Origin of the sequence: Paenibacillus septentrionalis (genome assembly GCF_042659865.1) — a bacterium.
In the GTDB taxonomy this organism is placed as follows: Bacteria; Bacillota; Bacilli; order Paenibacillales; family Paenibacillaceae; genus Pristimantibacillus; species Pristimantibacillus septentrionalis.
In genome coordinates this window covers 461,374-576,716 of the sequence record NZ_JBHSTE010000001.1, presented here as the reverse complement: position 1 = coordinate 576,716, position 115,343 = coordinate 461,374, and the positions used below count along the sequence as shown (strand labels likewise).

Sequence of the window (115,343 nt, the reverse complement as noted above, 5' to 3'; positions counted from 1 at the left end):
ACCACCATGGGGCATTATGAATTTGTTTGATTATCGTAATGTATCGAAGCTGCATATTGTGCTTTGGTCTTCTCTTTTTGGTGATTGGTCTGCAAAGCTGACCGCTGAGAAGCTTACAAAGCGTATGCTGAAAAAGGTGGCGCCGGGCGAAGTGCTGCTGCTGCATGACTGCGGTAGAACATTAGGTGCGGACGTCGATGCGCCTCGAAACATGCTGATTGCACTTGAAGCTTATCTTAAGGCGGCAACCGATAAAGGCCTTAAAATGGTTACTATTCCTGAATTGATCGCGCTAAGTGAAGGAAAGCAACAGCAACAGCAACAGCAACAGCAACGTTCCATAGGCAAACGTGTACTGATCAAGCTATGGCTTGGCTGGGAAACGATATTTCACAAAATGATGAAGCTTAAGCCAGTCCATATTCATGTTGAGGACGATCCTATGCTGCATTATCGTTTAATCAAGTATAAGGGAAATGAGCTCGAGCTCCATAAGGACGAGAAGCTGAATGAGGGAGATTTGATTGCAGAGTTGCATTTTGACAATAAAAGACTCTCAGAAATCGCATTTACTTCCAAAAATCCGCTTGTTGTCGCAGTGAAAACGATTCGTGAGGTAGAAAAGGCGCTGCCTAAGCTAGCTGTTATGCTCGCAGCAGAAAAACAAGCCAAAGATATTAAGGCGATACACGGTATTACGATGATTAATCGAGGCGCTGATAAGCTTGGCTTCTCCATTCATGAGCTGCCAGACGGATTTTTTAAGAGAAGCACTGAAATTTACTTGCATATTCTCATGAAGGTGCTGACGCCTCCGCAGAAAAAAGAGCTAATCAGCAAACATAAGGCTGCACAGAAGCAAACGGCAGAAGAGCCGAGAATCTTGTTAATGTCCACTAATTATTTATACAAGCATTTCCAACAGCACTTATAATCAATTTTTTATAGAGGAGCAAGCAGGGAAGGGAATAAACCTTCAACTGCTTGCTCTTTATTTGTGTAGATAAAACAACAGCGTTGATATGCTGTACATTTCTGCACATGCATATCAACGCTGCTGACGAACACTTTATAGACGTGAACTACATTTTCATAACGGCGCCTGTGTTTGCACTTGTTACAAGATGTGCATAGCGAGCCAAGTAGCCGCGTTTAATTTTTAATTCAAATCCTGGCCATGCAGCTTTGCGAGCTTCAAGCTCCTCATCGCTAACAAGCAGGTTCATCGTACGGTTATTCATATCGATTTCAACGATATCACCGTCTTGAATGAATGCAATTGGACCGCCATCTGCAGCTTCAGGAGATATGTGACCGATTGAGATCCCGCGAGAAGCGCCAGAGAAACGACCGTCCGTAAGAAGAGCAACTTTAGCACCAAGCCCCATACCAGCAATTTGAGATGTAGGAGCAAGCATTTCTGGCATACCCGGGCCACCGCGAGGGCCTTCATATCGAATAACAACTACGTCGCCTTCTTTGATTTTGCCGTTTGCTAGACCAGCAAGACATTCATCCTGTGAGTCGAAGCATACAGCAGGTCCTTTATGATAGCCGCCAACAGATTTATCAACGGCACCAGTTTTAATAACAGCGCCGTTTGGAGCGATGTTTCCGAATAGAATCGCTAGTCCACCACGCTCAGTGTGCGGATTATCGATGGTACGGATTACGTCTGTATCTTGAATTTCACAGCCTTCAACGTTTTCACGAAGCGTTTTGCCCGTTACCGTAATACATTCGCTGTGAAGTGCGCCTTCTTTTTTCAGGAGCTCATTGATAACGGCACTTACACCACCTGCATTATGAACATCCTCAATATGATAATCAGAAGCAGGAGCGATTTTCGCTAGATGCGGTACACGTTCTGCTACTTCATTAATATTTTCGATAGAATAGTCAATGCCTGCTTCATGTGCAATAGCAAGCGTATGAAGTACTGTGTTCGTAGATCCACCCATTGCCATATCAAGAGCGAAAGCATTATCGATTGCTTCCTTCGTAATAATATCGCGAGGTTTAAGGTTTAATTTGATCAATTCCATCAATTGTTTAGCGGAGCGTTTAACAAATTCCTTACGCTCTGGAGATACAGCAAGAATGGTGCCGTTGCCAGGCAATGCAAGTCCCATTCCTTCGGCAAGACAGTTCATGGAGTTAGCTGTAAACATACCGGAGCATGAACCACATGTAGGGCATCCGAATTGCTCAAGCTCAAGCAATTGATCGTCGTTGATTTTACCTGACTGGTGAGCGCCTACGCCTTCAAATACGCTCGATAGGGAGATCGCGCGACCATCAGATGTGCGACCAGCCTTCATTGGACCACCGCTGACGAATACGGTAGGGATGTTGACTCGAAGCGCGCCAAGCATCATGCCTGGAGTGATTTTGTCACAGTTTGGAATACAAACCATGCCGTCAAACCAGTGAGCATTAACAACTGTTTCTACTGAATCGGCAATAATTTCACGGCTTGCTAGAGAATAACGCATGCCGATATGCCCCATTGCGATACCGTCATCAACGCCGATTGTATTGAATTCAAATGGAACGCCGCCAGCTTCGCGAATAGCTTCCTTAACGATTTTGCCAAACTCCTGCAAATGTACATGTCCAGGAACAATATCGATATAGGAATTGCATACCGCTATAAACGGTTTATCGAAATCTTCTTCCTGTACACCTGCTGCTCGCAGCAAACTGCGGTGAGGTGCACGGTCAAACCCTTTTTTGATCATATCAGAACGCATTCTTTGTCTAGCCATTAGAAGTTCCTCCTTGTACCATACACTACAACTTTCATAGTTTACATTCTCAAAGCTTATAAGAGTAATATTATCATACTGAATTCGTTATGGCTACAAAGTTATGATGGATAATACAAGGAAATAAAGCATGTTGTCGAACTTTTTGCTATACTAGTAGGAGATAGTTTTTCATAGAGCGTACGAACGTTTCATTATAAAGATCAGCAGCATTCACTTGTTTTATGATCAAAAAGGAGAAATTGGGATATGAAGCATAACCACGAGCAAGATATCGAGCTGATGTATCAGCTCGATGAGGCATTTCGTGAATTAAGGGTCACCATAAACACATATTGGAGCAGATCAAGCGTTCATGGAATTGGGATTACGCATGGACGACTGCTTACGATAATTGCCAACGAAGGTGCACTGAAGGCCTCGCACTTGGCAGATCGGCTTCATATTACGTGTGGTGCGGTCACCGGCTTGGCGGACAAGCTTATTGAGCAAGGGCTTATTGAACGAAAGAAGGACGAGTCTGACCGTAGAGTTGTACTGCTAAGCTTGACAGACCAGGGACGAAAGCGTGCTGAAGAAATTAAAGAAATTAGAAAAAATTTGATGCTGTACATGTTTGCGAATATGAGCAGAGATGAAATGGAATTAGGTTTGGAGCTCTTCACGAAGCTTCAACATAATTTATTTACTTTTCTTGATCCAGAAAAGGAATGAAAATCGTAGATTTGTATCAAATTATGGGTATTGCATCTGTAAGTGTCAAAATTTCAATGTTAACACATTGTAAACGTTTGTAATTGTGGCTAGTTTGTGAAGATTATTAAATTCTGCTTAATAAAGCTTCGTTAATTGTGTAAGATTAAAAAGGATTTTGTCGAATTTCAAAACAAGGAGAGAAAAACTGTGAAAAAGAGATTTGCTTTATTGTTATCTCTGGTTCTTGTGATGGGCTTACTAGCAGCATGTGGCGGCAACAACACAAACCAAGGATCTAATGCTACAAAAGAAGGCAGCAACAATGCTGCAGGTACTGAGGGCGAAAATAAAGATATAAAAATCGCACTTGTTCTGCCTGAAGAAATTGGCGTAAACCCATTTTACGAGCTTATGGATGAAGGCTTGAAGCAAGCTGGTGAAGAATTCGGCGTTACAGTTAAAACGATCCAATCATCTGATGTTAGTGCATTTGAACAAAATTTCCGTACAACTGTAGCTGATGGCTATGACCTAATCATTACTGCCACTTTTAATGCGGAAGATGTACTTAGAAAAATTGCAGCAGAAAACCCTGAATTGCCTCTAGCAATTATTGACCAGGTTATTCCTGATGTTCCTAATGTACGCAGTGTTGCATTTATTGAAAATGAAGCATCATTCCTATTAGGCGCAGCTGCAGGTTTGATTACAGAATCAAATGTTGTCGGCAATGTCGTAGCAATTGAAGGCGCATTGATGGACAAGTTCACAATTGGCTTCAAAAAGGGTCTTGCGCATACTAACCCTGATGCAAAGGTTCTTGTAAGCTATGTAGGAAGCTTTACTGATACTGCAAAAGCAAAAGAGCTAGCTAAAGTACAGCATTCACAAGGCGCTGATTTTATTGCAGGTATGTCTGCAGTAGGTGACTTTGGTGTGTTTGAAGCGGCAAAAGAGGATGGCTTCTATACGTCTGGACAAGACGTAGACCGTACAGTTCTTGACCCTGAGCATGTTATTCTTTCTCAGATCAAAAACGTAGATACTGTTACGTACAACACAGTTAAAGACTTTGTAAATGGTGAATTTGAATTCGGTGAATTTTATTACGGTTTGGCTGATGATGGTGTTGGTCTTACATTCGTAACTAGAGAATCCGAATCTCCTCTTAGCGATGCAATCGGTGAAGAAAACCTTGCTAAGCTTAAAGAAATTGCAGAAGGCATTAAAAACGGAACAATCGACGCTTCTATTACTGGAGAGTAAGACTGATTTAGTTTAGTTAACTTGCCGGCTGCAGCTTATGCAGCCGGTTTAATTGTTTGAAAGGAGCGTTTGTATGCTGCTTGAGATGGACAGTATTACAAAGAAATACGGTACGGTTACTGCAAATCAAGACGTAAACTTTAACTTACGCAAAGGTGAGGTTCATGCGCTAATAGGAGAAAATGGCGCAGGCAAAACAACGCTTATGCGTATTTTGTATGGTATGGAAAGTTCGACAAGCGGTCAAATCAAGGTGGATGGAAAGCCCGTATCATTCCAAGATCCGACAGACGCGATTAAACATAAGATCGGCATGGTGCATCAGCATTTTATGCTATTCCCAGCATTTTCGATTGCAGAAAATATCGTGATCGGCGGCGAGCCGAAAAAAGGCGTTATCTTTGATCGCAAGCAAGCGATTGAAAAAACAAATGAGCTGTCTCAGCAGTACGGCATGCCGGTTGATCCTAAAAAGAAAGTGGCAGATTGCTCGCTAGGCATGCAGCAGCGAGTAGAAATATTAAAGGTGCTGTACCAAGGTGCAGAAATCATCATACTCGATGAACCGACTGGCGTATTAACACCGCTTGAGGTAAAAGAGCTGCTGGCTTCGATTAAAGCACTAGCTGCACAAGGGAAAAGCTTTATTATTATTAGTCATAAGCTTAGTGAAATTATGGAGGTCTCGGATCGCATCACAGTACTAAGAGATGGGGTTGTCACGGGAACCGTCAATGCTGCTGAAACAAATGAAGAGCAGTTGTCCCGCATGATGGTAGGGCGTGAGCTGGTTAAGCTTGAACGAGGCAACAAGCAGATCGGAAAGCAGGTTCTAGAGGTGAGCCAGGTTTCGATCAAAGGAAATAAAACAAAGCCTTTATTGGATGATATTCAATTTAATGTCAATGAAGGAGAGATTGTTGGCGTAGCCGGTATATCAGGAAATGGGCAATCGGAGCTGCTGCAGGCAGTTGCAGGCTTAATGACCGTTGATACAGGCACGATAACAATATTGGGGAAGAATGTAACTGGTGCTTCAGTTAAAGAAATACGTAATAGTGGATTGGCACATATACCTGAGGATCGTTATTTGTGGGGCGTGTCGAAAGAAGCAACCGTTTCAGATAATGGGATCATGGGGCACTTGTCAGCTACGAGCAAGGGCGGCGTTCTTAATGGCAAAGCAATTCGTACACTCGTTTCGGGCTGGGTTAATCAATTCGGTATTAAAACAGGCTCGTTGCATACAAAAGCTCAATACTTGTCAGGCGGTAACTTGCAGAAACTGATCGTAGCGCGTGAAATTGCGCAGCAAACGCCATTTCTAATTGCTGCTGAGCCGACGCGTGGAGTCGATGTCGGGGCAATGGAAATTATTCATGGAGAGCTGTTAAAGCGCCGAGACGAAGGGGCTGCAATCCTGTTAGTGTCCAGCGAGCTAACCGAAATTATGAAGCTGTCTGATCGCATACTCGTTATGTATGAAGGCAAAATTGTCGGTGAGCTGGAGGCGGCTACTGCTACAGAAGAACAGATCAGTTTACTTATGGCTGGAGGGAAAGCGGTTGGATAAGGTAAAGGAGTCATTACAATCACTCATACAGCCGCTGCTTGCCGTTGTAGTAGGCCTGCTTGTAGGGGCCATTGCGATTTTAATTGTTGGCGGCGATATTTTCGATACGTATCGTGAAATGTGGAAGGGCGCATTTGGCAACCTTTACTTCTTCACAAACACGCTTGCTCGAGCTACTCCAATTATACTGGTAGGCTTAGGTGTTGCGCTGGCGTTTCGAGCTGGATTTTTCAATATGGGTTCAGAAGGACAGATGGTTCTGGGAGCATTAAGCGCTGCATTAACGGCTCTATATATTCCAGGTCCGGGCTGGGTCAAAATGATTGCCGCTATCGTTGCTGGAATGGTTGCAGCTGGACTATGGTCGGCATTTGCCGGTTGGCTTGATTCGCGCTTTGGCATGAATCTGCTTATTACAACACTGCTGTTAAATTATATTGCTACATTGTTTGCGGGCTATATGGTTGCTTATCCATTCAAGGATCGGACAGGCTCCTCTGCATTGTCGCAAACACAAATGATTGACATGACCGCGATATTTCCAAAGCTGATTAAAGGAATGACGCTTCATGCAGGCTTTATAATAGCGATCTTAGCAACAATTGCACTTTACCTGTTCATACGATATACGACGAAAGGCTATGAAATCCGCATGATGGGCGGAAACCCACTGTTTGCAAGCTATGGAGGCGTCAATCGCGGAAAATTAATGGTCATTAGTATGTTTGTCAGTGGTGCTTTTGCCGGCTTGGCTGGCGCATCTGAGGTGCTGGGCACACAGTATCGCTTCCTTGACGGTTCTCTTACAGCTGCAAACTATGCATGGTCAGGCATCATGGCGACCTTGCTTGCTAATTCCAATCCGATCGGAACGGCGTTTGCTTCTATTCTTCTTGCTGCACTGCAAACAGGTGGAATGGGGATGGAGAGAAATACGGATGTTCCGCTTGAAATTTCGAGTATCATCCAAGCTGTTCTAATCTTGTTCATTTCAGCGAAATTTACCATATCATTTATTAAACGTAAGAAAGCGGGGGCAAAAGATGGATCAGCTGTTTGATGTGTCATTGTTCGCTGCAGCTTTACGTATGGTTGCTCCGATTTTGCTTGCAGCGCTAGGTGGAGCAATATGTGCTCGTGTAGGGCTTTTTAATGTAGGTTTGGAGGGCTTGATTCTAGTTGGAGCATTCTCGGCGATATTAGGCAACTACCTCACTGGAAGTATTACGGTTTCAATCTTATTTTCAATTGGCATCTCGATACTTTTCTCACTGTTGTTTGGTTATATGAGCATCAACTTAAAGGCAAATGTCATCGTGGTCGGGATCGCTCTTAATTTCCTCGCTGCAGGCGTCACAACCTTTGCGCTTCGCGCGATCTTTAATGTAAAAGGTGCATACTATGATCGAAACATGATTGGCTTGCCAAAGCTTGAGCTTCCGCTTATTAAGGACATTCCGTGGCTTGGCAGCATATTATCTGGTCAATCTATACTGGTGTATGCAGCAATTATTATCGTGTTCTTGCTGCAGTTTTACTTGTACAGAACGGTTTCGGGCTTTCGCTTGCTTGCTGCGGGTGAAAATCCGGTTGCTGCAAGAAGCCTTGGCTTGCATGTCAAAAAAATTCAGTATGTTGCCGTTATTCTTTGCGGTACGCTATGCGGCTTGGCAGGGGCTCAGCTGTCGCTAGGAAACGTAACGATGTTTACGGAAGGTATGACGAATGGCCGTGGATTTATTGCGCTTGTTGCAACGATGCTTGGACAATCAAATCCAATCGGCGTAGCAGGAGCAAGCTTGCTGTTTGGTTTTATGGAGGCAATAAGCTACCGTCTTCAAAACTTCTCGATTCCATCCAATATTACATCAATGCTTCCGTTTATCGTTACGATCATTGCCATGATATTCTTTAGAAACTCCGGTTACAAGGATGAAGCGAAGAAATCAAGCGGCAGTTCTCGCTAACATTGACTCTTTTGCACGTTAACTTGAACAGCATACAAGCACAAATTGAGGAGGATGTATGATGCATAAGAAGGCTGAGCGATTGAAAAAAACAAAAGCTCCATTGGCAGTAAATGTTCCACCCGAGCTGGCGCATCGTGTGCCGCCAGGTCAAACAGTTACTGATCGTTTTCCAATTCTGCACGAGGGAGAAGTACCCGAGTATGATATGGCAACGTGGAGTATTAAAATTTTCGGAGAAGTGGAAAAGGAACTTACCTTTAGCTTTGACGAATTGATGAGCTTGCCTCAAACAGATATGACGTGTGATATCCATTGTGTAACACGCTGGTCTAAACTCGATACACATTGGACAGGCATCAAATTTACTGATTTATTCCCTAAACTTGGTGTAAAGGCTGACGCGAAGTACGTCATGGTACATGGCGATAATGACTATACAGCAAATGTACCGCTGGAGGATCTTCTGCGCGATAATATATTGCTCGCGCATACATATGAGGGAGAGCCGCTGACACCAAAGCACGGTGGACCTATGCGCTTAATCGTCCCTCATTTGTATTTCTGGAAAAGCTGCAAGTGGATCACTGGATTTGAATTTATGAAAGAGGATGCGCCAGGCTTCTGGGAGCAGAATGGCTTCCATAACTATGCTGAGCCTTTTGCCGAGCAGCGCTTCTCTGGAGAAGGCTTTGATTTGCCAGAGGACGAATGGCATGGGAAGGAGTACGATTAAATGTATTTATCCATTCTAGAAGTAAACGCGGAGCAGCTGCCAAAGCTGGCAATCGTATGCGGCGATCCAAGACGTGCAAAAAAAATTGCCGATAAGCTGGAGAATGTGAAGGAGCTGGCGTACGCGCGCGAATATCGTACGTTTGTTGGATCATATAAAGGAGTAGAGCTAGCAGTAGTTAGTCATGGAGTTGGTTGTCCTGGTGCTGCGGTATGCTTTGAGGAGCTGATTAAGGGTGGCGTACATACGCTGATTCGTGTCGGCACTGCTGGCTCTTACTCGGCGGAGCACCCAGCTGGCAGTTTGATTGTCAGCACAGGCGCAATCCGCACGGATGGCCTAACCAAACAGCTTGTGCCTGATGGTTTCCCCGCAATTGGGGATAGTGAAGTGGTTCAAGCCCTTTACCAAGCAGCGCAGGCTCAAGGTGGTATTGTAAAGAAGGGCTTAACGGTCACGCTTGATGTGTTCTTTAACGGAGTAGTGGAATTTCCACATCAGCAATATAAAGCAGCAGGTGCGCTAGCCGTTGAGATGGAAATAGCGGCGCTGTATGTTATAGCTGCGCTTCGTGGTGTGCGTGCAGGCGCTATCGTTGCGTTGGACGGCTATGCTGATGCTGATCTGGCAGCAGATTACGATCCGCACACAACGGCAGTAAGCGATGCCGTTGAACGTGAAATTCAAGCAGCATTAGAGGCTATTGCAGCATTAGCATTATAAAGCAGGTGAGGTAGGATGGGCAATTTATTTCATGCGCATCAGCTAGAGCATGCCAGACAGCCGTTGTTCAGCGCTTATTATTATAAACAGTGGAACAATTATGAGATGAGCTTTCACCAGCACGCTTCTGTTGAAATTATGTATGTCATTAATGGGGTCTGCCATATTGAACTGCTGGCAGCCGATGCATCTGAACCGACTCTGCTTCAAATGAAAAAGGGCGAGTTCATTTTGCTGGATGGCAAGGTACCGCATCGTTTGCTGGTAACGGAAGAAGGCGGCTGCAGAATGCTGAATGTAGAGTTTACTTTTCAAGAAGGCAGCAAGCAAGTGCTGCCAACGATAAGCGAGCTCGCCGAGCAAAGCGAGGAGCTTGCCTACCTTTTGCGTCATATTGGTGCATATGTTGTCCTGCGCGATGTTGATGAAGTGTATGCGACGCTGAAAAGTCTGGTGCTGGAGCTCGATCAGCAGCTTGATCAGGGAAGTCTGAAGCAGGAGCTGCTGTTCACGCAGCTTATGCTGCTCATTGCAGGACTGTATCGAGCATCAGCTGACTCGGCCCCACGTGTCTCTGCAGCTCAGCATTATGTGAGACAGGTGCAAAGCTATATTCAGCAGCATTACGACGGTACACTTACTGTTCAGCAGCTTGCCCAATCTGTCAACGTCCATCCTAATTACTTGCAGCGTGTTTTTCGAGCGGAGACAGGCACGACAATCATTCACTATCTCAACCAGTTTCGACTGGACAAGGCAATGATGCTTCTGCGAGAAACAGATATTGCAATAACAGATATATGCGAATTTGTCGGCATTAACAGCCGCCAATACTTTCATGAGCTATTCAAAAAGCATACTGGACTAACACCTGTACAGTACCGCGAGCAAAGCAACCGCCAATACTACGGCGGACGCAAATGGTAAGCTAGTTGCTACAACGCACAACATCGTCATCAAAGTCCCAATTTTTAACCTACCTCTAAAAAGGTTAGAATAGTTGACAGGTATGTATAGATAATAGTCACAAACCCGATAACGCTTCCTTGGTCAATGTTGCTACAATAAAGGCGACAAATGACAAGGAGGCGTTTTAATGTCCACATTTAAAATTACGTTTATCGGAGCAGGTTCAATCGGATTTACGCGCGGCTTGTTGCGCGATTTGCTTGCGGTGAAGGAATTTCACAATATTGAAATTGCGTTTACTGATATTAATGAGAAAAATCTTGAAATGGTACGTGCACTTTGTCAACGTGATATTGATGAAAACGGCTTGAGCATTAACATTTCGGCAACAACCGACCGTAGAGCAGCGCTACGTGACGCCAAGTATGTAATTTGTACGATTCGTGTAGGTGGACTTGAGGCGTTCACGACTGATATTGATATTCCACTCAAATACGGCATTGATCAATGCGTCGGCGATACGCTTTGTGCGGGTGGCATCATGTACGGCCAGCGAGGGATTGCTGAGATGCTCAATATTTGCCGCGATATCCGCGAGGTAGCCGCCAAAGATGTGTTGCTGCTCAATTATGCTAATCCGATGGCTATGCTTACTTGGGCATGCAATCAATATGGAGGAGTCAATACAATCGGTTTGTGTCATGGCGTACAGGGCGGACATCGTCAAATTGCGGAAGTTTATGGCCTTGAGAAAAAGGAAGTCGATATCATTTGTGCTGGTATTAATCATCAAACCTGGTACATTTCAATCAAGCATAAAGGCAAGGATTTAACAGCTGGCTTGCTTGAGGCATTCGAAAATCATGCTGATTTCAGCCGTACAGAAAAAGTAAGAATCGATATGCTGCGCCGCTTTGGTTATTACAGTACAGAATCGAACGGGCATTTGAGCGAATATGTACCGTGGTATCGCAAACGCAGTGATGAAATCAATGATTGGATTGATCTAAGCTCATGGATTAACGGTGAAACTGGAGGCTATTTGCGTGTATGTACGGAAGGGCGCAATTGGTTTGAAACAGATTTCCCGAATTGGATGAAGGATGAGCCAATGCGATTTATAGAGGAAAATCGAGGAGAGGAGCATGGCTCCTATATTATTGAGGCATTGGAAACAGGTCGCGTGTACCGAGGACATTTTAATGTTGTCAATCGAGGTATTATTACAAATCTGCCGGCGGATGCCATTATCGAAGCGCCTGGCTATGTTGATCGCAATGGTATTTCGATGCCTGTCGTTGGTGACTTGCCGCTAGGTCCAGCCGCAGTGTGCAATGCAAGTATTTCCGTGCAACGTCTCGCTGTTGAGGCAGCAGTGCATGGAGATGACCAACTGCTGCGTCAAGCATTTATGATGGATCCGCTTGTTGGAGCGGTTTGCAATCCAAAAGAAATTTGGCAGCTTGTGGATGAAATGCTCGCAGCGCAAGAGCAGTGGCTGCCACAATATGAGCAGGCGATTGCTGCTGCCAAGCAGCGTCTAGCAGCAGGGCCGCTTATCCCGACAAAGCCGTACCAAGGAGCAGCAAGGCTGAAGGTGAAAACGGTAGCGGAAATGGAGCAGGATCGTGAATTGGCGAATAGGAATGCCGGAGAATCGGATAAAGGCAAGCAACGCGTTTAGAGGTAGTTCAAAACTCCGACTTTGATGACGATGCTTAGCGTTGGGGATTACTCGACGTCGAATCTATTTGGATTGTTCTCATTGCTGGATGGGTCATTGAATGTATCAACGATAATTAATATCGGTCTTTTTGTCTTTATCTGCTCACGAGGCTGGATTGTATGGTAAACTGATCAATAACTGGAGATCAACTTACATACAAGGGAGAGAAGCTGTATGTCACAGTGGAGCCTCACTGCAAAAATTCGCCGCTATTTTTCCAACAATTCTGTACCGCCCGATCAGAGATTGGGCAGAGAAGCAATTATTTCTCTAATTATCCATGCAAGCTTTCAATTTGGGGCATCAATGTCAGGTCTGTTTTTGAACTTGTATCTATGGCGTTTAACACAAGATTTTACGATTAACGCAGTGTACAATATCGTTAACTTTGCGATGACGCCAATCGCCTTCGCAGTAGGTGGATACATTGCAAAGAAACTTGATCGGATGGTCGTGTATCGCTGGGGGATATTGTTAAGTGCCGCTTTTTACTTGCTCGTTATTTTGGCGGGCGAGACGGTACCAAATTATTACATTTGGTTTGCGCTGTTAAATGGTATATCGGCTGGTTTTTATTGGACAGGATATTTAATTTTACAGTATGATGTATCAACTGATCGAAATCGCGTGAGATATTTAGCGATTAATATGGTAACGTTTAACTCTGCTGGGTTAGTTGGACCTGCATTGGCTGGCTCCATTATTGCGAGGATGGAAGGCCTGCAAGGCTATCTTTTTATCTTCCTTATCGCGTTTATTATGTTCGTTATTTCAGCGCTTATAAGTACGAAAATTAAGGCGATTATTAGCCATCACAAAACGTATTATCTAAAGTATGTTGGGCTGGTTATCAAGAAAAACAAATTGTGGTTTTACAGCCTGTGCAGCTTTTTTATTTTTGGGTTATTCCAAGGCATTATGCTGTTTTTGCCAAATATTTTGCTTTTTCAAGCACTTGGTCGCGAGGATTTGGTCGGATATTTTGGAGTATTATTTTCTGGAATTACGGTTGCGACAGGTTATGTGATTTCTCGTAAGGCTCAGAAGGAGCAGGCAAGAAAATATATTATGTATGCAACAATGTGCATCATAGCTGCATCATGTCTGCTTGTGATTGATATCAAGCTGTGGTCAGTCATTATCTTCATGGTTGTCTTCTCAGTATGTAATCCGCTAACCGTCAATTCGATGACCTCTTATTTTTATCGACTTATAAGTGCGCTTCCTCTAAAAGGGCAGCTGAAAGTAGAATCGGTCGTCATGCGAGAGGCATTTTTGAATAGCGGACGGGTATTGGCAATATTCATTCTCGTTTTACTGGCTAGCGATTTGCAATCTAGATGGCTCGCGATAGTGATCTTACTAATGGCAGCTGCACAGTCACTTATTCTGTTGTTCATCAGACCGGAGAAGTTTGAACTTGATGAGAAGGATGCTGTTGAAGCAAAGGCCAATTCTAAATGAGGAATAGCATTTGATTAGATTAATATAGAGGCTCTGTCATCATTTCTTGCAGATGATGACAGAGCCTTTTATTCTCGTTTTCTATCTTTACAGAGACCTTCTTCTCCAAAAAAGTACTATGAAGCACCCTGCTATCAAAAGCGCTATGCTAATTAGCGTCATGCGAAAATGTTTGATTTGTTGCTCTGATGATATGGATGATAGTGAAGAAAACGCACCATTCATATTTTCAAATGCCATCCTTCCACCGAAGCCTTCACCTTGATCACGATTGCCCCTAACAGGCATCTGCACACCGTCAGGTAATTGCGCGCCATCAGGCATCTGCATACCGTCAGGCAATTGTGCGGGATCAGGCATCTGCATACCGTCAGGCATCTGCACACCGTCAGGCAATTGCGCACCATCAGGCATCTGCATACCGTCAGGCAATTGTGCGGGATCAGGCATCTGCATACCGTCAGGCATCTGCGCGCCGCCAGGCAATTGCATACCGTCAGGCATCTGCATACCGCCAGGCAGTTGCGCGCCGTTCGGTCTTTCACGATTTGCACCACCAAATGCCATACCACCACCCATGCCACCGCTGCCAGAACCATCCCCATAGGAGGGGCTTTCACCCGTAAGCTGCTTGCTGATCGATTCTGTTTGAGTGTCGACAAAGCTTATTAATGATGCAACACCTTCTTCGAATTGTTCAAAGGTAACGAAGGCAGTAGGGTCTTGTTTTACCGCTTCACTGATCAGGGCTTGAAGCTCTAGTACGCGATTCTGAAAGGTATCGCCACTAAAATATAGATCCAGCATGCTTTGAATAATAGCATGATACTCTTCACGATAAGCCTCTTCGGCAATAAGTTTAGCTATTAACGGTCTGCTGCTGAGCGATACACCTGTCGGCTCGTCCATTAATATTCCCGACCCTCCAAAGCCGCCAAATGCCATATTAAGATCCCAGGGAATTATTGTGAAAACACCATCTAGTTCATATAGGTAGTAATTGTGCTTGAAGTTGCCTGCATAGCTGTCCATGTTGGCAGTTACTGTGTTGAATGCTATGAATTTAAGTGCTGCCTCGACATCGAGTACATCTTCATAGTGCGAAGTGGACCCATTATTCAACACATCAGTCATAGTTAGCAATGCTTCCTTATTTGCAGAGCCATGCTTGACATCGAGTCCAGTGTACTCATCAAATTCGGCTAGAGCTGCAAGATCAGCTCCATTCCCGCCGTTAGATTTATACAAGGTTCCTGCCGTTGATTGAAATTCACGTTCAATGAAGCTTGTGCTTATTTGCTCGACTGCGGTATAGAGCCCCCATAGCTCACCATTGATATAGACATTGACAAAGGAGTACTTAGGTGTTGGGATGCCCATTTTGTCCGCGATTTCATACGCTAGAAATTCGCGCATATAGCTAGCATCAGAGTATTCGTTGTTGAGATTTATTTTTGTGATTCCTCCAATACTTTGTGTTACATATTCGTCAAATGATAGCTTAAAACTGTAACGATCAGAATTACTCATCCCTGCAACAGCTCTGAGGCTGGAATTTCCCTTGGTGCGCAGACCAACGTTTTCTAGTAAAAAACCATTATAGTCGACAGTTGCTTGAACATACTTCTCGTCAGTAGGATTATCTAATAGTTGTTGAAAGTCGGCTTCATCTAGCTTTATGTTTACATGAATGATTTGGTCTTTTGGAAATATATGTTCATCAAGCGCTTCCTCATCTATCATAGCAATTGATTTTGTAGTTGGAGTAGAACTGGATACACAACCACTTAATAAGCCAGCAAGTAGCAGAAGCGTCACTGTAAGAAAGCGAGTAATAGGCTTCTTCATAACGTTCCCTCCTCATTAAGCGATATAGTCACCGTTGTAGCTAATCAACACTGCGCTTTGAACACCAGGAATAGTAGAAATTCCATTGACAAATGCTCCAGCTTGCTCCTTCATGCGCACCTCGTACGTAATTTCGATGTTCCCAGTCGTTACGGTTTTTTGCTTGATGTTGAATTTTTTAACAGCTCTCACGATTTGCTGTTCGATGGAACGTTCAGCCTGATCGTGCTCACAATTGATTACTAGTAGATAAGGTGATTCAGGGCTGCTGCTTTTGATAAAGAAAAATAAAATAAGTCCAACAATAACAGAACCAATAACGGCAAGCGTGTAAAAACCAGCACCTGTTACAATTCCAGCAACTGCGGCCCAGAATAGGAAAATTAGATCTGTAGGATCCTTGATTGGCGTTCTGAAGCGAACGATAGAGAGGGCGCCTACCATACCGAGTGACAATACGAGATTTGAATTAATTGCAATAATGACGGTAGCTGTAATCATCGTCATGCCAATTAGTGCGACATTGAAGCTTTTGGAGTACAGAACGCCACTAAAAATTCGACGATACAAGAAGTAGATAAATAAACCGATCATGAATGAAATAGCTAGAGATATTAGAATTTCGCTCAATGCAATATCTGTTCCGAAGCTTTCCAGTACGGAATTTTTGATCATATCACTGAAAGTTGTTGCTGATTCTGATGCAGCTAAAGTTGTTGATTCCATTAGTAATCCTCCCAATTGTTGCATTTATTATATTTTCTGCAAATGACATATTTCGATGCTGAAATTCGATGCAGCCCTTCCAGTTGTAAGGCCGCTTGAATGACAGAGGGCAAATATTCGTCATACTTAATTTCTAAAATAATCTTGTCATCATCCAGAGCGGCAATCGTTTTAAGGTCTGGATCAAAAATATTGGTTTGAGTTAATCCAGTCCGTAAATACTTATCGAACGTAATGCGCACATTGCCGTAACGATGAACGTAGGGTTCTCGCACATAGTCGACAATAACGACAGGACGCAGCAGCTTGTGCTTCATCTGATTATAAATTTCAAGTAATAGCGGTTTATTGCCTTGCTTTAATACTTCGATATTGCCTTTAACAATTTGATCAAACATTTCTCTTGTAATCGGTTCTTTGACCTTTGCAATATAATCGCGAAATTTAATTTTTTTTTCGAAATGAATGACATCATCCAGCTTGTTGTAAATACGAATTCGGTATTTAACCCGATCCCGCACGCCGGCTAGCTTTTCATGAAGAGCTGTATTGGCTGCATCATCAAAGTACAGACTGCGAATGTGGTATTCGCCGACTTCTGAGGCATGTTGGTCCAGCTGTAGAATACCTTTTAATTTTTGAGTCATTAGAACGTACTGGTGGGGGCTAATGTAATATTTGAATTCATTACGGTATTTTAAGGATTCGTTCATTGTACACCTCATTTCTTTTTGTATATTCACTGGATAGTTACATTCTAGGAGACGATGCTTATAGGAATCTGAAGCAAAACTGAAAGATAGCTGAATGCTTGTCAAGTCATCTTTGTGTTAAACTTTTGTAAATAAAAATGCAAGGGGCACAGATATGAAAAAGGAAAATTGGTGGATGGGTTGGTTTGTAGTCATTCTGATATTAGTAGTAGTTGCACTGCAATGGTTAAGAGTAGATCAGCAAACAGCTTATGACGTTTATGGTTTTTCGCTCTCGTTCGAGAATAATTCTGAACGTACGATCTCGTGGCTGTCGTCACAGGCAATCGAAGGAGTTGCTTTGCAGTTAAAACATCGAGCTGAAAGGTGGGAAGATGCAAGGGTTTTTGAAGCTGATCAGCATTCATATAAGGATCATGAAGGGAAGATGGTATATTCGTACCACGTACAAATTAAGCAATTGGAGGGACCTAACGATTATACTTATCGAATCACTGCGAGCGATGACATTTTATCTGAAGACTACACGTTTGCGGTAGCGGGAGAAGAAGAATCGTTTCAATTTATTCATATTGCGGATAGTCAGGGTAAGACAGAAGAAGATTTCAAGCAGTGGGGGATAACGCTGCAAGCGGCTGTAGATGCGGCGCCACAAGCTGCTTTTATTGTACATAGTGGAGATATGACAGACGATCCAACGATTGAACAGCAATGGAAATGGTTTTATCGCTATGCTCAGCCGTTAGCTGAAATTCCGTTGCTTCCAACAACCGGTAACCATGAGCAAATTGATGGAGATGCGAGCTCATTTTCTTTTCGGTTTTACATGCCTAGCAATGGTGCAGAGGACTCGCTAGAGGACACGACTTATTATACCGTTTATCAAAATGCTCTGTATATAAGCTTGAATACTGAAGGCAATATTGACGGGCAGACAAAATGGCTGAAACAAGTACTGTCTGAGCATGCTGCTCAATGGATAATAGTATCAACACATCGCGGCATATATGGAGCTAGTCGGTTTAAGGACGGAGATGATTGGGCACAGCTGTTTGAACAGTATGGCGTTGATATCGTATTACAAGGGCACAATCATCAGTACTCGCGTACCTATCCTTTAATCGGAGGAAGGGCTGTAAATGAACAGGAGAAAGGCCCAATATATGTGACGATGAATGCTTCAGGAACTAAATTTAATGTGGAAAAGAAAGCAAAGGACTACCAGGCAATCGCATTTCAGAATGGCCAGCCAATGTACGGAGTAATTGAGGTTTCGCCGAATGTACTAACCTATTCCGCGTATGATATCAATGGAAAGATGCTGGATCAGTTCAGTATAACGAAATAATAAAATGGGGCTTAAAATTGGGCAGGTATGCTGATCGTGGTGCACCTGCCCGATTATTCAATAGGTGTTATGAATGAGAATATTACTCGGACCTAGGTAGTGGAAACAAGATCGTGAAAGTTGTACCTGCTCCAAGCTCGCTTTCTATTTCAATCTGACCATGGTGCGCATCAATGATAGATTTCGTAATGGAAAGTCCTAGTCCTGCCCCACCTTGCGACCGTGTTCTTGCTTTATCTATACGGTAAAACCGCTCAAATATATGTTGATGGTGCTCCTTAGCAATACCTTCGCCGTTGTCTGTAATTGACAGGATGACATGATGCTCATCTTTTTGTAAACGTAAGGAGATGCATCCTGCCTCCACATGTGTATGTTGAATGGCATTATGCACTAGATTAAGAATCGTTTGCTTAATTCCATGCTTGCTTCCCATAATACAGTAGGAGATCGCTTTTTCATAATAAATCTGAAGACTACGTTCTCCCGACATTATTTGAAGCTGAAGAAGCATGCTTTCTAAAATCGACGACAATTCAATCTCAGTAAAATTCTCATGCTGAGGACTAACATGATCCTGTTTAACTAGTTCGAGCAGCCCTTCAACTAAGGATTTCATACGTTTTGACTCTTGCTCCATTGCTTTAAGTGATCGTTCCAGCTGCATTGGTTGGTTCATTGCGCCGCGCTGCAGCACTTCTATAAAGCCATGGATTGATGTAATCGGTGTGCGCAGCTCATGCGAGGCGTCTGCAATGAACTGTCGCATGCGTTCATTCGTTAGTCGTTCGGATTCAAAGGAGGACTCTAAACGCGACAACATATTATTATAAGCTTCTGCAAGCTGTTTCAGCTCCTGCTGCTGCATGGCTGGCAGCTGCTCGGTCAAGTTTTCAGCATTGGTACGTTCTACTGCTTGGATCATGCTATGAAGTGGTCTCAACGTTTTACGCAAGCTAAACAGCATCAAAATTGAGCCTGCAATGAGAGCCACTAATGCGACAGTAACATATATAAATTGCTGTGTCATTAGCTGATTTTGCAGAGATTGCAGCTCTATGCTTACTTGAAGCATCCCCCTTGAAGCTGTACGGCCTGCTTGCTCCCGAAATACAACCATATACTCATTTCCATCTTGGTCAGAAAATATATAATAAGGCACGCCTATATGGTTACGGGCATTTTCAAAAATTTGCTTGTACTGCTCCTCTGAAATAATAGGAGTAAGCTCAGTATCCGTATCAGACAGCAGCGTCTGCTTTCCGGAATTATCAATATAGCTGACGATCATGCCGGGCTGAAACATAATGGCAGGCTCAGGGCGATTGCTGCCAGGAGGTCGAAGATTTTGAGTTTCTTCATGATGCAAGAAGAAAGGCTCAGGCGGCCAGGAGCGAATTTGCGCTTGAAGTGCTTCAGCTTTATTGTTGTACAAAAAATCCTTCATGAACGCATATTGCAAAATTCCAACAAGTATAAACAAAAAGGCTATAACAAGCAAAGTAATGGCTGTAATTCTACCGTGTAACGTATTCATTGTACGTCCATCCTATAGCCGGCACCGCGAAGTGTTCGAATAATGCGATGCTCTGTATCGCCAAGCTTTTCCCGCAACGAGCGAATGTAGACCTCTACAATATTTTGTTCTCCACCAAAATCATAGCCCCATACTTTGTCGAGAATTACAGTTTTACTTAGAACAGTGCCGTTGTTGATGAGCAGCAGCTTAAGCAGCTTGTACTCAGTAGGCGATAGATCAAGTACTGAGTAGTCATATATAATCTCCTTGCGACGATCATCCAATGTGAAAAGGCCATAGCGAACGGTGCTAAGCAGCTCTGGAAATTGATTTCGAATACGAGCATGTATACGTGCTAACAGCTCGGTAAAGCTGAATGGCTTAACTACATAATCATCAGCACCGAGCATAAGGCCCTGCACGCGATCATGTACATCATCCTTTGCAGTTAGCATAATAATCGCAAGTTCATTTCCACTACCAGTTGCTTTTAACTGTTTGCAAGTTTCAAAGCCGTCCAGCTCTGGCATCATGACGTCAAGAATAACAATATGCGGCCTAAATGTTGATGCAATGCCCAAGGCATCCTTTCCGTTAGCAATGGTTTGGACAATGGCCCCTTCATTGCTTAAGCCAAGCTCCAAAAACTGCAAAATACTTTCTTCATCATCAACGAGTAAAATCTTAATACCTTCTAAATGCTTCATGTTGGTCTCCTTATTTACGTTAACTGGGAATACTAACATTGTTAGTGGGGATGCTTCAATCAAAAAAGGATAGTATAATAGCATATATTACTAAATTACAGGAGCAACAACATGAAAATTAGCTTAAAACAAAGTGTTAATGCATCAATTATTATTGCATTCATTGGTGTGCTTGTTAGTTTTCCTTATCAGGGTAGCTTTATTGGTGGCTTATTATTCGCTGCCTGTAGTGCAGCGGTGATTGGTGGACTTGCCGATTCCTTTGCAGTAAGTGCATTGTTCGGACAGCCGCTAAAAATAAAATGGCCGCAATGGATGGGGACCAATATTATTGCCCGCAACCGACAGCGATTAATTAATGAGCTTGTGGATATGGTTCAGGTCGAGTTGCTTTCACCCGAAATGATTACGAAACAGCTGCGAAATTATAATGTTGCGCAGGCTGTTTCGAGCTATGCGCAAAGCGCTCACGGCAAGCAAGCGATCAAGGAGCTGACTGTTAAGCTAGTTGCTGATTTGCTTAAAGTAAGCAACCCTTCTGTTGTAAGCGTATCGTTAAAGCGGCTGCTTAAACAAGGAATGAATAGTACACACCCAACAGTACTTGCAGGCATAATTATCAAATGGCTAATACGAGAGCAATATGATTCTAAAATTATAGCGGTACTGGCTAGGCAGCTTCAGCAATTCATTGCACAGGAGCAAGTGACAAAATTCGTTCAAGAGTTTATCGCGACAGCACTGCGTTCGTATGAAAACAATAAAAAAGGGCGTCAATTCGTTAATGGGATAGCTGGATTAAATGCAGATGAGCTTACAGCGAAAGTAATGCAGACGGCCTCCAGCACGCTTTCGGCTATCGAGAAGGGAGAGCATGCGTGGATTGAGAAGATGAGAGCTTCATTGCTGGAGCTTGTTGCAGATTGGGAGAACCAGACTGAGGAGGCTACGCTGTGGGATGAGCGCCTGCGAAAGCTGGGAATGGCTCTTGTGAACGGAGTAATGGATGAGCAGCGCGTTAAGGTAATGATTCAGTCGCTTATTGAGCAGCTGGACCAATCAGCGTTAGAAGGACAGCAGCCGAGCTTGACTGGCTGGCTTCATCAGCAGCTGGATCAATTGATCGACCGCTTAGGAGAGCAGCATGATCTTTTCGAGCAGCTCAATCAGTATGTCATCACATCTCTGACCTCCTTTATAGAACGCAATCATGGTTATATCGGGAGACTGGTAAGAGAGAAGCTGGAGCAATTTGATGAGCAACAGCTAATTGCGCTTGTACAAGAAAAGGCAGGCAAGGATCTTCAATATATCCGTCTAAATGGTACACTAGTCGGGGCTTTGATCGGCTTACTGCTGTTTTTGATTCAATTCGCGTTGGGAGGGGTGCTCGCATGACAATGAGACAACGAGCCAATATTAGTTTAGCGGCCCTTGCTTTGCTGTTCGCCATTGCACTCATGCTGCAATGGCAGCTCGATCACCCGTGGTGGACCAAAGCGCTCATATTTATAGCAGAAGCCGGGATGGTAGGGGCGCTCGCAGATTGGTTTGCCGTGTCTGCATTATTTCGCCATCCGTTAGGCTTGCGCTGGATTCCTCACACAGCAATTGTTCCAAAAAATCGAGATAAGCTGGTAGAAGGCATCGTCTATATGGTGGAAGAACAGCTTCTTAATAAGGAAATGATCGAAGAACAGTTAGCCAAGGTGAATTTTACTGAGCTGCTCATCACTTGGGGCGAAAAAAAGTGGAGCTTAAAGCTTGCTGAAGAGCTAATTGCAAAGCTGCTGCCTGTTGTCTTGAGAAATGTAAGAACTGAAACGGCTTCTCTCGAGATCGAGCAGCGACTAATGATGGCCGCAGGTCAAGCGAAGCTCGCTCCTCTGGCAAGTAAAGGCTTGCGCGCGATGATGGCTAAGGGCTATGACCAGCAGCTGATTGATTTGCTCATTGATGCAGCGCAAAAACGAGTGCTGCAAAGCGATGTTAAGCCAGCAATTAAGCGATTACTGGAATCTGAGAAGGATAAAATGCTGGGCGAAGGAGGCGGAAGCTGGCTGACTAAGGCACTGTTTTCCTTCGCACAAGCGGCAGATGCGGTTAACTTTGATGATGCGGCTGACGTCATCTATCGCGACTTGCTATTGCTTCTTGCTCAGCTGAAGGATCATGATCACGAGCTGCGATTGCTGCTGCGCGATCAGCTTGGAGAACTTGCTGCCCTGTTAGAGCAGGAACATATAGAAGCAGCATTAGAGCGCTGGAAGAGTCAGCTGCTGGAGGAGCTGACAATTGCACCTTTTCTACAGCAGGTGATGCAGTCGTTATTAGAGCAGCTAAAGCCTAGTGATCAGGCAGCAGGTGATGTTTCTCAGCTGCAAAAATGGCTTGCTCGATTATTGCATCAATACTGGCTGTGGTTTAAGTCTGATGAGCTGTCCAAAGCGCTTGTAGAGGAAAAGCTGAAACGTTTTATGCATCATCTTATCGAAAAGGAGCATGTTGTAATTGGACAAATTGTACGCAGCACGCTCGATACGTTTTCGGAGGAGCGCCTAGTCGAATTTATCGAGAGTAAGGTCGATGTAGATCTGCAGCGAATCCGCGTTAACGGTGCGTTAATTGGTGCTGTCATTGGTGCGCTGCTGTATGGTTTGCTGCATGGCGTGTATCAGCCGCTGCTTGATATGTTGCGGTAAGTTAATGAGGAAAGCTTGCAAGCAATTGGAATGTTCATCCAAGTTTATTCATATGATTGTCCATAAAGGAGGGATCAAATGAATAAGCTAATTAGTCGTTATTATCAATTGAAGCAAAAAAATAAAGCGATTGAACAGGAGCTTGCAGAGCTGAAGGAGCAAATTGTTCAACATATGAATAGTGAAAGTGTAACCGAGCAAACTGTTGGATCGTATCGTGTAAGGCTCATTCAATCCGAACGGAAGGAATACCATGAGACGCTGCTGTTTAATGCGCTCCCTGATCCGGAGCTGTGGCGGATGCTGTCCAAGCCCGATCAAGGGAAAATAACGGGCTTAATTCGAGTTGGGGCATTGAAGGAAGAGCAGCTAAAGGATACCTACACAGTGAAGCAGCAGGTTGCCCTTATTATAGACAAAAAATAATGAAAAAGTCTGGCTAATCCAATGATTGCGCATTGGTTAGCCAGACTTTTTAGGTTTAATGCAGACATGCGAAAAAGTACGTTACTTGCCGGCGAATCATTTATAGAATGGTATTACATCGCTTGTGTTGCCCAATCTGGTTATTAGGTCAAACCCGATATTTTAAAGGGATAATGGCTAATTTAAGCGCCAGTCGATTTCCTGCTGTCCGAGCTGAATCAGATGCTCGTTTATTGTTGAATATGGCTTGCTTCCCAAAAATCCACGGTAGGCAGAAAGTGGAGAAGGATGAGCGGATTCAATAATGATGTGATGCGATGCAATTTTTTTCTTTTTAGCTTGCGCCGGCTTTCCCCATAGTACGAAAATGAGCGGCTGCGTTCGTTCACTCAGCAGCTCTATTATTCTATCCGTAAAGGTTTCCCATCCTTTTCCGCGATGGGAATTTGCTTCGCCCGCCCGCACTGTTAAAACAGTGTTAAGCAGCAGGACACCTTGCTTTGCCCAGCTCGCAAGATTGCCATGCTGTGGTGCCAGGATGTTGAGATCTTGCTCCAGCTCCTTGAACATATTTTTAAGTGAAGGCGGTGGCAATACAGGTGGCTCAACTGAGAAGGCAAGGCCATGAGCTTGTTCTTCGCCGTGGTATGGATCTTGACCAAGAATAACAACACGAGTTTGATCATAATCCGTAAGCTCTAATGCTCGGAAAATTTGATGCTGCTTAGGATATATGATGGATGAGCTATACTCTGCTATAATATATTGTTGTAGTTGCTTATAGTATGGTTTAGTTAGCTCTGGCTCTAGTAGTTTTCCCCAATCATTATTAGGAAGCTGCATAGGTAGTAATCCCTCCTGACAAATCTACTTTGAACATACTATAGCAGGCAATAAGAATCAACCCTATTAGGAAGTAAAGGAGCGATTGCCTTGAGCTTTATTGATAAATTAAAAAGTGGTGTCTCAGAAGCGGGCATGAAAGCAAAGGTGCTTGTCGAGATCAACAGGCTGAAATTAATTAATGTTGGCAAGCAGAATGAAATTAATGGCTTGTACAAGGAAATAGGCGAAAAAGTAACATTGGCAGCAGAACTGGGTCAGGAGCTGCAGCTTTCTTATTTTAGCGATCAACTGGAGAAGATCTCTATGCTTAAAACGGAAATTGAGCAGAATCTGCTGAAAATTACAAATTTATCAGATGAGAAGCAGTGTCCGGCATGTCAACGCAGCAATCCGATTGATGCCCTGCAATGTCCGCACTGTGGAAACAGCTTTATCGTACAAGAGCGGAGCACGATAGAGCCAACCTATATCGAGCTGCCGAAGCAGCCAAAGCCTTCTTCGCGTGATGATGAATAAGAGCGACAACGAGCAAATGACGCGCTTTATTTACCGATATATTGCCCACGAGCAGGAGCTGTCGCTTTGCAGTCTTGAAATTAGACAGCTGTTTGGCAAGGAAGCTAGTTGGCATCAATCCACTGCGGTGGTTGAAAGCAGGCTGGACATATCAGCGCAGCGAAGTCCATATATGAAGTATCGGCTTCACGTCTGGCTTAGCGCAGGCAGCTATGATGCGTTGCTTCAGCAAGCCAAAGTACTGAAGCCAAAGAAGACTTACAAAATGGTCGCTGTTGAAACGATTTTAAATGGTCAGGCGACTAGGTTCCCTTATGAACAGCGCAGGAGGATGGAGCGGGAGCTTGGCACTATAGTCGGTGGGAATGTCAATCTGCAGGAGCCTGAGCTGCTGCTAGGGATCATTCAGTTGGAGGGGGAATGGCTGGTTGGCAGCTATGAGCCTCACCATGGAACCTGGCAGCAGTATGATCGCAAGCCTCGTCATTATTCAACTGCTCTTAGTACGAGGGTAGCGCGTGCGATTGTAAATATTGCCGTTCCACAGCTTGATTCTTCGATTCGTTTCATTGATCCTTGCTGTGGAATCGGCACCGTGCTGCTACAGGCTATTGATCAAGGGCTGCACGTTGAAGGTTACGACATTAATCCGCTTGCCGTGGTTGGCGCAAGAGAGAATATGGCGGCCTTTGACATGAAATGTATAATCAAGATTGCCGATATGCGGCTGCTGCAAGAGACGTATGATGTTGCCGTGCTGGATTTGCCATATAATCATTGCTCGGTATTGCCTGAGTCAGAGCGTAGAGAGATGCTGCTTGCGCTATCACGCATAGCAAAACGAGCCGTTATCGTATCGGTAGAGCCGATCGAACAGGAGCTGAATGCAATCGGAGCTACGATCTTGGATGTTGGACATGTACAAAAAACACATTTCAAGCGAGATGTATGGCTCGTTCAATTTGATCGTGAACAAGCATAAAAATGCCTCAACTATTCAAGTGCAGTACTTGAGTAGTTGAGGCATTTTATATATAACGTCTGCAAGGCTGCTGCAAAAAGCAGGAGGACTGTTTCTCATAGCGCGGTAAAAAGCATCGTAACAAAGGTGCAAGCCAGCGCAAAGATAACAAATGCTGCATCGTGCCAAGAAAATCCTGTGATATAATAATAGGTTCGCTGCTGGTTGAATTGCTTGGCAACCATCGCGATGCCTATACGGTGTGCACGACGAATGGCTTGTGCAATAAGCGGGATGCTGTACAGCTTAATTGTTGTATATACCGCTGTAATGCCTGTAGGACGTTGAACTCTACGGATGCGCAATGCACGCCTGCGCAGCTGGACCTCTTCTATCATAAAGGGTACAAGTCTCAGTCCGGCAAGAAAGGCATACGCATACTTGGCAGGGAATCTAAGCTGCTGCATAAAGGAATAAAGCAGCTTGACTGGCGGTGAGGTCAACAGCAGCAGTAAGCCAATAATCCCGATCAACAATGATTTTGTACCGATTAGTATGCCAGAATGAATGCTTTCACTTGATATTTTTATGATCCACCATTGCCACAGTACATCATTTCCTCGTCCAAATAACGTTAAGCTAATACCAGAGGATAAGCTTGAGAACAGAATAGGGATATGGAGCAATGCAATTTTTCGTATAGGGAAGCCGCAGCTGCTCCAAAGCAATATACTAAGGCATACGATATATCCGATATAAAGCTCAAGCGCTCGGCTAAAAAAGACAAACAGCATAATGGCGAATAAGATTAAAAATTTCAAAGAAGGATTGCAGCGATGCAGCCAGGTTTGATAGCTAGGTGTAAACCAGTTCAGAACGTTGTTCATCATCTGCCCCCTTATCTTTTTCGGGATGTTACGGTCAGCATTTGCTGATCGATCTCCCATACTTGCGTTGAAAAACGTCTTACAATTTGCTCATCATGCGTGACCATGATGATGGTTATGCCAGCTGCTTGCAAGCGAGCCAGCCACTCCAGCATCACAAACGTGCTTCGGGCATCCTGACCGAACGTAGGTTCATCCAATAGAATAATAGAGCGTTTCTCAACAAGTGCCGTCAGCACACTTAACCTTCGTTTTTGCCCGATGCTCAGCTCATATGGATGGCGTTCATATGGAACATTCAGGTGAAGCTGCTCTAGCGCTTGGGAGGCTTCAGCAATTAGCTGTTCCTTTGGCGCAGTTTTGTTTTTACGTTTTGGTTTCAGCAGCCGATGGAGCCAATGGTTTGCTCGCGATTCTGGTGCTTGATCAGTAGTAGCTTCGCCCTCAATGCTGGCATGCTTCACTTGTAAGGAATGCGTTACTTCATCAATAATCCGATCTGCTATAAATTGCAGCTCAGGATTCTGGAATACATAACTAATCGAATCTGGAATGTCATCCGTGGCTTCCGCACCTAAAATGCGATAGCTTCCATTGCTGTTTAACAAACGAGCCAGCGCGTAGAGCAATGTGCTCTTGCCAGCTCCATTTCTCCCAATGATCGTGATCCAGTCGCTTTGTTTGGCAGCGGCATAATCTACATGCAGACGGAAGCCGCCACGTTCAATCGAAAAATTTTCGAGTTCAAGCAATGTAGGCCGATGATCCACACCATCCAATAATGGAGCTATAGCCGAATTAGGGAGGGCTTGAAAATGCTCCTCCCATATATTCGGATACCAAATGCCCTCTTGCATGAGAAAAGGTTTATGCTGTTCAAATACAACTTTGGGCTGGTCATCTGCTATAATGTCACCTTGACGATTAAATACGACAACACGATCAAACCATTCAAGAATGCCATTGATATGATGCTCTACAACAATTACAGTGTGGTTGGAAAGCGTTCGACGGATGGCTTGCCATATTTGCAGCTTGCCTTCAGGGTCAAGCAAGGCTGAAGGCTCGTCGAGGAACACAACATCTGGTTTCAGCAAGAGTACCGCAGCAAGTGCAAGGCGCTGCTTCATTCCTTGTGAAAGCTCTGCTATTGGAGTATGCAGCGCAGGCAGCTTAAGCTGCACCTGATTGAGCACCTCATTCATAAGTAACTCCATCTGCTCTCGAGGTATGCGCAGATTTTCCAGCACAAATGCCAATTCTTCATCGACATAACTCATGCAAAATTGAGTGTCAGGATCCTGAAAGACGAAGCCCCAGTTACTGGGCTTCGTTATATGCTCCGAATGAAGCGGCATTTGAACAGCATCGGGAACAATGCCGCTCATAATTTGTAAAAGGGTTGATTTTCCGCAACCGCTTGGTCCAAGCAGCAGCAATTTTTGACCTTGAGGGATCGCTAGGGTAAGATCATTAAACACAAGCTGCTTCTCACCGCTGTATTTGGCACGAAGCTTCGTAACACTTAATGCTGTTGTGGTTGACATGCGGTTGGCTCCTTCATCCTTCTATTGCTTAAGCTGTTCGATTTCAGAATCATCAATTGGGCGAATTAATGATGTCACTTTCGTCTTCTCTAGTGCTTGCACAATATAATAAGCAAAGATTCCAGTAAAGATAAATGCGCTAATGACACGCAAGCCGTACTTGACAATCAAGGCCCATGCTTCAAGGTCTGCATACCCGTAGCTCAGATCAAGCAGGAAGCCGCCAGCACAGGACATGATTCCAGCTAAACCGGCAACAGCAATCGAGTACTTGCGATAACGGAATGCGAGGAAGACAAGCTCTGCCCCCAAACCTTGAATAAAACCATACATTAACACTTCAAAGCCGTTGCCAACAATGGCAGATAGACTTGCACCAGCAAGACTTGCTAACAGCGCAGCACCAGGCTTGCGAATAAGTAGAGCAGCGAAAGGTCCAACCATAAACCACATGCCATAAATGAGCTGGCGCAGAGTTGGAAGCATGGGCTTAACTACGCTGTATAGATCATCCCAAAATTTCATTATGACGCCAAATACAATACCAATAACAATAATAACTACGATATCAACTAGCTGTAACTTTTTCATGCATAGATCTCCTTTAATATGGATTTATGTTTAGAAGCAAAAAAAAACCGTCTGGAAACACGCAGACGGTCAGAAAATCCCTCTTCTAAACACCATTCTCTACGCTGGTATTATCCAGTTCAGATCAACGGTCAGTAGCGGTTACTAGCTACTATCTCAGCCTGATTCCACAAGCACCCGGACGGTTCAATATGCAACTTTGATTAATTTACAATATATTAATAAATAATACAATACTATTTTCACAAATTTATAACGTCGGTGATTGAGACTGATACTCTTTTACCCCTGGGTGGACAAACTTATCAAATAAGTCCAGCAGCTCGGCTGGCTCCGAAGCGACTAGTTTCATATCAAAGTATTTTTCAGCAAGAAATTTCTCTTGGTGCATATGCTCAAAAAATGAAATTAAATGATTATAGTAGCCGTTGATATTGAGCAGGCCGCATGGTTTTTGATGCAAGCCGATTTGACTCCATGTAAACACCTCGAAAAACTCTTCCATTGTGCCGGGTCCGCCTGGCAAAGCAACAAAGCCGTCTGCCAGTTCGATCATCAACTGTTTGCGCTCATGCATCGTTTCAACGTTATAAAGCTTCGTTAGCCCTTGATGTGAAATTTCTCGCTGCTCAAGCAAGGATGGAATGACACCAATTACTTCTCCGCCGCCTTCCAGCACAGTATCAGCCACGACACCCATAATGCCAACCTTTGCTCCGCCGTATATGAGTGTAAGCCCACGCTTCACAAGCTCCTTGCCTAGTTGAACGGCCATCTCTCGATAAATCGGGCTGGCGCCAACGCTCGAACCACAATAAACCGCAATTGCTTTCATTAATTTCCCTCTATTCCTTTTTTGTGTACAAACAAAATATAGTATATCATACAACTAAAAGGCCTATATATAGTGTTTTTAGCTTAATTTTAGAACGTGTATTAAAATTATGAGATAAAATGAACTTTTTGCACGGCTTAATACTCTTATATAAAAGAGAGGTGAAGGCATGAACGTAGTACGGCTGGTGAAGCAGGCCAAAAAAGGAAACAAAGAGTCCTTGCTAGAGCTAATTATGACAGAGAAGGATGCTTATTACCGTCTGGCTTACACCTATATGGGAAATCCGCATGACGCAATGGATGCACTGGAGGAAATGATTGTTATTCTATATGAAAAAATAGATCAATTAAAATCAGAAAAAGCATTTTACAGCTGGAGCAAGACGGTACTGGTCAATACGTGCAAAGGTATGCTGAAGCAGCGAAATAGGCTGGTTTTTCAGGATGATCTCCTGTTGGAAGGACAAGATGTCAAGCTCGCTGCAGCATCCTACGATCCTTATAAGAAAAGTGACCAGCAAATGGACATGGATCAGATGCTGCTTTCACTGAATGAGCATCAAAAAGAGGCGATTCAATTGAAGTATTGGCATGATCTAGACTATGAAACGATAGCGAGTATAACTAATACGTCAGTCGGTACAGTGAAATCAAGAGTTTTTCAAGGATTAAAAAAATTAAAAGAGCGATATGGAGGTGGTCAATTTGGATAAAATCGATCAGCGATTACATGAGCAGCGTGAGCAGCTGCAAGCGCTAAAGACTCCTGAGGATATGGACATGCGATTAAGAAATGCACTCGACAAGCTTCCCTCCAGAACAGCGAAAAAGCGGCCGGCACTCTGGAAATTTGCAGCCGCGGCGATCGTACTTAGTCTAGTCGTTTTGAGCAGCAACTATAATGCGTTAGCCTACTATAGCAAAAAGCTGCTTGGATTTGATGGGTTATTCAACAGCACGCTACAGGAATTAAATGAGCAAGGAATGGGACAGGTGATCAATATCTCGACTCAACTGTTGGACGGGACGGAGTTAACGATTGATGGCATAATGGCAGATTCTAATCAATTGATTCTGTATTACACCTTATCTAATGAAGATGGCCTGGGCGAAACGAGTGGCAGTCAGTTTAGACCGCACAACATTAAAGGGTTTTTTACCAATTCGCGGATGATAAGTGGAACTGCTATGCTGAACGAGGATGCAACGGAGCTAAAAGGAATGTACACGTTCCAGAATGTAAACCCTTTTGCCAAAACGTTGACGCTCAATTATTGGGAAAACGCCCCTAACGGTCAGTTGGTGGATAGACAGCTTAAATTTTCATACAATCCAAATAAGGCGATGCAGTCTGTGCTGAAACAGTCGATCAAAGAAACCGTTGCGGTTGACCAAGGTTCGATTACATTCAACTCGATACAGGCGACACCAACGATGACATTAGTCGAAGGAAAAATGAAGGTTAAAAACTTCGATAGAATGCCAATAGCTAATAACGAAATCCTATTAATTGCTAATGGCAAGCCAGTAGAGGTGATTGGGAGTGGTTATAGTACCTCACTAACTGGAAGAACGTTTGAGCTTCGATACGATGCATTGCCACAGCCGCTTCATTCGTTGGAGCTGCATGTTTCCAAGTTTGTAGGTTATGAGGAAATGAATACAGCAATTCCACTGACGAATTTGGATGATAGCCCTTACTCATTGGGTCATGACAAGAAGTTGTGGATTGATGAATTAAAAACGACATCGGAGCAGCTGGAAATTACCATTACAACAGAAGAAGATGTGATGCTTGAGGGCGTTTATATTCAGACTAAACAAGACAGCATCGAGCTGAACACGACGGTGAATCAACGATTGGAAAAGGAACTGGATGGTAAGCTGCTTAAGCAGCGCACAATTGTATTCGATACGTTGGACACACCGGAATACTTGCACATTAAAGGTATGCATTTGCTGAAAAGCTATGATGTCAAAGTTCCGATTAAGGTTGATTAAACATCTTGCTAATCGTCCTTTAGCGCGATAAGCCGTCTATAATATAAGTCGTTAAATAACAGTAAGCCGTCGGTTGCTCTGCGTTTTGCGGGGCAATCGACGGCTTATTTGCAATGCTTGACACTATTATGGTGAAATAGGGGTTTCAACCTTGCGAAACGCTACAGAATCTACCTTCCATGTCCCATTCTCAAAAACCAACGTGCTAACACGCTCCATAGTTACAATATCTCTAAAATGATTGGTTCCAATTTCTATAGATTGAGTAGCATCTGCGGTTGTAGAGCTTGAGTAAAAAGGCATATATTCGGCAAACCCTGTATATTTGTAATTGTAAAGCAGGCCTTTGTTCTGAATAATTTGATTAATAAAACGGTCAGTGAAATACGGCTGGAAGTAGACTCGAATTTGAGTAAGAGTCGAAACATCAATTGCTTCGTTCAGCTTATCATTCAATTGCTGCATACGTGCTGTCGTAGCTGCTTGTTTGGGCACAGGCTGGACTGGAGCAATGCCAACTACTACGATTTGCTTATTAGCTGCTGTAATGGTAGCTTGCTGAGTCTGTTGATTCCAGGAAACTTTTGCTCCTAGCGCTTCACTTACGAAGCGCAACGGCACATAGGTAGAGCCTCCATAGTAAAGTTTAGCTGGCACCTCAAGCGTAATCTCTGAATCATTGACTAACACTTTCTGAGAATCAACGGTAAGCTCAATGGTATTCGCGTCATTATAAACGGTTATACGTTTAGTGTCGTTATCCCAAACAACTTGAGCGCCCAATTGATTGGATATATAACGAATCGGAATAAGTAACCGACTGTCCTGCAATTTTCCTACATTCAAAGGTTCAATGGAGCTTTCGGCAAATACAGAGGTTGCCAAAATAGAAGTTGCCAGCATAGCTGAAGCAAGTGTTGCAGCAAACCACTTTTTCATAGGTATTCTTCCTCCAGTACGATGGTTGATGTTGTTTATGCTTATTATATGGTTAGACGTTAACCCAATCGTAAAGTTGCAGCTTCACCCTGAATTGGGAAATTATTGTATACAGGTTGAAATGTAAAAATACTCGAGCAATTTGCGGCCAGCTATCTGAAGCAACTAGAATTAAAAAAATATGTAAGTCGGCCGTAGGCAGCATTGTGTGAAGCAATGAGGTTAGAGAAAAAAAACGCTAAGTGCTTAAAAAGCTACTCAGCGTTTTTTTTTGATTGAGATTCGTTTATATAAGATTAGTTGCTGCCTATATCAGGATGTTGGAATTGCCGCATTAGCTGTAGAAGCTCCTGCGGTTTATCAGAGACCAGATTCAGCACAGCATACTCGGGGCGTACAAATTTTTCTTGTACCATATGCTCAAAGAAATGAAGCAACGGATCGTAATACCCTTTAACATTTAGTAAACCGCATGGCTTGTGATGCAGGCCGATCTGACTCCACGTAATAACTTCAAAATATTCTTCCATCGTGCCAGCACCACCTGGCATCGCAATAAAACCATCGGATAACTCGATCATTTGGTGTTTGCGCTCGTGCATCGTATCGACTGTAATAAGCTGAGTAAGCTGTTCATGTGCAATTTCACGTTGCGCGAGATGGGTGGGTAAGATGCCAATCACTTCGCCGCCAGCTTCTAAAACAGCATTAGCGATAACCCCCATTAAACCAGTGCGAGAGCCGCCATAGACTAGCCCGATGTCGTTTTGCACTAATTCATGGCCAAGTGCAATAGCTGCTTTTTCGTAATCATGAGAAGCTCCAAGACTGGAACCGCAATAGACAGCAATTCGTTTCATAGCAACTCTCCATTCTGTATCAAGTCATAACTACAGTATAGTTTTCCTTGTGGGCTTGAGCAAGTCGGCGGATGGTTAAGAAGGATGGATACATAAAAAGTATGTTTGCAGCTATAGGTTTATGTATAAATCCCTTTCAATAGAGGTGGATCAGACCACGAAAAGCATTGCTACACCTTTGTATTTATGTTAAGCTAAATGCAATTATAGGAATGGAGGGTTGTCCTAACAATGGGTGTTATAACTTACGGAAGATTACGTTTTGTTACTTTGTCTAACTAATTAAATAGTGAACAAAGACTCTGCCTGCGAGCGGAGTAAAACGGAATCGGTCTGCCCATTTTAGGATATCTGAAAGCATATACGGATAATGAGGGACAGTATTTCTATGTCTCTTTTTTTGTGTCTTGCTAGCATTCTATCTTAATTAAACTTTTGCCTTTCAAGCTTAGAGGCAAAGGCTTGTTTGCGTATGCAATCAACATGTAATGGCTTCCTATTATATTTTCGTTTACCCGCCGCAGGCTTATGCCTGCGGTTTTTTTGTCGCGGGTTCAAACCAATATAGGAAGGGTTGATTGATATGAATAAGCAAGCTAAACGAATTCATCGAAATAAACGTCCTCAGGAAAATTTTACGGGACAGCATCTGCTTCACAGCCCCAAAACGATTAAGCGAATGCTTGCAGTTGCGGGATTGAAGCCTAATGATACAGTAGTTGACATTGGTGCTGGGAAAGGAGGGCTTACCTTTCCGTTAGCAGCGCAAGCAGGCAAGGTGATCGCAGTAGAAATTGATGCGACCTTTTCACAGCTGCTACGGAATAAGGTACTGGCATCTGAAAGTTCTAATGTATCAATTGTGCAAGCCGATATTCGAACATTTCGATTGCCCACTTCGCCATTTTCCGTCGTTGCGAATATTCCGTTCTCGATTACAACTCCGATATTAGAAAAGCTGCTTGGAGCAGAGGGCAAGGCTATGCAGAAAGCCGTGTTAATTGTGGAAAAAGGAGCAGCGAAGCGATTCACCGGGGAGGCTCCACGTGATACGCGTTTATTGATGTGGAAAATGTTTTTCATCTTTAAGCTGGACAGCGTAATTCCCCGAACGCATTTTGCCCCTCCACCACGAGTGGATGCGGCTCTAATAAGCATTACGCGAAGACAAGAGCCTTTGATTCCAATGCAAGAAGCCAAAAGGTTCAGAGCATTTGCAGCTTATGTGCTGAGCGCACCTCAACTAGTAGTGGGCGAGGCATTACGAGGATTGTTTACAGCTGCACAGCTTAAAAGAGTCTTGCCAGAAGCGGGGTTATCGCGAGAGAACACCGCGCAAGAGATCACATTGGAACAATGGGGTACGTTGTTCCATGCGATGCTGAAGCATGTTCCTTCTTATCGCTGGCCTAGATAGTTGGCGCTATGGCTGTAAGTGGTGAAAGTAGGTAATCGAGGTGCGGATCGGAAGCTCACATAAAATACCTGGGAGATCCGCACCACGTATAAAATAAGGGTTTGTAGCATTTTCAAGGTGTGAAACAGTCCATTTTATGGTATATTTAAATCGATCCGCACTAAAGCGTTTGCAAAGGCTTGCTGCGTAAGGGTTAAATGTGTGGGCAGTCGCACTCCACGTGAGTGCGTGGATTGAAAGCATTGAAATTTTTAACGGGGCTTGCGTTCCGATGCAAAGTCCTACTCCATGCGAGTGCGTGGATGTCGGTATAGCCATGCATCATAGAGAACTCCAGCAAGATTCACACGTACGTAAAAACAAGCGAAGCACAATGGCTTCGCTTGTTTTTATTTCCGTTTCGTTCTATCCTTTTCCTTATAGAATTCATGATAAAGCTTCATAAGCGCACGTTTTTCAATACGAGAGACGTAGCTGCGGCTGATGCCGAGGTCCTTGGCAATCTCACGTTGCGTACGTTCATCGCCACCGTTCAACAGACCAAAACGGGTAATGACCACTTCTTTCTCCCGATCATCCAATATGCTAAGGTTTTGGAATATTTTACTTTTTTCCATTTCAAGCTGAACCTGGTCGGCAATGTCATCCGTCTCATTGCCCAATATATCTATCAATGTAATTTCATTACCCTCTTTGTCGGTGCCAATTGGATCGTGCAGCGAAACATCCTTACGTGTTTTTTTCAATGAACGCAAATGCATAAGGATTTCATTTTCAATACAGCGCGCAGCAAAAGTCGCCAGCTTGGTGCCTTTACCTTGCTGGAAGCCTTCGATTGCTTTAATCAATCCAATTGTCCCGATTGAGATCAGATCCTCCTGATCTTCGCCGGTATTATCAAACTTCTTGACGATATGTGCGACTAGCCGCAAATTATGTTCGATGAGAATATTGCGTGATTCAACATCTCCTTCAGCCATCCGCGACAAATGGTACTGCTCTTCCTCTTCCTTCAACGGCTGTGGAAAAGCATTGTTTTTGACATAAGACACTAATAAGGTCAACTGCTTAATAAATAAGGCGATTGATGCAAAAAAACCGGGCATAGCTCCACCTCCTGATGAACTGGCAAGGGCCTAAAATTGGCCGCTGTAGTCTGTTCTCTAATGTATGTGGGTAGTTGCCCAGTTGTGCCTGTACCAAGAAAATAGGTACGGGCAATAAGCCTGGCCGTTATACCGTAGAGCAAACGGTCACTGATGGCAAGAGTGATCCTGTAAGCCTTACGCGCAGCTTTAACGTGAGTGAACTGGATGTCAAAGGCTACGTGACTCATACTGAAGAGTGGGAAAAGAATCGACTAAGCTATAATGAGAAATATCCGAAAAACAAACGGGATGAGCTAACCTTCTGGGCTGGGGAGCGATTTGTCCTGGACGCTGATACAACGAATACCGGCAGTAGCCAAACAAAAGCGACCAAGGTCGAAGTTGTGGCCAAAAAGATCGGTAGGACAAATCTAACCTCTACCAATAAGGTACGTTGGTCTGGCTTTATCGGCAGCCAGAATGCAGACGTGAATCTGCAGAGCTTGAGTGATGGCCAGTACCAGTTCACTCTCACGGCCACTTACTCTAATGGCGTTGTGAAAGAGGACGTTGTGATCTTGACGATCAAGGGCAACTGGACGGAGTTCTATAAGCTACATCAAAGCTGGTAAGGAGTCAAGAATTGACGGTTATGTGGCCATGTGCTGCATAACCGTTGTTCTGTTTTAAATTAATGGTAAAAGCAGCTTGATTTGGAGCACAACAGATCAAACTAAAGCTCTCCATGGTGAAACTGAGATTATGCGAGCCGCGCGTCAGTAATTGCTCTGGAGTAAGCATGTGACCGGCTATAGAAAGATTGGATATAGATAATTTTTTTGTTGATTTGGGAAAAGTAGGATATTAGTATAAAATGTCGAATTAATAACTAGGAATGGTTCATATTGAGTACAAATCAAATTTACAACTTTAGGGTGAGATCCATATGGACAGGATAAATGAATTAGTAGAATACGGATACGAGTGCGACTACTTGGACTTTAAAGAAAAACAATATTCCAAAGAAAAAATTCCGACTTGATTGTGGACATAATGGCTATGGCAAACTCTCGTTATGATGGAGATAAATTTATCATAGTAGGAGTAAAGGATAGGCCTGAAGGAAAAGAAATCAAGGGGATAAAGCCAGAAGAGTTTATTGATTCGTCAAACTACCAACAAGTAATTCTAAATAACATTGAACCTGAGATTCAGTTTGATTATTTCAAGTATGAATATAAGGGGACAGTGTTAGGCGTTTTTAAAATTCACGGAACAGAAAATAAACCGTATATGCTGAAAAAGAAGTATGAGCGACTAAATGAAGGGTACTGCATGATCAGGAAAGGTAGTATGAATGCCCTAGCAAAGCGTAGTGACTTTGATTATATGTATCTTAATAAAGGTCAATTCGAAATAAGATTTCTGGAACAATCTTTGCACGCAATATATGATGCAGATGGGTGTGCATCTATAGAGGTAGCATTTTCGAATACAACGAATTTACCGATTACGATTATTGCTGGAGAGCTATTAATACGAAATAAGCATGGGGAAGAACTAACCAATCATCCTATTTACGGTCTGAATAAACGAGCTGATAATGCTGATTTTAAATTAGCCTTATCACCCAAGTCAGAAGTTGTAGGACACCTGTTTGTTGGGTTTAGCTCATCTCAACCATTAAAGCTTAATATTGATGAATACGGATTGTGTGATGAAAAATATGATTTTGAATTACTACTTATGGATGCGAGGCATAAAAAATATTCCGCCACAATACGCCAGTGTAAAGTATTTGTTGATGGTGATTTTCTATGGAAAGTTAAGCAACTAAGAGGGATTCCACATAAGTTCCGAACTCATTGATGATGCTCATAAATTCAAACAACTGCAAAGCTATTTAAACAGAGGTGGATACTATGGAAAATGAACTTGTTAGATATTCAAGAGCCGGCGACATTTTTCACTATCGGTGGGCTGCTCGACGTTGCCTGCGTTTAATACACCCTAAATCTCGAATTAAATATATCGTAATCGAGGGATCTAGGGAAAGTAAGCTGGCAGGTGAATACGTAATTGATGTATCTGAGTATTCGGATTCCTTAATTCAAGGATATCAAGATGTCGCCTATTATCAGTTGAAGCACACAACTGTTCATAAAAATAATCCATTTAACCTTAGCGATCTCAAAGAAACATTTGAGGGTTTTTCAGCAAGATTTAAAGAACTTACTAGTGAAACAACAACTACAAAAGGTAAGATGAATTTTACTATTGTCACCAATCGGCCAATTAATCAAAACCTTAAAGATAGTATAGAGAAATTAGCTGCAGGTAAGCAAATTAATTCACAATATAAAAATACACTTTCAAAGTATACACAGCTATTTGATGAAGATTTAAGAAAGTTCTGTGCTTGTCTTAGCTTCTCGGACGGAGAGGGAGACTACAATACCCAGAAGCATCAACTTCATGTCGAAATATCACAATTGATTGCTGGCAGTATTGATAATCCTGAGCTAGAGCATATTACGGCTTTAGTTCGTGATAAGGCTTTACCTGATAACAATGGTGTAATTGTTCGTGAAGAAATACTTGAGAAATTTAAAGTTGCATCTGAACGTGATCTCTTTCCAGCTCCACCTGAGTTTGAAAAACTAGAAACCCTTCTGCATAGAGAGCAGCATAATGACCTGTTGAAAACCATTTTAGAATCAGCAGCACCGTTGATCATCCATGCACCTGGAGGTGTAGGAAAGACGGTTTTTTCCCGTCAAATAATTCAATCGTTACCTGTTGGATCTTTTGGTGTTACTTATGATTGCTTTGGTGGGGGACGTTATCGTAATCGAAGTGAAGTACGGCATCACCATCGCCAAGCATTTGTTCAGATTGCTAATGAATTGGCTACACAAGGTCTTTGCGATCCACTAATAGTGAATTCTGGCGCATCTGAAACAGATATATTAAGAAAGTTCCTCGACAGAATTGAAACAGCAGTTATTGCTTTGAAGAAATCAAATAGTAATGCAGTCCTAGTGATCCTAATAGATGCAGCCGATAATGCTGAAATGGCCGCGGCGGAGTTCAATGATAATTGCTTTGCTCATGAACTTCTCCGTGAACGTATAATCGAAGGTGTTAAAATGGTTGCCCTTTGTAGAACGGAGCGTATACATTTACTCCAGCCGCCTAGTAGCATCAAACAGCTTGAGTTGAAGCCATTTTCGGAAAAAGAGTCTTTTGATTATTTAAGATCTCATTATCCACAAGCATCTAAAGAGGATGGAGTGGAATTTTATAGGCTTACTAGTGGCAATCCACGTGTACAGTCAAATGCTTTAAGTTTAAGTAGTAGTACGATTGTTGAACTATTCTCCAAACTTGGAAGTGTTGGAAGCACTGTTGATGAACAAATAGAAGGACAATTAATGTCTGCAATTGATTCAATAAGGGATAAACTTCATGATGATTACAGAAAACAAATTGAATCTATCTGCGTAGGTCTTGCGACATTACCTCCCTTTATTCCGTTGAAGGTCCTAGCTAGGGCGGCTGATGTTGAGGAGTATACTATAAGAAGTTTTGTCGCAGAAATGGGACGTCCTTTATGGCTTTCTGATTCCTCGGTTCAGTTTAGAGATGAGCCTACGGAGACTTGGTTTAGGGAAACTTATGCAGCATCGAAGGAACAAATAGAGTTTTTTATTGATCAAATCAAACCATTGGCTAGCGAGTATTCATATGTGGCTTCTGCTATGCCTTCTCTATTATTACAAGCAGGGATGTACACTGATCTCGTTGAATTAGCTCTATCTGACAATTATCTTCCCGATAATCCGATTGATAAGCGCAATGTTCGAGTGTACCGCCTTCAATTTGCATTTAAGGCTTCTTTGAAACAAGAAAGTTTTGTCAAGGCAATAAAATTAGCTTTACGAGCAGGTGAAGAGGTAGCTGGTGATAAGAGACAGCTCGAACTTCTTACGAGCAATATTGATCTGATTGCGCCTTTACAAGATGAACAACGTGTACAGGAGTTTGCTTTTCGTCGTTTGTTTAGTGGTTCTTGGAAAGGATCAGTGAATGTTTACTCAGCAGCGTTGTTATCAACAGTCAAGAATTTTAGGGGGGAAGCCAGAAGCTTTCTTAGGGCTGCTGAGAACTGGTTAACTCTATACTTCGAAGATAGAGATAAGAAAAAAGAAGAAGATATTCGATTTCATCATGAAGAACTAAAAAATGAAGAAATTATGGAACTCGTATACACACATTTTAATTTACATGGGGTGGAGAGGGCCTTCGAATTCCTTATTAGTTGGTACCCTGAGAAAGTAATATATCATATTTCTAGGCAGCTGTTTAAACGGCTAATGGACCTAGGGGAAGTATCTGCTGCAAGGCAGTTTGCAAAACTGGGTAAACGTAATCAGTATTTAATAATTGCTTTCGCACATGAATCTTTAGATATTGGGTATATTCCTAATTCAGATGTTCTTTGCACTTGCCTTGATTTACTAACTGCAAAGCGAGCTAGAATTTCAAAAATAGAAGACACCTTTCAAGACACAACACTTCAATCTGTTATCTGTTTTCTCGAATCTTGCGCAGCAAACAAGTTACCGAAGGAGAAAATCATACGAGTTCTAAATCATTATTTCCCTCAAAATGCTTCACGGTCTATTACAAGCGATTACGATAATAAAGATCGTGCAATTTTTATGCGTGCCCAGGCATTAAAAAAAGTATTGCTTTTAGATCTCGAAATCGATACTAATGAATTACTTCCAAAGGATTTACAACATAACACCAAATATAAGGATGAACAAAAAATAAGAGAAATAAAAGAAGTAATAGACGGTTTGTTACCTTGGTATATGCTGCGGGTACGATGTTTAGTAGGGGGAATTCTTGATTTTGATAATGAAGTAGCGAAAGTGGAAAAAGAGTCAGGATCAGCAACAGCGAGTCGTTATAGAGACTATGATAGTTTACCAACGGAAGTAGCTAGAGTATGTTGTGACGTTTTAATGTTTCATAAATTTTCCGGACAAATGTCAGTCAGAACTTTTTATGAAAATTATATAAAAAATAACAGAATATTTCTTCCTGATCATCTGAAATTAGTTCGTTCTGCTTTCCGATTAGACCACTTAGCTGAACATAAGCGTGATTTTGAACAAAGTGCTTATGACGTAATCCATTCTGCTACAGACATTGGGCCAGATGAAAGGGCGAACTATTATATTGATCTTGCGCGAGCATTGATTAATGTAAATCGTGATGATGCTGCAGTTTACTTTAATTTCGCTATCGATGCCGTTTCGAAATATGGTGATGAGATCGTCGAGAGATGGGAAGCAGTTGTTTCCCTAGCTAACCAAAGAAAAGTAGATGAATTTGCGCCTTATGATATAGCTTACAGATTTATACGTTGTGCAGAGCTTATCGGAGAAAATGTAGCTCGTGAAAAGTATTGGGACAGAGAGGAGGCTGTTAGGACTTGTATTCGATTGTCTCCGGTTACTGGAATCGCTGCACTAAGCAGATGGCGGGACAGGGAAATTGGTTGGTTTGATCATCAATTAATTGCTTTGTCTGAGGAGCTTGTAAGAAACGGCTACGTTGCACCAACGGTAGCATGGTCTCTTTCTGCGTTTATGACTGAGTTTGAAATAGGGGATTTCTCAAGACTATGTATAGAGAAGGAAACATCGCATGTTAACCGAAAGTATATTTTTGATTCAGCTATTAGAGAACTCAGGATAAACGGAGTTGAAGGGGGAGTTTGGGACCAGATTGATGAAATGGCTAAAAAATACTCATTACATAGTAACCTGCTGGAAGAAGTTATTGCGTATAAGCGTCACATTGCTGATGAAGAAGGAAATACTATTAACCAAGAAAGTACCGCCTCGCTCCGTGTACAGTCGGAAGAAAGTGCGATTAATTGGAATGAATTGCTTCATGATTTGGACTTGGTTTCATCTATTGGATTAAGACAAGCTATCCTACGCTATGATGGACTTCCTCGGACTGTGCGAAACAGCGAGTACTTATGGCGTGAAGTCTACAATCGAATTCCCGATAGTGAAGCAAAGAAGTTTTTTTATGAGCTTCTTAAAGTAGATGAAGCAGATTTCTATGATATACATGATGCACTTATGTTAGTACCGGAAGAATGGCATCGCAAAATGAGCATTAAAATAGAGTGGCCCCAAATCATGCAACTCGTAGGAAAAAGATTTGCTACTTCTCTGTTGGAAAGGGGAACAATCTCTTTTTTCACTAGGCGACTTCATTTGGGGGCGGAAAATATACCTTTTATAAAAAAAGGAATTATTGAAGGGTTAGCAACCCACGGAGATTTAGTTCATGCAACTACATTTTTTGGCTTTGTAACTATTGCATCGCAACATGTCTCGACACAGGAAGCAACTGATTTACTTGACTTCGCGTTATCGAGATTCGAACTACATATTGAGTCTGAGTACGCTGATGGGCCATGGTCTCAATTGTTGTTACCACCGGTTCACATGGGAAATGCTTTTTCAGGTTTTGTTTGGTCTGCTTTAGGATCTCCAAGATCTTCAACACGATGGCGTGCCGTTCACTGTGTTCGTAGACTCGCAGAAGCTCAATGCAGGGATGAGGTCGATGCTTTAATTGATTGGATGGAAAGGGATACTGTTGATGCATTTGGGGCTAATAAATTTCCGTTCTACAACTTACATGCAAGGCTATATTTATTAATTTCACTTGCTCGTGTATCAATTGATAATCCAAACATATTACTGCATCATTGTAATGTTTTTTATAAATATGCCTTAAAATCTTCTCCTCATATCCTTATTCAAAAATATTCAGCTGATATTGCACTCAATATCGAGAAGGCTCAGCCAGGGACTTACCCGGAAGAAGTAGTTGTCTCGATTCAAAAAGTGGGGAAAAGTCAATTTGATAAGATTGAATTAGAGGACCGTTGGGAAACAAGAGATAGTTATTGGCATGCTAGTGAGACGATTGATACTAGTTTAACTTTTCATCATGGGTATGATTTTGATAGATACTGGTTTGAACCATTAGGGCGGTTATTTGGAATTACCGGGGAGCAAGTGGAGGAACTTGCTACTGATGTGGTTGTTAATGAGTGGAAAATGCAACATGATGGTAGTTATAGAAATGATCCGCGCTATTCTTTGTTGAGATCGTCGAGCGAACAACAAGGAACTTATCATAGCCATGGAAGTTACCCGCGAATAGATAATTATAATTTTTATCTATCATATCATGCCATGCTTGTTGTAGCTTCAAGGCTGCTAGAGAAGATGCCTGTTGTTCACAGCTCAGATTGGTATGAAGATGAGTGGTATGAGTGGTTGCACAGACACTTATTGACTCGGAGTGATGGTTATTGGCTATATGACCGTAGAGATCCTGTTCCTTTGTATAGAAGAGGTTGGATTAATGAAGTAAGAAACCCAGATTGGCGTGAAGAGATATCAAATGATGATTTTCTTGATGGCATATTATCTGAAAGAAACGGAGAACTATGGCTAAACGTTTTCGGATCTTGGGAGGATAGAGATAGTGAGAGATCGGAAAGTTTCTATATTGCAAGCTCTCTTGTCTCAATTAATACTTCTCAATCACTTTTACATGCATTAAGTACATGTTCCAATCCGCATGACTTTAAGTTGCCTGATTACGAAGAAGACGAAATGGAAATAGATGTTGATATCTTTAAACTTAAAGGTTGGGTATATCAAGAAGAAGCATCTAAACGTCTGGATGAGTTCGATCCACATTCTGCTAAAGTAGATTACCCTCCTTATAGAATAGGGAACTCTATCGCTGAGAAAATGAAGATATCATGTGATTATGAGAAGAGGGAATGGACTTTGGCGGATGAGAGTAGAGCATCAATAATTTGTGAAATCTGGGCGCCTATTCATGATAGTCATGAAGATGAGGAAATGTGCCGCGGCAATAGACTAACAGCATCGCTTTCATTTCTAAAAAAACTTTGTTCTGAATTCCAAAGTGAATTAATTATTGAAGTTCAAATTAGAAGAAGATATAGAGAGAAATCAAATATGTGGAGGGAAGAGTCGAATGAATATAAACCACCGCTTAGCAAAATATTTATCTTATCAGCAGATGGAAGACTCAGAGATACAGAATCGTACTATGACCTTGGGCAAAGCACTGGTCAAAGAACTTAAATTGGATCCCGGTGTTGACACCCTTGCTCGTTGGATGGCGCATTATATTGCTGAGCAGATTGAAAGAGCTGAGAATAGCACTGGAGCTGAAAAACAAGAGGCAGAACAACGTTGTTTTGAAACGATATTAAAGTTATGGGATCACAGATCAACGTTCCCAAGTGGCTCAAGGCCATTTGAAGATTTTGAGCCTATACTACGTACACTAACTCGACTTGATCCTGAAAATGATCGCCATTTCTTCTTTGAAAATAAAAGGGAAGCAATGGAAGGTGTTCCAGAAGAAGTTCAAAAGTGGCTGAATGTAGCCAATGGAATAGATGAAGCCGCACGCGTATGGTTGAAATATGTTTTTGAACAAGCTGCATTGGCTGCAACCGATGACTCTACAATCGAATGGTTAGAGAATTCAGTAGCACTCCAGGATAGCGACCATTTTTCTGTAATTTTTCGAAATCTGCATAGTGATATCGATGATATTTGGGGAGAAGACCAAAAACACAGTGAACAAAAACGGAAGACTATAAATTCGAGAATTAAGAAACTTGAGGCTTTTTCAGAATTAAACCAATTGTTATTGACTGAGTACAAAAAAGAACTAATTAGAATGCAGACATGAATCTGCAGAGCTTGAGTGACGGACAGTACTAGTTTACCTTCACTGCTACTTACTCTAATGGCATCTGAAAGAGGGTTTTGTGATCGCGACGATAAGGGGGAAGTGGATGAAGTTTTATAAGCTTACCAAAGCTGGTAAAGAATCAATGATTATGTGGCTATTTGCTACATAACCATTGATTCTTTTTTTATCATCATACTTTTTATATACACTCCAGTAATATATTCTCTTATTTGAATAGGCACTACCAGTGAAGTCGGGCCAGCCGCGCAGCAAAGCTGTGGCCCTAACTCCAGTTTGGAGAGATTGGAACGACACCGGCTTCAAGTAGCTTATTGTCACTGTTCGATGTTTCTACTCGTATTTCTGGATCTCTCCGAAATCGATAGCACAGCAATCAGATCGCCTTCTGTTACGGTAAGCAGCTAGTTACTTACATTGAAAGAGAATTAAGCTTTTTATGGACTCTTTTAATGTTTCTGTATCAGTATCGTATTATTTCCTTGCAGCCAGCTTTTCCTTTTTACGTCTGAAATATCGATGCGATCGTTTAAATAACTGATCAGGTCTATATGGACCATGTTCTTTTTGATATTTGCTTAATGCAACCAGCTGTAATAGCATCTGTATCGCCAAAATGATTGACGCGAGTTGAAAGAACGTTTCTGTATGTGGCGGAAAGAATCTTGCAGAAGTATACACTGCAAATATGCTATAAAAGATTGATATAGTCCTATATTTAGTTACTTTGTTATACAACTTCTTCTCAATACTAATGATCTTCCCTAAAGCAACAGGTAACGAAAAAGCAGCTGCCATAAATAATATAATTTGTAACCATCCGCTTGCATTAATAGTCATGAAAACTCGATTGTAGAATGAAAATATTGTTGTAGGGAGGTGTATTCCGGTTAAAATAGAAAAACCTGAATTGAATAACTGTAAAAGTGAAGGTATAACAACAAGAGTTAAACGAATCCAAAAAAGTCCCAATCGTTTGTCCCATATTGGAATTAAAGAAAAAAACTTATTAAATGGCTCAAGTTTGTTGCGTAGGTTAAGGAGAGTATAGCCTCGTTTTGATTTGGTTCGATGATCAAATACATTATTATTAACTTGCTTTTTTTCGTAAGGTTTCTTTTTACTACGTTTATTAGAACTTGGCATCGTTTTTCCTCCTACATAATTCGATATATTCATAATACGAAAAATTATATTTTGGGTTGCTATGTGAGATGTACTAAATATTATTGAATGCTCATGATGACCGTGACGATAAAGGGGAACTGGACGGAATTTTATAAGCTGCACCAAAGCTTATAAAGAATCAAGAACTAACGGTTATGTGGCCATATGCTGCATAGCCGTTGTTCTTTTAAAATCATCATACTTTTTGCATACGTTTACTAGCTTGGAAGCGTGTAAGCTTTGAATATAAAGATTGACTAAGAGAGGAGGAGGCTGCTTTTGTTTTTTTCAGCAGGTTTTCACAAGATTGGACTAAGCAAGCGACGGAAACTAATTCTTCTGCAAATTCTTCCTTGACCGTTAAAAGTATTTGTCTGATACTGGAAGTAATAACTTCAGTTAGGGGAGGATTTAATTGAAGGACTGGGTTAAAAGAAAATGGTTAGTTTTAGGTAGTGTGACACTAGTAATAACATTTCCAATATTATTAAATTACTTAATATTCTCTTGGAGAGCACCTGGAGTAAATGGAAACTGGATGGACTTTATTGGTAATTACATTGGTATAATTGTTACAGGGATCTTCAGCTTTCTTTTATGGAAAACTTCTATTAAGAGTGCGGATGCTGCTAAAGGTAGTGCTACTGCCACTGAAGAGAGTGTTAAAGTAGCAATAAAAAGTGTTGAAATAGCAGAAAAAACATTGAGTTTTTATAAGCAACAGCAAGAAAAACTGGATACAGAACGAAGCATAATGAGCAGAGAATATCAAGATAGATTTTTGAAAGAAGCCAGGTATCTTTATAATATATTACGGGGTATTGGGGATGGTAAGCCTAATTTGGTTGCAATTCAAAAGGGGTATTATATTAATTTACCTACACCACGTGAGTTTGCGGAGTTTTTTAAAGATGAACAAATAGAGTGTATAAAAAAAATCTGGCAAATATACTTAGATCACTACAGTTCTTCTTGGATGGAACATGATACGGGTGAAGTGACTCGTTTAAAGTACGATACAGATCCTAATGTTAAAAAAGAAGCATATAAGGCGTCTAATGAGTTAGCTGAACAATTGATGAAATTAGAATCATACGGTAAGTTATATTAAATCAGAAGCGTTACTGAAGCAAAATTAAAAGTCACCTTCGGGTACTTTTTCTTTAGCCTAACGCATGCATGTATAGTTTCAGCGACTGCACCAGAAAACGTCAGGACGGTTGGAGTACTACGATAAAAATGCAGTCGCAAAACTCCCACATATGAAAAAACAAAGCTGACGAGGGAGTTGAGCGCTAATATATGACAAAGCATTTAAGAAAGAGACTGTTAGATTGAGTGATGAGTTTGGGAAGAAGAAAGCTGCTGAGCAATAAGGCATATCCTTCTACACTCTGCAGAAGTGGAGAAAGCGAAGAACCTTGTATGGCAAAGGATCACATCGGAAGCAGACGCGTTTATATAGCTACAATAAAACCACATGCGAAATGGAACTAGAAAAAGAAATAGTCGAGTTGCGCCGCACAAATGAAATTCTGAAGGTTCGCAAAAGACTGGAAACGGTAAAGACCTGCCAGCTCTATGCCTATATCCGTAAACGACGGAATCAGAAGACCGTCAAGGTAATGTGCAAAGTACTTACTGTCAGTGTTGTCATTGAAACAAAAGGTTCTGAGCTAAGCTTAAATGAGGCATTTCCAGAAGAACTGGGAATGCCTCATTTCTGTTCAGATTATTTCTTTTTTCTTAAATCTAAATCCAAAACGATCTACATATTCAGGAAATTGGTTGTGCAATGGAATAATTTTATCTTTGAATTTCCTCAATTCTGTTTTAGTATAAGTTGAATTTAATAGAAGTATAAGTGCAATTTCGGCACGCTCATTACCAAGAGCTAGTGATGTTTCGATGGCTCTTTGAGCATTTGTTATATCGACTTTTTGATCTTCAAGTGCAATTTTTATCGCAGCTGCTCTCCACTTTTGAAATCCTTCCTGGTTCATTATGTCTATCGAGTCATTTACCCATTTAATAACTTCCTGTTTAGGTAAATTATTGATAACTACTTTTATAAAATTATTTCTGTATTCTTCATCAATTTCAAAAATAATAATTTCATCTAAGTATTCAATAAGTGGATTACTTTTAAAGTGATACTCTAATAATTTACTTTCCTCTGTATTAAGATTAGATAATATTGATACTCTTTCTTCGGTTCCCATAAACTCCCAACGATTAAATAAAGCTTTTCGAAGAGCAGTGACAGAAGAATCATAATGTTTAAAGAGTATATTATTAAAAACTTTGCTATTGACTTTACACCTTCTACTCAATTGGCCGAGAATATTTATCTTGGTTTGCGAGTCTAATAAAGTGAAGAGGTCAAACGTTATATTTGGATTATTAGATTGTGGTATCTTATACCAATTTTCTAGAATCTCGTCCCAATTTGCATCAGTATAGTAATCACATACTCTATTGACAATTTGGTTGAGATAGTTTGTTGAGTTATTTTTGTATTGATAGTGATTCGATAGGAATCCTTTACTTATATTCGCAAAATTATTAATACCTTCAAATATCCATTTATAAGCTTCTTCATCGTCAGCCCAAAGTTCAAAAAAGATATCTAATCTATCTTCAAAGACCAATTCATTGAATTTTAACCATATAAACTTGTCTGTTATTGATAAGAAAGCTTCTCTATTTGCAAGAATAGATTCCTTTATGTCTTGAGAAGTATTCAGTTTCCTAATTACACCTGGAGTCAGAGATTTTGCAGAATTTGAAGCCGCATTCTCAATCTCTGTTTTTAAAGTCTCAATTAAATCTCCAAAGTTATTTAAAACATCCGAACGGTTGATGAGAATATTAAGATATAGCTCTTGTTCGACTTCATCTAGATCAAATGAGAAATTCTTCTGACAGAATCCTGGTATCCCAGGACAATCAGGAAACCTTTTTATGAAAAAGTTTAGTTTTTTATTATTTTCATTTTCTCTCCAATCTTCAAGTATTGAGCGTACGTTGTCTCGAATCAAGTCGTAATTCGAAACTTCTTTCATGAAATTGTTTACTTCAAATAAATCGTGTTCATTAAAACCGCTAAATGAAGGATGAACTGTCAACGATATTAACTTTCCGAGTACTTCATCGTCATTTGTATGATGGTTACACCAAAGTAATCCAATACCATCTAAAAATTCCTCAGATTTAAAATCGTATATTTCCAGTAACTCATTTATCAATTCAGAATTCAAATTTGAGTCTGTTGATATTACCCATTTTTCAAGCCATGCTGTTAAAGTAAATTCAGGGGTTACATTCAAATCTAACGAATCCTTTAAAACTCTGATCCAATTAACATTTTTATTAATACTGTGATTAGCAGGAATTTGTAAAATTACTGATAGCAATGTATAACCATCATTATCATCAATAAAAGAATTCTCGAGTAAAATAGAGAAGTCCGGTTTATTTAATCTATTAATATAATCGGGCCGTTCTATCCATAAATATAATATGTCTTCTTTATATAAAGTAATGTTAACCTCAGCACCATATTCAATCCAGAGCCTATCATCATGTAAAATATAGTCTAAGAAATAACATACTTTTGTAGGAGGAAAATTGTGTAGAAAATTTAGATTTTCTCGAATTAATATCTCCCAGTTATGAAGATCCATTTCGGAAATCATTGATAAGTCAACTTCAGATTCAATAAGTGTTTTAATTGTATTATCTACTTCTAATCCAGGGTTATCATCGATATCAGAGATTACTGCAGCTAGGACAACTTGTTTGTCTTCGAGTTTTAAGTTTTCAAATGAAGCTTTAAATTGTTCAATCTCCGCATTTAAAAGATACTCTTTTATTTTTACTATCTCAGGTTTTCCTGTAGCAGGGTTAAGTTTTTCATTACTAAAATAAATGAAAGGCCTCGGATCATCCTTTGGAATAAAACTATCTATTTTACTTAGATAACCAGTAAGAGCTTCGTCAAGGTGTTTATGCTCTTGAGTAATGAGGTAAGGATTAACAATGAGCTCCGAATAATAATCTGGAAAATCTGTTTGTAATACTGTAAATACGGCAATAGCTAGTGGATTAGCCGATAACAAATTTCTACCAGTTTCTTGATCGCGTTTTTTTGCTAGTTGCCAATTCGCAGAAAAGGAATTAATTAATGACTTCACTTGTCGTGGTGTTTTAATTGAAGAATGTATTAACGCACCAAGAACCCTATCAATGTTTATATCGTCATCTTTTATCCAAGATATCTTTTGATCTATTATTAAATTCTTTGCATATCGTTTCATATTTTTTTGTTCTAAAATCGGTAAGTGAATCTGATAGTCAAATGTTTTATTTATAAACTCAGAAACATAATGATTTTTTGTGGAAATGTTGCCGTTTAGATCCTCAATAATTTCTTTTTGTTCGAACGCAGTTTTTACTCCATTTCTAAGAATTATTTCATCACAAGGAATTATAAATGCAACATGTTTGGAATTCAAAAATGTTTTAATAGTATTTAAAGCAGCTAACATCTGAGGGGGAGGTAACCGATCCATATCATCAAATACAAGTATAAGATTTTGTCCTTTATTTTTCTTTAAGTATCGATCAACACTCATCTTAAACCTTGTTTCGTATTGATCACCGTGAATTAATGGTAAGGATTTTGTTGTTAATTGAGTTCCACGCTGGTAATTGCCTAAAAGGGGTTGTACTACTTTATAAATAAAAGTAAAAGATGCAAGTAATAAAACTCCGTTTAAAGCGCTACTAATATTAGGGTAAAAGAAAGCTAGTGTAATTAAACTAAGAAAAATCAAGATGAAACCAATTGCTGTAAGTTTAGAGTGTTTATTAAAGAATAGAATTGAGAAAATACCTGTGCCGGCTGCACTTTCTGTTATAGTTGAATCTTTGTCTAATCCTTCGTCATTTCGAATATCTAATTCAGCTTCAATCTCACGGACAATTTTTCTATGTAAAGAAGGAGCGTCATCAGCAAATTTCCAAACACTAATTACTTTAATGATGAATTGATCTTTCATTTGACTATTTGCCGCAATTATGTTTTGAAGAAGTTTTACAATTGAAGTTTTTCCTGATCCCCATGGTCCAAATAATCCTATGTTGATAGGGAAATTTCTTTGTTTCAATAATTCAAATAAAATTTCTGCAACCTGAGCGTACTGAAATTTGTCTTCGTTCAAGTTCTCTAAAGGCTTGTCCTCAAGAAAAAACTTCTTTTCTATTATAGGATCATTCGATCTCTTTAGTTTATCAAGCATTGATTTCACCACCGTTTATTATTTGCAACTCCTTCTATAATTCTACAATATTTTACAACCAATTTTCTACTTGTTAATGTTATTGATTTTTTGCTCAGTATTATATAGGTTAGAAGTGCCAATACACTGCATTTGTAGTCTTAATTCAGCAATCTGCTTGCAGAAAATAGAAATGTCTATCATGCAGAAGTTAATTCGTTCCCCTCTTTGTCGGTGCCAATTGGATCGTGCAACGAAACATCCTTACGTGTTTTTTTCAATGAACGCAAATGCATCAGAATTTCATTTTCGATGCAGCGAGCGGCAAAGGTAGCGAGCTTGGTGCCCTTGCCAGTTTGAAAGCCTTCAATGGCCTTAATCAGTCCGATCGTGCCGATTGAGATTAGATCCTCCTGATCTTCGCCGGTATTATCAAACTTCTTGACGATATGTGCGACTAGCCGCAAATTATGTTCGATGAGAATATTGCGTGATTCAACATCTCCTTCAGCCATCCGCGACAAATGGTACTGCTCTTCCTCTTCCTTCAACGGCTGTGGAAAAGCATTGTTTTTGACATAAGACACTAATAAGGTCAACTGCTTAATAAATAAGGCGATTGATGCAAAAAAACCGGGCATAGCTCCACCTCCTGATGAACTGGCAAGGGCCTAAAATTGGCCGCTGTAGTCTGTTCTCTAATGTATGTGGGTAGTTGCCCAGTTGTGCCTGTACCAAGAAAATAGGTACGAGTAGGGGATTAATAATTAAGATAAATAATAAGTATTACATATAAAACACAATAATATATACATCAATTAAGAAATAAACGTAATTTTAATTTGCAAACGGCAAGTTAAATTCCATTAAACTGAAATATCAAAAAACATGAATCTTGCAATGTTGTGAATGTGATAAATTTTCGAAATTAATTTACGGTGGATAGTACGGGTTTGTCTACAAATTCTAAAGTCATAGATAAGGTTACCGGGGAATAACAATAAACAATAAATGAAAGAAGCTTGTAAACCACTTCTAGAAAGTAGTTTACAAGCTTCTTATCTAAACGTTAATCAGGCCTGAGCCAATTTACGACTAATCAGATTCATCCTTAATCTCTCCAACAATTTCCTCTAATATGTCCTCCATTGTTATAAGACCTAGTGTCTGTCCTTGCTCGCTTGCAACGATGGCGATATGTATATGACTTTGTTGCATTTTCAACAGCACATCTTTAATGGGAGTCTGTGGATGAAACTTCGGCAGTTCTCTAATATAATCATTCATTTCAGTGTAATCACCGGCTGCAATATCGGTAAGCATTTCCTTCGTATTAATAAAGCCAACACATTGGTCACTGTCCATGACGGGGTAACGTGTATACTCATGCTCTAAAATGATATTGACCATCTCATTTATTTCGATGCGGATGGGAAGAGCGACGATATGATCAGCTGGAAGCATGATTTCCTTCAGCATTCGATCATCAAATTCAAATATGTTTTGAATATATTCCAGCTCTGATTTATTGATTACGCCGCTCTCAAAGCTTTGATCAACAATCCACTTAATTTCTTCCTCTGAATGTACGCTTTCATGCGTGCTTGCTTTAACGCCTAGCATCTTTAACAATAGCTGTGACGCGCCATTTAACCCCATAATAATAGGGTATGTGATTTTGCCGAACCAATATAGTGGACCAGCAAGCATTAATGACAGCCTTTCTGCAAACTGGATGGCTAGTGTTTTTGGCATCAGCTCACCAAAAACAACATGCAAAAAGGATACAAGCGATAACGCAATTAGATAGGATAGCAAGGTTGAAAGCGCCTCGCTCATATTGAGACTTTCGAACAGCGGATGAAGCAATTTTTCCACGGTAGGTTCACCGAGGGCACCGAGCACAAGCGCTGTAATCGTAATGCCCAGCTGACAAGCTGATAGATAAAAATCAAGCTGCTCAGTTACTTTTTTAGCCATAACTGCTTTTTTGTTCCCTTCAGCAATTAACTGATCAAGCTTGGAACCACGAACTTTTAGAATAGCAAATTCAGCACCTACGAAAAATGCGGTTAGCCCAATAAAAATTGCGACTAAAATGAGATTAATTATAATTGTACTGTCCAATCATTTCCCTAAACGTTAGGGATTCACCTCCAAGGCATAGTATAAAACAACGTTTATTTTACAAAAGCAGGATTGACGTTACTTTTGTTTAGCTCATCTTCATCGAACTCGTCGCGAATTTCGCCTACTAGCTCTTCTAATATATCCTCAAGCGTAACAATGCCGGATGTGCCTCCAAATTCGTCAAATACGACCGCCATATGAACCTGCTTTTTTTGCATCGTAAGCATCACTTCTTTAATAGGCGTTGTTTCAAAGACAAAAGGAATTTCACGAATAAAGGACTTTAGCTCGGTCTTATTACCATGCTGCCCCGATAAAATTTGAGGCAATACCTTTTTAACATTGAGCATGCCAATAATTTTATCCTTATTATTGTTTTCGGTAACAGGGTAACGAGTGTAGTTATTTTCCTTCATAATTGCAAGGATTTCCTTGGGATGAAGGGACTCGTCAAGTGCAACCATTTTTGTTCGCGGTACTAGGACTTCCTTGACACTCTTCTCGTCGAATGCGAACACATTCTCCATATATGCAAGCTCTTCCTTATTGATTTCCCCACCCTCATAGCTCTGAAGCATAATGATTTTAATTTCTTCTTCAGAGTATGCATCTTCATGCTTTGCAGGTTTAATTCCAAATGAATTTAGTATCGTTCTTGAAGTACCATTCAATAACCAGATAAATGGATACATCACTTTACCGAACCAATAAAGGGGTGCGGATAACAAGAGAGTTACTTTTTCAGAAAATTGAATTGCTAATGTTTTTGGTGCCATCTCACCTACAACAACATGTAAAAATGTAACTAAAATAAAGGCAATGGCATACGAAATTGCAGAGGTTAACGCAGCAGGAACCTGGAGAAGCTCAAAAATCGGCAGCATGACTCGCTCAACGGCAGGCTTTCCTAGTGCGCCAAGCCCGAGAGCAGTAACGGTAATTCCTAGCTGACAAGCGGATAAGTAATAGTCCAAATCACTCGCAACTTTCTTTGCAAGTACAGCTTTTTTATTACCCTCGGCTATAAGCTGATCAATTCGTGACATTCTTATTTTAACTACAGCAAATTCAGATGCGACGAAAAAAGCAGTCAAAGCAAGCAATAATACGAGGATAAAGAGATTAATAATTGTTATCGTGTCCAAAATTTCCCTTCTATGAGGGATTCACCTCCAAAATATGGCTATACTAATGTGAACAATTATGTAAATGATTTAGCTGCCCGATTCCTCCTCCATATGATTTGATAATGTAGTACGCAGCATCAACTTGTTCGTTTCATTAGAGAATTCTTATAATTCTGCGGAAGACATTCCATGTTACTCCAATACTTCACCAATGTCCTTAATGCTAATCTTAACGTCAGTGTTCACCTTAATATTGGGGAACACTTCATGCCAATCCATGCTCTTCCATTGTTGATAGTTAAGTGTCGCTCTGACGTGCTTGCCTATACCTATACTATCAACATTATTTTCTTGCATCATAGCAATCATGTCATCAAGTTGATTTTTAATATACTCTGCAATTAACCTTTCCGCTTCCACGCGACCGTTTTCAGAATTCAGGTTTATTGTACCGATATACTCAAGGATTGTACCTGATACTTTTATACGCAAATCGATATGAAACTCGTTGTTGTCGTTTTTAGAAGTAACCTTAATTTTCCGTTCACTACTTATTGAGCTGAGCATCATTCGTTCATTGCTTCGACCTACTTTTGTAAGATCAATGCTGAGCTCCCCGCGCTTGAATGGTCCGCGCAAAAAAGCGAAAATTAATGCTTGGTCAGTTTCGACTTTCGTAATATATCGATCGCCTCGAAATAAGGCAATCCCGTCTATCTCAACATGATTCCCAGCGTCCTTAATCATTGGCGCTACGGAATCAATGCCATCATCCCAATAATCCCTGGAAAACCGAAATAGGTTCATTTTAGGAATAGTTTGTGATTGAGATTCCTTTTCAAGCATGCGTTCTATATATTGGCCTGTTCTTGAATGCTGAGAATAATCTTTACTCAAAAGCTGATATGCGCTTCCGTTTACAACTGTAATTTTAATCTGAGGAGAAACGGAAGGGTCACGTAATAACGCATCAATATATTCCCATACGCCTTCCTTGGCTAAGTTTATTCCGAATAGCGTATTACGCATTTGTCCGCTTACAAGAATTAATTCAGTCTGTTTGGAAAGATTGATTCTTCCTTCTTTGCTCGTAGCGGAGGTAGCTTGCAAAAATTCTCGATTTGAATTACTATTCCCCTTTCCTCCAGCAGATTCAGGTCGTGGAATTGTCACGCTCACGATCAATTTTTTATCGGATTGTTCTTCGTTTTCTGCAAGATCATACGTTGCCGTATGAGTTACCCCGAGTCTTTCCAATATACGCTGGTCACCACAGCTAGTTAGAAGCACGATGCTCACGATGATTAGTACTAATCGTAGTCGGTTATGCAAGACTCCTTCTCTCCTTTTCTAAGCAGCAATATAACAATAAGCAGCAAGGGAAGTCCAAATGCGATTGCTATTTCCGTTATTCCAAGGAATGTAAGCCATGCCTCAACCTTGCTAAGTACATCTGGTATCCATGAAACCGCATATGCAGCACTTATTAATACTGCTGTGATCCAATTGCCGTTTATTTTAGGAACAACACGCAGAACGGCTTCTTTTGCAGCCCATATATAGAAGGTGATACTAATTAAATTAGTAAATATAAACATGGAAAAGGTAAAGGTCTCAATTCGTTCAACAAACGGGAAGCTAATTTGTGCTAACAGATCAATGACAGGGTAGCTCAGCCTTTTTAATTGATTAAAGCTGTATAGACCAAAGCAAACGACGCATACTGCCAAATAAGAGAGGGTAACCATAACGTTTGCTAAATATACAGACTTTATAAAACGTTTGCCCTTCTCCACATATGGAAAAAGCAGTATCGCTAGCTCATACCCTAAAAACGCTGAATATACGGTCAGACCACCTACAAGCACATTAGGAGAGTGCTCGTGAAAAAAGAATGGCGTCATGTTCACCCATTCAAAATCTTTGATAAAGTACAATAGGAGAAGGAGGAGCCAAATAAGAATCCAAAAAAAACTAGTAGCTGCCTTAGCTATATTGTATATTCCTTTTGAAATTAGAAGAAAAGCTAGAAAATCTACGAGAAATTTAATGAACATGGGATGCGTAGTCGGAAATACAAACGTTTGAAATATAATAACGTATTGTTTGGCTATCAGACATCCCGTTAACGTCCACAGACTGACTAAAAAGGTGTAGAGCGGGATAATGAACACCTTAGGTAGTGCTTGTTCAATAATGACAAAGATGGATTTACCCTTACTAAGTCGATATACAACTGAGATGAGCCAAATATTAAAGGTCGCCATCGCTGAATAGATTAGTATGGTTACCCAGCCGTTATATCCCGTTTCCTGTGCCAGTAGTCTTGGAAGAGCGAACAGTACAACGCCTGATTGGTTCATATATACAAGCAAGCAGATATGAAAAGGATGCAGCTTCTCTTTCATCATAGTCCCCCAGTTTTATTTCTTTTGTCTAGTTTTAACTTCATTAGGTGATCTCGACTGTGAAGGTCTTTTACGCATTGCCCAAAATGGTGCACGAATGAAAACATCACGCCAATCCTTGAATTGATGAGGGGCGACAGGTGTTAAATACGACGTGTTTAAACTCGTTAGTCCTGACAAGTGGATAATAAGGTATGAAATACCAAGCATGATACCCAAATCACCCAAAATACCCGCCAATACAATTAAACCGAAACGGATTAATCGAAGGGACGCACTCATGACGTAACTAGGAATGACGAAGGAAGCAATGGCAGATGAAGCAACTGCAATAATTAAAATGTTGCTTGTAAAGCCTGCCTGCACCGCTGCTTGGCCAATTACGATACCGCCAACGATACCAATGGTCTGACCGATTTTGGTCGGAAGCCGTGCTCCTGCTTCTCTTAGCAGTTCAATCGTTAGTTCCATGAATAGTGCCTCATATAGAGGGGGAAAAGGAACTCTGCTTCGTGATTCGGTAATAATTAGCAATAGCGACTCGGGTATCATTTCATAATGATACGTTGTAATCGAAACATATAATGCAGTAAACAGTAATGTAATTACGATTGCTGCAAACCGCAATATTCTAAGTGAAGTGCCTAGTGCCCACCTTTGATAATAATCATCAGGAGACTCCAAAAATTCAAAAAAGGAGGACGGTGCTGAAAAGACAGAAGGACTGCCATCTAATATCCCGACAATTCTTCCCCCAGTCAGTTTAGACACTGCTGCATCTGTTCTTTCAGTTGTTGTAAATAACGGAAAGATGGAATTTGGGAAATCGTCAATGTACTGGGTAATCATATTGCTGTCATGTACAGCATCAACCTCGATCAGCTCGATACGTTTCACTAATTCATGTACGTATTCCATATTAGCGATGCCATCTATGTAGAGAATGTATAAATCATTTTTGGTAATCTCGCCAACCTGAAGCTTGATCACCTTTAAGTGGGAGCTTTTTACCCTTCTGCGAATAAGGGACAAATTAATGCTGGCAACCTCATTAAAGGCATCATGCGGTCCAGTAATAACCGTCTCAGTTTCGGATTGCTGAATGGATCGAGCATTTGGTTTATTGACATTAACTAAATAACAATTCGTTTGATGAAAAATAGCTGCCTGTCCGTCCAGTATTCCTTTTATAAGACTTTTAGAATCTGTAACCTTTTGAAATTGACTTCTTTTGAAAAGCTCTTGAATATTCCATAATTGAATATTCGACAATGGTACGATGACATTGTTATTGAACTCTTCAGTACCGATCAAATGGTCGAAATATACAATGTCCACAGAAATACTCGGGAAAGTTCGATGCGCGAGATCAACGCAATCCTTGAAATTATCCAAGGTATGCTGCAGACTTGGAGGAACAATTTCTTTTTGTTCTTGTTGATCGGTAGCTTGCCCAGAGAAATTGTCGGTAGTTGGGTGGTTTGTGTCTTGAAAGTTCGTCATTGGTCATGCCCTGCCTCAATCAATCTATGTACCTTAAGCGTAACCTTTAATTAGAAAATTATACAATGGTCACCATCGTCAAACGGGCGATGTATTTGAACCCCCTATAAGCAGATGATAAAATGAGACTTAATACAACGATCACGATCGTTACAAAGGTGGAATTCTCATGTCCGTAAAATTTCAAGCATTGGTTGTTCATAAAGAAGAGGAACGATTTACTATGCGAATTGAGCAACTGACTACCCATGACCTGCCAGAAGGAGAGGTATTGGTTCGTGTTCATTACTCTAGCGTGAATTACAAGGATAGCCTCGCGGCAACTCCTGCAGGGAATATTGTGAAGACGTATCCATTCGTACCTGGCATTGACTTGGCTGGAGAAGTTGTATCTTCCGATGACCCACGATATAAAAAAGGCGATGCAGTGATTGCAACAAGCTACGACATTGGAGTTTCTCATTTCGGTGGCTATAGTGAGTATGCGCGTATTCCTGCAAAGTGGATCGTTCCACTTCCTGAAGGTCTAACTTTAAAAGAAGCGATGATAATCGGAACAGCGGGCTTTACTGCAGCCTTATCTGTGCGGCGTTTGCAGGAAAATCATCTATCGCCTGAAAAAGGGAAGGTGCTTGTTACAGGTGCTACAGGTGGTGTTGGAAGTTTCGCCGTGTCGATACTTTCCTTATTAGGCTATGAGGTTGAGGCAGGCACAGGCAAAACCGCAGAGGCAGAGTATTTACAAGAACTGGGAGCCGCAGCTGTACTTTCTCGTGAACAGGTATACGACGGAACAGGTAAGGCATTGGGAAAACAAAAATGGGCGGCAGCCATAGATCCAGTAGGTGGAGAGCCATTATCAGCTGTGTTAAGTCAAATTCAATACGGCGGTTCAGTGGCAGTCAGCGGACTAACAGCCGGAGCACAATTGCCAACAACGGTTTTTCCGTTTATTTTAAGAGGTATAAACTTGTTAGGCATTGACTCTGTATATTGTCCAATGGAGACAAGGCTAAGTGTTTGGCAGAGCTTGGCTTCTGACTATAAGCCAGCAAACTTGGAGTCGATTGTAGCACAAGAAATAAACTTGGAGCAGCTACCAGATATTCTGCCTACTTTATTGTCAGGACAAGCAAGAGGAAGAACATTAGTGAAACTGATATAATAGAAAGTCTAGTAAAAGTCATACGAAGCAGAAAGCAGCCAGCATGGGCTGCTTTCTACTAGGCTATTCTGTTGATATGTTATACTAGATTGTGTCTGAGACCTCTGAGGACAGCCAATGTGCCCGAAGACCATCAAGGCGCGATGTAAAGGCGTACCGGGATACGTCAAGCAAATGGATTAAAACAGGGGGAGAAAAGGCGGTGAAAGTTGTCACTGTCAGATACGCCCTAGATCGTATGATAAACATGAAACATGGTGGTGGATAAGTTGTCTGAAACGCTCTTATCGTTACGTTATGCCTCAAAAAGCTATGGTAGACATAAGGTACTGTCAGATGTTTCTTTTCAAATCAAGCGAGGAGAAACGATTGTTGTTCGCGGGAGCAACGGCTCAGGCAAGAGTACGCTGCTTCGTATTGTGTGTGGAATAGTTCCTGTTTCTTCTGGCGAAAGAGTTGTTCAATCAACTAAACTACTGCTCGGCTATGCGCCAGACCGTCTACCGAAACTCAGAATGACATCTACTCAATATTTAATGCATATGGGCAGAATCTCTCAAATGCCAAAACAGCAGCTTCAAACACGAATTGCTGACCTGCATGCGTTCTATCGGCTTGAACAATCGTCAATTCATATGACGCATTATTCAAAGGGGATGCTGCAAAAGGTGAATATGATGCAGGCCACGCTCGTAACGCCAGATTTGCTTGTGCTGGATGAGCCGTTTTCAGGGCTCGATTCAGAATCAGTTGAACATTTGCTAGATTCGCTCAAGCAGCTCAAATCCCGAGGAACCTCCATTATGGCTGCCGTTCATGATCCTTTTTTGGCAACACAATTGGAAAGTCGAACGTATTGGATCTATCAAGGAGAGCTGCGTGAAGAAATTGAAAAAGCCTCTAGTATTTTTGAGCTGGTATGCGAAATAGAAGAGGACATGCTCAATCGTTTGCTGGATACATATCCGCAAATTTCCTATCAATGGAAAGATAAAGGTCACGTTAGTATTAGCTTCAACCAGTTGGACTACAACAGGTTGATGCAGACGATGTTGACTAACGGGATCGAGATTATATCGCTGCAAAGAAAGGAGCTACGCGCTTGATTGCTTTGCTATCTTATATACATACTTGTTTTATTCGATCCTATCGATTCGGGCCACCAAGCTTAGTATTTATAGCGGGTATTATCTTTGTTTATAGCGTAAAGCCGAATCCAGTGATGGAAAGCTATGCCTTTTCCGTTTCTTTTTTATTCGTTATTTCATCAGCGATAAGCTACGTGATTATGGAGTTAGAATCCAATCATCAAGAAGCGATCACAATGACCCATACAAGGAGTATCGTTGTCTTATACGTAGCAAAGCTGCTCTATAGCTGGTTATTCACGGTACCTTTTGCCTTATTGGCTGTCGTTTACCCTGCTGCACTTCAGCTGTTCGATCGGAATCCAACCGTGGAGGAGATCGTTCTTGTTCTGTTATACCATTTGACAGCTGCTTGGCTCGCGGTTACAGTCACATGCTGGTTTAGCTCCAAATTTATTCGCTCACGCCTAACCTCTTTTCTATTATTAAGCTTGCTTATTGTCCTGACCTTCAGCGCTAGACCGATTATCGATCTTCTGCCAGGTCCATTAAAGGCTGCAGGTTATTTGCTTCCACCGTTGGAGCGGAGTTTATATGTATTATTCCACTATGAAGCTACTGAACTAGCAGTTAAGTGGCTACCGATAGGGGCTATTTTATTGTACGGTATGTTATCAACTGCACTGTATCTATATATTGTTAACAAGCGTAAACTAGATGCTGTATAAGAAAAAATATGAAGACAGGTTTAGTCATCACCCGCATCCTATATATTTCGCACATATTATTCACTCTACAGAAGGAATACCCCTTGTTAGCTCGAATTATGTGTATAGGTTACAAAATTTTCTATTTTAATGAAATGGGGAAGGATTATGCCTGAAATTGTAAATTCATACACGCAAAGCATGCCTAAAGTTACATTTATAGGAAAGAAATACGGTGATGAAGATCGTGTTGACGGTGGATTTGGTAGCAAGTGGAATGAATGGCTTCAGAATAAGTGGTTCGATACGCTTGAGGAGGCATACGGGGGCAGAGAAGTGAGTCAACAACTATTTACAGATGGAGACGCAGCAATCGGTCTGATGAGGTGCAAAGAGGGCGAGCCATTCCAATATTGGATCGGTATGTTTGCCCCTGCTGATGCACAGGCGCCGGAAGGCTATCAATCGGTTGATTTCGATTCTTCGGAAGTCGGGATATGCTGGCTTCAAGGCAAGGAGCCTGATATCTATGGAAAAGAAGATCGATGCATGGCTAGGCTTGCTGAGGAAGGGTTTAAGATTGGAACAGATGACGAGAATGCTTTATGGTTCTTCGAACGTTATGTACTCTCTCGTTTTACTCCCAATGAGCAAGGAGAGCTTGTATTGGACATTGGCTTTTTCCTGGAGTAGTCATAAAAAGCGAGAACCCGCACGGGCACGATTAATTCGGCGCGTGCGGGTTCTCGCTTTTTGATTTCATGATCAGCTTGTACACATTATGCTTCGCGCTAGGCTTCTGTCCAATCCCCTTTGTTCGTTCATGAATAGGGTATTAATATGGCAAGCTGTAAGCTAGTTCATTGCTAGCAGGGGAGTGATCAGGCATAGATATGATTATTCAAGATGAGCTTTATTCCTTGGTTAAGCAATATGTAGAACCGGAAATGCTTATCCTAATACCGATCCTGCTGTTTTTCGGATGGATGATGAAAAAAACGCCTAGTATTCCTAACTGGGTTATCCCGTATGTTAATACAGTTGTCGCTATCGCAGGTGGAATTGCACTGGTCGAAACAGTAGTAGATGGAATTATCCAGGGCATTCTTGTTTCTGCATTATCAACGCTTTCGTACAATATGTACAACCAATGGAAGAAAAAGAACGAATAGATTCGTTTTCATGGAGGGACAGTCACCGCTTGCCATGGCTGTCCTATTTTATAATTTCGCTGGCTTTACTTGGGATAATCACAAGCGTACAATGGTAGCATCACTAATCGCTGCAAAAAGGAGTGCTTAATGAAATGAATGATACAATCAAGCTGCTTATGGAACATAGCTCGATTCGCAAATATGCTGACACTCCACTAACGTCAGATCAGCTGCATACCATTATCGCAGCGGGCCAGCAAGCCTCTACTTCGAGCAATATGCAAGCATATAGCATTATTCGAATTACGGACAAAACGATCAGACAGGAGCTTATGAAACTAAGTGGTCAACAACAGCATGTTGAAGAAGCGCCAGAATTTCTAGTCTGGTGTGCGGATTTGTCACGAATTCATCATGCAACGATTGGCGCTAAACTGATCGCTCCTAATGATCATCTCGAATTGGCAGAGCATTTTATTATTGCTGCTGTGGATGCTGCTTTGGCAGCGCAAAACAGTGCCGTTGCCGCGGAGTCAATGGGATTAGGAATTTTATATGTTGGCGGGATTCGGAACCATATTCATCAGGTAGCCGAGCTGCTGCAGCTTCCACGCTATGTTGCGCCATTATTCGGCATGTGTATAGGGTATCCACTTGAACAGCCGATTTTAAGACCACGATTGCCTATCGCGGCTGTATTGCATGAGAATCATTATACTTCAAATGATTCTCATGTTGCGCAATATAATGATAGGATGGCAGCTTATGTGTTTGATCGGAGCGGAGGCAGACAACAGTTTAATTGGAGCGAGGCGATGGCTAAACGCCTGGAGGGCAAGCAGCGGGATGATGTTTTAACATTTTTACATAAACAAAACTTATTGAAAAAATAAAAAAATAACGAGTATATTAAAGGCGTTCATCTTATGCAAGAGGAACGCCTTTGCTTTTTTTAGTTAACGAGGCTCTGCGTGATTAGCTTGATTCGGTGCTGTCAAATATTTTTTGCCTGTTGCAAGAGCAAGCAGGAAGCAGATAAAGAGGACACCGCCTGCCATCCAATACGGATAATCGATATTAATATCGTAGAGAGAACCAGCAATAATAGGACCTGCGATGTTTCCCAGACTCGTGTAAGCCGAGTTAAGCCCAGCCACATAACCTTGCTGATTGGTCGTCATTTTGGTCATAAGCGTACCGAGTGCAGGTCGAAGAATATCCATCGCTAGAAAAACTAAAAATGTTACTGCGAAAATTAGCCAATATTTATGAACGAACAACGTTAATACAATGAAACATGCTGCACCAAGCAAGCAGGTTGTAATAACACGGTATTCGCCGAATGTATTCAATAACTGACCAAATATCGTAGCCTGTACGACAGCTCCTGCTATTGAGCCGAATGTAATGATATAGGCAATATCCAGTGTACTAAAGCCAAACTTTTCATCAACAAATAACGTAAATACCGTTTCAAAGTTAGCAAGCCCAAAAGATGCTATAAAGATTATAATTAAGCTGAAGAAGTAGGGTTCTTTTACAGACATAACGAGCTGTCGCCATAATGGCAAGCTTTCCTTGCCTTGATTATGATGCATAGGCGCAGCATCTTCAACTTTAACTGGATTAGGCAAAAGGAAAAAGGTAATAGCAGCTGCGAGCAGACCAGCTACTGCTGCACAGTAAAATGGAACTCGCACGCCAAATTGTGCAACGATCCCGCCTATGCCGGGACCTATTATAAAGCCAGTTGTTATCGCGGCATTAATAAAACCGATACCTTGCGCACGTTCTTTTTGCGTTGTAACATCAGCCGCATAAGCAAGCACTGCCGGCATTATGAGAGCGGCGCCAACTCCGCCTAGTGCACGGGCTACAAACAGCAGCCATACCGTGTTGGATGCGCCGAACATCCATTCTGAGATTGCAAAGATAAGCATGCCGATTACGATAATAGGCTTTCTTCCATATTGATCGGACAGTCGACCAGCTACAGGGGAGAATATGAGCTGTGTCAATGAAAAAGTGGCAACCATCCAGCCAATGGTTTTTCCGTTAATATGAAGCAGCTCCATATACTTCGGTAGAATCGGGATAACGAGACCGATGCCGACGAAAACGATAAAAATATTGATCATTAACAGCAGAATAGATCCGCGATTACGAAGTAGTAAAGACATGATGACCCTCCAAGGTGATGTATGGAAATGAAATAGTTAGCTGTTTGTTTTCAATGACTTTATTCAATGGATGTGCTTGCTTACTGAAGCCATTCATCTGAGCACATGTCCAAACATATCATTGTATTATTGCACAAAAACATAGCAGCGTAAAGCAGCTTGTACATAAGGGATAAAGTCCATAAAACAGTCTGTATACAGGCTCGATTCGTCCTTCTCGTTCATATATTAGTCTATATGGATGAGAGGGGTATGTACCAATGAGTAAAAAAACGATTAAGATTGTTTCCTTAATTCTATATACGGCTCTTGCTATTACTGCGATCTTCTCATATTGTACGTATGGTGGTTCATAACTTATGATCTATAGAAGAATGCGCTCGATTGAGTAATTAGTATGGAAAGACTAATTTACATATGAAAATTATAAGAAAGTAACGGGTGTTTCTTGATCCGCTCGTACAGTAATATAAAAATAATATCAATTTATAGGAGAACGGTTGGATGAAAAACAATCATCATTTATGGTACAAGCAGCCTGCCAATGAATGGGAAGAGGCATTGCCGATCGGTAATGGGAGAATTGGGGCGATGGTGTTTGGGACAATTGCTAGCGAGCGGCTGCAGTTGAATGAGGACACACTATGGTCTGGTTTTCCGCGTGATACGAATAACTATGAAGCACTCCGTTATCTAAAAAAATCTAGAGCGCTAATTGCCGAGGGAAGATATGAAGAAGCGGAGGCATTAATCGAAAGCAAAATGTTAGCGCTTAATTGTCAGGCGTATCAGCCTTTTGGAGATTTGTATGTCCATTGGTTGAATGCACCACAGCAGCCCGATCACTACAAGCGAGGCTTGGATCTGGAAACTGCCGTTGCTTACACAGAGCTTGAGGCTGACGGAGCTTTTTATAGTAGACATGCCTGGGTTAGCGCTGCGCACAACATTTATGTCTTATCCTATCGCAGTAAAGGGAACAAGATGGACCTGCAAGCAGGCTTCGAGCTGCCACACCCTGCGACAGCCAGTTGTTCTATGCAGGATTACTCGATAAACGGACGTTGTCCAACTCATATCGCTGATAATTACTTTGGCGATCATCCTTATGCGGTGCAGTACGAGGATGACAAGGGCATACGATTTCAATCCAGACTTCGTGCGATTAGCGACGGTGTAATTGCTTATGATGAAACTGGAGTTACGGTAAAGCAAGCGACCTATGTTCATTTTATAGGTACGATTGCTACGAGCTTTATCGCATTTGATCAAATGCCGCATCAGGATTTGGACAAATTGACCGAAGCTGCGAGGTCTGTGTTGAATTCGATAGAAGGCTATACGTATGAAGAACTGCTTGCTGCGCATACCGTCGAGCATCAACGTCTGTATAAGCGGGTAAGCTTTTCACTCCGCTCTACTGATACACAGCAGCATGAGATTCAGCTTCATGAGCTGCCAACAGATACCCGCCTGGAGCAATACAAGCAAGGCAGTAACGATGTTGAACTTGAAAGTCTTTACTTCCATTACGGTCGATATTTATTAATAACAAGCTCAAGACCAGGCACGCAGCCTGCGAATTTGCAAGGCATATGGAATCATCGCGTCCAGCCGCCATGGAATAGCGATTATACGACGAATATTAATACACAGATGAATTATTGGCCAGCGGAGCTGCTTTCATTGAGCGAATGCCACGAGCCTTTGCTGCAAATGATAGACGAATTAATGATTACAGGTGCGCGGACAGCTAAAATTCATTATTGTGCCAATGGCTGGACCGCTCATCACAACGTTGATCTATGGCGCATGTCGAGCCCAACAGCCGGACATCCAAGCTGGGCGTTTTGGCCAATGGGCGGGGTATGGCTAACACAGCATGTATGGGAAAGATACTTGTTTCATCCTAATCCTACCTATTTAAAAGAGCGAGCATATCCGGTTATGAAGGGTGCGGCTCAGTTTTGCCTGGATTGGTTAGTAGAAGATGAACAAGGTCGTTATATTACGTCGCCATCCACATCACCAGAAAATAAATTCCAGTACGATAATGGTAAAGTGAGCAGTGTTGCGCAAGCCTCTGCAATGGATATGACGTTAATAGCAGAATTGTTTGAGCATGTTATTGAAGCCTCAGAAAAGCTGGAGCTTGATGAGCCGTTTCGCCAACAGGTAGCAGCAGCGCTGGACAAGCTTGCCAAGCTTAAGATCAATGATAAGGGGCTGCTCCAAGAATGGGATGTTGATTTTGCAGAACATGAACCGGGACATCGTCACGTTTCGCACTTGTATGGATTGTATCCGGGTACATCGATTCAGGAACCAGAGTTAATAGAGGCGGCTCGCCGTTCGCTAAGCAGTCGCATTGCAAGCGGAGGTGGTCATACAGGATGGAGCTGTGCCTGGCTCATTAATTTATACGCACGCTTAGGAATGCAAGAGGAGACGTACTCCTTTATCCGTACACTACTTGCGCGCTCGACTTATTCCAATTTATTCGATGCGCATCCCCCTTTTCAAATCGACGGGAATTTCGGAGGAATTGCCGGATTTACAGAAGCGCTTGTGCAAAGTCATCGGGGCTCAATCGAATTGCTGCCTGCTTTGCCCAAGCCTTGGCAGCAGGGAGAGGCAATTGGCTTGATGGCAAGAGGAGGCTTTAAGCTTGATCTAAGCTGGCATAATAGCGAGCTCGTACATGCAGGCGTTGAATCGTTATACGGACAGCCTTTGCAGATCAGCTACAGGCACCCCTTTACAATTATTCATGAAGCTAGCGGTCAACGCTACAGCAGCAATGAGCAGATTGAAACAATCGCGGGGCATCACTATCGCGTTGAATTAATATAACGATATATCGCATGAACTCAATACCATTTTGCAGGACAAAGGAGAGAATATCGATGACAGCAACGAATCATTATCCATTTCAAGATCATACCCGCCCATTAAACGAACGGGTGAAGGATTTAATTTCCAGATTTACATTAGATGAAAAAATAGAATCTATGGTCCAGTATCAACCAGCCATTGAGCGTCTGGGCGTATCAGCTTACAAGCATGGCACAGAAGCAGCACATGGTATGGCGTGGTTAGGTGAAGCGACTTCTTTTCCACAACCGATTGGATTAGGCTGTACGTGGAATGAAGAGCTAATGAAGCAAATTGGGGCGGCTATTGGGGACGAGGCTCGCGTGTTTTATCAGCGCAATCCTGAAGTGAATGGTCTTACGCTTTGGGCGCCAACGGTAGATATGGAACGTGACCCGCGTTGGGGCCGAACAGAAGAGGCATACGGAGAAGACCCTGTACTTACAGGGGAGCTGACTGCCGGTCTTGTTAAAGGGATGCAGGGCGATCATCCGACCTATTACCGTTCTATTGCAACGCTAAAGCATTTTATCGGCAACAATAATGAGGTTAATCGCGGCAGCTGCTCAGCTAGCATCGATCCACGCAATATGAAGGAATATTATCAGGCAGCGTTCAAGCCTGCATTCGTAAAAGGCGGAGCAAAGTCTATGATGACCTCCTACAATGCGGTCAATGGAACGCCAACTATTTTGCTTGACGATGTGAAGAAGGTCGTTAAGGAAGAGTGGAATATGGATGGATTTATTGTAAGCGATGCGGGGGATTTATTAGGGATTGTCAACGATCATCATTACTATGAGGAATACAAGCACGCAGTCGCACATTCGATTAAAGCTGGTATTGACAGCATTACAGACGATAAGGAAAAATCATGTGCAGCGATCCGTGAGGCTTTGGCAGAAGGATTATTGACAGAGGCAGACCTAGATCAAGCATTATTCAATACGTTTCGTGTACGCTTTATGCTAGGTGAATTCGATCCTGCTGAGCTTAATCCGTATGCAAATACACCTGAATCCAAACTAATGGCGCCAGAGCATGCTGCGCTTTCGCTTCGTGCTGCAAAGGAATCAATCGTATTATTGAAAAACGATCATCAGCAGCTTCCGCTTGATGCACAGAATCTGCAATCCGTTGCAGTAGTAGGACCACTAGCCGATATTGTGTATCGTGACTGGTATGCAGGCACACTTCCATATAAGGTTTCCATTTTGGATGGCATAAAGAAGAAGCTTTCACATGGCAGGGTAACGCATGCAACCGGCAATGATCATGTCGTTTTTGAAGCTGAGTCTGATACACATATCGTTGTCGATGAAGCTGCAGAACATAAGCTGAAGCTTGCAGATCGTACTCAGCCAGCTGCAGTATTTGAAATGACAGATTGGGGCTGGGGCAGCTATACCTTCATGAATACAGCAACGGGCAAGCTGTTGTCCACAGCGGATGATAAGCATCTTGCAGCAAGCGCAGACGAAGCTTATGGTTGGTTTGTAAAAGAGGTTATTCGTCTCAAACAGCAAAAGGACAGCCTATACGCGATAGAATCTTGGAATCATCAGGCTATTAAGCTGCCGAAAACACAAGAGGAGTATGCAACAGTAGCAGAGCAAGCTGAGGGTTCTAAGTCGGATACGGTTGTATTGAAGCAGGTGAAGGATGGTATTGCTGAAGCGAAGCAGCTAGCTGCTGCGGCCCAGCGAGCCATTGTAGTTGTAGGCAATAATCCATTAATAAATGGTAAAGAGGAAATTGATCGTCCTAGTCTTGAGATGGCTCCCGAGCAGCGCAAGCTGATTGAGGAAGTGCTGGCAGTTAATCCAAACACTGTCGTAGTGCTTGTTGGAGGATATCCATTTGTTCTTGGTGATTTGGCAGAACGCATTCCAGCGATTGTTTATGTTTCTCATGCCGGTCAAGAGTTGGGTCATGCGATGGCGGATGTCTTGTTTGGCGACTATTCACCTGCGGGACGCTTGAACATGACATGGTATCAATCAGAGCAGCAGCTTACTGATTTGATGGATTATGATATTATGTCGTCAAAAAGAACGTATATGTACCTTGAGGACAAGCCATTGTATCCATTCGGTCACGGACTTAGCTACGCAACATTCAGCTATCAAAACTTTAAAATGTCAGAGCAATTTAACGACAGCGACATGCTGCTAGGCTCTGTCGATATTACAAATACGTCTGATCGGACCGCGGATGAAGTCGTGCAGCTTTATGTGACGGTATCGAACTCTCGCGTAAAACGTCCTCGTAAAAAGCTTGTTGCATTCGCTCGGGTTACTCTTGCGGCTGGCGAGACGAAAACGGTAGCATTGCACATTCCGAAGGACTATCTTATGATGTGGGATGTGACTCGTGATCGCTTTGTGCTTGAAGCAGCCTCCTATACATTTGCAGTTGGTTCAACGTCTGAGCTGATTCATGACAGAATAGAACTGTCACTTGAAGGCGAAGTGATTCCTCCGCGTCAATTAACGACCTGGACTCGCGCAGAAAACTATGATGCGTATCAGGAGGTATATCTGGATGAATCGAAGGAAGGAACGACCTGCGTCATAGCAAAACAGCAAGGTCTCATTGTGTTCCAGAATATAGAGCCATCTCCAGCAGCTAACCGCGTCAAAGCAAGAGCTGCGGGCGGGAGTGAAGGCGGCAAGCTAAGCTTTTACGCTAACAATCAGCACATTGCAACGATTGAACTTGCAGCTTCAGGAGATCAGGAGTGGATCGATGTTGAAGCACCACTTCAAGCAGCACTTGGCTCTGAGTTTACGATTCAGCTTCAAGGAACGGTAAGGCTTAGCGGCTTTCAGCTTTTGTAGTTTAGAGTAATAGGAATAACCCATTACGCAATAGCTAACGCTTTGCCGTAATGGGTTATCGTTTGTTTAGGGTTATGATATGATACGATATAGCTACTCCTTCTTGTATACCAAAATCCGAGACAAAAGAGGTTTTTCTATGCTATACCGTTTTATAAAGCATGCACTTTCCTCACTTGATAATGTGCGGCTGAAGAAGAAGCTGTTTATCTCTTATATAGCGGTTGCATTTGTTCCGATTATTATTGTCGGCGTGTATTTAACGGTTCAATTTCGCGATCATGTGTTGGAGCAGGCAACCGAGCAATCCTACAATAACGTAGAGCGAATCAAGTTGCAGCTGGAGGATGTGCTGCAGAGACCTATCGATATTTCTGGCGCTCTAATGAGTGACAATCAGCTGTCTACTATAATAAACACGCAATATGCCAATACCTATGAAGTGGTCGATGCCTATCAGAATTATCGTGATTTTAGGGAGTATATTAAGCTGTACAGTGAAATCTACAATATCCGTTTTTATATGAGAAATCCAACCTTGCTAAACAACTGGGAATTTATACAGCTGACAAAGGATATTCAATCTACAGCTTGGTTTAATTATTCCGATAAGAGCGGTTTAATTTATTGGGGTTTTATTCCTGATGAAACGAAGAAGAACAAATCATTTGTTTCGTTAGTACGAAAAGTAGAGTTTCCGCTATACCGTTCTAACGGTGTTTTAGTCATGAATATTAATCCGGAAGCGCTTCAAAACATTGTAAGACAAGAGACGTTTGACACGTTTATTATTGACAGCTCTGATATCATTGTTGCAGCGAAGGATGCCTCGTTAGTAGGCGCAACGCTGTCAGAGCTGGATTTCTCAATAGGAAATATATGGGATATAGGACAATATGAGATGGACATTGATGGAGAGCCTTCACGAATTATCGTGGAAGAACTCAAACCACAATATAGCCAGAATGGGTTTAAAATCATGTCCATTTTTACAATAGACAGTATTGTGGATGGCGCGAATCGTATTTCAACAGAAGGGCTTGCCATTATGATTATAAGCTTGCTCGTATCTATGGTGTTAATCTATGCGACATCTTCCTTGCTGTCTAAGCGTATCCTGTCTCTCGTCAAAAACATTCATAAGCTTGGTACGGGGGATTTGAACGTTACCTCTACGATTTCAGGCAATGATGAGGTTGGACTCCTATCCAGGCAATTCAATAATATGGTTAGCAGCATACGCGATCTAATGGAGCGAGTTAAAGTTACAGAAAATCAGCGAAATCAGCTCGAGCTTCGCCAAGGAGAAATTAAACTTAAGATGATGGCAAGTCAGATCAATCCACATTTCTTATTCAATGCGCTTGAATCGATTCGGATGCACGCTCACATTAAAGGGGACAAAGAGCTTGCTAATATCGTGCGCATGCTTGGCAAGCTTATTCGTAAAAATTTGGAAGTAGGGACTGGCTCGATTCGCTTGTCGGACGAGGTAGAGGTCATCCAATATTATTTGGAAATTCAGCAATTCCGGTTTGGTCAAGAGCGTATGACCTACGATCTGCATGTAGATGAGGCGGCACTTGATGTCAACATAGCTCCATTATTAATCCAGCCGATTGTCGAGAATGCAGTTGTTCATGGCATGGATCAGGTATTAGAAGAGGGCAAAATAACGATAACTATTCAGCAGCGTAACGAAAAGCTTCATGTGTCGATTGCTGATAACGGCTTAGGCATAGAGCCTGAACGGTTGGAGCAGGTTAGAGCTGCGATCAGCAAACAAGAGGAGCAGGAGGGGGCTCGAATCGGTCTTCGCAACGTGCATCAACGACTTATGATGATCTACGGCGAGGAAGCGGGGCTACAGATTCATTCAAAACGAGGGGAGGGGACGCTCGTTTCCTTTTCAATACCAGTGGGAGGTCAATGAAATGTTTAAGGTAATGATTGTTGATGACGAGCCGATGATTAGACAGGGATTGCAATCATTAATTGAGTGGGAGCATTATCAATTTGAAATATGTGCAGTGGCAAGCAATGGACTGGAAGCGCTCGAGAAATATAATGAGCTGAAGCCGGATCTGATCCTAATCGATATTAGAATGCCGATGATGGATGGTTTGAAAACGATAGGCGAGCTTCGTAAGCTGGGGGCAAACTGTAAAATCTTGATTCTTAGCGGTTATGGAGAGTTTCAATATGCCCAGCAAGCGATTCGCTACCATGTTGATGGTTATATTCTAAAACCGATTGATGAGATTGAGCTTGCGAATTTTATTGATAAAATTAGCAAAGCACTACAAGCACAGCAGCAGGAACAGGAGATTAGTGAGCATACTCGCAGTTTGCTTAAAGAAGAATGGCTAAAGGATTTCGTATCATCTGAGCTAACAGAGGCTGAACTTACAAGCGAGCACTGGCAGCGACTGTTTTCGGTTCAAGAAAAGGAACTGACATTATTGATAATCGATACGTACAGCAGAGAACACTCCTTAACGATCAGAAACCAGATCAAGCAGCAGCTGGCTGAGCTTGTTCAGGAAGAGGGATGGGGAGAGATTGTCGCGAACGATCATTTGATCACCATTCTATCGTATCATGTTAGCCTGAACAGTTTTAAGCAGGAGCGGATCGTTGAGCAGCTACGGACTGCCTGTGGTGAACGGACCTTCTATCTCGCTTTAAAAAGCGAGGAGGAGCAGACGATTGCTGCTTTATATCGTCATGTACCGCGAATGAAGGAGCTGCTGAAGCAGCGCTTCTTTCTGGCGGAAAACGCATTGTATGAAGTCAGCGAGTTAGAACAACTGCTGAAGCAGCCGCAGCTAGCCGAGGAGACGAGCATCTCAGAGATTACAGAGCAGGCTTCACAGCGGTTGCTTTACAGTATCGATGTTGGCAACAAGGATGTAGTAAATGAACTCATTATGCAAGTAGACGAGCAATTTCGAGCACATGGTATGATCGAGCAGCACATTAAAAGCAATTGGGCGCAGCTCATGACCTTTGTTATGAACCGGCTTAGCGCGCTTCACCCAAAGCTTCAATTAGAACAGGATTTAAAGGTTGTAACGCAGCTGTACTTGGCTCATCATAATCATTTAATGCTTGAACAGCTTAAGGATCAGATGCATTCCATTATCGAGCGAATCAACAAATCAGAAAACAACAACATTTCCGTTATGAAGCAAATGATCGATTTCATTGATCGTCATTATATGGAGCCGCTGCGCCTTGAAACGATGGCTGAAATCTTTAACTATAACAGCGGATATCTAGGTAAGCTGTTCAAGAATCATTCTGGCGAAAGCTTTAATACGTATTTAGATCATATACGTATAGAACGCGCGATCGAGCTGCTTCAGGAAGGGAAAAAGGTTCATCAGGTAGCGGAGCTCGTCGGTTACGCCAACGTAGATTATTTTCATAGCAAATTCAAAAAGTATAAGGGCGTATCTCCGTCTGCGTACAAGCCTGGGGGAAAACAGAATACACTGAAGGAATAACGTCCTTAAAAGTGAAATGTCTGAATCCAAACATCTACCATGTTTTGGGTTCAGGCATTTTTTTTGCTTTTTTTCAAATAATAGTGGGACGAGCGGTGAAAATTTTGGGGTAATCCTATATTTATTTTGAATTCGATCGAAAAAATCGATAAAGTTATATGATTTTATGACAAATTATTTGGGTATTAGAGCGCTTACAATTGTACTAAAATGAGGGTAATCATAACAGACAGATTGAGCATCTTGAGGTAGGAGGAAGACGGATGAACTCGCAAACATCAGATCACATCCAAGCAGTAAAACCAGGCAAGACGAAGCGGTTCTTTCGAACAATGCTTCAACAGAAATATTTGTATCTAATGTCTTTGCCCTTTGTTATATGGATTGTCATTTTTAACTACGTACCTATTTGGGGTTGGTTGATGGCGTTCCAAAATTATCGTCCACGTAACAACATTCTAAATCAGGATTGGGTTGGATTTAAGCACTTTATTGAGTTGTTTTCAGACGAGCGTTTCTATCTCGTACTAAGAAATACGCTCGCGATGAGTACAATGGGTCTAATTGTCAGTTTTACGGTTCCCGTTATTTTCGCACTTTTACTTAACGAACTGAGGCAACAAGTTTTCAAGAGAACGATTCAGACAATTGCGTATTTGCCGCACTTTGTTTCCTGGGTCGTTGTATCAGGGATCGTTACGAAAATGCTTTCAACGGATGGAGGCGCAGTAAACGATCTATTGATGGCGCTTCGCTTGATCGACGAACCAATTCAATTTATGGCCAAGGGTGAATGGTTCTGGGGAATTGTTACGATTGCAGATGCCTGGAAGGAAACAGGCTGGAATACGATCATCTTCCTAGCAGCGATGTCAGGTATAGATCCTGAGCTGTACGAAGCTTCAACTGTTGATGGAGCTGGTCGATTCAGGAAAATGTGGCACATTACGCTGCCGGGAATTCGGACAACGTTCATGGTATTGTTCATTTTGTCCATCGGACACTTGATCAGCATCGGTTTTGAAAAGCAGTTCTTGCTGATGAATCCGTTAGTCATTGATTATGCAGAGGTATTAGACTTGTATGCACTGAACTATGGGATAAACCTGAGTCGATACTCATACGGTACGGCAATCGGTATCTTCAACTCAGTGGTCAGCATCATTCTCGTATTCCTTGCCAACTTTATTTACAAAAAAGTAACGAAAGAATCTGTCATCTAGGAGGAGAGAGCGATGGGGACACAAAAAGGTTTATTGAATCAGCGTACGTTGAGTGATAAGGCGTTTGATACGTTCAACATCATATTTATGATAGCTGTCGGGATCGTTACGCTATATCCGTTCTTGAACGTTCTGGCAATTTCGTTTAACGATTCCGTTGATACCGTTCGCGGAGGCATCTCAATATATCCAAGAGAGTTTACGCTTGAAAATTACAAAACAATATTTGCTTATGACACATTGTTAGTCGGCTTGCGCAATACAGTTCTACGTACGGTACTAGGAACGGTAATCGGAGTGCTGACAGCTTCCATGCTCGCTTACACACTTAGTCGTATTGATTTCCAAGCACGAAAATGGATGTCGCCACTTTTCGCGATGACGATGTATTTCTCAGGCGGTATGATTCCTGTGTACATGCTTATGCGTCAACTTGGGCTAATTGGTACATTTGAAATCTACATTTTGCCGGCATTGCTAAGTGTTTGGAATGTATTTATTGTTCGTTCATATATTGACGGCTTGCCGATAGCGCTGCAAGAATCCGCTAAACTAGATGGCGCGAATGACTTCGTTATTTTTTGGAAGGTCATCTTGCCGCTATGTACACCTGTACTTGCAACGATTGCATTATTTATAGCAGTAGGCCACTGGAATGCTTGGTTTGATACGTATCTATATAACAACCAGAAGCCGCAGTTTACCACGCTGCAATACGAGCTAATGAAGGTGCTGCAGTCGACCACTTCGGGGACGAACTACCGCGATCAGAATGCACAGCAAGCGATTGCATCCGTTTCTCCTGAGTCGATTAAAATGGCGATTACTATCGTAGTAACTGTTCCGATCCTGTTGATTTATCCATTTCTTCAAAAGTATTTCGTTAAAGGAATGACACTTGGAGCTGTTAAAAGCTAACGTAAATCAATTAATCAATACGATATTACTGTGATGCTTGACGTTATGCTGAGCATCTCATAATATACAAGCACAAAGAAAAAGGGAGGCACTATCATGAAGAAAGTGAAATTGAGTTTAAGCTTGCTGCTCGTGATGACGATGTTGTTCTTGGCAGCTTGCGGCAACAACAGCAATAATGCCGGATCATCAAATTCTGACGGCAATACTGGTGAAGAAGCTAGTCTTGAGCCGATGACAATTCGTCTTGCATCCGGTGATGCTAACCCGCAATGGGACAATATGCAAAGTGATATTGGTAAAGTCATTAAAGAGAAAACTGGCATTACCATTGAGCAAGAGTTCCCGGTGGGCGGTTCTGATGCTGATATGTTCGCACTTATGGTAGCAAGTGATGAGTATCCGGATATTGTTATGCCAAAGGGTAACGTAAACAAGCTGGTTGATGCAGAGGCGTTGATCGATCTTCGTCCATTACTTGAAGAGCATGCGCCAAACATTATGAAAGTATATGGTGAGTACCTAAATCGTCTTGTGTATAGCGCTGAAGACGATTCCATCTACACATTGCCGCTTGATGGCGTAGGTCAAACATATTTTGATGCTGGCGGCGGTTTCCAAATTCAGCACCAAGTGCTTGAAGAGCTAGGCTACCCTGAGATTAAAACGGTTAAAGATTATGAAAACGCGATTAAAACATATCTTGAGCAAAATCCTACTACAGAGGACGGGCAGCCTCGCATCGGTCTTTCTCTGAACGGTGGCGAATGGCAAATTCTAATCTCTGTAACGAATCCAGCATTTTATGCAACTGGTGCACCTGATGATGGTGAATTCTACGTTAACCAAGAAAATTATGAAGTTGTGATGCATTACCAACGTCCAGAAGAGAGAGAGTACTTCCGTTGGTTGAACCATATGAACAACATCGGCTTGCTTGACAAAGAGTCTTTTGTTCAAAAATACGATCAATACAAATCAAAAATTGCTTCTGGTCGCGTATTAGGCATCATTGATCAGGATTGGGATTATGCGGAAGCTGAAAATGCATTGAAAGCTCAAGGCAAATTCAATGAAACCTACGCAAATTTCCCTGTAACACTTGATGAAACCTATAAAGAAGCATCATTCATGGGTACTGGTTACCTAGCAAGCTACGGTATTGGTATTACGATTGATGCGAAGGATCCAGTACGTATCATTAAATTCCTAGATTACCTAGCTTCTGATGAAGGTCAAATTCTTGTAAACTGGGGTATCGAGGGTCAACACTATACAGTTGATGAGAACGGCAAACGCGTCATTATTCCTGAGGTTTTGGAACAGAAAGTAAATGATAATAACACATTCAAAAAACAAACAGGTATCGGCAACTACTTTATGTCCGCACGTTATGGTGATGGTGTGTTGGATTCTACAGGCAACTACTACACAACGAACTTCCCGGAGCAAATTATTGCTCAATATACGGAAGCTGATAAGAAAACACTTGCTGCATACGGTAAAACGGTGTACAAAGATTTCTGGCCGGCTGATGATGAGTTCGAAGAGCGTGCGTATGGTGCAGGTTGGACAATCAATTTTGACACTGCATCTGACGCAAACGTAATTTTTCAAAAATCACAAGACGTAATGAAGAAATACATTCCACAAGCCATTCTTGCTGATCCAGCTGATTTTGATAAGATTTACGATGAGTTTATGGCTGAGCTTGATAAAATCAACGTAGCTAAGATGAACGCAGAGTACTCAGAGCTAATCAAAAAACGTGTTGATATGTGGAGCAAATAAACAATAAAGGTTTAGGCAAGAGCCCAGCGATGGGCTCTTCGCTGTATTAAGCAGGGGAGAGATGATCTGGTTATGATTAATGAGAAATTGCCTAAGATGTGGTATGGTGGCGATTACAATCCGGAGCAATGGAATGCGGCAACGATGGAAGAGGATATTCGCATGTTCAAGCTTGCGAATATCGATATTGCGACAGTAAATGTGTTCTCGTGGGCGTTGATCCAGCCATCTGAGGACAGCTATGATTTTTCAGGTCTTGATGCGATTATCGAGCGCTTGACGAAGGACAACATTTATATCTGTCTTGCAACAAGCACGGGTGCGCATCCAGCATGGATGGCGCATCGCTATCCAGATGTAACTCGTGTCGATTATGAAGGTCGCAAGCGCAAGTTTGGCGGAAGACACAATTCTTGTCCAAACAGTCCGACCTATCGTAAGTACGCAGCGGAGCTGGCATCTCGACTTGCCGAGCGTTACGCCAAGCATGAAGGATTGGTTGTATGGCATATTTCCAACGAGTATGGCGGTTATTGCTATTGTGATAACTGTGCAGAAGCGTTTCGTGGCTGGCTTAAGCAGCGCTACAACACGATTGAAGCGTTGAATCAGGCTTGGTACACAGCGTTCTGGGGACATACCTTCTATGACTGGGCGGAAATTGTACCTCCTAATGCACTAAGTGAAGAGTGGGCAGGGAACCGTACGAACTTTCAAACCATTTCTCTTGATTATCGCCGATTCCAATCTGATAGCCTGCTTGATTGCTTCAAATTGGAGTATGATGCGATTCGCAAATATTCAAAAGACGTACAGATTACAACGAATCTGATGGGTACGTATCCTGAGCTTGATTATTTTAAATGGGGACAAGCGATGGATGTCGTATCATGGGACAACTATCCTTCATTAGATACCCCGATTAGCTATACGGCGATGTCTCACGCGCTAATGCGCGGGTTAAAAAGCGGCAAGCCATTCATGCTGATGGAGCAAACGCCAAGTCAGCAAAACTGGCAGCCTTATAATTCATTGAAACGTCCAGGCGTCATGAGATTGTGGAGCTATCAGGCAGTGGCACACGGTGCAGATACCGTCATGTTCTTTCAGCTTCGCAGATCGATTGGAGCATGTGAGAAGTATCATGGGGCAGTTATCGAGCATGTTGGCCATGAGCATACGCGCGTTTTTCGTGAGTGCGCAGAGCTAGGGGCAGAGCTGGTCAAGCTTGGCGACGAGCTGCTTGATTCTCGTCATCAATCGAAAGTCGGTATCGTATTCGATTGGGAAAATCGTTGGGCACTTGATCTTACAAGCGGACCTACGATAGATCTGAAATACGTCGAGCAAGTACATCGTTATTATGATGCGTTCTTCAAGCACAATATTCAAGCGGATATGATCAGTGTGGAGGAACAATTTGATCAATATGAAATTGTCGTAGCGCCCGTCATGTATATGGTGAAGCCTGGCTTTGCGGAAAAGGTTGAACAATTTGTTGCTGATGGCGGCACGTTCATTACGACATTTTTCAGCGGAATTGTCAATGAGAATGATATCGTGACAACAGGTGGTTATCCTGGAAAGCTGCGCAACGTTCTCGGCATTTGGGCTGAAGAAATTGATGCCCTGCTACCGTCGCAGAGTAATGAAATTGTAATGAATGCAACGTATGGAGAATTGAACGGAACATATTCCTGCAATACTTTGTGTGATCTTATTCATAGTGAAGGAGCAGAAGTGCTTGCGACATACGGCACTGATTTCTATAAAGGAATGCCTGCACTAACACGTCATGCATTCGGTAAAGGAAAGGCGTGGTATGTCGCTACGAATGGTGATGAAGCGTTTTTATCAGACCTGATTAAGAGAATCGTTGATGAGCAAGGCATTCGACCGCTTGTTTCACCCGTACAAGGAATTGAAGTTACTGAACGCGTGAAAGGTGAACATCGTTATTTGTTCGTTTTGAATCATAATGCTGATGCAACCGAGGTGGACTTAGGAAACCTTGCAGGTACAGATTTACTTACGGATCAGGAAGTTAGCGGCAAGCATATATTGGCAGCCAAAGGCGTCATGATCGTTAAGCATTAATGCTATAGCTGTACGCAAAAGGAAATAACCTCTTTATTTAGATGCTGTTCCCAACTGATGGGACAGCATCTTTTTTTACATACTTTTTTTTAAGTGGTAAACAATAAGAGTAAAGTAAGGAGGTTAATTAATGAGTAAACAAAAACGTCAACCAACAAAATACTCAAAGTCCAGCTTAAGTGCGCAAGAGTATCAAAATTTTGCTAAGACCAAAGAACCTAAGCGAAGCCTGCTCAAAAACTGTATTGTGTCTTTTTTAATTGGAGGTGCGATATGCTGCATTGGGCAAGGAATTACAGAGCTTTATATGCATTTTTTCCACATGTCAAAGGAGCAAGCCGCTAACCCGACTGTTGCAACCTTAATTTTGATCGCTGTTATTTTGACTGCTTGCGGGGTATATGACAAGTTTGCCCAATTTGCTGGCGCAGGCTCCGCCGTTCCGGTTACAGGGTTTGCGAACTCCGTGTGCTCAGCGGCTATCGAACATCGCAGTGAAGGTCTTGTTTTAGGTGTCGGCAGCAATATGTTTAAGCTTGCCGGTTCAGTTATCGTATTCGGTACCGTTGCTGCTTTCTTTGTAGGGATTGCCTACATTGTGCTTGGAATAGGGGGACATTGACATGCTTGCGGGTCAACAAACATGGAAATTCGATAGACAGCCTCATATTATTAGTACAGCAACGATTGTCGGCCCGGATGAGGCAAAAGGACCGCTAAAAGATACATTTGACAAATGCTATGATTCACTGGATATTAATCAAAAATCATGGGAAAAGGCTGAACGTCAATTACTTTCCGAAGCAACTTCGCTTGCCCTCTCCAAAAAAAATCTAACCAATACAGATTTGCAAATTTATGTTGGTGGAGATCTACTTAATCAAATTATTACAAATAACTTCGTTGCAAGAGAATTAGCTGTACCTTACTTAGGTGTGTTTGGCGCCTGCTCCACTTCAATGGAATCGCTAGCGATTGTTGCACAGCTGGTAAGTACTGGAGCCGTTAAAAAGGGCATGGCTGCAACGAGCAGTCACAATTGTACTGCCGAGAAACAATTTCGCTATCCGACGGAATATGGTGCACAAAAACCACCAACCGCCCAGTATACAATTACGGGTGCAGGTGCTGCGGTTGTTGCGCTTGATGGGGATGGACCAGCTATTGAAGCGGCGACGATTGGTAAAGTAATTGATCTGGGTATTACGGATCCTTTTAATATGGGGGCGGCAATGGCGCCAGCGGCCGTGGATACGATTATCGCGCATCTTAACGATATGAACCGCAAGCCAAGTGATTATGATCTGATTGTAACCGGAGACTTGGCAAGTGTGGGGCACCCTATCGCTACAGATTTGCTGAAAAAAGAGCAGGTTCCTATCGACTCCACGCAGTTTAATGATTGTGGTCTAATGATTTACAATAATGATCAGAATACGTTCCAGGCTGGTGGAAGCGGAGCAGGCTGCTCAGCAGTTGTAACATATGGTCATATCGTTGATGAATTAAATAAAGGTCATTTGCGTAGAGTACTAGTTGTTGCTACAGGTGCATTGCTTTCTCCTGTATCCTATCAGCAAGGGGAAAGTGCGCCTTGTATTGCTCATGCCGTTGCATTAAAAGGCAAGGGGGTGGAGTAGATGATGATCTATGTGTGGGCATTTGTCATAGGCGGATTAATCTGCATGATTGGTCAGTTAATGTTTGATGTAGCCAAGCTTACTCCTGGCCATACCATGTCAATTCTCGTAGTAGCTGGGGCAATTGTCGATGGATTTGGCTGGTATGAACCGCTTGTTGAGTTTGCTGGAGCAGGCGCAACTGTGCCAATTACCAGCTTCGGTAACCAACTCGTGCACGGCGCGTTAACGGAGCTTTATGAGACAGGCTGGATTGGAGTAATTTCAGGAATATTTAAGCTTACGAGCTCGGGGATATCATCAGCGATTATCTTTTCGTTTTTAGCAGCGCTGTTCGTTCGACCGAAAGGGTAAGCGCCATAAAAGCAATTTTCAGAACGTATAAGTTACAGCAAACAAGATAACAGCATAAATACAACAACGTAAACAGGCCAATCTCGAACTGATTGGCCTGTTTGTGTTGTTAACTACAGCTATTTATTGTTGTGATGTCGCTCGGCTAGGGTAGCGATGCTATGAATTAAAATTTGCTCAACCTGCTTTAAACGCTCTACATTCAATGCTGCCTTCGTTAAGGCTGATCGCTTTTCTTCAAGCTCGGCTGCCTGAGCAAGTGCTTGATTGCTGCGCTTCATCTGCTCGCGATATCGGCTCGCTACCTCAGCCAGCTCCTTGCTGAATCGTTCATCTGTATCAGGTGCAATTGAAATTTCATACATATCGATGATTTCGTCATTGTCTAGCGTAGGCTCGTATTCATGCGGAGCGGTGCTGTCAAATATCGCAAAGCCCAGCTCACGACAAATGACCATGTCCAAGCTGTTAGGATCCAGACCGCATTGATAAACCTCGATATCATAATTCAGCTCTTGACCTCTTGCAACGAGCTTGCGAAGCAAGGTGGACTTACCTGATCCAGGGCGGCCTTTGATTAAATATCGTTTTAATCCTGCTGTCAATTCTGGAATAAAGTCTACAGCACCCTTCGGAGTAGCCGCTCCCAGAAAGCGCGTCTTGATCGATGCAGACTGACCCAATCGCTCTTCAGGAATCAGCTTGCTGGCAAGCTGCTGGGCAAAGGCATTTGCTGCAGCAAAGCTGCTTTGCTCAATATATATTTTTTCCCACTCGTCATGTATGTTTAATGCTTCTGCATAACCGCGATATGCTTCTTGATGCAGCTCGGTTATTTTAAGCGTCCATGCGTCAATTATTGATTGATGTGTACTAAGACTAGCGATATCATAGAAATCGTAAACATTAAGGGTCGTAATGGATCTAGTATGGTCATCAATCGAGATACGATGTGGTGGAGTAGAGCTTAGAACCGCCAGGTTAATATCGGGGAAGATGATAGCCTGAAGATGCTCGGGATCAGAGGGATGATGGACAAGCTCAAGCTGAACGTCATCTTGACGGAATGCCTCGTAAATACGCTCCATAATTTCGCTATTGTCTGATAAATAAGGACCATCGACCAGGCATACATTGTTTATCGATTTCAAAGCCTCTGGTATAAGAGTTTGATAGCCTCCTGCTGTATTGCCCGTTAAAAAATAGCGTAGATGTGACAAGTGCTCACACACCTTTCTAATCGAATTTGGGGAATATTACATCATATTACCTAATTCGCAAACGGTACATCGTCCAATTAAAGAGATCTAACTTTAAGCATTTAGATAAAGTAACAAATGAAATTGTAATGTCTTACAAGAAATAAGATTTAACGTGTTTTTGATATATCTCGCTTATTAATTGCTCTATAATTAAATAAACAGCCTAGAAGAAGATGCTTGAAATGATTAGGAATTAGGAGGAATTTCTTATGAACAATCGTTCAATTGCCATGCAGGCTTGTAATCAAATGTATCAGCAGCTATGCTCAGCCATTCTCGGAAAAGAAAGTGAAATTGAGCGATTATTAATAGCAATCCTTGCTGGCGGACATGTATTGCTTGAAGATGTGCCCGGCACCGGTAAAACACAGCTTGTGAAGTCGCTAGCTACTGTTTTGGGCGGTCAATTTAGAAGAATTCAGTGCAACCCGGATTTACTGCCGACAGATATTACAGGTGTATCTATTTTTCATCCTGCCGAGCAACGCTTTGTGTTCCGCAGCGGTCCTGTACACACCAATGTATTACTGGCCGATGAGATCAATCGAGCTACGACCAAAACTCAATCCGCATTGCTTGAAGCGATGGAGGAAGGCTATGTCACGGTTGATGGGGAAGGCTATAAGCTGCCAGAGCCGTTTATCCTGCTGGCGACGCAAAATCCGATCGAATTCGAAGGCACATATTCGTTGCCAGAGGCCCAGCTAGACCGCTTTATGTTGAAATTATCGCTTGGTTATCCTTCGATTAAGGACGAGCAGGCAATGATTCAAAATATAGATCGCATACACCCTTCAGATCACATTTCCCCATGTATTGAAATCAGTCAGCTTATTTCCATTCGACAATATGTAGATGCTGTTCACTTAGATGATTCTGTCGCTTCCTATCTATTAACACTCATCCAGGGGACAAGAGGACATATTCATTTGCGTCTTGGTGCTAGTCCTCGTTCATCAATATCGTTGGCCAAAGCAGCACGCGCTCGCGCATTTTTGAATCAGCGAGAGTTTGTCATTCCTGATGATGTTAAAGCACTATTTCCTCATATTATCGGTCATCGTGTGCTTCCAAGCATGGAAGCGAGAATGCAAGGAGTGACGACCGAACAAGTTTTGACGCAGCTGCTGGAAACAACTCCAATTCCGCTCTCTGTACTTCGGTAGAGGGGATGGGATGTAATGCGTAAAACAAAATGGCTGGCCTTGATATCCTGTTATTGCTCAAGTCTGCTTTTTTACCTGTTTCAAGGAGGTCGAAGCTCGATTCTGCTTTTTGGCTTCCTGAACGCACTGTTGCTTTATTTGCTGCTCGTGAAGATTCTTGGAATGAGGAAGCTGCAAGGCACGCGATCACTTGGTACCAATGATCAGCAGTATATGGCGGGACAAACCATTAAAGTGGCAATTGGTCTTAAACAACGCAGCTTTATACCAATGCCTTATATGGTTTTGGAGGATTCGATGACCAGGCATGATGGTCAAAAAAGACGCTTTAAGGGAACGGTTTCGCCTAATTTATTGGGAGAAGTTGAATGGACATATGAGATCCGTGGTGTAAAACGTGGAATTTATCATTTTGAGCAGTTAGATTGTTCGACCTATGATGTATTTGGCTTATTGGAATACAAGCGATCCCTAAAACAGCAGTCGCAGGTTCAAGTACTCCCTCGCATTATGAAAGATGTGAACTGGGAGCAACTGCTTAGCGGCAGAAAAGGACAATTCCATTTGCAATCTATGGATCGATATGCAAAAGAGAGCAATCAGCAAAGTGGCATACGCGATTATGTGCATGGGGATCGGTTAAGCCGTGTTCACTGGAATGCGACTGCTCGAACGGGTCAATGGAAATCGAAAGATTTTGAAAAAGAGGCAATGCCAAAAGGGATTGTTATTTTGGATCGATATGTGCCTGGTAAGTCGGCCCATCAAGAGGATGATTCCTTTGAGGCACTTGTTTCGATTAGTGCCTCGTTGCTGCAGTACGGGATGCAGCAACAGCAGCTGTTCACACTGCTGTCGCCAGGCAAGGAGCTATGGAGCAGTAGCAGCTATCATGGAACAACTGGCTACTGGCAATCAATGAAGCATCTTGTGACGGTTGAGCCTGATAGCGAACATCCGCTTAGCATGCTGCTGCAGCGTGCTGTACTTGAACTTCCGCTTGGAAGCACAGTTATGCTTATAACCTCTGATGCATCAAAGGATATGCTCGCAGCGGCTACGTTGCTGAAGCAACGAGGCTTCGCTCCGATCATTTTTTATAGCGGTTCTGCTTTATCTCGCAATCAAGGAATGGGAAGCACAGCTGCCAATGCCTTCGTGTATACAGGCATACCATTCTATGATCTGACAAGTGATACGCACTGGTCCGCTGCTGCAGGAGGTGAAGGTTAGTGGATGCAACTAAGCAGCATTTATCAAGATTAATCTCACTTCTAGCCGTACTTTTTATTGTAGATATTATCAGTGTATTCCAAAATTATTGGTGGAAGGACACGTTCCGATCGGTATACTGGACGCTTGCAATTATCGCCTTCTTGAATTTGCTGTTTCCTAAACGTCATCTTATGCTGCGCATACCGCTTGATTTGTGCATTGCAGTAATCACGACATTTTGCGTAACTTGGCATCGACAGCCGGAGACGGTAGAGCGGTTCATCGAGCGTTTGCCTGTTTTGCATCCTTTTCTTGAAATTACGATGGCTGTTGTGCTTGTGCTCATGTTGGTTGAACGCTTCACAACCAGCAAATCCCGACTCATGCTTGTGTTCGCAATTGGGTTGCTGACCATAACGATTCGAGATTCTTTCTCACCGCTCAAGCTATGGATTAACGTGGTAGTGCTAGTCGTTATCTTTTTGTTATGGCACACGCTTATTCATTATCGTTCGTTAGATAACAAAACAATGACCAATCTTTTGAAGCGGCCACTGTCCTTATTTGTCCCGTTTACTGCGGTATTGGCTATTATCACGATGATCGGCATCAGTTTGCCGCATGGACCTCCTTTGCTTGAAGACCCTTATGCATTATGGAAAAAGTCCAGGGGAGAGTCGGTTCCAGCTTTTCTAGGAGATACAGGCTACGGTGCGTCTTCGCCCTCCAGTCTCGTCACGACCTCCGGCTACAGCAGAGACAGCTCAGAGCTGGGAGGCGGGTTCAATTATGATTATTCTACCGTTTTAACGGTGACAACGAATCAAAAAGGATATCTTAAGGGTGAGACGAAAGCTTACTATAACGGTAAGGGCTGGATTGATGGAAGTTTAGGGAGTCCTGAGCCGGTACGGTTGATGGATGCGATCTCCAGTACTGAGGCACCGCTAGCGAAATACGCAGATATTGAACAGCAGGTAACCGTCCATCGGAATGAATGGCTGCCTGCCATATTTAGCAATGGCCTGCCTCGTATGATCAGTGAATTGCAATATACGTATTCCGAGAGCGAGAATGAGGAATATGTTTTTGAGATGGATCCGTCTTCGACACTTATCGGATACTCATGGAATGAAACAACGGCTTCATTACTCGCTCCTACTGAGCAAACGTCTCTACCAATTACGCACTACACCTTGCAATCCAGTGCACTTATTATTGATCAGGACGGATTGAAGCAGAGTCGTGCTGCATTTGGATCGAACAATGTTAACGACCAAGCTGAAACGAGAGCTTATGTTACAATTCCTGAAACCGTACCTGAACGTGTTCATGAGCTGGCAAGAACAGTCACAGAATCGGGAACGAATGATTATGAGCGCGCGCTTTTACTTGAGCAGTACTTAAAAATGAACTATTCGTATACGAACTCGCCGGATTTATCCCGAATTATAGGCAGCTCTGATGATTTTGTTGACCAGTTTTTGTTTGAGCTGCAAGAGGGGTATTGTGATTACTTTTCAACGTCTATGGTCATCATGGCAAGAGCGTTAGACATGCCTGCTCGCTGGGTAATCGGGTATACAGCGGGTGTGAACGTGGTAGAAGAAATGTATATGAACAATCCTTTCATGGAATCGCAAATGGGTAATTCGTTAGACACTAGCGGAACGTATACTGTGCGCAATGCGGATGCCCATTCATGGGTAGAAATTTATTTTGAAGGGTATGGCTGGGTTCCATTTGAGCCAACGCCTGGATTCACGCTTCCTCAACAGTATGAGGCTAAATCTGCAGAGGATCTATTAAATGAGCTTCTTACGCCTGAAAATTCTACTGAAGTGGAGGAACAGGTTTCAGCAAGAGGTTGGAACTTAACTGATACGCAAAGAAGCATCATCTGGTGGAGCTGCGCAGCATTGCTTATTGTGATTATCGCAGCGATTGTCATTCGCTACCGCCTAACATTACAGATTCGTTGGCGCAAGCTTCGCTATTACGCTTACTCGGATAAACAACTGATTATATTTGAAGTCAATCAGTTGCTGCGCAAGGGCAAGAGGTTAGGACTTCCATCAAGCGATACCTCGACTATGCGTGAAACGCTTCAAGCATGGAAGGAGTATTATCCATCCTTGCAGCAGGAACTCGAACAGCTGCTTACCTATTTTGAAGCTGCAAACTATAGCAAGCATGAGATGACAACCCAAGATGTTGAAAAAGTAAGAGCCATAATAGAACGAGTAAAGCTGTCATGGAAAAACAAAAAATGAGTAGTCTTTTCCACGTATTTCTTCTATTATATATAGTGATACAATAGAAGGAATGCATCGTCATTGATTCCCGTCCGTGTATGTAGAGCATGCGGACGGGATTTTACTTGTTTTGCAACGAATTGAATTTATGGTATATTCGTAAGATACAAGAAGCGAAGGAGTTCATTAAATGGTTGAAGTGTTTCTACCTAAATTAAGAGTGAATTCGATTTATGATATCCCATTGGACGAGCTGTATGCTCAAGGATATCGAGGGCTTATTACGGATTTGGACAATACGCTAGTTGGAGCAAAGGCTCCGCTTGCTACTGATGAGCTAGTGAAGTGGCTAGCAACCGTTAAGCAAAAAGGATTTGATGTCGTCATTGTATCCAATAATAACGACAGTCGTGTTGGGGCATTCGCTGCTCCATTAGGCTTGCCGTATATTCATGCGGCACGAAAGCCAGCGCAACGTGCGTTCAGCAAGGCGTTAGGGATGCTTCAGCTAAATGCGAATCAAACATTGATGATCGGTGATCAGTTAATGACTGATGTTTTTGGCGGCAATCGCATGGGACTTTATACGGTGCTTGTTGCTCCAATATCACCTAATGATGAAGGCGTTATGACGAGGATCAATCGTAGATTGGAACGTATCGCGATTGCAAAGCTGCGTAAACGCGGCTTGTGGAAAGAGGAGGATTAATTATCGTGCAGCATGAAAAGGATAAGCAACAGCTAAGCTGTGCAGGGTGCGGAGTTAGCATCCAAACTGAGAAAAAGGAGCTGCCAGGCTTTGTGCCAGAATCAGCTCTGCAAAAAGAGCCGCTCATTTGTCAGCGCTGTTTTCGGATTAAGCATTATAATGAAGCTTCATCCGTTGCGCTTGATCAGGATGATTTCTTGCGCTTGCTCAGCGGAATCGGCAATACCCAATCGTTAGTGGTGCATATTGTTGATATTTTTGATTTTGAAGGCAGCATGATTTCTGGTTTGCAGCGCTTCGTTGGTAACAATCCTGTTTTACTTGTTGTTAATAAGGTTGATTTGCTACCAAAATCAATCAACATGAATCGCATTCGTAATTGGGTGCAGCGTCAGGCGAAGGAGGAAGGACTCCGAACGGTTGAAGTTGTACTATGCAGCGCAAAACGCAATATCGGCTTTGAGCGTGTAATTGAAGAAATCGAAAAACATCGGGACGGAAGAGATGTGTACGTTGTTGGTGCAACTAATGTAGGCAAATCTACGCTTATTAATCGTTTGATACATGATTATAGTGATTTGGAGCAGGAATTGACAACCTCTCGTTATCCTGGCACGACATTGGATGCGGTGCGTATTCCGCTTGATGATGGTAAGGCGATAATAGATACACCAGGGATCGTATACAGCAGTCGCATGACGGAGATTGTTCCGCGTTCCTTCTTGGGAACCTTGCTGCCTGACAAGCCGATTAAGCCGCTAGTTTATCAGCTTAATGAAGGACAAACCTTGTTTTTTGGAAGCATTGCTCGGTTTGACTTTGTGGAAGGCGAGCGCCAATCGTTCACGCTATATGTGGCAAATGGAATGAATATACATCGTACCAAGCTTGAGCGTGCAGATGAGCTGTATGCTGAGCATAAAGGGGAATTGCTGGGTGGACCTACGTTAGAAGAGCTTGAAGAAATTCCCGGCTGGACGCGCCACACGATCCGCATTAAACGCGGCAGCTTTAGCGACATCTATATTTCAGGCTTGGGATGGATTCAAGTCAACCGTGATAGTGGCGCGCTGGTCGATGTTTATGCGCCAAAAGGAATTAAGGTGCTGCAGCGCGACTCCATGATTTAGATAGCGAATAAATTGGGAGAGGTTCGAATGGAGCTTACAAAGTGGCGAGAGCAACAAGGGGATAAGAAACAGTTGTTTTGTGTCATCGGCGATCCGATTGCACAATCGAAATCCCCACTCATGCATAATCGGGCTTTTCAGGAGCTGGGATTACAGAGTGCCTATGGCGCTTTTCTAGTAAAGGAAGACCAGCTTGAAGCATTTATAAAGGAAGCAAGAGACTGCCATCTTGCTGGATTAAATGTTACAATTCCGCATAAGCTCAATGTAATGAAGTATCTGGATGCTATTGATCAGGATGCAAAAGAACTGGGAGCAGTCAATACAATCGTGAACGACAATGGTCGGTTAATTGGCTATAATACGGATGGAATTGGCTATGTTCGTTCCCTTAAGGAAGAGGCGATTGCCTCTCTGGAGCACGCAGCGATTGTTGTCATTGGAGCAGGGGGGGCAGCTAGAGGAATTGTTCATGCTCTGCTGAAAGAAAAGCCCGCTCGTATTGTATTAGTGAATCGCTCAATAGATAAAGCAGAGCTGCTTGCTTCTTCTCTTCAACACAACGGTGTTATACAGGTATGTGGACTGGAGCAGCTGCAATCTGTATGCGCCGATGCAGATGTTGTCATTAATACAACATCTGTCGGTATGTATCCGAATGAAGAGGAACAGCCAGCTTTAGGCTCGTGGCTAAAACGAGGGGCTGTTGCAAGCGATCTAATTTATAATCCGCTATATACCCGCTTTGTAGAAGATGCTGAAAAGCACGGATGCATGAAGCACGGCGGTCTTGGAATGTTTATATATCAGGGCGCATACGCATTTGAATATTGGACAGGGTTAAAAGCACCAGTACAAGCGATGCGAGAAGCGGTTATGGAAGCTTTAGCAAAACGATAATGGAATGTGATTAAAGGAAAGAGGTTTTTTATATTATGCTAACAGGAAAACAAAAGCGATTTTTACGTGCACAGGCTCATCATTTAACACCGATTTTTCAAATTGGCAAAGGCGGTACGAATGAGCAGCTAGTTCGACATATTGAAGAAGCAATCGAAAAGCGTGAGTTGATTAAACTGTCAGTGCTAAATAACTGCCTTGACGATGCAAAGGATATTGCACAAGAAGTAGCTGAAGCTTCAGGCTGCGAGCTTGTTCAAGTAATCGGCAAAACAATCGTATTATATAAAGAGTCGAAAGATCATAAAACGATTGAGCTGCCGTAAAAGGCAACAGAGGAAAGCTAAGGAGCTGGCGTTATGCGAAAAGTCGGAATTATGGGAGGAACGTTTGACCCGATTCATTATGCTCATTTAATTGCAGCGCAGAGTGCGATGGAGTTTGCTGCTCTCGATGAGGTATGGTTTATTCCAACGTCTTCTCCACCGCTAAAGCCCAATGCGCCGCTTGCAACGGAAGAACAGCGGCTTGCTATGGTAAACTTGGCTATTCAAGGTGAGCCTAGATTTCGCGGATTGGATATTGAGCTTAATCGGGGCGGTACCAGCTATTCGATTGATACGATCATGGAATTGCGAGCAATGTACCCGATGCATCAGTTTCATTATATTATCGGCTCTGATCGAATTCATGATCTGCCAAGGTGGCATCGTGCTCAAGAGCTGATTCAGCTTGTTGGCTTTATTGGGCTTAATCGTCCCTCTGAGCCACTTGAGCTTGACCAGTTGCCCACGCAATGGCAGAGCAAGCTGACGATAGCGCCTATGCCTCTAATTGAAATTTCATCAACGGAATTAAGGAAACGCGTGAAAGCAGGAAAAGCACTGCGTTATTATGTACCGGATGAAGTCGAGTCTTATATAAGGAGGCATCGGTTGTATGAATAAAGAAGACATTATTGCATCGGTTTCCAAGCAAATGCCAGAGCGTCGCTGGATTCATACACAGGGTGTAATGGTCACATCTCGTTATTTAGCTGAAAAATACGGGGAGGACCCGGAGCGAGCTGAGCTTGCGGCGATTATACATGATGTAGCCAAGTATTGGCCAGTTGAAGAACAACGTCAGTATATTGTGAAGCATCAATTGAATTGTGAATTGTTGGATTACAACAAAGAATTGTGGCATGCTGAGATTGGTTCCCATGTCGCATGGGCACAATACGGAATAGAGGATCAAGGAATTCGCGATGCGATTCGGTATCATACGTCTGGTCGTGCCGGGATGAGCTTGATCGAGAAAATTGTATGGCTTGCGGATTATATAGAGCCAGGTCGGGATTTCCCTGGAGTGGAGGAAGCAAGACGACTTGCTGAGCAAAGCCTGGATACCGCGATATTATATGGACTAAATGCTACTATTACAATATTAATTGAACGAAATCGTATCATCTATCCTGGTACGGTCACAGCAAGAAATAGCTTGATACTAACAATTTGACTATAGGAGGACTTTTATGAATGTAACGATTGAAAAAGTACTGGATGCTGTAGTTGCAGCTGCGGAGGATAAAAAAGCACATGATATTGTCGCGCTAGACCTTCGCGGTGTTTCGCTGGTGGCGGATTATTTTATGATTTGCAGCGGTAATTCTGATACACAAGTGTTGGCGATTTCTACAGAAATTCGCAAGCAAGCAGATAAGCTTGGTCTACAAGTTCGCGGTGTAGAGGGAGAAAATACAGCACGCTGGGTACTCATCGATCTTGGAGACGTTGTTGTGCATATCTTCCATCGTGAAGAGAGAGAGTACTATAACATTGAAAAAATATGGTCTGATGCGAAGGTTGTGGACTTGGGATGAGTTTTGTAGCGGGTACGCTTGATACCTTAAAGGTATCGCGTGAGGTTTCTCCGTATGGTTATTTTTTGACTGATGGGGTAGACGATGTACTGCTTCCTTATACGGAGCTTGTCGGTTCTAAACCACATATCAATGATATGGTTGATGTATTCCTGTTCTACGATTCCGAAGACAGAATCTGTGCTACGATGAAAAAACCGCTTATTACATTAGGGGAAATGACTCGTTTGGTGGTGGCGGATGTTCATCCAAGATTAGGCTGCTTCCTGGAGATGGGATTAGGCAGACAGCTTTTGCTGCCGCTTAGCGAGCTTCCTGAAAAGTTGGAGTATCGCCCAATTCCAGGGGACGAGGTTTTTGTCTTTCTCACACATGATAAGAGCGGCAGACAAATTGCCAAGCTTGCACAAGAACAGGATCTGGCACCTTTAATGTTTACTGCTCCTGCAGCTTGGAAAAACCAATGGGTTGAAGGCTGGGTCACGAAAAGCTTGCAAATGGGATCTTTTGTTGTGATTGACGGAGGTGTCGTTGGATTTGGAGCTTATGGGTTAATTCCAAGCTCTGAGCGAATCGAATCACTCCGTTTGGGTCAGCGTGTACGCGCTCGCGTTACGTTCGTGCGTGAGGATGGTCGAGTCAATCTGTCGATGACACAGCAAAAGGAACATGGTCGCATTGAGGATGCCGATCGTATTCTTGCTTTTTTGAAGGAGCGGCCTACCGGAGGAATGCCTTATTCTGACGAAACAGAGGCAGAGCTTATTCGCAATCGTTTTGGTATTAGTAAAAGTGCTTTCAAAAGGGCGCTTGGCAAGCTAATGCGTGACGGCATCGTTATACAGCAGGGCAGCTGGACTTATTTGGCGGAGCAAGCACCTAAGAAACAGGAACAGCCCGAAGGTGATCATTAATGGCATCATATGAACAGTTTGCAACGGTGTATGATAAGCTAATGGCTGACATGCCCTATAAGCAATGGATTGAGTTTGCTAAGCAGGTGTGGAGCCGTCACGGCGCCCCTCAGCGGATCGTGGATCTGGGATGTGGAACTGGAACAATCGCAATCCCATTGGCTAGTGAAGGACTTCATGTAACCGGAATTGATTTGTCTAATCATATGCTGAACATTGCGCGGGAAAAGTGGAGGCATCGTTCGATGCATACAGGGCAATTGGAGCTTGTACAGCAAAACATGTGTAATTGGCGAACCGATGAAAAGGCTGATTCGGTGTTGTCATTTTGCGACAGTCTCAATTATCTTATTGATGAGGACGAGCTGCTTTCTGCGTTTCAGGCTACTTATGACGGATTGAGGGATGGCGGCACGTTTTTATTTGACATGCACTCCATCGCAACGTTCGAAGAGTACGCGGAAGAACAGCCATTTGTATACGATACTCAGGACGTTTCTTATTTGTGGGTATCTGATTATGACCACGATGAGCATATTATCGAGCATCACATTACGATTTTCGTAGCTGACGAAGACGGACGCTATAATCGAATTGATGAGGTTCATATCCAGAAAGCGTATTCCGAGATGTGGCTGAAGGCTGCTTTGCAAGAAGTCGGTTTTCGAGAGGTTATAGCATACTCTGATTCAGAGCATACAGCCAGACCGAACGATGTTAACCGTTTGTTTTTTGTAGCAGTAAAGTGAATTGAAAGTTAAAGTACGACATCTAATCGATGATTAAGAGGCTACTGCGAGCTTATCATGCTCGCAGTAGCCTCTTTGTTGTACAACGTTATTCTCTTAATGCATCCGACAGCTTGGAATGCATGCTAGCCTTTGTGTATGACGTCTGGCGAAGCTTTAATAATGATTTTTTAAGCCGCTCGTTTTCGTTGGCGAGCTCAACAACATAGTCTAGCAGCGGGTCATCTTTTATGTTAGCTGCCTGCATCAACTGCTCAAGTCTTGCAACAGCTTGTTCAATTGTCATGTCATGCTTCATAGCATCCTCCGGGTGAATTGCTCATTTATTTTTTGATAATGCCAAAACCTATCATCTAATGTTATCGTACCATACTTACTCCAATATGTGACATATAGACAAAGCCCATTTTTACGAATAGAATATGAGATGGATAAATATTAATACTTTTATTATCAATTTAACATAAGAGTGTAAGTAGAATTAATAAATGACCGGATGGAAAATTAGTCCAACTCGATCATTTAAAACATCAGTACATAAACCTTTCATACTATATTGAAGTTAGTGCTACAAGATCATTTTTTTGTGAGAGGAAGCCAGTGAATGAGGGCGAGGTATGGACATGCATAAGCAGACGAAAGATCACGATTCCTTGAGCTTGAAAAAGATTGTACTTATATACCTCATGACCGGCTATATGTGGGTTATTGCTTCGGATTTGGCACTTGGTTGGATCATTAATCATCGTATTAACATTTTTGAAACGATAAAAGGCGTAAGTTTTGTTACTGTTACGTCAGCTTTGCTCGCAATATTATTAAAAAAATACATCGGACAAATTGTTCAGGCAAAACATAATGCGGTAGCGAGCGAAGAAAAATATATAGAGATTTTTCATACTGCAAATGATGGCATCGTAATTTTGCAGCTTCAGGATGACGAGCCATATTGCATGCGGATTTTGGAAGTGAATGAGGTATTCTCAAAATATGTTGGCGACAAGCCGATTGTCATTGCAAACCGATCATTTGACAGCTATGTCGTGGAAAAAGATAAGCTAAACGATATCAGAAGAGCTATCAAAGAAAAAAGCTACTGCACGGCGGAGGTTTCTCTTTTCAGCAGAGCAAATAAACGGCTGCCAGTCGAAATTAGCTTTAGACAGTTTCAGCGGCACGATGAAAATGTGATCGTCGCTGTCGTTAGAGATATATCGGAGCGTAAACGCACAGAAGAGCATGCACGTTATATCACCTATCATGATGTGCCTACGGGCCTGCCCAATGGTCACTCCTTTTACGACATGCTCTATTCCAAAATAAATGATAAAGCGGAGTTTTCAGTCCTTGTGCTTCACATTGAAAGGTTCGAATTGATTCAAGATGCTTTCGGCAGATTGGGAAGCAATAACATTATGGTACAAATCGCGGAGTTGTTAAAGCACTGTGTGAGAGAAGACTGCCAGCTCTTCAGAATGGATAATATCTCATTTTCAATGATTGTGAATAACAGCCAGCGCGCTTATGTCGAAAGCATTGCAGCTGACATTAAAGCACAGCTGGAGAAACCAATTTGTATCGAAGGTGAAGAAGTTTGGCCGGAGGTTTATCTTGGCTACGCCCAATATCCTGTGAATGGGGCAGACACAGACAAACTCATTCATCATGCCTACACGGCATTATTTCACGCGAAGGATGTTGGCGTAACATATATTATTGATGAAGTGAACAAAGACAACGATGCTAAGAAAAAAATATTGCTGGCATCTGAGTTGAAAAAATCGCTAATCGATAATCAACTTGAGCTTTATTTTCAGCCCCAATTGAGTCTAAGCTCTAATGGGATTATCGGAGTGGAGGCTTTGATTCGCTGGAAGCATCCCAAGCTGGGAATTATTCCTCCTGCTGACTTTATCCCGATAGCTGAAGAGAATGGGTTTATTTTAGCAATTGGAAAATGGGTGATGTATGAGGCTTGCAGGCTTGCAAAACAGATGCAAACCGAGCATCACTTGTTTGTTCCGATCTCTGTAAATGTGTCGGCTAAACAATTTTGGCATCACGAACTGCTCGACACGATTCAGGATGCTTTGCAAACGTCGCAGCTAGAGGCTCGCTATTTAGTGCTTGAGATTACAGAAAGTATTACGATGAAGGCTGGTCAGGGTATTCAAATTTCAACCCAGCTGCAGCAACTTGGCGTGAAGCTAAGCATTGATGATTTTGGAACCGGATTTAGTTCATTTGCTTATTTGAAAAAGCTGCCGCTTTCGGAGTTAAAGATCGATAAAAGCTTTATCCAGGATCTTGTAGAATCTAAAACCGACCGAGATATCGTTCAATCTATCATTTCACTCGCCCATCATCTGCAACTAGATGTAGTAGCTGAGGGAGTGGAGACGGAGCAACAAATTGCTTGTCTGATTGAGCTTGGCTGTGATATCATTCAAGGATATTATCTCTCTCGTCCGATTCCTTTCGAGCAATTGGTTGAGCTCTTGAAAAGGCATCACGCGCAGTCCATATAACCCGAGATTCAGATATAATCCGTTATATAGTTGTGTGTGAAGGTTACTAGTCCTACCCGTGTAGCGGCTAGTAACCTTTTAGTTTGTGGAGTGGAACATTCTTGAAAATATTTTCATAGATAAAAGTATCGAAATTGAATTGACTACTCCTATATATTGATGTATCATTCTATTCATCGACTATATCTAGTTGATAATGGTCTGAAAAGCAGCAGTCATCTAGTATTAGGCATACAAGCGCATCTACCATTACTAGAGTAAGGTAGAGCGCTTTTTGATTGCGATTAATGGTTGAGGGAGAGAGAGACATGTTAGTTGTATATGACTCCAAAACGGGGAATGTAAAACGTTTTGTGAAAAAATTGAATATGCAGGCAGTGTCCATTGATGAAATGCCAGAGGTGGACGAGCCCTATGTATTGATTACATATACAACAGGCTTTGGTCAAGTCCCGCAAAAGGTTACGAGCTTCCTGGAGCACAACCACAAGATGTTGAGAGGGGTATCTGCAAGCGGAAACCGTAATTGGGGAACAGGATTTGCTAAAAGCGCCGACACGATCGCTCAAACTTATAATGTACCTGTTATACTGAAGTTCGAATTATCAGGAACGAATCAAGACACGCTACAATTTATTGAAAGGGTGCAATCCATTGAAGCACATTGAATTAAATAATGAATTAATGCAACGCGGCGCGGATGGCTTTTATCAGCTTGAAAAGGATAAAGAAGCTGTCGCAGCGTTTATGGAAGAAGTAGACGAAAAAACGATGAAGTTTGGTTCTTTCAAGGAAAAAATGCAATATCTGATCGATAACGATTTTTACGATAACGTATATGACAAGTATACATATGATCAAGTAAAGGCTATTTTTGATCTGACTGCAAGCGAGAACTTCCAATTTCAATCCTATATGGCTGCTTCCAAATTTTATAAAGATTACGCAATGAAAACTAACGATAAAAAGCAATACTTGGAGCAATACCACGAGCGTGTTGCAATCGTAGCTCTTCATCTTGGAGAAGGCGACTATGAGAGAGCGACTCGTATTGCAAAAGCAATGATTGAGCAGCGCCTGCAGCCTGCAACACCGACATTCCTGAATGCAGGTAAAAGCCGTCGCGGTGAAATGGTTTCCTGCTTCCTGCTTGAAATGGATGATTCCCTGAATTCCATCAACTACGTAATTGGAACTTGCATGCAGCTGTCTAAAATTGGGGGCGGCGTAGCTGTTAACCTTTCCAAGCTGCGTGGTCGTGGTGAGCCGATAAAAGGCGTTGAAGGGGCTGCAAAGGGCATTATGCCAGTGCTGAAGCTAATGGAGGATGCTTTCTCCTATGCCGATCAAATGGGGCAGCGCAAGGGCTCTGGAGCCGGCTACTACAATATTTTCGGCTGGGACGTTATTGAGTTCCTGGATTCCAAAAAAATTAATGCCGATGAAAAATTGAGAATTAAAACCTTATCCATCGGTTTAATTATCCCGAATAAATTTTATGAGCTAGCAGCTCAAAACAAACCGCTTCATGTGTTTGGACCGTTTTCTGTATACAAAGAGTACGGCGTGCATCTTGACGATATGGATTTGGATGCGATGTACGATGAGCTTCTTGCTAATGATAAAGTAAAGAAAAAAGTTGTCATGAGTGCTCGCGATATGCTGACAAAAATCGCATCGATCCAGCTTGAATCAGGCTATCCTTACATCATGAACAAAACAAATGCGAACCAATCACATGCACTTAAAGATATCGGCTCCATTAAGATGTCTAATCTGTGCACAGAAATTTTCCAGCTACAAGAAACATCCGAAATCAAAGATTACGGTTATGAGGATATTATCCGTCGCGATATTAGCTGTAATCTGGCATCCCTTAACATTGTCAATGTTATGGAGCATAAGGCGATCAAGGATTCTGTGCATGTCGGAATCGAAGCATTGACGACCGTTAGTGATTTGTCCAAAATTGACAACGCACCGGGCGTCCGCAAGGCGAATGACGAGCTTCATTCTGTAGGCTTGGGCGCGATGAATTTGAATGGTTTCTTAGCTAAAAACAAGCTTTCCTATGAAAGTCCGGAAGCGCGCGAATTTGCTGGTGTATTCTTCATGATGATGAATTTCTACTCGCTTGAGAAGAGCATGGAAATCGCCAAAGAACGCGGTAGAACCTTTAAGGACTTCGAACGCTCTGAGTATGCAAAAGGCACGTACTTTGACCGTTATCTTGAAAAAGATTTCCGTCCTACATCGCCTCGAGTACAGGAGCTGTTCGCTGATATGCACATCCCAGGCCCTGAGGATTGGGCAGAGCTTAAAGCAAAAGTGCAGAAGCACGGTCTATACCATGCGTATCGCTTGGCTATCGCGCCAACGCAAAGCATTAGCTACATCCAAAATGCTACATCGAGTGTTATGCCAATTGTAGAGCATATTGAAACGCGTACGTATGCGAACTCTACAACTTATTATCCGATGCCTTACTTGTCGCAAGATAATTTCTTCTTCTATAAATCTGCTTATAACATTGATCAATTCAAGTTGATTGATATGATTGCAGAGCTAGGACAGCATATCGATCAAGGCGTTTCAACTGTGCTTCACGTTAATAGTAACGTGACGACTCGTGAGCTATCGCGCTTCTACATTTATGCTGCTCAAAAGGGCTTGAAGTCACTGTATTACACAAGAACGAAACGACTTTCAGTTGAGGAATGTACAAGCTGCGCTGTATAAGCGCAGCTATATTTCATCTTATAAAGGAGTATGCAAAATATGAAAGCAGTTAACTGGAACCGTCCTGATGACGATTTTACACAAACGTTTTGGCAGCAAAATGTAATGCAATTTTGGACGGACGAAGAAATTCCGTTATCAGATGATAAAATGGATTGGGAACAAATGTCGCTTGAAGAGCGTACTTTATATAAAAATGTTTTAGGAGGCCTTACCCTGCTCGATACGGTTCAGGGTGGTGTCGGCATGCCTAAAATTTTAGAGCATGTGGATGGCTTGCAGCGCAAGGCTGTTCTAGGCTTTATGGCAATGATGGAGCAAATTCACGCTAAATCGTACAGCAGTATTTTTACAACGCTTGCCTCTAATGAGGAAATCGATGAGATTTTCCGCTGGGTGGAAACGAATCCACAGCTTCAGAAAAAAGCCGCTATTATTACGTCATGGTACAACAATATTTCATCGGAACGCGACTTGTATCGCGCAATGGCAGCTTCCGTGCTGCTGGAAAGCTACTTGTTCTATAGCGGCTTTTTCTATCCGTTATATTTGGCAGGTCAAGGCAAAATGACGAGCAGTGGTGAAATTATTGACTTGATTCTACGCGACGAAAGTATTCACGGCCTGTATGTCGGTGTGCTTGCACAGGAGCTAATGGCAACATTCCCGCAAGAGGAGCAGGAGAAGCTGGCACAAGAGGTGCTTGACTTGCTGCTAGAGCTGTATGAGAATGAAGTAATCTACACCGATGAGCTTTATTCACCGCTTGGACTTGAAGAAGAAGTAAAGGCATATGTCCGTTATAATGCGAATAAAGCATTAATGAATCTTGGTCTTGAGCCTCATTTCCCTGAGGAGCCAATTAACCCTATCGTATTCAATGGGATCAGTACACATACAAAGCAGCATGATTTCTTCTCCAAAAAAGGAAATGGCTATATTCGTACATTAAATGTTGAACCATTGACAGATGACGATTTTGTGTTTAATTTTTAATAGAAGGTTTTATTTTCAATTCATCTCGCTCTCGTACATGCTACGAGAGCGTTTTTTGACGAAGAGGAGGAGTGAATTGCGATGAAGACCATTCAAGTTAAGGATCTTGTTCAGCAATTTAATCTGGAATTAATAGCTGGCGAGTCTCAGCTAGACCGTACGATTTCGAAGGCAAGAGTATATCGACCTGGCTTGGAGTTTGTCGGTTACTTTGACTTCTTCCCTCAGCATCATATCCAGATACTCGGTCGGAAAGAGATTACTTATTTACATGGTTTGGCTGAGAATGAACGCAATCATCATATCGGCAATATCGTAAAATATCATCCGCCATGCTTTATTGTGACGGCTGGGCAGGACGGATTGAAATATTTAAAAAAATATTGTGATGAAGAAAGCATCCCATTGCTTCGTACAACGGATGAGACGTCACCCTTCATTGGCAAGCTGGATCATTATTTGTTAAATGCGCTTGCTCCTGAGCAATCGATCCATGGAGTTTGCATGAATGTGTCCGGTATAGGTGTGCTTATTCGCGGAAAATCAGGTGTTGGTAAAAGCGAAACAGCACATACGCTGATTGGACGCGGTCACCGTCTGGTAGCAGATGATATTATCGTATTAAAAAAGCTAAGTCAGCATACACTGCTCGGTACACATAATGAAAAAACGAAGGAATTTCTTGCATTGCGAAGTGTCGGGCTGATTAATGTTGTACGTATGTATGGAAGAAAAGCATTTCAAGAAGAAACGCGGATCACACTGGATATTGAATTGACACGCTGGCAGGATAATGCATTAAATAACGATCTTGATCTGGAGCCTCGTTTTGTGGAGTATATGGGTGTGAAAATACCGCATATCGAAATTCAACTTCAGCCAGGACGTGATGTAGCCGGACTCATTGAAGCGGCATGCAATAATTGGTATCTAAAGCAGCAGGGTTATAGTGCAATGGAAGATTTTATTAAACGATTAGACATGAATTAATTATAATTGAGTTGGCAATGCTTAATAAGTAACTTATAAGCTATCCTTTTTATGGGAACTTGTGCTACAATATTGTCCGAGACTAGCTAGAAAGTTGTAACGATGGAACAGGAGGAGGAGTACAGCATGGAAGCTTGCTCAATTGTGAATAAATCTACCTTGCATCTAGTCGGTATTCCGTATTGTGGACCGTACTCATCATTTCCAGATGAAGCGATTCGCCTGCAGTCTGATTTTTTGGCAAGAAGGCATGAATTGAATCATGTTATCCAGCCAAGTGTTATGTATTGTCCTTATTTTGGAAATGAAGCCTTCGCTACATATTGGGCTTGTTTTGAAAAGGAATATTCAGACGAACAATTGCCACAAGGAATGGTTGCGATTACAATTCCTCCGCATCGATACGCAGTTGTTAGCAGCACATCTCAGCGAATCGGAGAAGGTTATGAGCTATTGAACAATTGGATTCTTGAAAATGGATATCATAAGCTTGAAAATGCGGTTTCTTTGGAAATCTTCTACTTGGAAGGGCAGCATTGGGAAGAAGAAGCTGTTGACTTGTTAATTCCGATTGCAGAATAACTAAACTAACTACATGCTTTTAATAAAAAGGCTGCCTCACCATTCTCATCAATACGGATGGAGTGTTGAGGCAGCTTTCTATGTTCTCTGCTTTAATGCGGCGGGGATGGAGCGATAGCTCGCAACTTTGTTTTTTCCTGTTGTTTTAGCATAATACATTGCTTCATCTGCTTGCTTAACGAGCAGCATCAGCTCATCAGCCTCCTTCGTCGTACTAAAGCCGACACTTACCGTTACAATCGTTTCCTGTTCAACGCGCTCGCGTATCCGCTCAGCTATGTTGGCAGGTTTAATTCGATCAATAGCGATTCCGCCAAGCAGCTCTTCGCCACCATATCTTCCTGCAATACCGTAAGGGGAAACTTCCTCCTTAATAATCGCTGCAACCTGCTGCAGGGCCATATCTGCAACTTGATGTCCTTTCGTATCATTTAATAGCTTGAAGTTGTCTATGTCGCAAAAAATAATCGCTGCAGGTTTCTTATACATGATTTGCAGCATTTTTTTCTGAAAATGTCTGCGGATATAAAGCCCTGTTAAGCCATCCAAAATCGCCGATTGATAGGTTGAAAGCAAACGATCCATAATCCATTCAAGCAGTATGTAGAAGAGTAGTATATAATAGAAAAAGGGCAGAATCTCAACCAGGATATGCAGCCATAGCTGTGATTGCTCGAATACATAACGATGCAGCATAAGACCTAGCTGATAAGAAAATAAAGTGAGCAGGCTAATAAAGTAAGAACTCGGCATATCGATTTGCCGCGTTACGACTAGCATCGTAATAATGAGAATAAACATATAGAAATCAAGGATAGGATAAGCAAGTCCGTGCTTGACTTCATAAGGTGTAAACAACAGGCTTGCAACGATTGCGGCAAGCGCACCGAAACCAAGTAATAGGATAGGAGCAAAACGCAGCTTGATGCCCAGGGTATACATCTTCATAAGAACAAAATTAATAATGATGAAGGAGATTACCCCAGCAATTGTCGAAATAATAGATAACATGCTTGGAAGCGGCTGCTGCTTGATCGCCGCTAAAGCAGTTAATAATTGTGGAATAGCTGCAATACTCAGTCCACTAATAAGCATGATAAAAGCTTGCTTATTGCGGTAGCTGCTCATAATTTTAATGGTTGAGAGCCATGTAATAGCAATAACAACAACACAAATGCTAGAGATAATAAGTGAAAGATTAGTGAATGCATCATTCATGAAGAAAGACCTCTATTATTAGTTTTAGTTACTGGAACAAACATATGTTCTACTATATCATATTTTGTCGTATGATAGAACGGGTATAACCGAAATAAGGAGCTGGTATCAGTGAAAATCTTACAAGCGTTGTTCTTCCCACCAGAACAGCCAGGCGGCGTCTCCTCGATGGTACCATATATACAGGAGCGTTTTAATGATATGGATGTAGAAATGGAGCTGTTCTCTCTCCCTAAGCGCATCCGCAACAAAGGATCAGAGGAAATTACGTTCCACACATTTGATCATACACCGTATATCGGCAATAAGCTTGTTGATAAGTATATTCAAACGTATCGCGACTATCTATGGTGGACAAAAATGCGTATTAATAAAAGCTACGACATTATTCATGCGCATCATCCGATAGCTGCCATGGTCATGAAGCGTGTGTTTCCGAATACGAAGCTGATATTGACCTTGCATTCCAGCTATGAGCGAGAGCTGACGCTGAACAAAGCCATTAAGGTTGGAAGTATAGAGCATCAATTTTTAACGAAGATTTACCGTGAGCTTGAGGCAACCGCTGATCGCATATTGACCGTATCGAATGCGTTCAAATCATATCTGGCTGAATATGTGGAAGATGTGAGTCGCATTAAAGTTATTCATAACGGATTCGATGAAAAACGATTTCGGCCGATTGCGCATGAGAATGAGGTCACACAGCTCATTTCGGTATGTCGTTTAGTTCCTGCCAAAGGGCTTGATGTACTACTTAAAGCTTGCGCACGAATAAAAGCAAAGGGTCATCCTTTCGTCCTGCATCTGATTGGGGATGGACCGATCCGTGAGGACTTGGAGAAAATGGCACAAGATCTTGGGCTTTACGATGACATTATTTTTTATGGCTACATGCTTCATCCGGAGGAGTTCATGCCGTTTTTTGATGTGTTTGTGCTTCCATCTCGTGCGGAGGCGTTTGGCTCTGTGTTTGCCGAGGCTGCATTGTGTCAGCTGGCGCTGGTCGGAACAAATGTTGGAGGAATCGCGGAGCAAATTGAACATGGTGTAAACGGTTTGCTCGTACCAGTAGAGGACGATAAAGCGTTGGCAGATGCGCTCGAAACGGTCATTATTGATCCGGACTATCGCTATCAGCTGGCTCGTACGGCATCTGACAAAGCCAAAAGGGATTATTCCTTGGAACGAGTCATTGCGCAGCTTAAAAAGGTTTATCGCGAGGAATTATAACCGTATATCATATCGAAAAAGCTGACCAGGAAGCGGTCAGCTTTTTTCCTACAATGTTTTATTTATTAATCGGATCTAGACGTTTGCGTGCAATAAGCAGGAACCATCCTAAGCTTATAAAGCCGAACAACGGATAAAGGATGGCAAGCAGCTTGCCAAAGCCGAGCTGACTCATCAGATAGCAGCAGATCAAGGCAAAAAAGATGATAATTGTCGTTGACAGCTTGGAACGCTCGTGAACCTGAAGCGCGAGTCCATAAATATTTGAAAGCAGTGTCGTAAAAACCTCTGCAAATATAATCGTGACATATATATAATATACAATCGTGCTCATATTGCGGGCAATGCCACCCATCGGAATGGCAAATTGCTGAATGCCAGGCATATGTGCCGATAGTGCAATGTGACCGACCATCAGCATAAAGCCAATTCCAAGACCGCCAAGCAATGCTCCATATTTAATGACGGATGGATTGGGAGTTTGTGCACCGATAGGAACAAGGACAGCTTGCGCTAAAGCGAGATTGAATGCGGTATATAAGAAAGGAGTGCTGATTGCAGTCCACAGCGGAAGATCGGTTTGAATCGTCATAAAGCTCATCGTATTGGGCATGTCAACTGTATGGAAAAACATAATTATGGTAAACAGTAGCATAACGGGAACAACAATAGCGTTCACGGCGATGATGGCATGCATACCATGTCTAAGTAAAAAGAAGCTTGCGATGCACGTCACAATTAAACCAAGTTGATAGGAAAGATCAAAATTTTCCTCGAAAACAGTTCCCGCTCCTGCCAGCATCACTGCAGAGACGCCTAACAGAATTACGAGCATAAATAAGCTAATAAAGGAACCAAGAGACTTGCCGAACAAAGCGACATTCAAGTCCTCGTATGATTTGGCCTTTATCTGATGAGCGAGCAGCATGACTTTGTATCCGAGCCAAATAAATAAAAAGGTTGCGGCAATGATCGCATATGTGCCCCAACTGCCAAACCGAGTGAAAAACTGAAGTATTTCTTGTCCGGTTGCAAAGCCTGCACCTACGATCGTCCCCATATAAATCGCTGCGATCTGTAGCGTCCTAATCCAGTCTTGAAGTTTCATACCTTTCCCTCACTTTATCTTTACTGCTACCCATTATATGTGAGGGAGTTGACAAGCATGACAAGCCTGTATATCTTATTTGGATTAACCATGTAAATTTTTGTAGATCTATTCACATCGCTTGCTAGATTAGCGTACATATGTTATTTTACGTAAAAGAGAATTGAAGCGGAGGGAACATTATGGAACAATTAAAGCAGCGCATTTTACAAGAATCTGCGATTGTATCAAGCGATATTTTACGTATGGATTCGATTATTAATCAACAGGTTGATCCTTCGCTAATAATGGAAATTGGTAAGGAGTTTGCAGCACGATTTAGAAATGAAGGTGTAACGAAGGTGCTGACTATCGAGTCATCAGGGATACCTGCAGCTTTCGCAGCCGCATATGATCTAAATGTGCCGCTTGTGTTTGCACGTCGCAAGCAAACGGTTATTAATGATCCTGATTCGTATGTTGAACGTGTGCCTTCCTTTACGAAGGGTATGGTATCGGATCTCGTCATATCCAAGCAATTTTTGAATAAAGAGGATCGAATCTTATTCATCGATGATATTATTGCGAATGGCGACGGGGCGCGTGGACTCGTGAAAATCGTTCAGACTGCTGGAGCTGAGCTGATTGGAATGGGAATCGTCGTAGAGAAATCATTTCAAGCAGGAGCTAATTATTTCCGCGAGCAAGGGATTCGCGTAGAATCACTTGTAAAAATCGCTTCTCTTGAATCAGGCGAGATTGTATTTGAAGATTAATTTCCAACTGATTTAGGTTGAGAGTTCGCTTCCACTTCCTATATAATGAAAGTAAGAGCGAAGGGGGGACGTAAGTAATGGAACATCTAACTAACCAATTTATGAGTGATAAAATTGCAAGTGCGAAAACCTCGTTTGAACGAGCGTTAGATTGTAAGCATACCGAATTTGATGATTTATACCCATATATGATTGAGCACCCTCAATTTTTCTGGTATAAGCGCTATGTAGCTTGGTCCGAATTACTTACGATCGTGAAGCTATGTGACGAGCTATCCATCGCATGGAAGGAACAGTTTACCGATAAACAGGCTTCTTACATTGAAGGAAGAGTCATGTCGTCTAAGGTGCTGGATGAATGGTATGAAACTAATGATTCCAGAGAACATGCAATAAATGAATAGTGCTTTTATAGGCTGTCTGAAAAGTCTTAATGAATGGAAATCCGTTCATTAAGACTTTTTGTTAAGAGAAAGGAGGCGGAGTCGATGATTTCAGATGATCAATTGAATGCGTTTCGTATATCAGGAGAGCTTGTTCGTGTCGTGCGCGACAATATGGAGAGTAATGATGTAAAAGGAATCGTTGTCGCTTGGGACGAAGAAAGCGTCATGGTACGCCGACCAAATAAACGAGTCGTAAAGCTAAGTCGAACGTATATATATATAGCAGCATCCGAAGAAAGACCAACTCTTGTAGAATAAGGGGAGATGATTGTTTTGTTATGTCCGGTATGTGATGGAACGCAATTACGTGAAGTTGAAAAAAATGGTGTGTTAATAGATATTTGCCCATCTTGTAAAGGGGTTTGGCTTGATCGAGGTGAGCTAGACAAGCTGATGCAGGATGTTCACGCTGCTCATGCTGAATATGACCAGCTTCAGGCCTACGCTGCTGATCCACGACGCAAGCCGCATCAGCCGCAGCAACAATACGATCCAATGCCGCATTCACACTATGATCCAATGCCTCATACCCAGTCGCCTTATGGCTATGAGCCTTATAAGAAGCAAGGGTATCATCCTTATAAAGGTGATAAAAAAATTCATTATGACAAGTATGGCAGACCATATAAGAAGAAAAAAACGGTATTTCATATGCTTGAGGATTTATTTGACTAAAGCGAGAGGCTCAGCCTCTCGTTTTTTTATACCGAAATATACATAACCCACTATGATTTGGACAACATAATGAAGGATTTCAACGATTTTGAAGGAGCGGTGGGAATGAAAAAATGGGGTGCAATGATTGTATGTGCATTATTAATTGGATATAGTCAGCCGTATAAAGCAGCTGTTGAAGACAAGGAGCTACAGCAGGAAAGCGTTGTCCATCGAATGGCCATCGTTATTGATGACTTAGGCAACAATATGAAAGGGACAGATGCTATTATGGATATTGATGTCCCAATAACGGTGGCAATTATGCCTTTTTTGCCGACAACCAAGCAGGATGCAGAAGCAGCTCACGCTGCTGGACATGAAGTCATTATTCACATGCCGATGGAGCCTAAAAAGGGATTGAAGAAATGGCTTGGGCCTGGGGCGTTAACGAGTGATTTGAGCGATGCAGAAGTAAGAGAAAGAGTAGAGGCTGCAATTGATCAAGTGCCTCACGCAATAGGGATGAACAATCATATGGGCTCGAAGATCACAGAGGATGAGCGTATCATGCGAATCGTGCTTGAAGTTTGCAAGGAGCGCAATCTGTTTTATTTGGACAGCAAAACCGCTTATCGATCAATTGTAGGCAAGCTGGCAGAGGAATTAGGAGTTCCTTATGCAGAAAACTCCTTATTTTTAGATGATGAGCATACCGCAATGCACATACATAAACAAATGCAGAAAGCAGTTGAGTTGCTTCAGGAAAGACCGTCTACTGTTATTATAGGTCATGTTGGACCAGCAGGTGAATATACCGCTGAAGAACTGGTCAAATCAATTCCAAATCTTCAGCGGTATGGGAAGCTCGTTTATTTGAGTGAGTTAATCAAATCCAATTTAATTGATCCAGAAATAATGTGAGATTCCGTTGGCAATGGCTTCAGCGATTATTTTCTGCTCATAAGGTGTCGTTAATCGTGTACGGTCCTCGGCATTGCTTATAAAACCTAGCTCGACTAGGACTGCAGGAGATTTCACATATTTCAAGACGTAGAAGCTGTTGACGGCAATTGGCTGCTTGGATGTATGATATACCCCGTTTAATTGTGTTTGAATAACGCGCGCGAGCAGCGCGCTTTCCCCGCCTTGCTGATGTAGCACGAGAGGGCCGTGTGCGTTTGGATTGCCAACAGCATTGACATGAAGGCTGATGAAAATAACATGATCGATTTCACGCGCCAGTCCCATACGCTGCGATAAATCCCTTAAGTGTCGAGAGGATGTTCGATGCCAGCGATTGTCATCGCTTAATGCATAATCATGAGTACGATTCAAAATAGTAGGAATTCCTCGACTTTGAAGGATCGCATACAATCGTTTTCCAACCTCGAGGTTAATATCTTTTTCATATATATCTCCGTAAAACGCCCCGCTGTCGATCCCGCCATGGCCAGCATCAATAATGACGGCTGTCGTTGGCAAATAAGGAGAAGATTGCTTACGATCCTCCTCATGCTGACCAGATTGCACCGTAAACGCCTGCTGTACCGAAGGGGTTGATTCAGTTGCATGAGCGTGTGCTGGCAAGTAAATAGTGAGCAGCGCTGCACACAAAGCCGCTTTATATCCTAATCTTAATAGTTGAACCATAACAAACACTGCCTTTCTTAACAACTCAAATACTTGCCTTATCATGGCTTTACGATTGTTATTTCATACATAGATTGAAACTAAAATGTTTGGGAATAATGAATAGTGAATACTGATCACATGAAGGAGGTAGGAAAAGATGGGTAAAATATCCGGCCAGGAATATGTACAGTATTTAACCGAACAGCTTGTTGAATATATGGAAACACCAGCGAATCAAAAAAACGAAGCAAAAAAAATAGCCAAAGCTCACAAGGAGCCATGGCTGGTTAGATGGTTTGGAGTTGGCGGAGCGTCATTACTGTTGTGGCTTAATAAGCGAAGAACAAAAGTTAATCCGCTGCCTGATCATAAAAGGAACCTTGCAACATTAAAGCCTCATAAGGAATGAAGCGAGTTAAGCTCTCGTTTTCATCCTGCAGTGCGATATATAAGTCAAATTCGTTCCATTCATGATAACCTGTTATAGCGTAAACAGAAAAAATAGTATGATTCCAGCTCTCTGTTGTATATCGCAGCTTGCTGCCAAGCTCAATCATCACTTCAATGGACGTATCATCCTCAAAACGATTATTCAATGGTTTAGTTGTTAGCCATGGCATCACCGCATATGGAGAAAAGTATGCAACAGCATCAGCTCCAGTGATTAGGGCAGGCACTTTATATGTGCCATGCCCTTTCTTTGTTGATGCTGCGTGCTCAGCAGCTTGCTCAATGGTTGTGCGGTCTATCGGGAAAGCCTCCTGTAAAAAAGGCTCAATATATTGAACGGTTTGTTGTATTTCTTGCTTGATAATGCTGTGAAATGGGCCATAATAGATCAGTTGATTGCTATTATCAGCAAGATACTGAAGTGATGCTACATCTCCAACTCCATACTCTCCTAATTCATATCCGCCCTGTTCAAGGGCATGAATAATCATATAGCCGATCACTTCATTCTCATATGTGACAAGTGCAAGCCAGCTATGTGTTCCCGGACCAAGAGCCGATATCGACAGTTTAGCGGCTTGCCATTGCTGAAACTGATCCTGCTGTGCTAATTGCTCCTTCCAATGCTCGGCCGTTTCAAGCAAATCAGCTCGTTCTGCTGGCGGGTTCACTCCCGCTAACGTATGAATAGGCAGTAATCCTGATAGCAGCAACGAAGAAAGTAATGGAACTACAATGAGTTGAAGCCATTTCATTTTCATCTAATCACCTCATTTCAATCGTATCGGACAGGCCATAAAAAGAGTGTTAGTTCTTGTCATGCGAGGAGCCGAGCAAAACTTCTATTTTTGTTGAGCGGCGGTGGAAACCGTCACATACGCTCAATCAATACCGTCCAAATGAAATAATCCGCAATTAATGACGGAAACCGTTACTCTAGGCTCATATTGCCAGCGAATTTCTTCCTCGCGTTTTTCCTTTAATTGCTGAATGCCTTCCTTTTTATCCTCTTCAGCCTGCTCGAGCATCGGATTATAAAAGCTTTCCAGTCGCTCCAGCTCTTCTTTTAACTGGGCATGTGCCTGTTCTGCCCACTCATAGCTATAGGTTTTCAGCTTGCGTTCCAAATGCGCTTCAGCAATCGAAAGTGCCTTCGGATAAGATATTCCATTTTTTGCGATATGCACATTCGCCGGTATTCGTGGCGACAAGCGCAGCGTTTGCAGTCGATCATGGAATTGCTCTTGACAGTGCCCCGTAACAAGGGAAATGCCCAGGCTGTGAATTTCCTCACGTTTGCGGTCGCAGCTGAACTCTACCAGGTAGTTGATGCCAAGCCATACTGTATAGGGTCTTGAAGCATAAGGATGAAGCGAGCGTGCCTGCGGCTCCTGGTATAGGCACACATAGCTGCCGTTCTGCTGCGTCGATTCAAACAGCTGCTGAAGTCTGCTAGAGCCAAAGTGCAGATGCTCGCGCGGTACACGCGCCACTGGTTTAGGTACGAGGCCATAAGCGCGTTCCATCGCCTTTTCCTCTGCTGTAAGCGGAGCCGGCTCAACTGGCGGCTGCTCCTCGAGCATGGTGTTGTACTTGTCTTCATCTGTTACAAACAAAAAGCTCATTGTTTCAGGAGTTTCATTCAATCGATCGATGAAGCTCCAGTAGTAGGGACGATTCGTTAGCTCGCGATCGGCTGCTGGCGAAAGCTTGACTTTAATATGATAAGGAGATTTGTCTAAAATCTCACATTGCGTTGCTTCTAAGTATTTTAGAACGAAGCGATGGATTTGTTTTGTATTCATACTTCACCTCGAGTCTTGTATCTTGTTTAACTGTTTTGCTGCTGAAAGCTGGAAATGCTTGACCCAATCGAGTTAATTTCTTCTTGCAGCTGCTGACTATTTTGTGACTGCAGGATCGCTCTGGCCAGACGCTGCTCAATCGAGCCGTCACGAGATTCAATTCTCTCAATAATATGGTCGAGTTCTCCAATCACGAGCTCAAATAAATTGATCTTTTCGTGAAGCAGGTTCAGGATATGCTCTTCAATCGTGTTTTTCGTACAAAGATTATAAATATTTACATCCTGCGTTTGCCCTAATCGATGCACACGGCCAATTCTTTGCTCTACTCGCATTGGATTCCAGGGCAGATCAAAATTGATCATGTTGTTGCAAAACTGCAGATTGATGCCCTCGCCGCCAGCTTCAGTTGCAATCAGCACGCGAGCATTGCCGCGGAACAAGTCCATCATCCAATCTTTTTTTCCACGATTCATACCGCCGCGATAAGGAACTGCCGGAATTTGATGCTTGTCGAAAAACTGCAGTAAATACTCCTGTGTTGCGCGATACTCGGTAAATAAAATGACCTTTCCTTCGCATTGATTGATAATTTCCAGTGCTTTTTCTGCTTTGGTATTGGACGTAATGGCTCGAATCACCTCAACGAGCTCCCAAATTTGCGCTCGAATTGGTGAATCCTCAGCTGTCTTTTTGAACATATTGACCAGTGTTAAAAAGACGGCATCACGACTGCTGCACACTTCCCGCTGCAGCGTTACCAAAGACAAAATACTGCTTAGATCAATTCCGTCCTGACTTGCCATCTGTTGCACGAAGGAGGTGACGGCGTCGTAAAGCGCTTGCTCTTCCTTGGAAAGCTCTAGGGTGACATTTCGCACAATACGCTTTGTAAAGTGTATGCCGCCATCGCCGCGACGATTTCGGATCATGATAGATGAAAGCACATCCTGAAGCTGCTCTTCATTTTTAGGCAATCTTTTGTCTACGACGTAATTGCTGTTAAATTCACCTTGAGCGCCCAATTGCCCCGGCTTTAACAGCGAGATCAAATTAAACAGCTCCTCCAAATTGTTCTGAATCGGGGTTGCCGTCAGCAGCAAGCAATATTTTTTACTTAACTGGGTAGCAAATTGGTAATTTGTTGTTTTTTTATTTTTCAGCTTATGGGCTTCGTCAATAATAACGAGATCATAATCGGTTGAAAGTACAATTTCCTTGTGCGGATCGCGCTTCGCGGTGTCGATTGAGGCGACAACGATGTCGTAGCCCCAGCTGTGAGATTTTTTTTGCGCGACAGCGGCAATTCCGAATTTGGCATTGAGCTCTCGCACCCATTGCAGCACAAGTGAAGCGGGTACTAGAATCAAAGCTTTTTTTACGAGGCCGCGAACAATATACTCCTTTAAAATAAGACCAGCTTCAATTGTTTTCCCTAGTCCGACTTCATCAGCCAATATCGCGCGGCCTCCCATTTCATGCAAGACACGCTTGGCCGTGTCTAGCTGATGCGGCATAGGCTCGAAGGCAGGAAGGGTACGCAAGCAGATCAATTCATCAAATGAACTAACAACGGAAGCCTGCTTCGCTTCCATAGCAAGCTGATACATGCTCCATTGATCCCAAGGACCGTTCTGTTCAATTCGCTGCTGAAGCTCGCCAAACCACTCACGTTGAAATGTAACATCGACAGATGCGTGAATCGGTTTTTGAATTTGCTCAATAGTAGGAAAGATTCGATTATTCATAGTTGCTCCTTTTCATAACATTGCTTCTGTTCTAGTATTCCCCAAACGATGGTAATCATAATCTTTTCGAAACAGGAAAGGTTAGTACTAAAATGTTCAAAAGTCATTTACGAAAACTATATATTGTGTGTTATGATATATGAAGATACTACATATTGAAAATTAGTGGAGGAGTGATCTGGATGAGTACTTTAGAAGGCTTAAGTGAAAAAATATTTTTGGATCGATACGCACGCAAAAATGCTGAGGCTTCTCAAGCACAGCCCGGGGACACGGTGCTTGTGCTGGTAAAGGATGATTTGGCTTTTCCTGTGAAAGAGGCTGGTCAAATTTTAGCGCGTCGTGGTGATGAGGTTGATGTGAAAATGCGCAGTGGGGATGTGATCACAACGACCATCGCCAAGCTGACTCATACATTGGAAAGAACTCCTGATGAAATGTGGGATCGCCTAGCAGCCGCAATGTCTAGTGTTGAAGCGTCAGACGTGCAGCAGCAGTGGCAGGATCGATTCCGCTATATATTGGATGATTGGAAGCTTGTACCGGGCGGGCGAATAGCGGCTGGTGCAGGTGCAAGCGATGAATTAACGCTGTTTAACTGCTATGTCATTCCTTCACCGCATGACAGTCGGGGCGGCATTATGGCTACTTTAACTGAAATGACTGAAATTATGGCGCGTGGCGGCGGTGTCGGTATTAATTTATCCTCGCTTCGTCCGAAGCGAACCGTTGTCGTTGGGGTGAATGGCTCTTCTAGCGGTGCAGTATCGTGGGGAGGACTGTTCAGCTATACGACTGGCCTGATTGAGCAAGGAGGGAGCCGTCGTGGCGCCTTGATGCTTATGATTAATGACTGGCATCCCGATGTTCTTGAATTTATTACGGTGAAGCAAACAATGGGGAAAATAACGAATGCGAATTTGTCTGTGTGCGTTAGCGATGCGTTCATGGAAGCTGTCAAGCAGGATGGCGATTGGGAGCTAGTGTTCCCTGATACGACGGATGCAGAGTATGATGAGCTGTGGAACGGTGATCTCGAGGCTTGGCGCAAGCTGGGCAAGCCAGTCAATGTTCATTCGGTGGTTAAGGCAAGAGAGATATGGCATACCATTATTGAATCAGCCTGGAAATCAGCCGAGCCGGGTGTTGTTTTTATGGAGCGCTACAACAACATGTCCAACAGCTGGTATTTCAATCCGATTATCTGCACGAACCCTTGTGGTGAGCAGGGGCTTCCTGCATGGGGTGTCTGCAACTTGTCGGCGATTAACTTATCCAAGTTTTATGATGAGGAGCGTGATGATGTAGCTTGGGACGAGCTAGCAAAGGTAACGCGTTGGTCTGTTCGATTCCTGGATAATGTGATTGATCGCACCCCTTATCATTTCGAGGAAAATGAAGCGAATCAGAAAAAGGAACGTCGTATTGGATTAGGTTCAATGGGGCTTGCGGAGCTGATGATTAAGCTGAAGGTGCGCTACGGATCGCCAGAATCACTGCAGTTTTTGGATAAGCTGTACGGCTTTATCGCGAAGGAGGCTTATTTGGCTTCTGCTGAAATTGCGGGTGAAAAAGGCAGCTTCGAGGCGTTCGATGAGGAATTATTTTTGCAAAGCGGATTTATGAAAAATATGATTGCCGAGTTTCCTGAGGTGGAGGCCGCGATTCGTGCTACAGGTATGCGAAACGTAACCGTTATTACGCAAGCGCCTACTGGTTCTACAGGAACGATGGTTGGAACCTCGACTGGAATCGAGCCGTACTTTGCATTTAAGTATTTTCGTCAAAGCCGCTTAGGCTATGACGAGCAGTATGTGCCGATTGCACAGCAGTGGCTTGATGAGCATCCTGGCGAGGAGCTGCCTGATTACTTCGTAACCGCGATGAGTCTGACAGCAGAGGATCACATTCGCGTGCAGGCTGCGATTCAGCGCTGGGTGGACAGCTCGATATCGAAAAC

General features: G+C 42.4%; 98 protein-coding genes, 1 pseudogene and 1 riboswitch (2 of these 100 only partly in view). Of the genes and pseudogenes, 68 read left to right on the top strand and 31 right to left on the bottom strand.

The window, feature by feature from the left end; genetic code table 11:
* On the top strand, positions 1-934 hold the 3' portion of the coding sequence (locus tag ACFP56_RS02680; protein ID WP_379230834.1) for a polysaccharide deacetylase family protein. The gene continues 401 nt to the left of window position 1, outside the view; the window shows 934 of its 1,335 coding nt (coding positions 402-1,335); its start codon lies beyond the left edge, outside the window; it ends in the stop codon at positions 932-934.
* A 148-nt stretch (positions 935-1,082) separates the two neighbouring features.
* On the opposite strand, the gene ilvD is transcribed toward ACFP56_RS02680, so the two are convergent.
* Complete coding sequence (ilvD, locus tag ACFP56_RS02675) at positions 1,083-2,753, bottom strand: dihydroxy-acid dehydratase (protein WP_379231759.1); 1,671 nt, start codon at positions 2,751-2,753, stop codon at positions 1,083-1,085.
* A gap of 264 nt (positions 2,754-3,017) precedes the next feature.
* Between ilvD and ACFP56_RS02670 the strand changes: the two genes are divergently transcribed.
* From ACFP56_RS02670 to ACFP56_RS02625, 10 genes are all read left to right on the top strand, one after another.
* Positions 3,018-3,482, top strand: a complete 465-nt coding sequence (locus ACFP56_RS02670; protein ID WP_379230832.1) for a MarR family winged helix-turn-helix transcriptional regulator — start codon at positions 3,018-3,020, stop codon at positions 3,480-3,482.
* A 189-nt stretch (positions 3,483-3,671) separates the two neighbouring features.
* On the top strand, positions 3,672-4,730 hold the full coding sequence (locus ACFP56_RS02665; protein WP_379230830.1) for a BMP family lipoprotein: 1,059 nt from the start codon (positions 3,672-3,674) through the stop codon (positions 4,728-4,730).
* Positions 4,731-4,803: 73 nt separating this feature from the next.
* Positions 4,804-6,303 (top strand): ABC transporter ATP-binding protein, encoded by a 1,500-nt coding sequence (locus ACFP56_RS02660; RefSeq protein WP_379230828.1) that lies wholly within the window; start codon positions 4,804-4,806, stop codon positions 6,301-6,303.
* Positions 6,296-7,363, top strand: coding sequence for an ABC transporter permease (locus tag ACFP56_RS02655; protein ID WP_379230826.1), 1,068 nt, complete (start codon positions 6,296-6,298; stop codon positions 7,361-7,363). The genes ACFP56_RS02660 and ACFP56_RS02655 overlap by 8 nt, the downstream gene beginning before the upstream one ends.
* Positions 7,347-8,270: an ABC transporter permease gene (locus ACFP56_RS02650; protein WP_379230824.1), complete on the top strand. Its 924-nt coding sequence runs from the start codon at positions 7,347-7,349 to the stop codon at positions 8,268-8,270. The genes ACFP56_RS02655 and ACFP56_RS02650 overlap by 17 nt, the downstream gene beginning before the upstream one ends.
* A 61-nt stretch (positions 8,271-8,331) precedes the next feature.
* Positions 8,332-9,006: a sulfite oxidase-like oxidoreductase gene (locus ACFP56_RS02645; protein WP_379230822.1), complete on the top strand. Its 675-nt coding sequence runs from the start codon at positions 8,332-8,334 to the stop codon at positions 9,004-9,006.
* Complete coding sequence (locus tag ACFP56_RS02640) at positions 9,007-9,729, top strand: nucleoside phosphorylase (protein WP_379230820.1); 723 nt, start codon at positions 9,007-9,009, stop codon at positions 9,727-9,729.
* A gap of 15 nt (positions 9,730-9,744) precedes the next feature.
* The gene (locus ACFP56_RS02635) at positions 9,745-10,656 is read left to right on the top strand and encodes a helix-turn-helix transcriptional regulator (protein ID WP_379230819.1); all 912 of its coding nucleotides are present in this window, start codon (positions 9,745-9,747) and stop codon (positions 10,654-10,656) included.
* 169 nt (positions 10,657-10,825) lie between these two features.
* On the top strand, positions 10,826-12,322 hold the full coding sequence (gene melA / locus ACFP56_RS02630; protein ID WP_379230818.1) for an alpha-glucosidase/alpha-galactosidase: 1,497 nt from the start codon (positions 10,826-10,828) through the stop codon (positions 12,320-12,322).
* A 216-nt stretch (positions 12,323-12,538) separates the two neighbouring features.
* On the top strand, positions 12,539-13,828 hold the full coding sequence (locus ACFP56_RS02625; protein ID WP_379230816.1) for an MFS transporter: 1,290 nt from the start codon (positions 12,539-12,541) through the stop codon (positions 13,826-13,828).
* 87 nt (positions 13,829-13,915) lie between these two features.
* On the opposite strand, the gene ACFP56_RS02620 is transcribed toward ACFP56_RS02625, so the two are convergent.
* From ACFP56_RS02620 to ACFP56_RS02610, 3 genes are read right to left on the bottom strand one after another with little or no spacing between them, the layout of a single operon-like run.
* Positions 13,916-15,676 carry a CotH kinase family protein gene (locus tag ACFP56_RS02620; RefSeq protein ID WP_379230814.1) on the bottom strand — a complete coding sequence of 587 codons (1,761 nt, stop codon included), beginning with the start codon at positions 15,674-15,676 and terminating at the stop codon, positions 13,916-13,918.
* 15 nt (positions 15,677-15,691) lie between these two features.
* Positions 15,692-16,402 (bottom strand): DUF4956 domain-containing protein, encoded by a 711-nt coding sequence (locus tag ACFP56_RS02615; protein WP_379230812.1) that lies wholly within the window; start codon positions 16,400-16,402, stop codon positions 15,692-15,694.
* Positions 16,402-17,115, bottom strand: coding sequence for a polyphosphate polymerase domain-containing protein (locus tag ACFP56_RS02610; protein WP_379230810.1), 714 nt, complete (start codon positions 17,113-17,115; stop codon positions 16,402-16,404). The genes ACFP56_RS02615 and ACFP56_RS02610 overlap by 1 nt, the downstream gene beginning before the upstream one ends.
* Before the next feature lie 154 nt (positions 17,116-17,269).
* On the opposite strand from ACFP56_RS02610, the gene ACFP56_RS02605 reads away from it, so the two are divergent.
* Positions 17,270-18,463 (top strand): metallophosphoesterase, encoded by a 1,194-nt coding sequence (locus tag ACFP56_RS02605; RefSeq protein WP_379230808.1) that lies wholly within the window; start codon positions 17,270-17,272, stop codon positions 18,461-18,463.
* Positions 18,464-18,545: 82 nt separating this feature from the next.
* Here ACFP56_RS02605 and ACFP56_RS02600 read toward each other — a convergent pair whose 3' ends face one another.
* Positions 18,546-20,000, bottom strand: coding sequence for a sensor histidine kinase (locus tag ACFP56_RS02600; RefSeq protein WP_379230806.1), 1,455 nt, complete (start codon positions 19,998-20,000; stop codon positions 18,546-18,548).
* The gene (locus ACFP56_RS02595) at positions 19,997-20,689 is read right to left on the bottom strand and encodes a response regulator transcription factor (protein WP_379230804.1); all 693 of its coding nucleotides are present in this window, start codon (positions 20,687-20,689) and stop codon (positions 19,997-19,999) included. The genes ACFP56_RS02600 and ACFP56_RS02595 overlap by 4 nt, the downstream gene beginning before the upstream one ends.
* A gap of 111 nt (positions 20,690-20,800) precedes the next feature.
* On the opposite strand from ACFP56_RS02595, the gene ACFP56_RS02590 reads away from it, so the two are divergent.
* The 3 genes from ACFP56_RS02590 (at position 20,801) to ACFP56_RS02580 (ending at position 23,817) form a co-directional block, all read left to right on the top strand.
* The gene (locus ACFP56_RS02590; RefSeq protein ID WP_379230802.1) at positions 20,801-22,087 is read left to right on the top strand and encodes a DUF445 family protein; all 1,287 of its coding nucleotides are present in this window, start codon (positions 20,801-20,803) and stop codon (positions 22,085-22,087) included.
* Entirely contained in the window at positions 22,084-23,391 is a 1,308-nt protein-coding gene (locus tag ACFP56_RS02585; RefSeq protein WP_379230800.1) for a DUF445 domain-containing protein, read from the top strand. The genes ACFP56_RS02590 and ACFP56_RS02585 overlap by 4 nt, the downstream gene beginning before the upstream one ends.
* A 78-nt stretch (positions 23,392-23,469) precedes the next feature.
* Entirely contained in the window at positions 23,470-23,817 is a 348-nt protein-coding gene (locus ACFP56_RS02580) for a hypothetical protein (RefSeq protein WP_379230798.1), read from the top strand.
* 177 nt (positions 23,818-23,994) lie between these two features.
* Here the strand turns inward: ACFP56_RS02580 and ACFP56_RS02575 are convergent, their stop codons facing one another.
* Positions 23,995-24,660, bottom strand: coding sequence for a uracil-DNA glycosylase (locus ACFP56_RS02575; RefSeq protein WP_379230795.1), 666 nt, complete (start codon positions 24,658-24,660; stop codon positions 23,995-23,997).
* Between the two features lie 90 nt (positions 24,661-24,750).
* On the opposite strand from ACFP56_RS02575, the gene ACFP56_RS02570 reads away from it, so the two are divergent.
* Both ACFP56_RS02570 and ACFP56_RS02565 read left to right on the top strand, forming a co-directional pair.
* Entirely contained in the window at positions 24,751-25,179 is a 429-nt protein-coding gene (locus ACFP56_RS02570; RefSeq protein ID WP_379230793.1) for a zinc ribbon domain-containing protein, read from the top strand.
* Between the two features lie 16 nt (positions 25,180-25,195).
* Positions 25,196-26,161, top strand: a complete 966-nt coding sequence (locus tag ACFP56_RS02565; protein ID WP_379230791.1) for a TRM11 family SAM-dependent methyltransferase — start codon at positions 25,196-25,198, stop codon at positions 26,159-26,161.
* Positions 26,162-26,256: 95 nt separating this feature from the next.
* Here the strand turns inward: ACFP56_RS02565 and ACFP56_RS02560 are convergent, their stop codons facing one another.
* The 4 genes from ACFP56_RS02560 to ACFP56_RS02545 form a co-directional block, all read right to left on the bottom strand.
* A complete protein-coding gene (locus ACFP56_RS02560) occupies positions 26,257-27,027 on the bottom strand; it encodes an energy-coupling factor transporter transmembrane component T family protein (RefSeq protein ID WP_379230789.1) in 771 nt (256 codons plus the stop codon).
* An 11-nt stretch (positions 27,028-27,038) separates the two neighbouring features.
* On the bottom strand, positions 27,039-28,574 hold the full coding sequence (locus ACFP56_RS02555) for an ABC transporter ATP-binding protein (protein WP_379230787.1): 1,536 nt from the start codon (positions 28,572-28,574) through the stop codon (positions 27,039-27,041).
* Between the two features lie 21 nt (positions 28,575-28,595).
* Complete coding sequence (locus tag ACFP56_RS02550; protein ID WP_379230785.1) at positions 28,596-29,165, bottom strand: ECF transporter S component; 570 nt, start codon at positions 29,163-29,165, stop codon at positions 28,596-28,598.
* Between the two features lie 79 nt (positions 29,166-29,244).
* Positions 29,245-29,356: riboswitch (TPP riboswitch) on the bottom strand.
* A 59-nt stretch (positions 29,357-29,415) separates the two neighbouring features.
* Positions 29,416-30,000: an LOG family protein gene (locus ACFP56_RS02545; RefSeq protein WP_379230783.1), complete on the bottom strand. Its 585-nt coding sequence runs from the start codon at positions 29,998-30,000 to the stop codon at positions 29,416-29,418.
* Between the two features lie 169 nt (positions 30,001-30,169).
* Here ACFP56_RS02545 and ACFP56_RS02540 point away from each other — a divergent pair, with 169 nt between their 5' ends.
* Positions 30,170-30,715, top strand: coding sequence for an RNA polymerase sigma factor (locus tag ACFP56_RS02540; RefSeq protein ID WP_379230780.1), 546 nt, complete (start codon positions 30,170-30,172; stop codon positions 30,713-30,715).
* On the top strand, positions 30,708-32,003 hold the full coding sequence (locus tag ACFP56_RS02535; protein WP_379230778.1) for a DUF4179 domain-containing protein: 1,296 nt from the start codon (positions 30,708-30,710) through the stop codon (positions 32,001-32,003). Before ACFP56_RS02540 ends, ACFP56_RS02535 begins: the two co-directional genes overlap by 8 nt.
* Before the next feature lie 126 nt (positions 32,004-32,129).
* On the opposite strand, the gene ACFP56_RS02530 is transcribed toward ACFP56_RS02535, so the two are convergent.
* Positions 32,130-32,942 (bottom strand): stalk domain-containing protein, encoded by an 813-nt coding sequence (locus ACFP56_RS02530; RefSeq protein ID WP_379230776.1) that lies wholly within the window; start codon positions 32,940-32,942, stop codon positions 32,130-32,132.
* Positions 32,943-33,238: 296 nt separating this feature from the next.
* On the bottom strand, positions 33,239-33,802 hold the full coding sequence (locus ACFP56_RS02525; RefSeq protein WP_379230774.1) for an LOG family protein: 564 nt from the start codon (positions 33,800-33,802) through the stop codon (positions 33,239-33,241).
* Between the two features lie 583 nt (positions 33,803-34,385).
* On the opposite strand from ACFP56_RS02525, the gene erm reads away from it, so the two are divergent.
* Positions 34,386-35,219, top strand: coding sequence for a 23S ribosomal RNA methyltransferase Erm (erm, locus tag ACFP56_RS02520; RefSeq protein WP_379230772.1), 834 nt, complete (start codon positions 34,386-34,388; stop codon positions 35,217-35,219).
* 389 nt (positions 35,220-35,608) lie between these two features.
* Here the strand turns inward: erm and sigK are convergent, their stop codons facing one another.
* The gene (gene sigK, locus ACFP56_RS02515; protein ID WP_379230770.1) at positions 35,609-36,325 is read right to left on the bottom strand and encodes an RNA polymerase sporulation sigma factor SigK; all 717 of its coding nucleotides are present in this window, start codon (positions 36,323-36,325) and stop codon (positions 35,609-35,611) included.
* 74 nt (positions 36,326-36,399) lie between these two features.
* Between sigK and ACFP56_RS02510 the strand changes: the two genes are divergently transcribed.
* From ACFP56_RS02510 to avs3b, 4 genes are all read left to right on the top strand, one after another.
* Positions 36,400-36,939, top strand: a complete 540-nt coding sequence (locus tag ACFP56_RS02510; protein WP_379230768.1) for a hypothetical protein — start codon at positions 36,400-36,402, stop codon at positions 36,937-36,939.
* 421 nt (positions 36,940-37,360) lie between these two features.
* Positions 37,361-38,176 (top strand): ATP-binding protein, encoded by an 816-nt coding sequence (locus ACFP56_RS02505; protein ID WP_379230766.1) that lies wholly within the window; start codon positions 37,361-37,363, stop codon positions 38,174-38,176.
* Positions 38,177-38,229: 53 nt separating this feature from the next.
* On the top strand, positions 38,230-44,535 hold the full coding sequence (locus ACFP56_RS02500; protein WP_379230764.1) for an ATP-binding protein: 6,306 nt from the start codon (positions 38,230-38,232) through the stop codon (positions 44,533-44,535).
* Positions 44,426-45,154, top strand: a complete 729-nt coding sequence (gene avs3b / locus ACFP56_RS02495; protein WP_379230761.1) for an AVAST type 3 anti-phage proein Avs3b — start codon at positions 44,426-44,428, stop codon at positions 45,152-45,154. The genes ACFP56_RS02500 and avs3b overlap by 110 nt, the downstream gene beginning before the upstream one ends.
* 495 nt (positions 45,155-45,649) lie before the next feature.
* Here the strand turns inward: avs3b and ACFP56_RS02490 are convergent, their stop codons facing one another.
* Positions 45,650-46,321, bottom strand: a complete 672-nt coding sequence (locus ACFP56_RS02490; RefSeq protein WP_379230759.1) for a hypothetical protein — start codon at positions 46,319-46,321, stop codon at positions 45,650-45,652.
* Positions 46,322-46,757: 436 nt separating this feature from the next.
* Between ACFP56_RS02490 and ACFP56_RS02485 the strand changes: the two genes are divergently transcribed.
* Positions 46,758-47,453 carry a hypothetical protein gene (locus tag ACFP56_RS02485; protein ID WP_379230757.1) on the top strand — a complete coding sequence of 232 codons (696 nt, stop codon included), beginning with the start codon at positions 46,758-46,760 and terminating at the stop codon, positions 47,451-47,453.
* Positions 47,454-48,069: 616 nt separating this feature from the next.
* Here ACFP56_RS02485 and ACFP56_RS02480 read toward each other — a convergent pair.
* From ACFP56_RS02480 to ACFP56_RS02450, 7 genes and pseudogenes are all read right to left on the bottom strand, one after another.
* Positions 48,070-51,645 carry a P-loop NTPase fold protein gene (locus ACFP56_RS02480; RefSeq protein WP_379230755.1) on the bottom strand — a complete coding sequence of 1,192 codons (3,576 nt, stop codon included), beginning with the start codon at positions 51,643-51,645 and terminating at the stop codon, positions 48,070-48,072.
* Positions 51,646-51,833: 188 nt separating this feature from the next.
* Positions 51,834-52,265: pseudogene (locus ACFP56_RS02475) on the bottom strand (sigma-70 family RNA polymerase sigma factor); the annotation flags it as partial.
* 454 nt (positions 52,266-52,719) lie between these two features.
* Complete coding sequence (locus ACFP56_RS02470; protein WP_379230753.1) at positions 52,720-53,751, bottom strand: hemolysin family protein; 1,032 nt, start codon at positions 53,749-53,751, stop codon at positions 52,720-52,722.
* Positions 53,752-53,804: 53 nt separating this feature from the next.
* On the bottom strand, positions 53,805-54,899 hold the full coding sequence (locus ACFP56_RS02465) for a hemolysin family protein (protein WP_379230751.1): 1,095 nt from the start codon (positions 54,897-54,899) through the stop codon (positions 53,805-53,807).
* Positions 54,900-55,073: 174 nt separating this feature from the next.
* On the bottom strand, positions 55,074-56,213 hold the full coding sequence (locus ACFP56_RS02460; protein ID WP_379230748.1) for a Ger(x)C family spore germination protein: 1,140 nt from the start codon (positions 56,211-56,213) through the stop codon (positions 55,074-55,076).
* Positions 56,192-57,289 (bottom strand): GerAB/ArcD/ProY family transporter, encoded by a 1,098-nt coding sequence (locus ACFP56_RS02455; RefSeq protein ID WP_379230746.1) that lies wholly within the window; start codon positions 57,287-57,289, stop codon positions 56,192-56,194. Before ACFP56_RS02455 ends, ACFP56_RS02460 begins: the two co-directional genes overlap by 22 nt.
* Positions 57,290-57,304: 15 nt before the next feature.
* Complete coding sequence (locus ACFP56_RS02450; RefSeq protein WP_379230744.1) at positions 57,305-58,792, bottom strand: spore germination protein; 1,488 nt, start codon at positions 58,790-58,792, stop codon at positions 57,305-57,307.
* 169 nt (positions 58,793-58,961) lie between these two features.
* On the opposite strand from ACFP56_RS02450, the gene ACFP56_RS02445 reads away from it, so the two are divergent.
* The 6 genes from ACFP56_RS02445 to nfsA all read left to right on the top strand — a co-directional run bounded on the left by ACFP56_RS02445 (position 58,962) and on the right by nfsA (position 63,799).
* A complete protein-coding gene (locus ACFP56_RS02445) occupies positions 58,962-59,957 on the top strand; it encodes an NADPH:quinone oxidoreductase family protein (protein ID WP_379230742.1) in 996 nt (331 codons plus the stop codon).
* A 260-nt stretch (positions 59,958-60,217) separates the two neighbouring features.
* Entirely contained in the window at positions 60,218-61,063 is an 846-nt protein-coding gene (locus ACFP56_RS02440; protein ID WP_379231757.1) for an ATP-binding cassette domain-containing protein, read from the top strand.
* The gene (locus ACFP56_RS02435) at positions 61,060-61,773 is read left to right on the top strand and encodes a hypothetical protein (RefSeq protein WP_379230740.1); all 714 of its coding nucleotides are present in this window, start codon (positions 61,060-61,062) and stop codon (positions 61,771-61,773) included. Before ACFP56_RS02440 ends, ACFP56_RS02435 begins: the two co-directional genes overlap by 4 nt.
* A gap of 147 nt (positions 61,774-61,920) precedes the next feature.
* Entirely contained in the window at positions 61,921-62,445 is a 525-nt protein-coding gene (locus tag ACFP56_RS02430) for a hypothetical protein (protein WP_379230737.1), read from the top strand.
* A gap of 200 nt (positions 62,446-62,645) precedes the next feature.
* Positions 62,646-62,924 carry a phage holin family protein gene (locus ACFP56_RS02425; protein WP_379230735.1) on the top strand — a complete coding sequence of 93 codons (279 nt, stop codon included), beginning with the start codon at positions 62,646-62,648 and terminating at the stop codon, positions 62,922-62,924.
* 134 nt (positions 62,925-63,058) lie between these two features.
* Positions 63,059-63,799: an oxygen-insensitive NADPH nitroreductase gene (gene nfsA / locus ACFP56_RS02420; protein ID WP_379230733.1), complete on the top strand. Its 741-nt coding sequence runs from the start codon at positions 63,059-63,061 to the stop codon at positions 63,797-63,799.
* A gap of 63 nt (positions 63,800-63,862) precedes the next feature.
* Here the strand turns inward: nfsA and ACFP56_RS02415 are convergent, their stop codons facing one another.
* Positions 63,863-65,086, bottom strand: coding sequence for an MFS transporter (locus tag ACFP56_RS02415; protein WP_379230731.1), 1,224 nt, complete (start codon positions 65,084-65,086; stop codon positions 63,863-63,865).
* Positions 65,087-65,590: 504 nt separating this feature from the next.
* Between ACFP56_RS02415 and ACFP56_RS02410 the strand changes: the two genes are divergently transcribed.
* From ACFP56_RS02410 to spoVAE, 11 genes are all read left to right on the top strand, one after another.
* A complete protein-coding gene (locus ACFP56_RS02410) occupies positions 65,591-67,939 on the top strand; it encodes a glycoside hydrolase family 95 protein (protein WP_379230729.1) in 2,349 nt (782 codons plus the stop codon).
* A gap of 53 nt (positions 67,940-67,992) precedes the next feature.
* Positions 67,993-70,800: a glycoside hydrolase family 3 C-terminal domain-containing protein gene (locus ACFP56_RS02405; RefSeq protein WP_379230727.1), complete on the top strand. Its 2,808-nt coding sequence runs from the start codon at positions 67,993-67,995 to the stop codon at positions 70,798-70,800.
* A 139-nt stretch (positions 70,801-70,939) separates the two neighbouring features.
* On the top strand, positions 70,940-72,733 hold the full coding sequence (locus tag ACFP56_RS02400; protein ID WP_379230725.1) for a sensor histidine kinase: 1,794 nt from the start codon (positions 70,940-70,942) through the stop codon (positions 72,731-72,733).
* A gap of 1 nt (position 72,734) precedes the next feature.
* Positions 72,735-74,309: a response regulator transcription factor gene (locus ACFP56_RS02395; RefSeq protein WP_379230723.1), complete on the top strand. Its 1,575-nt coding sequence runs from the start codon at positions 72,735-72,737 to the stop codon at positions 74,307-74,309.
* A 332-nt stretch (positions 74,310-74,641) separates the two neighbouring features.
* Entirely contained in the window at positions 74,642-75,532 is an 891-nt protein-coding gene (locus tag ACFP56_RS02390) for an ABC transporter permease (protein ID WP_379231756.1), read from the top strand.
* A gap of 12 nt (positions 75,533-75,544) precedes the next feature.
* A complete protein-coding gene (locus ACFP56_RS02385) occupies positions 75,545-76,450 on the top strand; it encodes a carbohydrate ABC transporter permease (protein ID WP_379230721.1) in 906 nt (301 codons plus the stop codon).
* Between the two features lie 96 nt (positions 76,451-76,546).
* Entirely contained in the window at positions 76,547-78,241 is a 1,695-nt protein-coding gene (locus ACFP56_RS02380; protein ID WP_379230719.1) for an ABC transporter substrate-binding protein, read from the top strand.
* Between the two features lie 72 nt (positions 78,242-78,313).
* Entirely contained in the window at positions 78,314-80,338 is a 2,025-nt protein-coding gene (locus ACFP56_RS02375) for a beta-galactosidase (RefSeq protein WP_379230717.1), read from the top strand.
* 130 nt (positions 80,339-80,468) lie between these two features.
* The gene (gene spoVAC, locus ACFP56_RS02370; RefSeq protein WP_379230715.1) at positions 80,469-80,960 is read left to right on the top strand and encodes a stage V sporulation protein AC; all 492 of its coding nucleotides are present in this window, start codon (positions 80,469-80,471) and stop codon (positions 80,958-80,960) included.
* A gap of 1 nt (position 80,961) precedes the next feature.
* Positions 80,962-81,978 (top strand): stage V sporulation protein AD, encoded by a 1,017-nt coding sequence (spoVAD, locus tag ACFP56_RS02365; RefSeq protein ID WP_379230712.1) that lies wholly within the window; start codon positions 80,962-80,964, stop codon positions 81,976-81,978.
* 3 nt (positions 81,979-81,981) lie between these two features.
* Positions 81,982-82,332: a stage V sporulation protein AE gene (gene spoVAE, locus ACFP56_RS02360; protein WP_379231754.1), complete on the top strand. Its 351-nt coding sequence runs from the start codon at positions 81,982-81,984 to the stop codon at positions 82,330-82,332.
* Positions 82,333-82,451: 119 nt separating this feature from the next.
* Here the strand turns inward: spoVAE and ACFP56_RS02355 are convergent, their stop codons facing one another.
* Complete coding sequence (locus ACFP56_RS02355) at positions 82,452-83,552, bottom strand: hypothetical protein (RefSeq protein ID WP_379230710.1); 1,101 nt, start codon at positions 83,550-83,552, stop codon at positions 82,452-82,454.
* A gap of 251 nt (positions 83,553-83,803) precedes the next feature.
* Between ACFP56_RS02355 and ACFP56_RS02350 the strand changes: the two genes are divergently transcribed.
* From ACFP56_RS02350 to ACFP56_RS02295, 12 genes are all read left to right on the top strand, one after another.
* Entirely contained in the window at positions 83,804-84,760 is a 957-nt protein-coding gene (locus ACFP56_RS02350) for an AAA family ATPase (protein ID WP_379230708.1), read from the top strand.
* Between the two features lie 15 nt (positions 84,761-84,775).
* A complete protein-coding gene (locus tag ACFP56_RS02345) occupies positions 84,776-85,993 on the top strand; it encodes a DUF58 domain-containing protein (RefSeq protein ID WP_379230706.1) in 1,218 nt (405 codons plus the stop codon).
* Complete coding sequence (locus tag ACFP56_RS02340; RefSeq protein ID WP_379230704.1) at positions 85,993-88,248, top strand: DUF4129 domain-containing transglutaminase family protein; 2,256 nt, start codon at positions 85,993-85,995, stop codon at positions 88,246-88,248. Before ACFP56_RS02345 ends, ACFP56_RS02340 begins: the two co-directional genes overlap by 1 nt.
* Positions 88,249-88,420: 172 nt before the next feature.
* Positions 88,421-88,939, top strand: a complete 519-nt coding sequence (locus ACFP56_RS02335; RefSeq protein ID WP_379230702.1) for a YqeG family HAD IIIA-type phosphatase — start codon at positions 88,421-88,423, stop codon at positions 88,937-88,939.
* Between the two features lie 5 nt (positions 88,940-88,944).
* Entirely contained in the window at positions 88,945-90,069 is a 1,125-nt protein-coding gene (yqeH, locus tag ACFP56_RS02330; RefSeq protein WP_379230700.1) for a ribosome biogenesis GTPase YqeH, read from the top strand.
* 27 nt (positions 90,070-90,096) lie between these two features.
* A complete protein-coding gene (gene aroE / locus ACFP56_RS02325) occupies positions 90,097-90,969 on the top strand; it encodes a shikimate dehydrogenase (RefSeq protein WP_379230698.1) in 873 nt (290 codons plus the stop codon).
* 35 nt (positions 90,970-91,004) lie between these two features.
* Positions 91,005-91,295: a ribosome assembly RNA-binding protein YhbY gene (gene yhbY / locus ACFP56_RS02320; RefSeq protein ID WP_379230695.1), complete on the top strand. Its 291-nt coding sequence runs from the start codon at positions 91,005-91,007 to the stop codon at positions 91,293-91,295.
* Positions 91,296-91,328: 33 nt separating this feature from the next.
* The gene (nadD, locus tag ACFP56_RS02315) at positions 91,329-91,916 is read left to right on the top strand and encodes a nicotinate-nucleotide adenylyltransferase (RefSeq protein ID WP_379230693.1); all 588 of its coding nucleotides are present in this window, start codon (positions 91,329-91,331) and stop codon (positions 91,914-91,916) included.
* Positions 91,909-92,469 (top strand): bis(5'-nucleosyl)-tetraphosphatase (symmetrical) YqeK, encoded by a 561-nt coding sequence (gene yqeK / locus ACFP56_RS02310; RefSeq protein WP_379230691.1) that lies wholly within the window; start codon positions 91,909-91,911, stop codon positions 92,467-92,469. Before nadD ends, yqeK begins: the two co-directional genes overlap by 8 nt.
* 16 nt (positions 92,470-92,485) lie before the next feature.
* Positions 92,486-92,833 carry a ribosome silencing factor gene (rsfS, locus tag ACFP56_RS02305; RefSeq protein ID WP_379230688.1) on the top strand — a complete coding sequence of 116 codons (348 nt, stop codon included), beginning with the start codon at positions 92,486-92,488 and terminating at the stop codon, positions 92,831-92,833.
* Positions 92,830-93,747 (top strand): CvfB family protein, encoded by a 918-nt coding sequence (locus ACFP56_RS02300; protein ID WP_379230686.1) that lies wholly within the window; start codon positions 92,830-92,832, stop codon positions 93,745-93,747. The genes rsfS and ACFP56_RS02300 overlap by 4 nt, the downstream gene beginning before the upstream one ends.
* Positions 93,747-94,496, top strand: a complete 750-nt coding sequence (locus ACFP56_RS02295) for a class I SAM-dependent DNA methyltransferase (RefSeq protein WP_379230684.1) — start codon at positions 93,747-93,749, stop codon at positions 94,494-94,496. Before ACFP56_RS02300 ends, ACFP56_RS02295 begins: the two co-directional genes overlap by 1 nt.
* Before the next feature lie 88 nt (positions 94,497-94,584).
* Here ACFP56_RS02295 and ACFP56_RS02290 read toward each other — a convergent pair whose 3' ends face one another.
* Positions 94,585-94,794: a hypothetical protein gene (locus ACFP56_RS02290; RefSeq protein WP_379230682.1), complete on the bottom strand. Its 210-nt coding sequence runs from the start codon at positions 94,792-94,794 to the stop codon at positions 94,585-94,587.
* A 319-nt stretch (positions 94,795-95,113) separates the two neighbouring features.
* Between ACFP56_RS02290 and ACFP56_RS02285 the strand changes: the two genes are divergently transcribed.
* The 6 genes from ACFP56_RS02285 (at position 95,114) to ACFP56_RS02260 (ending at position 102,331) form a co-directional block, all read left to right on the top strand.
* Positions 95,114-97,024, top strand: coding sequence for a sensor domain-containing protein (locus tag ACFP56_RS02285; protein WP_379230680.1), 1,911 nt, complete (start codon positions 95,114-95,116; stop codon positions 97,022-97,024).
* 308 nt (positions 97,025-97,332) lie between these two features.
* The gene (gene nrdI / locus ACFP56_RS02280; protein ID WP_379230678.1) at positions 97,333-97,692 is read left to right on the top strand and encodes a class Ib ribonucleoside-diphosphate reductase assembly flavoprotein NrdI; all 360 of its coding nucleotides are present in this window, start codon (positions 97,333-97,335) and stop codon (positions 97,690-97,692) included.
* Positions 97,679-99,763 (top strand): class 1b ribonucleoside-diphosphate reductase subunit alpha, encoded by a 2,085-nt coding sequence (gene nrdE / locus ACFP56_RS02275; protein ID WP_379230675.1) that lies wholly within the window; start codon positions 97,679-97,681, stop codon positions 99,761-99,763. Before nrdI ends, nrdE begins: the two co-directional genes overlap by 14 nt.
* A gap of 39 nt (positions 99,764-99,802) precedes the next feature.
* Positions 99,803-100,759 (top strand): class 1b ribonucleoside-diphosphate reductase subunit beta, encoded by a 957-nt coding sequence (gene nrdF / locus ACFP56_RS02270; RefSeq protein ID WP_379230673.1) that lies wholly within the window; start codon positions 99,803-99,805, stop codon positions 100,757-100,759.
* An 81-nt stretch (positions 100,760-100,840) separates the two neighbouring features.
* A complete protein-coding gene (gene hprK / locus ACFP56_RS02265) occupies positions 100,841-101,749 on the top strand; it encodes an HPr(Ser) kinase/phosphatase (protein ID WP_379230671.1) in 909 nt (302 codons plus the stop codon).
* A 126-nt stretch (positions 101,750-101,875) separates the two neighbouring features.
* The gene (locus ACFP56_RS02260; protein WP_379230669.1) at positions 101,876-102,331 is read left to right on the top strand and encodes an effector binding domain-containing protein; all 456 of its coding nucleotides are present in this window, start codon (positions 101,876-101,878) and stop codon (positions 102,329-102,331) included.
* A 78-nt stretch (positions 102,332-102,409) separates the two neighbouring features.
* On the opposite strand, the gene ACFP56_RS02255 is transcribed toward ACFP56_RS02260, so the two are convergent.
* Positions 102,410-103,549, bottom strand: coding sequence for a GGDEF domain-containing protein (locus ACFP56_RS02255; protein WP_379230666.1), 1,140 nt, complete (start codon positions 103,547-103,549; stop codon positions 102,410-102,412).
* 111 nt (positions 103,550-103,660) lie between these two features.
* Between ACFP56_RS02255 and ACFP56_RS02250 the strand changes: the two genes are divergently transcribed.
* On the top strand, positions 103,661-104,782 hold the full coding sequence (locus ACFP56_RS02250) for a glycosyltransferase family 4 protein (protein ID WP_379230664.1): 1,122 nt from the start codon (positions 103,661-103,663) through the stop codon (positions 104,780-104,782).
* 58 nt (positions 104,783-104,840) lie between these two features.
* On the opposite strand, the gene ACFP56_RS02245 is transcribed toward ACFP56_RS02250, so the two are convergent.
* Positions 104,841-105,890, bottom strand: coding sequence for a YkvI family membrane protein (locus tag ACFP56_RS02245; RefSeq protein ID WP_379230662.1), 1,050 nt, complete (start codon positions 105,888-105,890; stop codon positions 104,841-104,843).
* A gap of 182 nt (positions 105,891-106,072) precedes the next feature.
* Here ACFP56_RS02245 and ACFP56_RS02240 point away from each other — a divergent pair, with 182 nt between their 5' ends.
* The 5 genes from ACFP56_RS02240 (at position 106,073) to ACFP56_RS02220 (ending at position 108,669) form a co-directional block, all read left to right on the top strand.
* Positions 106,073-106,645 (top strand): xanthine phosphoribosyltransferase, encoded by a 573-nt coding sequence (locus tag ACFP56_RS02240; protein ID WP_379230660.1) that lies wholly within the window; start codon positions 106,073-106,075, stop codon positions 106,643-106,645.
* A gap of 77 nt (positions 106,646-106,722) precedes the next feature.
* Positions 106,723-107,049: a hypothetical protein gene (locus tag ACFP56_RS02235; protein ID WP_379230658.1), complete on the top strand. Its 327-nt coding sequence runs from the start codon at positions 106,723-106,725 to the stop codon at positions 107,047-107,049.
* 84 nt (positions 107,050-107,133) lie between these two features.
* A complete protein-coding gene (locus ACFP56_RS02230) occupies positions 107,134-107,349 on the top strand; it encodes a hypothetical protein (RefSeq protein ID WP_379230656.1) in 216 nt (71 codons plus the stop codon).
* Between the two features lie 6 nt (positions 107,350-107,355).
* Positions 107,356-107,766, top strand: coding sequence for a TFIIB-type zinc ribbon-containing protein (locus ACFP56_RS02225; RefSeq protein WP_379230654.1), 411 nt, complete (start codon positions 107,356-107,358; stop codon positions 107,764-107,766).
* Positions 107,767-107,871: 105 nt separating this feature from the next.
* Positions 107,872-108,669 (top strand): divergent polysaccharide deacetylase family protein, encoded by a 798-nt coding sequence (locus ACFP56_RS02220; protein WP_379230652.1) that lies wholly within the window; start codon positions 107,872-107,874, stop codon positions 108,667-108,669.
* Here the strand turns inward: ACFP56_RS02220 and ACFP56_RS02215 are convergent.
* Positions 108,646-109,398 carry an N-acetylmuramoyl-L-alanine amidase family protein gene (locus ACFP56_RS02215; RefSeq protein ID WP_379230650.1) on the bottom strand — a complete coding sequence of 251 codons (753 nt, stop codon included), beginning with the start codon at positions 109,396-109,398 and terminating at the stop codon, positions 108,646-108,648. The two genes, ACFP56_RS02220 and ACFP56_RS02215, sit on opposite strands and share 24 nt — an antisense overlap.
* Positions 109,399-109,537: 139 nt before the next feature.
* On the opposite strand from ACFP56_RS02215, the gene ACFP56_RS02210 reads away from it, so the two are divergent.
* Positions 109,538-109,789, top strand: a complete 252-nt coding sequence (locus ACFP56_RS02210) for a YqzE family protein (RefSeq protein WP_379230648.1) — start codon at positions 109,538-109,540, stop codon at positions 109,787-109,789.
* Here the strand turns inward: ACFP56_RS02210 and ACFP56_RS02205 are convergent.
* From ACFP56_RS02205 to ACFP56_RS02195, 3 genes are all read right to left on the bottom strand, one after another.
* Positions 109,731-110,591 (bottom strand): hypothetical protein, encoded by an 861-nt coding sequence (locus tag ACFP56_RS02205; protein WP_379230646.1) that lies wholly within the window; start codon positions 110,589-110,591, stop codon positions 109,731-109,733. The genes ACFP56_RS02210 and ACFP56_RS02205 overlap by 59 nt on opposite strands.
* Positions 110,592-110,711: 120 nt before the next feature.
* A complete protein-coding gene (locus ACFP56_RS02200; protein WP_379230644.1) occupies positions 110,712-111,635 on the bottom strand; it encodes a YqhG family protein in 924 nt (307 codons plus the stop codon).
* A 26-nt stretch (positions 111,636-111,661) separates the two neighbouring features.
* Entirely contained in the window at positions 111,662-113,383 is a 1,722-nt protein-coding gene (locus ACFP56_RS02195) for a DEAD/DEAH box helicase (RefSeq protein WP_379230641.1), read from the bottom strand.
* Positions 113,384-113,565: 182 nt separating this feature from the next.
* Here ACFP56_RS02195 and ACFP56_RS02190 point away from each other — a divergent pair, with 182 nt between their 5' ends.
* Positions 113,566-115,343: the 5' portion of an adenosylcobalamin-dependent ribonucleoside-diphosphate reductase gene (locus ACFP56_RS02190; protein ID WP_379230638.1), read on the top strand. The gene runs 811 nt beyond the window's last position; only the first 1,778 of its 2,589 coding nucleotides appear in the window; its start codon is at positions 113,566-113,568; its stop codon lies beyond the right edge, outside the window.

Excerpts from the sequence above, each read along its gene's own strand:
- ilvD (WP_379231759.1), bottom strand. The coding sequence starts at position 2,753 with ATGCGTTCTGATATGATCAAAAAAGGGTTTGACCGTGCACCTCACCGC.
- ACFP56_RS02670 (WP_379230832.1), top strand. The coding sequence starts at position 3,018 with ATGAAGCATAACCACGAGCAAGATATCGAGCTGATGTATCAGCTCGAT.
- ACFP56_RS02660 (WP_379230828.1), top strand. The coding sequence starts at position 4,804 with ATGCTGCTTGAGATGGACAGTATTACAAAGAAATACGGTACGGTTACT.
- ACFP56_RS02650 (WP_379230824.1), top strand. The coding sequence starts at position 7,347 with ATGGATCAGCTGTTTGATGTGTCATTGTTCGCTGCAGCTTTACGTATG.
- ACFP56_RS02645 (WP_379230822.1), top strand. The coding sequence starts at position 8,332 with ATGCATAAGAAGGCTGAGCGATTGAAAAAAACAAAAGCTCCATTGGCA.
- ACFP56_RS02640 (WP_379230820.1), top strand. The coding sequence starts at position 9,007 with ATGTATTTATCCATTCTAGAAGTAAACGCGGAGCAGCTGCCAAAGCTG.
- ACFP56_RS02635 (WP_379230819.1), top strand. The coding sequence starts at position 9,745 with ATGGGCAATTTATTTCATGCGCATCAGCTAGAGCATGCCAGACAGCCG.
- melA (WP_379230818.1), top strand. The coding sequence starts at position 10,826 with ATGTCCACATTTAAAATTACGTTTATCGGAGCAGGTTCAATCGGATTT.
- ACFP56_RS02625 (WP_379230816.1), top strand. The coding sequence starts at position 12,539 with ATGTCACAGTGGAGCCTCACTGCAAAAATTCGCCGCTATTTTTCCAAC.
- ACFP56_RS02620 (WP_379230814.1), bottom strand. The coding sequence starts at position 15,676 with ATGAAGAAGCCTATTACTCGCTTTCTTACAGTGACGCTTCTGCTACTT.
- ACFP56_RS02615 (WP_379230812.1), bottom strand. The coding sequence starts at position 16,402 with ATGGAATCAACAACTTTAGCTGCATCAGAATCAGCAACAACTTTCAGT.
- ACFP56_RS02610 (WP_379230810.1), bottom strand. The coding sequence starts at position 17,115 with ATGAACGAATCCTTAAAATACCGTAATGAATTCAAATATTACATTAGC.
- ACFP56_RS02605 (WP_379230808.1), top strand. The coding sequence starts at position 17,270 with ATGAAAAAGGAAAATTGGTGGATGGGTTGGTTTGTAGTCATTCTGATA.
- ACFP56_RS02600 (WP_379230806.1), bottom strand. The coding sequence starts at position 20,000 with ATGAATACGTTACACGGTAGAATTACAGCCATTACTTTGCTTGTTATA.
- ACFP56_RS02595 (WP_379230804.1), bottom strand. The coding sequence starts at position 20,689 with ATGAAGCATTTAGAAGGTATTAAGATTTTACTCGTTGATGATGAAGAA.
- ACFP56_RS02590 (WP_379230802.1), top strand. The coding sequence starts at position 20,801 with ATGAAAATTAGCTTAAAACAAAGTGTTAATGCATCAATTATTATTGCA.
- ACFP56_RS02585 (WP_379230800.1), top strand. The coding sequence starts at position 22,084 with ATGACAATGAGACAACGAGCCAATATTAGTTTAGCGGCCCTTGCTTTG.
- ACFP56_RS02580 (WP_379230798.1), top strand. The coding sequence starts at position 23,470 with ATGAATAAGCTAATTAGTCGTTATTATCAATTGAAGCAAAAAAATAAA.
- ACFP56_RS02575 (WP_379230795.1), bottom strand. The coding sequence starts at position 24,660 with ATGCAGCTTCCTAATAATGATTGGGGAAAACTACTAGAGCCAGAGCTA.
- ACFP56_RS02565 (WP_379230791.1), top strand. The coding sequence starts at position 25,196 with ATGACGCGCTTTATTTACCGATATATTGCCCACGAGCAGGAGCTGTCG.
- ACFP56_RS02560 (WP_379230789.1), bottom strand. The coding sequence starts at position 27,027 with ATGAACAACGTTCTGAACTGGTTTACACCTAGCTATCAAACCTGGCTG.
- ACFP56_RS02555 (WP_379230787.1), bottom strand. The coding sequence starts at position 28,574 with ATGTCAACCACAACAGCATTAAGTGTTACGAAGCTTCGTGCCAAATAC.
- ACFP56_RS02550 (WP_379230785.1), bottom strand. The coding sequence starts at position 29,165 with ATGAAAAAGTTACAGCTAGTTGATATCGTAGTTATTATTGTTATTGGT.
- ACFP56_RS02545 (WP_379230783.1), bottom strand. The coding sequence starts at position 30,000 with ATGAAAGCAATTGCGGTTTATTGTGGTTCGAGCGTTGGCGCCAGCCCG.
- ACFP56_RS02540 (WP_379230780.1), top strand. The coding sequence starts at position 30,170 with ATGAACGTAGTACGGCTGGTGAAGCAGGCCAAAAAAGGAAACAAAGAG.
- ACFP56_RS02530 (WP_379230776.1), bottom strand. The coding sequence starts at position 32,942 with ATGAAAAAGTGGTTTGCTGCAACACTTGCTTCAGCTATGCTGGCAACT.
- ACFP56_RS02525 (WP_379230774.1), bottom strand. The coding sequence starts at position 33,802 with ATGAAACGAATTGCTGTCTATTGCGGTTCCAGTCTTGGAGCTTCTCAT.
- erm (WP_379230772.1), top strand. The coding sequence starts at position 34,386 with ATGAATAAGCAAGCTAAACGAATTCATCGAAATAAACGTCCTCAGGAA.
- sigK (WP_379230770.1), bottom strand. The coding sequence starts at position 36,325 with ATGCCCGGTTTTTTTGCATCAATCGCCTTATTTATTAAGCAGTTGACC.
- ACFP56_RS02505 (WP_379230766.1), top strand. The coding sequence starts at position 37,361 with ATGGCTATGGCAAACTCTCGTTATGATGGAGATAAATTTATCATAGTA.
- ACFP56_RS02500 (WP_379230764.1), top strand. The coding sequence starts at position 38,230 with ATGGAAAATGAACTTGTTAGATATTCAAGAGCCGGCGACATTTTTCAC.
- avs3b (WP_379230761.1), top strand. The coding sequence starts at position 44,426 with ATGAATATAAACCACCGCTTAGCAAAATATTTATCTTATCAGCAGATG.
- ACFP56_RS02490 (WP_379230759.1), bottom strand. The coding sequence starts at position 46,321 with ATGCCAAGTTCTAATAAACGTAGTAAAAAGAAACCTTACGAAAAAAAG.
- ACFP56_RS02480 (WP_379230755.1), bottom strand. The coding sequence starts at position 51,645 with ATGCTTGATAAACTAAAGAGATCGAATGATCCTATAATAGAAAAGAAG.
- ACFP56_RS02455 (WP_379230746.1), bottom strand. The coding sequence starts at position 57,289 with ATGAAAGAGAAGCTGCATCCTTTTCATATCTGCTTGCTTGTATATATG.
- ACFP56_RS02450 (WP_379230744.1), bottom strand. The coding sequence starts at position 58,792 with ATGACGAACTTTCAAGACACAAACCACCCAACTACCGACAATTTCTCT.
- ACFP56_RS02445 (WP_379230742.1), top strand. The coding sequence starts at position 58,962 with ATGTCCGTAAAATTTCAAGCATTGGTTGTTCATAAAGAAGAGGAACGA.
- ACFP56_RS02430 (WP_379230737.1), top strand. The coding sequence starts at position 61,921 with ATGCCTGAAATTGTAAATTCATACACGCAAAGCATGCCTAAAGTTACA.
- ACFP56_RS02425 (WP_379230735.1), top strand. The coding sequence starts at position 62,646 with ATGATTATTCAAGATGAGCTTTATTCCTTGGTTAAGCAATATGTAGAA.
- nfsA (WP_379230733.1), top strand. The coding sequence starts at position 63,059 with ATGAATGATACAATCAAGCTGCTTATGGAACATAGCTCGATTCGCAAA.
- ACFP56_RS02415 (WP_379230731.1), bottom strand. The coding sequence starts at position 65,086 with ATGTCTTTACTACTTCGTAATCGCGGATCTATTCTGCTGTTAATGATC.
- ACFP56_RS02410 (WP_379230729.1), top strand. The coding sequence starts at position 65,591 with ATGAAAAACAATCATCATTTATGGTACAAGCAGCCTGCCAATGAATGG.
- ACFP56_RS02405 (WP_379230727.1), top strand. The coding sequence starts at position 67,993 with ATGACAGCAACGAATCATTATCCATTTCAAGATCATACCCGCCCATTA.
- ACFP56_RS02400 (WP_379230725.1), top strand. The coding sequence starts at position 70,940 with ATGCTATACCGTTTTATAAAGCATGCACTTTCCTCACTTGATAATGTG.
- ACFP56_RS02395 (WP_379230723.1), top strand. The coding sequence starts at position 72,735 with ATGTTTAAGGTAATGATTGTTGATGACGAGCCGATGATTAGACAGGGA.
- ACFP56_RS02390 (WP_379231756.1), top strand. The coding sequence starts at position 74,642 with ATGCTTCAACAGAAATATTTGTATCTAATGTCTTTGCCCTTTGTTATA.
- ACFP56_RS02385 (WP_379230721.1), top strand. The coding sequence starts at position 75,545 with ATGGGGACACAAAAAGGTTTATTGAATCAGCGTACGTTGAGTGATAAG.
- ACFP56_RS02380 (WP_379230719.1), top strand. The coding sequence starts at position 76,547 with ATGAAGAAAGTGAAATTGAGTTTAAGCTTGCTGCTCGTGATGACGATG.
- ACFP56_RS02375 (WP_379230717.1), top strand. The coding sequence starts at position 78,314 with ATGATTAATGAGAAATTGCCTAAGATGTGGTATGGTGGCGATTACAAT.
- spoVAC (WP_379230715.1), top strand. The coding sequence starts at position 80,469 with ATGAGTAAACAAAAACGTCAACCAACAAAATACTCAAAGTCCAGCTTA.
- spoVAD (WP_379230712.1), top strand. The coding sequence starts at position 80,962 with ATGCTTGCGGGTCAACAAACATGGAAATTCGATAGACAGCCTCATATT.
- spoVAE (WP_379231754.1), top strand. The coding sequence starts at position 81,982 with ATGATCTATGTGTGGGCATTTGTCATAGGCGGATTAATCTGCATGATT.
- ACFP56_RS02350 (WP_379230708.1), top strand. The coding sequence starts at position 83,804 with ATGAACAATCGTTCAATTGCCATGCAGGCTTGTAATCAAATGTATCAG.
- ACFP56_RS02345 (WP_379230706.1), top strand. The coding sequence starts at position 84,776 with ATGCGTAAAACAAAATGGCTGGCCTTGATATCCTGTTATTGCTCAAGT.
- ACFP56_RS02335 (WP_379230702.1), top strand. The coding sequence starts at position 88,421 with ATGGTTGAAGTGTTTCTACCTAAATTAAGAGTGAATTCGATTTATGAT.
- aroE (WP_379230698.1), top strand. The coding sequence starts at position 90,097 with ATGGAGCTTACAAAGTGGCGAGAGCAACAAGGGGATAAGAAACAGTTG.
- yhbY (WP_379230695.1), top strand. The coding sequence starts at position 91,005 with ATGCTAACAGGAAAACAAAAGCGATTTTTACGTGCACAGGCTCATCAT.
- nadD (WP_379230693.1), top strand. The coding sequence starts at position 91,329 with ATGCGAAAAGTCGGAATTATGGGAGGAACGTTTGACCCGATTCATTAT.
- yqeK (WP_379230691.1), top strand. The coding sequence starts at position 91,909 with ATGAATAAAGAAGACATTATTGCATCGGTTTCCAAGCAAATGCCAGAG.
- rsfS (WP_379230688.1), top strand. The coding sequence starts at position 92,486 with ATGAATGTAACGATTGAAAAAGTACTGGATGCTGTAGTTGCAGCTGCG.
- ACFP56_RS02300 (WP_379230686.1), top strand. The coding sequence starts at position 92,830 with ATGAGTTTTGTAGCGGGTACGCTTGATACCTTAAAGGTATCGCGTGAG.
- ACFP56_RS02295 (WP_379230684.1), top strand. The coding sequence starts at position 93,747 with ATGGCATCATATGAACAGTTTGCAACGGTGTATGATAAGCTAATGGCT.
- ACFP56_RS02290 (WP_379230682.1), bottom strand. The coding sequence starts at position 94,794 with ATGAAGCATGACATGACAATTGAACAAGCTGTTGCAAGACTTGAGCAG.
- ACFP56_RS02285 (WP_379230680.1), top strand. The coding sequence starts at position 95,114 with ATGGACATGCATAAGCAGACGAAAGATCACGATTCCTTGAGCTTGAAA.
- nrdI (WP_379230678.1), top strand. The coding sequence starts at position 97,333 with ATGTTAGTTGTATATGACTCCAAAACGGGGAATGTAAAACGTTTTGTG.
- nrdF (WP_379230673.1), top strand. The coding sequence starts at position 99,803 with ATGAAAGCAGTTAACTGGAACCGTCCTGATGACGATTTTACACAAACG.
- hprK (WP_379230671.1), top strand. The coding sequence starts at position 100,841 with ATGAAGACCATTCAAGTTAAGGATCTTGTTCAGCAATTTAATCTGGAA.
- ACFP56_RS02260 (WP_379230669.1), top strand. The coding sequence starts at position 101,876 with ATGGAAGCTTGCTCAATTGTGAATAAATCTACCTTGCATCTAGTCGGT.
- ACFP56_RS02255 (WP_379230666.1), bottom strand. The coding sequence starts at position 103,549 with ATGAATGATGCATTCACTAATCTTTCACTTATTATCTCTAGCATTTGT.
- ACFP56_RS02245 (WP_379230662.1), bottom strand. The coding sequence starts at position 105,890 with ATGAAACTTCAAGACTGGATTAGGACGCTACAGATCGCAGCGATTTAT.
- ACFP56_RS02240 (WP_379230660.1), top strand. The coding sequence starts at position 106,073 with ATGGAACAATTAAAGCAGCGCATTTTACAAGAATCTGCGATTGTATCA.
- ACFP56_RS02235 (WP_379230658.1), top strand. The coding sequence starts at position 106,723 with ATGGAACATCTAACTAACCAATTTATGAGTGATAAAATTGCAAGTGCG.
- ACFP56_RS02230 (WP_379230656.1), top strand. The coding sequence starts at position 107,134 with ATGATTTCAGATGATCAATTGAATGCGTTTCGTATATCAGGAGAGCTT.
- ACFP56_RS02225 (WP_379230654.1), top strand. The coding sequence starts at position 107,356 with ATGATTGTTTTGTTATGTCCGGTATGTGATGGAACGCAATTACGTGAA.
- ACFP56_RS02220 (WP_379230652.1), top strand. The coding sequence starts at position 107,872 with ATGAAAAAATGGGGTGCAATGATTGTATGTGCATTATTAATTGGATAT.
- ACFP56_RS02215 (WP_379230650.1), bottom strand. The coding sequence starts at position 109,398 with ATGGTTCAACTATTAAGATTAGGATATAAAGCGGCTTTGTGTGCAGCG.
- ACFP56_RS02210 (WP_379230648.1), top strand. The coding sequence starts at position 109,538 with ATGGGTAAAATATCCGGCCAGGAATATGTACAGTATTTAACCGAACAG.
- ACFP56_RS02205 (WP_379230646.1), bottom strand. The coding sequence starts at position 110,591 with ATGAAAATGAAATGGCTTCAACTCATTGTAGTTCCATTACTTTCTTCG.
- ACFP56_RS02200 (WP_379230644.1), bottom strand. The coding sequence starts at position 111,635 with ATGAATACAAAACAAATCCATCGCTTCGTTCTAAAATACTTAGAAGCA.
- ACFP56_RS02195 (WP_379230641.1), bottom strand. The coding sequence starts at position 113,383 with ATGAATAATCGAATCTTTCCTACTATTGAGCAAATTCAAAAACCGATT.